This is a genomic window from Lysobacter niastensis (assembly GCF_015453285.1).
Taxonomy (GTDB): domain Bacteria; phylum Pseudomonadota; class Gammaproteobacteria; order Xanthomonadales; family Xanthomonadaceae; genus Lysobacter_J; species Lysobacter_J niastensis.
In genome coordinates, this window is sequence record NZ_JADLZT010000001.1 from 455,040 (window position 1) to 568,034 (window position 112,995).

A 112,995-nucleotide genomic window follows, 5' to 3' on the forward strand; every position below is an offset into this window, starting at 1 on the left:
CACAGGTCGTGCAGGCCGATGCCCTGGCGTGGCTCGCCGCGCCTCCTTCGCAGGCGTTCGACCTGGCGTTCCTCGATCCGCCTTTCACCGCGGGCCTGTGGAGCACCGCCCTGGAGCGACTGATGCCATGGATGTCGCCTGACGCCTGGTTGTACGTGGAGGCCCCGCACGAGGCCGGTCTGGAGCTGCCCGAGGGATGGGGCCTGCACAGAGAGGGCCGGACCCGGGATGTCCGGTTCGCCCTGTACCGGCGGCAACCGGCGCCCGCTGCTACACTTCCGGCCGACCCGGCAAGCGGCATGCCACAGCCTCAGACCATCGAATGACCTCGGCCCGAAACCGCATCGCCGTCTACCCCGGCACCTTCGATCCGATCACCAACGGCCACATCGACCTGGTTGATCGTGCCGCGCCCCTGTTCGAGCGCCTGATCATCGGCGTCGCCGAAAGCCCCGGCAAAAGTCCGGCGCTGCCGCTGGACCTGCGCGTCGACCTGGCTCGCAAGGCGGTGGCACACCATCCGCACGTGGAAGTGCGCGGCTTCGACTCGCTGCTGGCCCACTTCGTCGCCGATGTCGGCGCCGGCGTGCTGCTGCGCGGTCTGCGCGCGGTGTCGGACTTCGAGTACGAGTTCCAGCTGGCGAGCATGAATCGCCACCTGATTCCGAACGTCGAGACGCTCTTCCTCACGCCGGCCGAGCAGTACGGATTCATTTCCTCGTCTCTGGTGCGCGAGGTCGCGCGCCTGGGCGGCGACGTGTCCGGCTTCGTGCCGCCCGCGGTCGCTGCGGCCCTGCAGGCGCAGTGGAAGCGCGCCCATTCCTGACTCCCACCCATCACCACTCGAAACCAGGGGACTCCCTAGATGAAGAACGCAACCCGCCTGCTGCTGATCGCCTGCCTCTCGCTGCCGTTCCTTGCCGCGTGCAAGAAGGAAGAAGCGCAGCAGGCTGCCGCCGTCGAAGCGCCGCTGACCGCGCCGACCACCACTGACGAGAACGCCTGGAACGCGTACCTGACCGAAGTGGTCAAGCGCAACCTCGACGGCGTGACCAACACCTACGTCTACGTGCTGCCGGCGGAAGGTTCGCAGGACTTCCAGGGCTACTACGACCGTCAGCTCGAGAAGTCCCAGCTCGACATCCAGCGCGGCATCCTCGAAGGCAACCTGCTGGCATTCGGCTCGCCGACCTCGGCCAAGACCGCCGACCTGACCATCGCCGCGTTCTCGAAGGCCCAGCCGGGCTCGATGAAGGGCGTCAAGGTGCTGTTCATCGGTTCGGCCGCCGACAACGATCGCGTCAAGGCTGCCGTGACTCCGGCCGGCGTCGACTACAAGTTCGTCGAAGCCAAGTAACGATTCCGCGCGTGGCCGCATTGCGGCCACGCCTTTTGCGGAATCGTCATCCCGCGAAGGCGGGGATCCAGTGGCTTTGTCTCCTGCATCCGCGACGGGTTCGCAGTAAAGTCACTGGATTCCCGCCTTCACGGGAATGACCGGCAAAGCCAAGATGTCCCTCAAGATCAACGAGCTCTGCGTCAACTGCGACGTCTGTGAACCGGCTTGCCCGAACCAGGCGATCTCGCAGGGCGAGACTATTTATGTGATCGATCCGGCGCGCTGCACTGAATGCGTCGGCCACTTCGACGAGCCGCAGTGCGTCGTCGTCTGTCCGGTCGAATGCATCGATCCCGATCCGGACCATCCCGAATCCCACGAGCAGTTGCTGGCCAAGCTGGCCGGGCTGCAGAAGGAAACGACCTGATGCATCCAGTGTTGCGTGCGCTTTCAGCGAGTCTGCTTTCCGCCGGTTTGCTGTTCACCACGACACTGCCGCTTCAGGCCGCTCCCAGAAAGACCCAGACCTCCAGCACGGCTGCGCGCCCCCCGGGCACGGCGATCGCCAGCGCGCATATGCTGGCTACCGATGCGGGCATGGAGATGATCCGCGCCGGCGGCAACGCGTTCGATGCGGCGGTCGCCGTGTCGGCGATGCTGGCGGTGGTGGAGCCGATCAGTTCCGGCATCGGCGGCGGTGGATTCTTCCTGCTACACGACGGCAGGACCGGCAAGGATGTCTTCGTCGATGCGCGCGAAACCGCGCCGGCGTCGGCGACGCCGGCCGCCTTCCTCGACGAGAAGGGCGAGCTCAACCGCGACCGTGCCACCAACGGCCCGTGGTCGGCGGGTATCCCGGGCTTGCCGGCAGCGCTGGTGCACGTGTCCGGCAAGTACGGCAAGTTGCCGCTGAAGACCTCGCTGGCCCCGGCGATCCGCATCGCGCGCGAGGGCTTCGAGGTGTACCCGCGCCTGGAGCGCGGCTACGGAAGCCGGCGCGAGGTGATGGAGCGTTATCGCGGTACGCGGGAGGTGTTCCTCGCCGACGGTACGCCGCCCAAGGCGGGCGAGATCCTCAAGCAACCAGACCTGGCGCGCACGCTGGAACTGCTGGCGCAGAAAGGCTTCGATGGCTTCTACCGCGGCGAAGTGGCCGCCAGGTTGCTGGCCTCCGTGAAGGAGGAGGGCGGGCGGTGGCGTGCCGAGGAACTGTCCGGCTACCGCGTCAAGGAGCGTGAACCGCTGCACTTCAAGTACCGCGACTGGGATGTCACCACCGCGCCGCCGCCGTCGTCCGGTGGCGTGGCGATCGCCGAAATGCTGCAGATGCTCGCGGGCTGGGATCTCTCCAGGCTCGATGCCGCACAGCGCACCCATGTCGTGTCGGAAGCGATGCGCCGCGCGTTCCGCGACCGCACGATCTACCTGGGCGATCCCGACTTCGTGAAGATGCCCGTGGCGCGCCTGACCAGCGCCGATTACGCCGCTGGCCTGCGCGCGACGATCCATCCGTCGAAGGCCACGCCGAGCGACCTGCTGCCGGGCGAGCCCGCGCCGCTGGAAGACGACGAGACCACTCATTTCTCGATCATCGACGCCGAAGGCAACCGCGTCTCGACCACGCAGACAGTGAACCTGCTGTATGGCTCGGGCATGGTCGCGCCCGGTACCGGCGTGCTGCTCAACAACGAAATGGACGACTTCGCCCTGCGTCCCGGCACACCCAATGCGTTCGGCGTGATGGGCTTCGCCGCCAATGCTCCGGAACCCGGCAAGCGCATGCTTAGTTCGATGACGCCGAGCTTCATCGAGTCGAAGGACAAGCTCGCCGTGATCGGCGCGCCCGGCGGCAGCCGCATCATCACCGAGGTGCTGCTTGGCATCCTCGGCTACGACGCGGGGCTCAATGCGCAGCAGGTGGCGGCCTTGCCGCGCATCCATCACCAGTGGATGCCCGACGTGATCTCGGCGGAGAAGGGGGCGCTCGACGCCCAGACCGTCGCCGCGCTTGAAGCCATGGGCCACAAGGTCAATGCCGGCGAGAACCCGTGGGGCAACCTGCAGACCGTGTCCTGGGACAAGCGCGCCAATACGTTGGAAGGCGGTACCGACCCGCGCAACCCGGTCGGCAAGGCCGACGTGCTGGAAACTTCGCCCAGGCACTGAGCCGGGCGCAGCCGGTTAAGCGTCGGCGCGCTAAAATCGGCGCATCGCAAGCGAACCGGTGTGCACATGAAACTCTGGTCGGTATTGGGTAACAGCCAGAAACTCGACGGCGGCGCGATGTTCGGCAACGCGCCACGCGCGATGTGGGCCAAGTGGTCGCCTCCCGACGACCAGAACCGCATCGACCTGGCATGCCGCGCGCTGCTGGCCAGTCCCCTCCACGGCAAGACCGTGCTTTTCGAAGCCGGCATCGGCGCGTTCTTCGAGCCGAAGATGCGCGAACGTTATGGCGTGGTCGAGGATCGCCACGTGCTGGTCGAGTCTCTGGCCGCTGCGGGCTTCAAGCCGGAAGACATCGACGTGGTCGTGCTTTCCCATCTGCACTTCGACCATGCCGGCGGCCTGCTGGCGCCCTGGGCCGAAGGCGCACCGGCGCGCCTGCTGTTCCCGAACGCCACCTACCTGGTCGGCCGCGAGCACTACGAGCGTGCCCGTCATCCGCATCCTCGCGATCGCGCGAGTTTCATTCCGGAACTGGCGGACCTGCTGGAGTCGACCGGTCGCCTGGAACTGGTCGATGGCGAGCATTCGAAAACGCTCGGCGACAGCGTGCGCTTCCATTACAGCCACGGCCACACGCCGGGACTGATGCTGGCCGAGATCGTTGGTCCGGAAGTGGTCAACGGTCAGCCGCACGGCGGCGTGGTGTTCTGCGCCGACCTGATTCCCGGGCGCCCCTGGGTGCACGTGCCGATCACGATGGGCTACGACCGCAACGCCGAACTGCTGATCGACGAGAAGAAGGCGTTCCTCGCCGACAAGCTCGCCCGCAATGTCCATCTGTTCTTCACCCACGATCCGCAGTGCGCGCTGGCGCAGGTCGTGCAGGACGAGAAAGGCAAGTTTGGCACCACGCACGAGGTCGCCGAACTGCAGGCGAGGGCGCTGGCGGCATGATCCATCGCCGTGCCAGGACGGCGCTTGCATCGCTGCTGCTGGCACTGGCCATGCCGGTCATCGCCCAGCCTGCGTCGCAACCTGTACCGTCCGCGCCCGTCGAAGATCCGGTTCCCGGCGAGCTTCTGCGCGATCGCGACTTCGGCGTCGTCTCGCGTCAATTCGGTCTCGACCGCCAGGTCGAGATGTATCAGTGGCGGGCCGAGGGTGACGTGTATGCGCGCGTGTGGAACGCCGCGCCGATCGATTCCTCGGGTTTCGCGCCGGGGCACGAGAACCCGAAGCGGATTCCGCTCGAGAGCCGCCGTTGGTGGTCGGACTCGGCCACGCTCGATGGCCGGCCGCTGGATACGGCCGTGCTGCAGGCCCTGGGCGAATGGCAGGTGTTCCGTCCCGGTTTCTCGCGCCTGCCCGCCAACCTGGCGGCTTCGTTCCAACCCGAAGGCGATGGTCTGGGCAGCGCCGAGAATCCGCTCGACCCGCAGATCGGCGATCTGCGGGTGCGCTGGCGGGAGTTGCGGCTGCCGCCGCTGGCGGGGAGCGTGGAGTGGCGCGATGGCTCCTGGCGGCTCAGGCCCGATGCACTGCAGCCGCGTCGCAACGAGGTCGAGGATGCCGAACTGATGCCGGACGGCTCAGGGGCGTTGTCGCGCACCACCGTCTGGCTGGTGGCCGGCCTGATCGTGCTGGTCGTGGGCTTTGTGGTGCTGCGCCGTCGCCGCCGCGCGCGCGGCAACGGCTAGTCCGGATTTCGCCCGGGTCTCGCGGACAGGTGCCGCCAGGCTTCAGTCGTGCTTGGTGCCGAAAATCTTGTCGCCGGCATCGCCCAGGCCAGGAAGGATGTAACCGACGTCGTTGAGCCGCTCGTCGATTGCCGCGGTAAAAACCTCGACGTCCGGATGGCGCGATTCGAGCATCCGCAGACCTTCCGGCGCCGCGACCAGGAACAGGCCCTTGATGCGCTTGCAGCCGGCCGCCTTGAGCATGTCGACCGTGGCGACCAGCGTGCCGCCGGTGGCCAGCATCGGGTCGAGGATGATCGCGGTGCGCTCTTCCATGCGACCGGTGAGCTTCTCGTAATAGCCGACCGGCTGCAGCGTCTTCTCGTCGCGCTGCAGGCCCACCACGCCGACCTTGGCGGCCGGGATCAATTCCAGCACGCCCGGCAGCATGCCCAGGCCCGCGCGCAGGATCGGCACCAGCGTGACCTTGGCGCCCTTGATGCGACGCGTGGTGACCTGGCCGGCCCATCCTTCGATGACGACCTCTTCCGTCTCCAGGTCCGAGGTGGCCTCGTAGGTGAGCAGCGTCGCGACCTCGGATGCGAGTTCGCGGAATGCTTTCGTGCTGATGCCGGCAACGCGCATCAGGCCGAGCTTGTGCTGCACCAGCGGATGACGGACTTCGACGATTTTCATGGAGGCTCGGAAAGGTGGCGGGCGAGAAGGGACGCCCATTCCCGTTCGTTCGGAGCGTAGCGCAGCGAAGCATGCCCTGAGCCTGCCGAAGGGTCGAGGGATGAACGGGAGAGGGTCCAGTTCCGAACGCCGGGGCGAGCCGGGACCGGCCTTCGGTACGCTGACGTCGAAAGAAAAAAGCCGGGCTTCGAGCCCGGCTTTTTTCATCACGTCAGGCGGGTGAGCCTGCTCAGGCGGCCGCGGCCTGTTGCGCGCGCGGGCCTTCCTTCAGTGCACGGGCGACCATCGCCACCAAGAGGTCGATCTCCTCGCTGGTGATGGTGAAGGTCGGGGTGAACCGCAGCGAGTTGACGCCGCCGTGGATCACGCCGACGCCCTGCTCGCGCAGCCATTCCTCGGTGGATCCGGTGCCGTAGCACTTGAACTCCGGCGACAGCTCGCAGGAGAACAGCAGTCCGGTGCCCTGCACCTTGGTGATCAGGCCGCCGAGCTCGGCCTTGAGCTTCTCGAGCTTCTCCAATGCTTCCTTGCCGCGCGCACGGATGTTCTCGCGCACCGCCGGAGTGACCTGTTCCATCACTGCGCAGGCGACATCGAGCGCGCGCGGGTTGGTGGTCATCGTGTTGCCGTACAGGCCCTTCTTGTAGAGCTCGGTGGCGCGCTTGCCGACCGCCAGCACGGACAGCGGGTACTGGCCCGCGTTGAGCGCCTTGGAGTAGGTCTCCATGTCCGGCGGGTCGAGCTGCTCGAAACCGGGGTAATCGACGATCGACAGCACGCCGTGCGCGCGCAGGCCGGCCTGGATCGAATCGACCAGCAGCAGCGAACCGTGCGCGCGGGTCAGTTCGCGGGCGGCGGCATAAAACGCCGGCGGCACGCTGCGGCCCGGGTCGCCTTCGCCCATCACCGGCTCCAGGAACATCGCCTCGATGAACCAGCCGTTGGTGTCGGCGTCGGCGAAGACTTTCTTCAGAGCTTCGACGTCGTAGGGTTCGACGGTGATCATCGTGTCCTCGCCGCGGAAGCTGGCGAGGTACTGCATGTAGGTCTTGCGCGAGGAGTCCGAATACAGCGCCGGGCGCTCGGTGCGGCCGTGGAAGCTGCCCTTGACGACGACGCGCTTGATCGCGCGGCCTGCATGGCGGCCGCCGGCGTCGGTCATCAGCTTGGTGTTGACGTCGGCGATGCGCGCGGCCAGCGAGACCGACTCCGAACCGGAGTTCAGGCAGAGGAACTTCTCGTACGGGCAGCCGCCACGTCCGGCACCGATCGCGGCGCGGATCGCGCTATCGAAGCGCAACTGCGACAGCGACGGCGTCATGATGTTGGCCATCGCCTGCGGCTTGGCCATCGCGGCGAGCACTGCCTTGGGCGTGTGGCCGAAGCCGAGCATGCCGTAGCCACCGGAGTCGTGGAGCACGGCGCCCTTGAGGGTCACGATCCACGGGCCGCGTGCGACGAGGGCGACGTACGGATTGACCGCGTCGTCCGGATAGAAATTGACGTAGCCAGCCTGCACGGCCTGCATCTGCAGGTCCTCGTCGAGGTCCAGCAGATCGGCGAAGTCTTCCTTCACCCGGTCGTATTCCTGCCCGGCGGCCTCGATGGCCTCGATCAGGTCGGCGTGGCTGGCGGCGAAACGAGCGATCGTTGCGTCGTCCAGGCCCTGGGTACGACGGCGGCCCCCATGGGCGCGGAGAGGGGCGAGACGGTCGATGACGGCCATGGGGTTCTCCGGAGTGCTGTGAACGGTATTCCTTCTATTATTCAGATTAATTCGTCGATCGACAGTATGGATTTGTACGAAACATGGGATAATTTCATCGATTTGACGAACCTTGGCCAGCGAAATGAAGATCACCGACGCCGACCAGCAGCTGTTGTCCGTACTGCGCGAAAACGCGCGCGCCTCGACCGCCGAGATCGCGCGGCGGCTGAAGCTGTCGCGGACCACGGTTCACAGCCGGATCGAGCGCCTGGAGCGGGAAGGGGTGATCGATGGCTACACGATCCGCGTCCATGACGAGGCCGAGCGCGGACATATCCGTGCCCACATCATGATCACCGTGCTGCCCAAGCAGATGGCCTCGGTCTCGGCTGCGCTACACGCGATGCCGGAAGTGCGCACGCTGCATTCGGTGAGCGGTCCGTTCGACCTGGTCGCGCTGGGTGTGGTGCCGACGGTGGAGGCCATGGACGAGTTGACCGACCGGATCGGCGGAATCGACGGCGTCGAGCGGACGACCTCCGCGATCATCCTGTCGGCCAAGTTCGAGCGATAGCCAGGTCCCGGAAAGCGGCCCGAAGGCTTCATCGCGGCGGACCTCTTACAATGGCCGGTCCTGCCGCCCGCCCCACGTCCGGCCACGCCTTGAAGAAATCCGACTTCCATTACGACCTGCCGCCCGAGCTGATCGCCCAGGCGCCCTTGCCGGAGCGTTCGGCGAGCCGCCTGCTGGTGGTGCCGCCATCGCCCGCGAAGTTCGAGGACCGGGTGTTTCGCGACCTGCCGGGTCTGCTGGCCCCGGGCGACCTGCTGGTGTTCAACGACACGCGGGTGATCCCGGCGCGCCTGTACGGACAGAAGACCAGCGGCGGTCGCGTGGAGATACTGATCGAGCGATTGCTCGGCGGGCATGAGGTCCGCGCACAACTCGGCGTCAGCAAGTCGCCCAAGGCCGGCGCGCGCATCCTGCTCGATGCCGGCGGCGAGGCCGAGGTGCTGGGCCGCGAGGGCGAGTTCTACCGCCTGCGCTTCGACATCGGCGAATCGCTGGAGAAATGGCTACTCCACGCCGGACGCCTGCCGCTTCCGCCCTACATCCAGCGCGACGCCGGGCACGACGACGACACCCGCTACCAGACCGTGTTCGCCCGCGAAGTCGGCGCCGTGGCCGCCCCGACCGCCGGGCTGCATTTCGACGAAGTGCTGCTGGAGGCTCTGAAGGCGAGGGGCGTAAGTTTCGGCCACGTCACGTTGCATGTCGGCGCGGGTACGTTCCAGCCGGTGCGCGTCGACGAGTTGGACCAGCACGTGATGCACAGCGAGTGGCTCAACGTCGGCGCCGGCCTGATCGAACAGATCCGCCGCACGCGCGAGGCCGGTGGACGCGTCATCGCCGTGGGTACGACCGTCGTGCGCGCGCTGGAAAGCGCGATGCGCGAGGGAGAGCTGACGCCATACGCCGGCGAGACCCGGCTCTTCATCCTGCCGGGCTATCGGATCCGCTCGGTCGACGCCCTGATCACCAATTTCCATCTGCCCGAGAGCACCCTGTTAATGCTGGTGTCCGCCTTTACCGGCAAGTCGCGCGTGTTCGACGCCTACGCACACGCGATAGCCGAGCGCTACCGCTTCTTCTCGTACGGCGACGCGATGCTGCTGTACCCGCAGGCGGTGGAGGGCGGGGCATGAGCGCGCCTTCTTCCAGCCGCATGTCGTTCGAACTGCTGCGGACCGACGGCGCGGCGCGCCGCGGGCGCCTGACGTTCCCGCGCGGCACCGTCGAAACGCCGGCATTCATGCCGGTCGGCACCTACGGTTCGGTGAAGGGCGTGATGCCCGAGCAGGTTCGCGAACTGGGCGCCGAGATCATCCTCGGCAACACCTTCCACCTGTATCTACGCCCGGGACTGGATGTGATCGCCGACCACGGCGGCCTGCACGGCTTCGGCCGCTGGGACGGTCCGATCCTGACCGACTCGGGCGGCTTCCAGGTGTTCTCGCTGGCGCACAAGCGCAAGATCACCGAGCAGGGCGTGACCTTCGCCGCGCCTACCGACGGCAGCAAGGTGTTCCTCGGTCCCGAGGAGAGCATGCACATCCAGAAGGTGCTCGACTCGGACATCGTGATGATCTTTGACGAGTGCACGCCGTATCCGGCGACCGAGGAGGTCGCGCGCAAGTCGATGGAGCTGAGCCTGCGGTGGGCCGAGCGCAGCAAGCGCGCGCACGAAGGCAACGACGCGGCGCTGTTCGGCATCGTCCAGGGCGGCGTGCACGAGCCTTTGCGCACGCGTTCGGCGGAGGCGTTGAAGGGGATCGGTTTCGACGGGTACGCGATCGGCGGCCTGGCGGTCGGCGAGCCGGAGGCCGAGCGAAACCACATGCTCGAGCACACCTGCCCGCAATTGCCGGAGGACCGCCCGCGCTACCTGATGGGCGTGGGCCGGCCGGAAGACCTGGTCGAGGGCGTGGCCCGCGGCATCGACATGTTCGATTGCGTCATGCCTACCCGGAATGCCCGCAACGGTCACTACTTCACCTCGTTCGGCACGGTCCGCGTCCGCAACGCCAAATACGAGCGCGATACCCGGCCGATCGAGGAGGGCTGCGACTGCTACGCCTGCAGCCGCGGATTCAGCCGCAGCTACCTGCGCCACCTGGACCGTTGCGGCGAGATGCTCGCGCCGATGCTGGGCACCCTGCACAACCTGCGCTACTACCAGCGCCTGATGGCGCAGATGCGCGAGGCCATCGCCCAGGGAACCTTTGCGGCGTTCCGGGAGTCCTTCTACGCCATCCGCAACGGGGAAGGCTGATCCGGCCAGCCCCGGGAAACCCTGCCAGGCCGTGCAACGCCGGGGCCGTGGCATAATCCGACGCTATTTTTCGATTCAGGACATCCGTGATGAACCTGCTTGACCTCGTGATCTCCCCCGCCCATGCCCAGGCCGCCGGCCAGCCTGCCGGTGGCGGCATGATGACGCTGCTCTTCCCGATCCTGCTGATCGGCGTCATGTACTTCCTGATGATCCGCCCGCAGATGAAGCGCCAGAAGGAACACCGCGCCATGCTGGACAAGCTGGCCAAGGGCGACGAAGTGCTGACCAACGGCGGCATCGCCGGCACGGTCACCGACATCGGTGAGAACTTCATCACGGTCGAGATCGCCGACAGCGTGCGCATCCGCGTGCAGAAGGGCGCGATCGCCAACGTGCTGCCCAAGGGCACCTTGAAGTCGGCCTGAGCCGTCGCCAAGACCGTTTGATGCAACGGCGGCCGGATGGCCGCCGCAGGGGATGAGAGGCTTTTTTTGATGCTGACTTACGCGCGCTGGAAATACATCGTCATCCTGTTTGTGCTGGTGCTGAGCACGATTTACGCACTGCCCAACATCTTCCCGCAGGATCCGTCGGTGCAGGTCACCGCCAATCGTGGTGCCAGGATCGACGAGGCGCTGCGTGCGCGAGTCGCGGCCGATCTGACCAAGGCCGGCGTGACGCCGAAGGCGATCGAGCTGGACGACAAGAAGGGCAACCTGCTTGTCCGCCTCGGCAACCCTGACCAGCAGGTCAAGGCCGCCGACGCGCTGCGCGATCCGTTGGGCAACGACTACGTGGTCGCATTGAACCTCGCCTCGACGGTGCCGGACTGGCTGGAGAAGATCGGCGCCAAGCCGATGCTGCTCGGTCTGGACCTCCAGGGCGGCGTGCATTTCCTGATGCAGGTCGACCAGAAGGCCGCGCTCGACAAGCGGCTGGAAGCCACCGCCGAGGACGTCCGCGTGGTGCTGCGCGATGGTCACCAGCGCTACGAGTCGGTCGAACGCCGCGCCAACAACACGATCGTCGCGACGCTGGCCAGCCCCGCCGATGCCGAGCATGCGCGAGAGCTGATCGCCAAGAGCCAGGCCAACCTGCTGATGCAGGTGCAGGGCAACACCGTCTCGGCGCAGGTGACCGATGCCGAGCTGCAGCGCATGGCGGTCGAGGCGATCGAGCAGAACGTCGGCACGCTGCGTAACCGCATCAACGCGCTCGGCGTGGCCGAGCCGATCATCCAGCGCCAGGGCAGCGACCGCATCGTCGTGCAGCTGCCGGGCGTGCAGGACACCGCCCAGGCCAAGCGCATCCTCGGCGCCACCGCGACGCTGGAGTACCGCGGCGTGGTGGAGAACGTCAATGCCTACGATGCCGTCGCCACGGGCAACGTGCCGCCGGAAGGCCGCATCTATTACCGCAAGGAGCTCGGCCCCGACGGCAAGCCGATGCCGATCGTCCTCAACAAGCGCGTGATCGCGTCGGGCGACCAGCTCGTCGGCGCCACCTCGATGATGGATCAGCAGACCGGCACTCCGGCTGTGTCCGTGCGCCTGAACGGCGTCGGTGGCCAGCGCATGTTCGAGTACACCAGCGAGCACGTCGGCAAGCCGATGGCCGTGGTCTACATCGAGCGCGTGCCGGAAGTCCGCGTGGTCGACGGCAAGGAAGTGCGCACGACCAAGATCAACGAGGAAGTCATCTCGGTTGCCAACATCAACGGCGTGTTCGGCAAGGACTTCCAGACCACCGGCCTGGACAGCAGCAAGGAAGCGGCCGACTTGGCGCTGCTGCTTCGCTCGGGTTCGCTGGCGGCGCCGATGGACTTCATCGAGGAACGCATCGTCGGTCCGAGCCTGGGTCGCGAGAACGTCGAGCGCGGCCTGACCGCGGTGACGTACTCGTTCGCGTTCGCGCTGATCTTCTTCCTGTTCTACTACCGCATGTTCGGCGTCATCACCTGCCTGGCGCTGCTGCTGAACATGCTGATGCTGATCGCCGTGATGTCGCTGTTCAACGCCACGCTGACGCTGCCCGGCCTGGCCGGCATCGCGCTCACGGTGGGCATGTCGGTGGACGCCAACGTGCTGATCAACGAGCGCATACGCGAGGAGCTGAGGCTAGGGTTGCCACCGCAGACGGCGATCGCGGAAGGCTACGAGCGCGCCTCCGGCACCATCGCCGACGCGAACCTCACCGCGATCCTCGCCGGCGTCGCCCTGTTCGCCTTCGGTACCGGTCCGGTCAAGGGCTTCGCCGTGTCGATGCTGGTCGGCATCCTGACCTCGCTGTACACCGCGGTCGGCGTCTCCCGCGCCCTGGCCACGCTGTTCTATGGCGGCCGCCGCAAGCTGAAGTCCATCTGGATCTGACGGGAAGCCACGCATCATGAAACCGTTCAACGTCTTCCCCTACGACTCCAACATCAACTTCATCCGCCTGCGCTGGGTATCGCTGGGCATTGCCCTGGCGATCATGCTGGTCGCCATCGGCGCGATGGTGACCAAGGGCTTCAACTTCGCCCTGGACTTCACCGGCGGCACCGTCACCGAGCTGCGCTTCGAGCGTCCGGTGGACGTGGACGATGTCCGTGCGCGCCTGGACAAGGCGGGCTACGACAACGCCCAGGTCCAGACTTTCGGCTCGGGCAACGACCTGCTGATCCGCCTGCAGCCCAAGACGGGCGGTGCGGCGAACAACGGCAGCACGGGCGCAGACGTGCAGCGCGCGCTGGCGTTTGAAGGCAACGCGGGCAAGGTGCTGCGCAGCGAGTTCGTCGGTCCGCAGGTCGGCAAGGACCTGGCGATGAACGGCCTGTGGGCGCTGATCTTCGTGATCGTCGGCTTCCTGGCCTACATCTCGTTCCGCTTCGAGAAGAAGTTCGCCATCGCCGCGGTGCTGACCACGCTGCACGACGTCGTGGTGGTAACGGGCTGGTTCGCGTTGAGCGGGCACGAGTTCGACCTGACCGTGCTGGCCGGTGTGCTGTCGGTGATGGGTTACTCGATCAACGACACGATCGTGGTGTTCGACCGCGTCCGCGAGAACTTCCGCTCGATGCGCGCGTCGCCGGAGGAAATCCTCAACAAGTCGATCAACCAGACGCTGTCGCGTACGGTGATCACCTCGTTCGTGGCGTTCCTGACGGTGTTCGCCCTGTACCTGTACGGCGGCGGTTCGCTGCGCGGCATGGCCGAGTCGCAGATGATCGGCATCATCATCGGCACGCTGTCGTCGATCTTCGTGGCGTGCCCGCTGCTGACCATCGGCTTCCTGAAGGTCACCAAGCAGGACCTGATGCCAAAGGCCAAGGACGAAGCGGCGCTGGCGCGTCGTCCGTAAGCCGTCAGCTGCTCCATGCCCTGAAAGGCCGCGCATTGCGCGGCCTTTCTTTTGGGCTTCATGCGGCGGAAGGCGGCCTGGGTTCGGCAAAAGAAAAGCCGCGCATTTTCGCGCGGCTTCTTCAGTACCGATGGCGGGGAGCGATCAGTCGAACGCCGCCGCGTAGCCCGTGTTGACGATCTTCTGCTGCAGCACGTCGCAGATCTTCAGGTTGCCGGCGACCAGCTGGCGCGGCATGTGGCCACGCTGGTCCATCGGGCCGGTGGCGCGGCCGCGGAAATCGACCACCTTGCCGCCTGCCTCGCGGACCAGCAGCGCGCCGGCGGCGATGTCCCACGGCTTCACGCCGGCTTCGAAGTAGGCATCGGCGCGGCCGCAGGCGACATAGGCCAGGTCGAGCGCGGCCGAGCCGGTGCGGCGGATGTCCTCGGCGTCCAGCAACAGCGCGTCGACGCACTTCAGGTGGGCGCTGGTGCGCGAGCGCTCGCGCGGCGGGAAGCCGGTGATCAGCATCGCGCCGGCCAGGTCCTTGCGCTCGGCGATGCGGATCTTGCGGTCGTTGAGCATCGCGCCGCTGCCGCGGCTGGCGGTGAACAGCTCGTTGCGCAGGGGGTCGAAGATCACGCCGTGGGTCGGCTCGCCGTTCTCGACCAGGGCGATCGACACGCAGAAGTGCGGAATGCCGTGCAGGTAGTTGCTGGTGCCGTCGAGCGGATCGATGACCCAGGTGTAGCGATTGGTGCCGATCGGGCCGCTTTCCTCGCCGAGGATGGCGTAGTCGGGCGTGGAGCGGCGGAATTCCTTGATGATTTCCTTCTCGGCCAGGCCATCGACTTCGCTGGCGTAGTCCATCCGGTCCTTCTCGACCACGTTCAGTGCGTCGAGCTTGTTCATGTGCCTCAGCAACACGTTGCCGGCGGCGCGGGCGGCCTTGACCATGAGGGTGACGGCGGGTTTCTGCATGGCAAACGGCCTCGTGGGGGATGAGGTGGGGATGGACTGGCGGAGGTAAAGAGCGCGCCGGTTCGATGACCGGGGCGCGGAGTTTACCATTGCGGGACATGAGTACCGAATCCAATCCCCAAGTCCCGGCCGATCCGGCCGCCGCCGCCCGCCTGCGCATTGTCCTGGTCGGCACCCAGCACCCCGGCAACATCGGCTCGGCCGCCCGCGCGATGAAGACCATGGGCCTCACCCGGCTGGTGCTGGTGGCCCCCGAGAAAGCGCCCAATACCGAGTCCTATGCACTCGCCGCCGGCGCCGACGACGTGCTGGCCGCCGCCACGACCTGTGCCACGCTGGCTGAAGCCGTGGCCGACTGCCGGCTGGTACTGGGCTGCACGGCCCGCAGCCGCCGCATCGCACTGGAGGAGCTCGCGCCGCGCGACGCCGCCTCGCGTGCCGTCGCATCCGCCTCGGCGGCAGACGAAGTGGCGCTGGTGTTCGGACGTGAACGCACCGGCCTGGACAACGAGGAACTGCAGCTCTGCCACGCTGCCGTGCACATTCCTGCCAACCCCGACTACAGCTCGCTGAATCTGGCCGCGGCGGTGCAGGTCCTGAGCTACGAACTGCGTCTGGCTCTGCTGGCCCAGGCCCCCTCCCTGGCGCTGGAACCACGCGATCCACCGGCATCGCACGCGGAACTGGAGGGTTTCTTCGCGCAACTGGCCGAAACGCTGGATGCCATCGACTTCCACAAGGGGCGGGCGCCTGAATCGGCGTTGCGCAAGCTCCGCCGCCTGTTCCTGCGCGCCGACCTGGACGCCCGCGAGATCAGGATCCTTCGTGGCGTGCTGGCGGACGCACAGCGCATGGCGATGCTGGCGGGACAGTCTTCCCGGCGCTAGCCGACAGGCGGCCGGCCGGAGACGCGCATGCGCGAGCGGACGCTGTATCGGCCAACGTCCGTTTCGATTAGGCTGCTACCCGTCGTCACCCGACCCGGTCCTCTGCTTGATTGACAGCGCGCGCCGTACCGTCCTGCTGACCCTGTTTGTGCTGGCGGCCCTGCTGCCGGCATGGGTGTCGGCCCAGACGACGGCGACCTTGGGGTCGCACGCGGTGAGCGCCGCTCCCGACGATGGCGTACTCGTCATTGGCCGCATCAGCGACGATCCCAAGGCGCATTACGAGCAGCTCAAGCCGCTGCTCGACTACGTCGTGCCGCGCATGGCCGATGTCGGTATCCGCGAGGGCCGCATCCTGATGGCCAAGGACGTGCAGCAGATGGCGAGCTACCTGCGCCGCGGCCGCGTCGACTGGGTCACCGAAACCGCGGGCACCGCGATGCTGCTGCAGCAGCGCGCCCACGCCCAGCCGCTGCTGTTGACCGAGCGCGACGGCACCAGCCATTACCACAGCCTGTTCTTCGCCCGCCGCGACAGCGGCCTGCGTTCGCTGGACGACCTGCGCGGCCACAGCGTGGCGTTCCAGCGCTCCTCCTCGACCAGCGCCTATTTCGCGCCGGTGGCGGTGCTGCTCGGACGCGGTCTCCCACTCGAGATCCTGCTGTCGCCGACCGACCATATCGCGACGGGCGCCGTCGGCTACCTGTTCGCGCGTTCCGAGCTGAACATCTCGACCTGGGTGCACAAGCGTCTGGTCGATGTCGGCGTGATGAGCAACATCGACTGGAACAATCCGCAGCGCGTGCCGATGGCCTTCAGGCGCGACTTCGTTGTCATCGGCAAGACAGAGGACTACCCCCGTGCGGTCGAGGTCGTGCGCGAGGGCATGAACCCGCGCGTGCAGGCCCGGTTGCGTGAAGTGCTGGTCGACGCCGCCAACGATCCGGACGCAGGCGAAGCGCTGCTGCGTTTCTTCAAGACAACCCGGTTCCTCCCCATCGACCCGGCTTCGCAGCATGCGCTCGAGCGGATTTCCGCCGGCGTGGCGCGCGTCCGCGCGGAGGTGGAATGAAGGTGCGTTACGGTTTGCAGGCCAAGTTCCTGACATTGATGGGGTTGGCGCTGCTGGTGGTACTGGCGTTGATCGCGCTGCTTTGGAGCCGGCAGGAGCGCATGCAGCGCGAGGTCGAGTTCGTCAGCCGCGACGCCATGCAGAGCATGGCGGCCGAGACCCTTCGCCGCCGCGGCGAGGGCATGGTCGCGCAGTTGGCCGACTCGCTGGCCAATCCGCTCTATTACTTCGACCTGGACGCGATCGGCGTGCTGGGCCGTTCGGTGCTGCGCCAGCCGGGGACCCGTTACGTCATCGTCTATGACGGCGAGGGCGATGTCGTCCACGACGGCAGCGACGAGATCCCGAGCTACGGCAAGCGCATGGACGACCCGATGGCGTTCGAGGTGATCGCCGCGAAGAACACGCATGCGCAGTGGAGCGACGACGTCATGGACGTGTCCTCGCCGATCATGATCGGAAACGAGCGCATCGGCGGCGTCCGCGTCGGATTCGACCTGGACGCGGCGCGCACGGTCCAGGATGCCGCGGTGGCCAGTCTCCGGCATCGCCTCGAGGAACTCGGCGATCGCCACCTGGTCTGGGTGGGCGTGCTCGGCATCGGGTTGTTGGGGTTGGGCGCGGTGATGTTGTGGCTGCTGCAGCGGTTCCTGGTGAGGCCGATCAGTCAACTTGCCGATGCCGCGCGCCAGATCGAGGGCGGCCATTACGACACCGCGCTGCCGGTGGCGCGCAGCCAGGACGAGATCGGCGACCTGATCCACGCGTTCGGCCGCATGGGCCACAGTGTTGCCCGGCACGACCGCGACATCCGCCGCATGGCGTACACCGATGCGCTGACCGGCCTGGCCAACCGCCTCGCGTTCCGCGAGACGCTGGACGAACGCCTGCTGCAGTTGCGCGGCGCGGGCCGCCAGCTCGCGCTGCTGTTCGCCGACATCGACGATTTCAAGCGCGTCAACGACACGCTCGGTCACGATGCGGGCGACGAAGTGCTGCTGCACTTCTCCAACCGCATCCGCGACACCGTGCAGCGGATGGGCGGCGACGCCGCCGTGCTCGCGCGCTTCGGTGGCGACGAGTTCGTCATCCTCGTGCAGGCCGGCGTGGCGAACGACGGCGACGTGCGCGGCATCGCCACGAAGCTGGCGGAGACGATGGTGACCGAGCTCGGCCAGCCGATCCGCGTGCAGGATCGCCAGGTGTTCCTCGGTACGTCGATCGGCATCACGCTGTTCCCCGAAGATGCATCGGGCGCGACGGCGCTGATGAAGAACGGCGACATCGCGATGTACCAGGCCAAGGTTGCCGGCAAGAACTGCTACCGCTTCTACAGCCGCGCGATGGATCAGGCGGTCGAACGCCGCGTGCACCTGGAGCACGAACTGCGCGGTGCCTGGGATCGCGGCGAGTTGAGCCTGGTGTACCAGCCGGTCTATCGCCTGTCCGACGGCATGATGGTCGGCGCCGAGGCGCTGCTGCGCTGGCAGCATCCGCAGCAGGGACTGGTGGCGCCTTCGGTGTTCATCGACGTCGCCGAACAGAGCGGCCTGATCGAAACGCTGGGCCCGCAGGTGCTGCGCACCGCCTGCCGCGATGCGGTCGGCTGGCAGGGGGCGAGGGCATCGGGCGAACCGATGTTCGTGTCCGTGAATGTTTCGCCGCGGCAGTTGCGCACCGGCGATTTGCCCAAGGTCGTGTCCGAGAGCCTGGCCGATACCGGCCTGCCGGCGCGCCACCTGCACATCGAGCTGACCGAGACTGCGGTGATCGGCGACGAAGTCCATGCCAGTGCGCTGCTGTCGCAGTTGCGCACGGCCGGCGTGAAAGTATGGCTGGACGATTTCGGCACCGGTTTTTCCGGGCTGAGCCATCTGCGCCGCGTGCCGGTCGATGGCGTCAAGATCGACCGCAGCTTCATTGCTGACGTGCTCCGCGATCCAGACGACCTCGCGCTGACCACCGCCATCATCGCGATGGCGCACTCGCTCGGAATCACCGTGGTCGCCGAAGGCGTGGAACGCGAAGGCCAGTATTCGATCCTGCGCGAACGCGGCTGCGACCTTGCCCAGGGCTACTGGCTGGGCCACCCGGTGTCGAACGAAGAGTTCATGACGCTGCTGCACTGATGCGGGAGGGGCCTCGGCCCCGACGAGCGCGCGTGCGCCGGTCCTGTCATCGCGGCACAGGCGCCGGTCGTCAGTTCAACCGGTCCAGCAGTTGCGCCGCCGCCGTCGCGAGATTGCCCGAGAGGAGTCCCGCCAGCGTGACCGCCAGTCCGCCGGCCACCCAGGCGACGACCATCAGGTACCCGTCGCGTTCGAGCAGCGCCAGCGCGAACAGCAGCAGCAGGCCACCGAACACGTAGTTGGTGAACGGGATCGGCAGCGACAGCAGAAGTCCCAGCAGCATCAGCAGCAGGCCGGTGAACGAGCTGGCCGTGAAGTGATCGAGCAGCGTGGTCGCGCGTGGACGCACCACACGCTCCAGGCGTCTGAGCCAGGGAGACAGCCGCTCACGGAACCGGTTCAGCGCATGCCGGTGCGGGCCACGGCTGGCGATGAATCGCGGCAGCCACGGGCGATGCCGTCCGATCAGCAACTGCAGTCCGATCAGCATCACCAGCGGACCGCTGATCGCGCCGCCGACACCCGGAATCGGAATGAAGGCGGGCAGGGTGGCGACGAACAGCAGCATCCCGAAGGAGCGCTCGCCCAGCCCGCCGAACAGGTCGCCGAGCTGGAGGACTTCATCCGGATCGCCCACCGCAAAGGTGTCGAGCAGGGCGCGCGTGCCGGCTTCCGGTTGCGTCTCGTGATCAGCCCGATGCTTCATGTTCGTCCGTGTCGGGTTCAACGCGCTTGTTCAGCAGCAGCTTGTCGATGCGGGGGCCGTCGAGGTCGACCACCTCGATGCGCCATGTCCCCCAGTCGAAGAACTCGCCGACGTACGGGATGCGTCCGAAGTGGGCGATGACCATGCCGGCGGCTGTATGGAAGTCGTGCTGCTCCTCGTCGGGCAACGCGCCACCGCCGACGAGCTCGCGCAGGTCCTCGATCGGCAGTGCGCCATCGAGCAGGTAGGACCCGTCTGCACGTTCCACCACCGGGCCAGCGCTGTCCTCCTCCTCGGGCGACAGGTGCTTGCCGGCTTGACCCACGACGGTGTGGATGCGGCCCACGACGGCGTCCATCAGGTCGGCGATGGTGACGATGCCGCTGATCTCGCCGTACTCGTCGACCACCAGCGCCAGCGACTGCTGCTCCTCGCGGAAGATCTCCAGCAGCTTCATCGCGTGGGTCGACTCGGAGACGAACAACGGCTCGCGCAGCTCCTTGAAAAGATCAGGCGCCTTCTCGTCGAGCCGGTCGAGCAGTGACTTGACCTCCAGGATGCCGAGCACATCGCTGTCGTCGCCCCGGTAGACCGGGTAACGCGAGAACGGCGTCTCGCGCATGGCCGCGAGGTTCTCGGCGAAGTCGGCGGCGGCATCGAGCCAGGCGATGCGCATGCGGGGGGTCATCAGGCTTTCTGCGCTGCGGTCGCCCAGCCCGAGCACTCGGTTCATCATCTTGCGCTCGTCGGCATCAATGACTCCCTGCTCGTGGCTTTCGGTCACCAGGAGCCGGATTTCCTCTTCGCTGATGGCGCTGCGGGCGTCGTCCTTGATGCCGAGCACGCGCAGCACGGCGCGGTTGATCGCGCCGAGCGCGGCCACGATCGGACGGGCGGCGCGCGACAGCCAGTACAAGGGCAGTGCGACGGCGCTGGCGATGCGCTCGGCATTGGTCAGCGCCAGGCGCTTGGGAATGAGCTCGCCGAAGATCACCGAAGCAGCCGTGATCAGGCTGACCGCCGTGCCCAGGCCAATGGCGCGGGCGTACTGGGTCGCATCCGGCCACATGCCCTGCAGCCATCCGGCGATGACCAGACCGATGGATTCACCGCCGAACGTGCCGGTGAGGATGCCGATCGAGGTGATGCCCACCTGGACGGTCGACAGCAGGTTGTCGGGGTGCTCGGCCAGTTCGAGGGCGACGCGTGCGCCGCGGCTGGTCTCGGCCATCTGCTTCAGGCGCAGTTTGCGCGACGTCATCAGTGCCATCTCCGACAGGGCGAAGAAGGCGTTGAGGACGATCAGGGCGAGGACGATCAGCAGCTCCAGCATGGGGTCCGTTCCGGAGGGGCTGGGCGGCGGGAGGGGCGACGGTCAGTCGGGGGACACAGGGCAGGCGGCAGTCTTGGGTCGTCGTCCATCGGGTCGAAGTGCCAGAGGCTCTGGCTTGGAAAGTCCCGGCCATCTTAACAGGCCATCTCGAACCACCCCCGTGAAGGGTCCGTGGAGCCGGCGGACGCGCGGAAATGACGCCAAACCGTCATAATCGCGCCCGCTGACCCCACCGCGCGCCCCCTTTGGCGCACCACGAGGCACCTGACGCATGTTCTCCCTGCAAACGATTTTCGGCCAAGGCAACCAGTTCTACACGCTGCTGGAAGAGGCGGCCGTCGCCGCCCACGACAGCACCAAGGCCCTGCACACCATGCTGAAGGAAGCCGACCGGCAGCCGGCGTTGGACGCCTTCAAGCTCGCCCGTCAGCGCGAGCGCAGCGCCGCCGACAAGATCAGCCAGGAACTAGTGAACAGCTTCATCACCCCGATCGAGCGCGAGGACATCGAGGCGCTGGGGACGGCTCTGTACAAGATCCCGAAGCAGGTCGAGAAGTTCGCCGACCGCTACGCGCTCGCGATCCGCCACCTTGAAGGCATCGACTTCGCCCCGCGCGCGGCGATGCTCGAGCAGGCCGCCGCGGTGGTGGTGAAGATGGTCCACCAGGTGCGCGACATGAAGCTGGAGCCGATGAAGGCCCTGAACGACCAGCTGCGTTCGATCGAGAACGAAGCCGACCGCCTGATGCTCGAGCTGTACCGCGACATCTATTCCGGTCGCCTCGACAACCTGCAGATGTTCCTGCTCAAGGAGTTCTTCGAGATCCTCGAGAAGGCCATCGACCGCTGCCGCGAAGCGGGCACGGTCGCCTACGAAATCGTGCTGAAGAATTCCTAAGGGGCCGGGCCGATGTTGACCCTGGTCCTGGTCGTGGTACTCGCGGCGCTGATCTTCGAGTACATCAACGGCTTCCACGACACCGCCAACTCGATCGCGACCGTGGTCGCGACCAAGGTGCTGTCGCCGATGCAGGCGGTCATGCTGGCCGCGGCAACCAACCTGATCGGTGCGCTTTGGGGCACCGCCGTGGCCAAGACGATCGCTTCCGGCCTGCTCGATTCGGGCGTGGTTGAAGTGACGTCGCAACTGATCCTGTGCGCGCTCGGCGGCGGCATCGTCTGGAACCTGATCACGTGGGCGCTGGGCCTGCCGTCGTCTTCGTCACACGCGTTGATCGGCGGCCTGTGCGGCGCGGCGTTCGCCGCGGCGATGAACAATCCGCACGCGATCATCTGGTCTGAACCGGCCGATCCGTGGTTCAAGAGCGCAGGCCTGTTGTGGAAGGTCGTGGTGCCGATGGTGAGTTCGCCACTGCTCGGTTTCAGCGCCGGCTTCCTGGTGATGGGCATCCTGTTCGCGATCATCTCCGGCATGGCCTCCAGCGGCGGCCTGCTGGCGCGGCTGGCGCGCCCGCGATGGGTCAACGCCTTCTTCGGCAAGGCGCAGCTGGCCTCGGCGGCGTACATGGGCTTCGCGCACGGCTCGAATGACGCGCAGAAGACCATGGGCATCATCGCGCTGGCGCTGGTCAGCGCACAGGCCGCGGGCACGCTCGACAACCTGCCTTCGTGGCTGGCATTCCTGCATCCGTCACAGAACGCGATCGTCAACAAGGACATCGACACCTGGATCAAGCTCACCTGCGCCGTGGTGATGGCCGCCGGTACCGCCGCGGGCGGCTGGCGCATCATCAAGACGCTGGGCCACAAGCTGGTGAAGCTGCATCCCATCCACGGCTTCGCCGCGGAAGCCAGTGCGGCCACGGTGATCACGCTGGCATCGTCGCTCGGCATCCCGGTGTCGACCACGCACAACATCTCCGCCGCGATCATGGGCGTGGGCACGGCCAAGCGTTTCAACGCGATCAAATGGACGGTGGTTGAGCGCATGCTCTGGGCCTGGATCCTGACGATCCCGGCGGCAGGTGGCATCGCTTACCTGTTCTACAAGTTGCTGTCGGTCGCGGGCTGGGCCTGAGTCCGGCGCTTCGCGAGCAAACAAAAAAGGCCCGCGCGAGCGGGCCTTTTCATTTGCAGGAGTGGAACGCTCAGAACAGATCGCCGCCCGCCGAAAGCATGCGCTCCATGCGATCGCCGAGCCCGCCAATCTCCAGCACCAGGCGGTCGATCTCGGCGGCATCCAGGCCGTCATAGGGACGGTTCTCGCACAGTTGCAGGTGCGGAATGCCATCGAGGTCGCCGATGGCGAGGTAACCGACCCGGCTCTGCCAGTTGAAGATCAGCGCGCGCTTGGCGTCCAGGCCGGTGATCGGTGCGACGGCGGTGCTGACGCGCAGGTAGGGACGGCCGTCGTCGTCGTCGAGTTCGGACAGGAAGATCGCCTGGTGGCGCGTACCCTGTTCCAGGGACAGCTCGATGCAGAGCACATCCACATCATGCTCGGTCACGCGGAAATCGCTGGTCTTGATGTGGCGGCGGATCGAGTCGAAATTACGCACGGATGGCTCCTGCCGATGGTTGCCCCGGTATGCTACCGCGATGAGCAATCAAGATGCCGCGAGGAACGCGGAGCGCATCCTGGCCGCCATTCGCGCGATTCCGCGCGGCGAGGTCGCAGGTTACGGCGAGGTGGCCCGCCGCGCCGGACTGCCCGGGCGCGCGCGACTGGTGGCTCGCCTGCTCAGCGAGAATGGCGACCGCGACCTGCCCTGGCATCGCGTAATGCGGTCGGACGGGCGAATCGCCTTCCCGGAAGGGTCCAAGGGCTTTCGTGAACAGAGCCAGCGACTGCGCGCCGAAGGCGTGCACGTGGAGGCTGGGCGCGTGCGTGGCCTGCGAGCTGCGGCGACGCTGGACGAGCAGATGTGGGGCGAAGGCATGCATGCCGAAACCGCGGCTCCCCGCAAGGCGCGCAGGGCACCGGCGAAGGCACGCGTGAAGTAGGCCGGAACCTGACGTTCGCCGGCCGCCAGCGCGACCCCGACCGGTTACCATGCGCGCTCACCAGGAGCCGCAATGTTTTCCAACCTCCCCCCCGTCACCAAGGCGTTGCTGATCGCCAACGGCCTGGTCTTCCTGTTGCAGTGGGCGCTGGGCGATGCCGCCCTTGCCCAGTTCATGCTGTGGCCGCCCGGTGGCGGCGATCCGTACTCCTATACGTTCCTGCCGTGGCAGATCCTGACCTACGGCTTCATGCACGGCGGCATCGCGCATCTGCTGTTCAACATGCTGGCGCTGGCGATGTTCGGTGCGCCGCTGGAGCATGTGTGGGGGCAGCGCCGCTACCTGACCTATTACCTGGTGTGCGTCGCCGGTGCCGCCGCCTGCCAGCTCGCTGTGGGTTACTGGACGGTGTCGCAGGGTGGCGAGGCCTATCCGACGGTCGGCGCCTCCGGCGGCGTCTTCGGCCTGCTGCTGGCATACGGCATGCTGTTCCCCAACCAGCGCGTGATGCTGCTGATTCCGCCGATCCCGATGAAGGCGCGCACGCTGGTGATCGTCTACGGCGTCGTCGAACTGCTGATGGGCATCACCAACGTCATGCCGGGCGTCGCGCATTTCGCCCACCTGGGCGGCATGTTGTTCGGCTGGCTGCTGATCCGTTACTGGCGCGGGCAGCCGCCGTTCGGCAAGCGTCCGCCGCCGCGGCCGCGCATCGTGCGATGACCGGTGAAAGAAAACGGCGCGAGTCCCGCGCCGTTTTCTTTTTGTCACGTCATTGAATGCGAACTACGGGAACAGCTTGATTTGCCGGTCCGCCGCCGCCTGCATCGGTGAACCCGCCTTGCAGCCGAACGCCTCACCGAAGCCGGTCTGGCTCATCAACGGCGCGTTCGCGCGCCACTGGCCCGGGGCATGCACGTCGGTCGCGGCGCGTTCGCTGGCCGCGGCGGGACTGAGGTTCTCCGCCCACAGCGAAGCCCAGCCCTTGTAGAAGTCCTGCTGCGCGGTCTTGCTGGCCGAGGATTGCGCGTTGCGGTAGGCCGCCCAGGCGAGTTCGACGCCGGCCAGGTCCGCGATGGCGTCGTCGCGCACCTGTGTGCCGTTCACGCGCGTGCCGGACAGGCCGGTGTAGGCAAAACCGCCGTACTGCGCGGCGATGCGATTGCCGAATGCATCCCATGCGCTGGTTTCCGCCGGTGTCCACCAGTCGCGCAGTTCCTGCTTCGCGTCGACCAGTCGGCCGCGGTTGTCGAAGCCATGACTGAGTTCGTGCCCGACCAGCGCTCCGAACGCGCCGTACTGCGCCGCAATGTCCTTTCCGGTGTCGAGTACCGGCGGCTGCAGCATCGCGGCGGTGACGATCAGGCGGTTCTGCGCGATGTCGTAGGCGAGGGCCGGTTGCTGCGGCAGCACGTCCCAGCGACGGTCGGCGTTGCCGCGGCCAATGCGCTTCATCTCTTCGCGATGGCGCCAGGTCGAGGCGATCAGCATGTTGCTGCCGAAGCTGCCTCGTCCCATTGGTTGCACGGAGTAGTCGAGGTCGCGTTTGGGAGCGCCGATCTCGATGCCGAGCCTGTCGAGCTTGGCTTTCGCTTCGGTCTTCGCCGCAGCGCTGAAGCGGCTGTCGCGATCGATCGCGGCGCCGAGCGCAGCGCGTACCTGCGTCGCGATCTCCTCGGCGCGCGAACGCGTTGCCGCCGGCAGGTAGCGGTTGACGTACTCGCGTCCCAGCATCGGGCCGGCGGCGAGGTTGATCGCATCCAGCACCGCCTGTTGCCGCGACGGCGCCGGAAGGCCGGTCAGCACGCGGCCGCGGAAGTCGTACTCGGCATCGCGGAAAGGTTTTGCCAGGTATGGCGCCATCGCATCGCCGACACGCCAGCGCAGATAGGCCTTCCACTGGTCCGGCTTGAGGCTGCCGGCCAGGTTGTCGAGTTGCGCGAACAGCGCCGGATTGGCGATCGACACGCTGTCGTCCTTGACGCCCTGTACCTTCAGGAAGTCGCCCAGTTGCAGTCGCTTGTACTGTTTGGCGAGCTTGCTGGTTTCAACGGGGGCGAAGTTGTTGCGCGGGGTGCGCAGATCGATCAGGGGTCGCGAAGCCTGCGCGATCCGCGTTTCCAGGTCGACGACCAGACGCGCTTCGGCCGCCACCTTGTCGGGCGATGTGCCGGTCAGCGCGAGGATCTTCTCGACGTAGGTGGTGTACTGGCCCAGCAGTGCGCGAGTCTCGGCATCGCCGCGCGTGTAGTAGGCGGGGTCGGGCAGGCCGAGGCCGCCCTGGCTGAGGTAGCCAATGTGGCGGGTCAGGTCGCGCAGGTCGATGTCGGCGCCGAAGTTGAAGACGACCGGAATGCCGACCTGATGCAGCGCGGCGATCGAAGCCGGAATGTCCTTGGCGCTCTTGATCGCGTTGATGCGGCCCAGCAGCGGAGCGATCGGCTGGGCGCCGTCACGCTCGACGGCAGCTTCATCCAGACCGCTCGCCCAGAAGTCGCCGAGCAGCTTCTGCACTTCGCCTTGCGGCGCCGTCATCGCACCTTGCAGCAGTTCGATCTGCTGGGTTCGCGCGCGATCGTTCAGTTGACCCAACGCCGACACCGACGCTGCGCCGCCGGACGGCAGCGGATGCGCGCGCAGCCAATCGCTGTTGGCGTAGGCATAGAAGTCGCTGCAGGCATTGGCGGCTGCGGGCGCCTTTCCCTTGGCGGGCGCGCGCTTCTTGGCGGCGCCGGCATCGGGGGCGGTCAGGCCGGTAGCCAAGGCGAGGACGAGGGCGCAGGCAAACGGACGAGGAGTCATCGCGGGTCATCCATGCGGTCGTGACGGCCGAGTGTAGCAACGGCTTTTTGGAGGCCATGTGCACGCCAGGCGAAGGCGCATGCCGGCGTTCAGGAGCGGTCGCGCCAAAACAAAAGGCCCGGGATTCCCGGGCCTTTTGCTGCTGCTTAGGTGTGTAACGCGATTACCAGATGACGACCTGATTGTCGCCCTCGCGGACCATCGGCTGGCCCGGCTTGCACGAGAACGCTGCGGCGAAGGCCGGCAGGTTCGACGGCGCGCCGATCGCACGGAAGTTGGCCGGTGCGTGCTCGTCGGTGTTGACGCGCAGCTTCAGCTCGTCTTCCGTGAAGTTGCGGCGCCACACGGTGCCCCAGTTGAGGAAGAAGCGCTGGTCGCGGGTCAGGCCGTCGGTCTTCGGATCGTCCTTGCCTTCGGTCGCCTTCTTCATCGCGTCGTAGGCCGTGGCCAAGCCGCCCAGGTCGGCGATGTTCTCGCCGAGGGTCAGGTCACCCTTGACCTTCAGGCCAGGCGCGGCCTCGTACCCGTTGAACTGGGCGACGAGCTTGTCGGTGCGGCCGCTGAAGCCCTTGGCGTCCGCCGGCGTCCACCAGTTCTCGAAGTTGCCAGCCGGTCCGAAGCGGCTGCCCTGGTCGTCGTAGCCGTGCGTCATCTCGTGGCCGATCACCGCGCCGATGCCGCCGTAGTTGGTGGCGTCGTCGGCATTCGGGTCGAAGAACGGCGGCTGCAGGATGGCGGCCGGGAACACGATCTCGTTCTGCAGCGGGTTGTAGTAGGCGTTCACCATCTGCGGCGGCATGCCCCATTCGGTGCGGTCGACCGGCTTGCCGATCTTGCCCATCATCCACTTGTAGTTGAACTCGTTGGCGGCCAGCACGTTGCCGATGTAGCTGTCGCGGCCGGTGCTCAGGCCGTTCCACTCACGCCACTTGTCCGGGTAGCCGATCTTCGGGGTGAAGGCGGCCCACTTGTCCATCGCCTTCTTCTTGGTGTCGTCGCTCATCCAGGCGAGGTTCTGGATGCGGCCCTTCAGCGCCTCGGACAGGTTCTTCACCAGTTCCTGCATGCGCGCCTTCGATTCCGCCGGGAACGCGACCTTGACGTACATCTGGCCCAGCGCTTCGCCGGCCTGCTGCTCGATCGTCGACAGCACGCGCTTGCCGCGCTCCTTCAGCTCCTTCTGACCGCGCATGGTCTTGTTGTAGAAGTTGAAGTTCTCCTCGACGAACGCGTCGGAGAGATACGGCGAAGCCTGGTCGATGGTGTGGAAGCGCAGGTACGACTGCCACTGCGCTGCCGGCACTTCGTCGAGCATCGCGCTGACTTCCTTGAAGAAGCCCGGCATCGCCAGCGAGAACATCTGCGGCACGGCCACGCCCTGCGACTCGATGAACTTGGTCCACGGGAAGTTCGGCGTCAGCTTGTCGGCGTCGGCCGGGCTGACCGGGTTGTAGTACAGCGAGACGTCGCGCTGCAGCGTCACCTTGTCGGTCGAAGCCTTGGCCAGGCGGGTCTCGAACGCGATCACGTCCTTGGCCTGCTTGGCGGCGTCGGCGGCCGGAACGCCGCTCAGCTCCAGCACCTTGGCGACGTGCTGCTCGTAGGCGGCCAGCTTGTCCTTCTTGTCGGCGTCGAAGTAGTAGGGCTTGTCAGGCAGGCCCAGGCCGCCCTGCGAGGCGTAGGCGATGTTGTTCTTGGAATCCTTGAAGTCGGCTTCCGGGCTGAAGCCGAACAGCACGTTCTCGCCCTTGGCCGCGCTGGTGCGCAGGAAGTCGACGATCTTGTCCTTGCTGTCGAGCGTGGCGATCGTGTCGAGTTGCGGCTTCAGCGGCTCGATGCCCTGGGCGTTGATCTTGGCCTGGTCCATGCCGGTGGCCCAGAAGTCGCCGACGATCTTCTCGACGCCGGCGGCCTTGGTGTCGGCAGCGGCCTGCTCGGCGAGCTGGCGCTGCACGCCGATCGAACGCTCGTTGAGCATTTCGAAGGCGCCCCACGAGGTGCGGTCGCCCGGGATCGGGTTCGCCGCCAGCCACTTGCCGTTGACGTATCCGCCGAAGTCGGAGCACGCGTCCTTGGTGCTGTCGAGGTCGGCGACCGCGAAGCGGTTGACGCCCGGCAGCTTGCTTTCGTCGAGCTTGTAGGCGGCGGCTTCGGCCGGCTTGGCGGCATCGGCGGCCGGTGCGGCTTCTTCCTTCTTGGCGCACGCCGACAATGCGGCGGCGACGGCGACGGACAGCATCAGGACTTTGGGTTTGTTGAGGCTCACAAAGGGCTCCGGCCGGACTGGCGGTTGAGGTCTGGGACTGCTGCAGCCCCAGGGTCCGGGGCAACCGGCCGACATTAGCCGTGATCGGGCCCGAGGGCGGGTGTCGAAGGTCACGCTCCTGACCCGGCGGGGGGAGGGCACGCGAGCCTGCCACTCGCCGGCCCGCCCCGCTGGATCGGCGTGCTACGGTCGTCCGGTCACCCCGGACAAGGAGCGGCCATGCGTGTGTACTTCCATGGAGCGGCGGGCGAGGTCACCGGCTCGCTGCACGAGGTGGAGGCGGTAGGGCGCCGCCTGCTGCTGGACTGCGGCATGATCCAGGGCAGTCCCGAAGCCGAGCGGCGCAACCTCGAACCGTTCCCGTTCGATCCCGGCGCGCTCGACGCGCTGGTCATCAGCCACGCCCATATCGACCACATCGGGCGCGTGCCGCTGCTGGTCAAGCGAGGTTTCCGCGGACCGATCTATGCGCAGCAGGCCACGGCCGAGCTGATGCCGGTGATGCTGCTCGACGCGGCCTCCATTTCCGAGGGTGAGGCCGAGCGCGCCAACCGGCATCGCCGCGCCAACGAACCTGAAGTGCTGCCGCTGTACACGCGGGATGACGTGAACGAGGCGATGGCGCGGGTGCGGGCACTGCCGTACGACGCGCGCCACGAGATCCTGCCCGGCATCGAGATCAACTTTCGCGATGCCGGCCACATCCTCGGCTCGTCCAGCGTCGAGTTGTGGGCGCGCGACGATGCGGGCCGCAGCCGCAAGCTGGTGTTCTCAGGCGACATCGGGCCCAAGGGCACGCCGATCCTGCGCGATCCCGCCACCATTGATAGCGCGGATCTGGTGCTGATGGAGTCGACCTACGGCGATCGCCTGCATCGCGATCGCGCGGAGACCATTCGCGAACTCGGCGGCATCCTCGACGCGGCCTGGCGCGAAGGAGGCAACGTGCTCATTCCAGCGTTCGCGGTCGGGCGCAGCCAGGAACTGCTGTACTGGTTCGCAAGGCACTGGGACGAATGGGGACTGGCGCGCTGGCGCATCTTCCTCGACAGCCCGATGGCGGCGAAGGTCGTCGCCATCTACGACCGCCATGCCGATCTGTTCGACGAGGATGCGCGGCGCGTGTGGAAGGAGAAGCCGAATCCGTTCCGCCTGCCCAACCTGCACGTCACGGCAACCCGCGACGAGTCGATGGCGATCAACCGCATCGACAGCGGCGCGATAGTAATAGCCGGTTCCGGCATGGCCAATGCCGGCCGGATCCTCCATCACTTCCGCCATCGTCTCGATCGGCGCAATACGCACGTGGTGTTCGTCGGCTATCAGGCCGAGGGCACGCTCGGCCGGCGCCTGGTCGATGGTGCGAAATGGGTGCGCATCCACGGCCACGATGTGCGCGTCAATGCGCAGCGCCATACGGTCGGCGGCCTGTCGGCGCACGCCGACCAGCACGGACTGATCGACTGGTATGGCGCCATCCGCACCGACGGCGACGGACGCCATCCGCCGCTGGCGCTGGTGCATGGCGAGGACAAGGCGCGGGAAGCACTGGCGGGCGAGATCGGGGAGCGCTACGGCGTGACCGCGACGCTGGCCCGGCCTGACATGGCGCTGGAGGTCTGACACGGATGATGCGACAGGACTGCAAGCCCAGGGAGTAGCGCGCTAGGCGCGGCGCAGCGAGACCGTCTCCCACGCCGCCACTAACACCAGCACCATCGTCGTCGCCGCGCCCAGCGCGAGCGGCGCCAACGCGTGTGAGTATGCAAGCGGCGCCAGCGCCAGCAGCAGGACCAGTCCGAGCAGGTGCGACAGCGGCGGCGTGCGGCGATCGTTGCAGACCCACTTGAACAGTGCGTTGCCGGCGATGTAGAGCGCCGGGCCGCCAAGGATCGCGGCGATCGCAGCATTCTCGTTGGTGCCGAAATGTTCGGGATGCGCCAGCACCAGTTCATCGGCCACGGCGCTGACGATCACGCCGGCGATGATCAGCAGGTGCAGGTACGTGTAGGCCAGGCGTGCCTGCCTGCCGGGGTCGTCGGAATGAGCGATGCGATGGCTGGCGCGCTCGGCGCCGGTGTCGAAATAGATCCACCACATCGCCACGCTGCCGAGGAAGGCCACTACGAACGCGGTCATGGTCTGCATCGTCCAGGCCTGACCCGCGAACGCGCTGCCGGTGACCAGGATCGACTCGCCCAGCGCGATGATCACGAACAGTGCGCAGCGCTCGGCCAGGTGGTGGCCGTCGATGTCCCACTCGGTGGTTCTGGAGCGGCCCAACCCCGGCACCCAGAAGTACAGCGCCGGTCCGACGTATTCGATGGCCACTGCCGAGATCCAGCAGGCGACGCGTGCCGGCCCTTCGGCGAGACCGCCAAGCACCCACAACAGGCCCGATGCCGACATCCACAGCGCGATCCGGATGAAGTTGCGGTGGAGGATGTCGTGGTGATGGTGCGTCGCCCAGGCGACGAACAGGGTGCGGCCGACCTGCATCGCGGCGAACACCGCGCCAAACACGAGGCCGCGATCGCTGAACGCCTGCGGCAGGGACGAGGACAGCAGCAGTCCGCCCAGCATCAGCGCGAACAGCATCACCCGCACCGGTATTCGGTCTGGATCGAGCCAGTTGGTCACCCAGGAGGTGAAGATCCACAGCCACCACACGGCCAGGAACAGAAGCAGCGTCTGCAGTGCGCCTTCGAGGGAGAGGTGTTCGAGCAGCGTGTGCGACAGCTGGGTGACCGCGAACACGAACACGAGGTCGAAGAACAGCTCGACCATCGATACGCGGTTGCTGTCCTGGCGATCGCGTGGGCGGAGCAGGGGCGTGTTCATGGGCAGCTGGCGCCGTACGGTGGCTGAATGACGGGAGCGTCGCACACCCCCCCGGCGCCTGCGCAAGGCCCGTCGCAGCGGGGTTTGAGGGTTTCCAGGGCGTCGCATCGAGGCTGGCCGAGGTCGCCGGGGTGGCGGTGGTGGACACTTTCGCGTACAGTCCGCCCCGTTCAGCGCACGGCTGCCTCCCCGCAAGGGTACGTTTCCCAGGTATGCCCGCCGTGGTCCGCATCGCGGACCGTCCATACGGCTTTTATCCCGCACGTCTTTCGTAGCGCAGACACGGCCCGGAGTCTCCGGCAGCCGTCCAACACGATCACTCGCAGCGCGGTTCAAGGGAACGCTGGAGTCATCAACGCGACCATTCCGGTGCGTCCACGATCCGTGGGCGCCCGTCGTGTCGCGAGCCAAAGGAGTTTCCAGATGACGTTCGAATCCCTCGGGCTTTCGCCCGCGCTGCTGCGCGCGCTGACCGAACAGAACTACGCCACGCCGACGCCGATCCAGGCCGAAGCCATTCCGCTGGCGCTGGCCGGCCACGACCTGCTCGGCGGCGCCCAGACCGGTACCGGCAAGACCGCCGCGTTCGGCCTGCCGCTGCTCAACCGCCTGTCCAAGCAGACCGCCGCCAACGGCTTCCGCCGTCCGCGCGCGCTGATCCTGGTGCCGACGCGTGAGCTGGCGGTGCAGGTCACCGAGAGCCTGCGCGGCTACGGCAAGCACCTGCGCCTGAACATCAGCGCCATCTTCGGCGGCGCCGGCATGGGTCCGCAGGTGGAGATGTTCCGCCGCGGCGTCGACGTGCTGGTGGCCACGCCGGGCCGCCTGATCGACCACATGGAGCGCGGCACCGCCAAGCTCGACTCGATCGAGATTCTGGTGCTCGACGAAGCCGACCGCATGCTCGACATGGGCTTCCTGCCCGCGATGAAGCGCATCCTCGCCAAGCTGCCGCGCGATCGCCAGACGATGCTGTTCTCGGCGACGTTCGAATCCCAGCTCAAGCAGCTCGCCCTCGAGTTCATGCGCGAGCCGCGCCAGGTGCAGGTCGCCGCGCAGAACACGATCGCCGAGACCATCGTGCACCGCGCCCATCCGGTCGATGTCGCGCGCAAGCGCGACCTGCTGGTGGACATCATCAGCCGCCGCCACACCGATCGCGTGATCGTGTTCGGCCGCACCAAGCACGGCTGCAACCGCCTGGCCGAACAGCTGGAAGATTCCGGCCTGGCCGCGGTGGCGATCCACGGCAACAAGAGCCAGGCCCAGCGGCAGAAGGCGCTGCGCGACTTCAAGACCGGCAAGGCCCGCGTCCTGGTGGCCACCGACGTCGCCGCGCGCGGCCTGGACATCCCGGACCTGCCGCTGGTGATCAACTACGACCTGCCGATGGTCGCCGAGGACTACGTGCACCGTATCGGCCGTACCGGCCGCAACGGTGCCAGTGGCGAGGCGGTGTCGTTCGTCGCGCCGGAAGAGGGCGGTCTGCTGCGCCAGATCCAGCGCATGCTCAAGGCCGACGTCGAACTGGCGGTGGTGGAAGGCTTCGAGCCGAGCCGCCCGATCCAGCTCAACGCGCCGCTGCCCAAGCCGGGCGGCCGTCAGAACCAGGGCCCGCGCAAATCGCACCGCCCGCACGGCAAGCCGGCGCCGCGCCACGCGCACGCCCATGCTGGCCCGAAGCAGCATCGCAGCGGCGGGCACAGCGGCCGCGGCTCGCGCAGCGGCATCGGCGCCTGAGCGACCCGGCCCATCGAATAGCAGAAAGCCCCGGGAAACCGGGGCTTTTTGTTTGCGTGAAACGGAGTCGCACGACGACTCGGAAACCGCGGGCGCCCGGGGGGGCGGATCGGTTGCCCAGTCGCGCCGGCTGACGTGCATGACGGGGTGCTTGCGCGACAGAGTGTGACGGGAGTAGCTTTTCAGTGCGTCATAACCTTGGGGAAGGCTATGTACCTCAGCTTGCGTATCGTCCGCGGTTTCGTCGGTTTCATCGCAGTCTGGCAGATACTGAGTCTGCTTCCCGTCATCACCTGGATGGCCACTCCGGATGCCATCACCTCCAGCATGGTGCTGGTCGTGGCGGTCAAGGCGATCCTCCTGGTGGCGGCCGGCGCGGCCTATCTCTGGTTGCGAGACCTCATCAACAAACTCCACACCAGCAAGCCCGGCGCGAACCGGCCGCTGCTGCATTCGCAGTGGTCGCTGTAAGCGATTGAGTCCGGTGGCGGCGCGGGATGCGCCGCAGCCGGGTTGGTGTGGATTCCAGCAACCGGCCAACCGTCGGTGACGGGCGGCTTCACTGCTGTGGCGACGCGACGAAGTCCTCGAGATATTCGTCCGCAGCGTTGCTCACGATCGACAGGTGCCCTTCGTCCGGGAAGAAGCGGTAGCGGCTGAGCTTGATGTGCCGCGCGATGTATTCGCCCATGTCCGGCGGCACGTTGCGATCGTGCCCGCCCTGGTAGACATGCACCGGGATGCGGATATCGGCGAGTTCGAAGCCGCGTGGACGCGCGATCAGCGCGGCCTCCGACATCGCGCCGTCGATGCCTTGCCGATACGCCACCGACAGGCTTCTCGCGAACGTTTCAGCCTCCGCCACGTGCGTGCGCAGGAAGGCCTGGTCGGGCGCGGTCATCATCGAGGCCAGACGCTGAAGCGCCCGCATCGGATCGATGCCGAACATCTTCTGGTCCATGCGCAGCATCGGCGTCACCAGTCGCGGATGCAGCCGCGAAAGCCCGAACAGCACCTTCAACGCGGGATGCTGGCCGCGGCGGATCGCCGGTACGTCCATCGGCCCCATGCCGGCGACGAGCCCGACGTAATCGAGACGTTCGCCGATCTCATGCGCGCACGCCAATGCGTAGGCACCACCACAGGAGATCCCGAGCACGCCGAAGCGCAGCAGCGACAGGTGCGCGGCGAGTTGCTCCACGTCGCGAACCCACGACAGGATCGTGCGGTCGGGATCGGGTGTGGAACCCGCGAACCCCGGCCGGTCGGGTGCGATCAGGCGCACGCCTGCGCGCCGCGCGGCATCGCCGATCAGCGCGGCCTGCACATGGCAACCAGGGAAGCCGTGGAAGACCAGCAGCGGACGGCCTGCGTCGTCGCCGTAGCACTGCCACGTAAGCGTCCTGCCGTCGCGCAACTGGAGGGAAGGGGCCGGAGCGGATGATGCGGACAACATGGTGCGGATCTCTTGCGAAACAAACTGGCTAACAAAGCAGCCGGGATGATGCAGGCCATCCTGTCGCGACGACATCGAAATAATTAATTCAACGCCCGCCATCGAGCCCGACGTCGCCATGCTCCAGCGCAGGGTGGTGGCCCGCCATTCACGCGGCTTAAGATCGGCGGGCCAACCGGGGGAGGCCGTATGAACCATCGCAACATCTGGTGCGGGCTGCTGGCCTGCGCCGTGGTCATGGGACTGTGCGCGGAACACGCGCACGCGCAAGCACGCGAAGGCCGCAGTGCCGAGCGCGATCGCGCAACCGCTGCGCAGTTGACCTATGGGCTGCTCACGGACCGACGCTACGGCTATTACGCCAAACCCTTCGACGATGCCTTGTCGGAGCGGGTTTTTGACGCCTATGTGCGCGACCTGGATCCCCAGCACAGGTATTTCGCACAGGACGATCTGGCGTCGCTGGCGAAGTATGCGACGGCACTCGATGAGGCGGTCAAACGCGGCAAGCTGGACCCGGTGTACGAGATCGCGGATGTCCGCGACCGCGGCTTGAAAGCGCGCTGCAGTCAAGCCGGTGGTACCCAGCCCGATTGCCGGAAGCTGCCCGCCGACGTGCGAGACCGCGACGAGATACTCGCGATCTTCCTCAATGCCTTCGTCCGCACGATCGACGGCGATGCGCGCTACCTGAGCCCGTTCGCTGCGCCCGAAAGGACGGGCGATCCTGAGCCATTGACCGCGCCGACGACAGCGACTCGCTCAGTGCTGTCCCTGGGCAACAGGCGCGCGGGGGTAATCACCGTGGGAAGCTTCTACGGGTTGGGCAACGGCTCGGTGAGCCGCGACGTCGCGCGGCTTGCGGGCGAACTCAGGCAGGCGGGCGTGGACGGCGTGGTGCTGGACCTGCGTGGCAGTCCGGGTGGCGCGCTCAGGGAAGTGATCGATGTGGCGGGTCTGTTCCTGGGGCCCGTGCCGTTCGTGCAGATCCGCGAGACTGGTAATCGCGTCTCTACGGAGAAGGCAGCGAATGCGGCGGCGTGGACGGGCCCGCTGGTCGTGCTCGTTGACGGCAGGACCGCATCGGGCGCGGAGATGCTGGCGGCGGCCATCCAGGATCACGGCCGCGGGCTGGTTGTCGGCGAGACCACTTACGGTCGGGGTTCGATACAGAATCCGGTGGATCTCGATCGCGGGGATCCCAACTCGCGCGGAGCGCCTCGTTTCGGCCTGGTGAACCTCACGATCGCAGAGGCCTATCGCCTGGACGGTCGGCCGATCGGTGCGGGCGTGACGCCGGACGTGGTCCTGGCAACGGGGGCGCCAGCCCGGCACGGAGCGTCCGCACCAATCCCTCCTGCGCGTGGCTATCAGGCGCCGGTGCGAAGTGGGCCGGTCCCGACGCGTCAGCCCACGGATCCCGCGTCGGCGGATCCCGTGCTGGCGGAAGCGGCGGCAATCCTCGTGAAGGGAATGGCCTCGGTCGAATCCAGCGCAGGAAGCCCGTAGCCATCCCAGCGCGCTCAAGCCTCCGGCGGCTCCGAATCGAGCACCTGCACCGGTGCGCCTTCGGTGATCTCCGGCTGCAGCGGTGCGTCGGTGACCAGCATCACCACGCCTGGCGTCAACAGCGGCAGCACCGCCGCGACGAAATCGTGCGGGATCACCACGCGTTCGATCGTCTCCGGTCCGAGCAGCTTGCCCGCATCCTCGCCGCGGCCGGGGATACCGATCGCGCTCCAGTTCGGCATGCGCGTGCCGGGCAGCAGCGGATTGTCGCCGGGCAGGTAGCCGTCCTTGACGAGATAGGCGTGCGTGCCGAGCGGCTGCTGCGGATTGCGCACGACGATGCGCGAACGGCCGATCTCGATGCCATTCCTGTACACGATCACGCGCGAGTCGGAACCGCTGAGCAGGATGGACACCGGACCCTCGGTCGAGAGCTCCGGATGCCAGCGATACTTCTGCCCGTCCTCCAACCGCGGCACGGCCGAATCGCTGCCGGTGCGCGGGTCGATCGGGATCAATGCCATCGGGTGAACGGTGTCGACCGGCGATTTGCCTTCTTCCGACACCACCACGGTCATGCCCGTGGTCGAGGAGTCGAACAGCAATCGCGCGAACTCCGACGGCAGGTGCACGCAGCCGTGTGATTCCGGGTAGCCGGGCAGGCCGCCTGCGTGCAGCGCGACGCCGTCCCAGGTGAGCCGCTGCATGTACGGCATCGGTGCGCTGTTGTACTTGTTGGAGCGGTGATCCTTGTCTTTCTGCAGGATCGTGAACACGCCGGTGGGCGTCTCGTAACCGCGGCGGCCGGTGCTCACCGTGGTTACGCCGATGGGAATGCCGTTGCGATACACGTACGCGCGTTGTTCGGTGAGGCTGACCACGACCGCGATCGGTCCTGCCTTGTTGTCGCCACCCCAGATCCATTCGCCGGGCTTGAGTTGCGACGGCGCCGTGTCGGCCGCGCTCGATTGGCGCGCGCCCCAGCTGGGCACGGCCTGGGCCGAGGTGGCAAGCAGCGAAAGCGCTAGGGCGAAGGCGAGACGCGTCATCCGATGTCCTTCCGGGGGGCTGGCTCCAGCCTATCCGGAAGGTGGGCGCGCGTCAGCGGGATGGCGTGCGAGTTGCAGGCGCGCGGCAGGGCAATTGAGCAACGCCGATCGCGTCAGCCAGTCCTGGTCGGGGTAGTAGGAGAAGACGAACTGGCCGTCCTTCAGCAGGTCGATGATCGGTCGGGCCACGGCGCTGCGCACAGCCGGGCATCCCCAGCTGCGACCGAGGCGGCCCATTCGCCTGCCCTGCGCGGGATCGACGTACGGCGCGCCGTGCATGACGATCGCGCGCGCCATCGCGGCGTCGTTGACGCCGGGTTCCAGGCCCTGCATGCGCATCGAATAACCGTTGCGTCCGACGTAGGTGTCGCCGGTGACGAAGAGGCCCAGGCTGGACTGATGGCTGCCGTCGAGATTGGAGAAGCGCGTGGCGAGGTTGTCGCCCGAGCCCTGGCCGTGCGCGACCACTTCTTCATAGAGCAGCGTGCCGGCCTGCAGGTCGAACACCCACAGGCGTGGTAGCAGGGACGGGCGGCTGTAATCGATCACGGCAAGACGCCGCGCACCGGTGCCGACACCGCTGGCCTGGGCGCACTCCATCGCGGCCACGGCCAGGCCCAGCACCTTGGGGTCGGCACCGGGGGCCAGGTGCGACAGGAAGCGCGAATCCTCCAGCGCAGCCGGAGTCGAGGCGCTCGAAGGCGCGGGTGGCGTTGGCGATGGGGCGGCGGCGGGCGCGCGATCCTTGCGTGCACCGAAGCCTGGCACCGCCGGCAGCAGCAGGACGCTGGCCAGCAGCAGGTATCGGGGCTTGAACATCGGGAGTCAGGGCCTGATGGGCCGGAGGGTAGATCCCAATGTCGGCCCGCGCCGGCCCGATTTCAAGCACTTGTTTGACCTGGTTCAGGCGCCGGAAATGAAGAAGGCCGGCGAGGGCCGGCCTTCTTCGTGCTGTCCCGGGCGGATCAGCCCTTCTTCGCCGCGATCCAGCGGTCGATCTTGCCGCTGAGCACGTCCAGCGGCACCGCACCGTCCTTCAGCACTTCGGCGTGGAACTCGCGCACGTCGAACTTCGCTCCCAGTTCCTTCTCGGCCTTCGCGCGCAGTTCCTTGATCCGCAGCTCGCCGATCTTGTACGCCAGCGCCTGGCCCGGCCAGGCGATGTAGCGTTCCGCCTCGGCGGTGGACTGCGTCTCGCTCTCGGCCGAGTTGTCGCGCATGTACTGGATCACCTGCTCGCGCGTCCAGCCCTTGCTGTGCAGGCCGGTGTCGGTGACCAGGCGGATGGCGCGCCACAGCTCGTTCTGCAGGTAGCCGAAGTAGTTGTACGGATCGGTGTAGACGCCGAGCTCCTTGCCCAGCGACTCGGCGTACAGGCCCCAGCCTTCGGAGAACGCGCTCTCGCCGCCCCAGCGGCGGAACGAGGGCAGGTTCTTCAGCTCGATCTGCAGGGCGATCTGGAAGTGGTGGCCCGGGATCGCTTCATGCAGGTACAGGTCTTCCGCATCCCACGTCTTGCGCGTCGGCAGGTCGTAGGTGTTGACGTAGAAGATGCCCGGACGCGAACCGTCGTCGCTCGGCGGGTAGTACTGGCCACCGGCCGCCGACTTGGCGCGGAACGGCTCGACCGGACGGATCTCGAACGGCGCCTTCGGGATCAGCGAGAACTGCTCCGGGATCTTCTGGTTGATCTTCGCTTCGAGCGCGCGGTAGTCCTTCAGCAGCGCGTCCTCGCTCTTGAAGTTGAAGCGCGGGTCGTCCTGCATGAACTTGAAGAAGTCCTGCATCGAGCCCTTGAAGCCCACCTGCTCCATGACCTTCTTGATCTCGCCATGGATGCGCGCGACCTCGTCCAGGCCGATCTGGTGGATCTGCGCCGGCGTCAGGTCGGTGGTGGTGCTCTGCTTCGCGTTGAAGGCGTACCACGCGCCGCCGCCCGGCAGCTTGTCGAGGCCGACGCTGTCGCGGGTCTTGGGCAGGTATTCGTCGTTGATGAAGGCGCGCAGCTTCTTGTACGCCGGCATCAGCTGCTCGGCGATCAGCTTGCGGTAGGACTCGGTCAGGCGCTGCTTGTCGGCGTCGGAGAAGTCCTTCGGCATCTGCTGGATCGGGCCCCAGAACAGCGTGTCTTCGGGCTTGTCCTTGATCAGCGCATCGAGCTGCGGGATGACCTTCACCATCAGCGCGCGCGGCTGCACGACACCGGCGGCGACGCCGTCGCGCATGTTCGCCATGTCGGTGTCGAACAGCACCGGCAGGCGGCCGGCGCGCTTGAGCCAGTCGTCGTAATCCTTGACCGTCTTGAACGGCTGCGCGCCGCTACCCGAGCCGAACTGCACGGCGAGCGTGGCGACGCTGTTCATCTGGTTGATCGGCAGCTGCCAGGTCGGGAACTGGTAGGACTCCAGCGACTCCTTGGCGTCGGCGACGAAGATCTCGTAGCTCAGCAGGTCCTGGCCGTCCAGGCCGGTGGAGCCGACTGCTTCGACCTTCTTCAGCCAGTCGCTGGTGAACTGCTTGCTCTGCTCACGGTACTGGGCGGAGCCGAAGTCCGGCAGTTCGGCGTTGTAGCGCGGATCGCCCGTGAACGTCGCCATTACCGGGTTGAGCTTGAGGTTCTCTTCCCAGTAATCGGCGTACAGCTTGTTGAGCTGGTCGGCCTTGGCCTTGGCGTCGACCGTGGCGGCAGCCGATGCCGTCGTCGCGGCGGCGTCGGTCTTCGGACCGCGGTCGCACGCGGCGAGCGAGGCGGAAATGGCGAGGGCAAGCAGGATGGGGCGGAGCGTCACGTTGGTCTCCTGGCGGTCGGTCGGAAGGGCCGGTGTCCACCGGCCCGCAGCAGAGGGTATGGCAGCGCCGGTCAGCCGCGCTTGGCGGCGATCCAGCGGTCGATCTTGCCTTCCAGCACATCCAGCGGCACCGAGCCGTCCTTCAGCACTTCGGCGTGGAACTCGCGCACGTCGAACTTCGCTCCGAGCTCCTTCTCGGCCTTCGCGCGCAGTTCCTTGATCTTCAGTTCGCCGATCTTGTACGCCAGCGCCTGACCGGGGATGGCCATGTAGCGCTCGGCTTCGGCGGTCGACTGCGTCTCGCTTTCGGCGGAGTTGGCGAGCATGTAGGCGATCACCTGTTCGCGCGTCCAGCCCTTGCTGTGCAGGCCCGTGTCGACGACCAGGCGGATCGCGCGCCACAGCTCGTTCTGCAGGTAGCCGAAGTAGTTGTACGGATCGGTGTAGACGCCGAGCTCCTTGCCGAGCGATTCGGCGTACAGGCCCCAGCCTTCGCTGAAGGCGATCTCGCCGCCGAAGCGTCGGAACTTCGGCAGACCGGTCAGCTCCTGCTGCAGCGCCAGCTGGAAGTGATGGCCGGGGATGGCTTCATGCAGGTACAGGTCTTCCGCGTCCCACGTCTTGCGCGTCGGCAGGTCGTAGGTGTTGACGTAGAACACGCCCGGACGTGAGCCGTCCTCGCTCGGACGCATGTACGAACCGCCCGCCGCGGACTGCGCGCGGAAGGCTTCGACCGGGCGGATCTCGAACGGCGCCTTCGGCAACAGCGAGAACTGTTCCGGGATGCGCTGGTTGATCTTCGCTTCCAGGCCGCGGTAGTACGCCAGCAGCGCCGGCTCGTCCTTGAAGATGAAGCGCGGATCGTTCTGCATGAACTTGAAGAAGTCCTGCATCGAGCCCTTGAAGCCGACCTGCTTCATGACGCCTTCGATCTCGCCGTGGATGCGCGCGACCTCGTCCAGGCCGATCTGGTGGATCTGCTCCGGCGTCAGGTTGGTGGTGGTCGTGTTGCGGGCGTTGAACGCGTACCAGGCGGCGCCGTTGGGCAGCGCGCCCAGGCCGGAGGTGGTGCGCGCCTTGGCCATGTACTCGTCGGCGACGAAACCGCGCAAACGGCTATAGGCCGGCATCAGCTCGGTCTCGATCATCGCCTTGTATTCGGCCGTGAGGCGCTGCTTGTCGGCGTCGGTGAAATCCTTCGGGAAGTTCTTGACCGGGCCCCAGAACAGCGTGTCCTCGGCCTTGTCCTTGATCAGCGCGTCGAGCTGCGAGGTGACCTTGACCATCAGCGCTTTCGGCTGCACGACGCCGTTCTTGACGCCCTCGCGCGAGTTGGCGATCGCCTGATCGAAGATCGCCGGGATCTTCGCGGCGCGCTTGCGCCAGTTTTCATAGTCGGCGACGGTCTTGAACGGCTGCGCACCGGTGCCGGAGCCGAGCTGCACGGCAGTCGAGGCGAAGTTGTAGAACTGGTTGATCGGCTGCTGCCAGGTCGGGAACTGCAGGCTTTCGAGCGAGAGCTTCGCGTCACGCACGAAGATCTGGTAGCTCAGCAGGTCCTGGCCCGCCAGGCCGTCGGCACCGACGCCCTCGACGGTCTTCAGCCAGCGCTGGGTGAACGCGCGGTCCTGGTCGCGGTACTGCTTCGACAGGAAGTTCGGCAACTGGTCGTTGTAGCGGTTGTCGCCCTGGAACGTGGCCTGCAGCGGATTCAACTTCAGCTGCTCTTCCCAGTACTGCTCGTACAGGGCGTTGAGCCGCGCGGGCTTGGCCGCCTGCTGGCTGGCCTGCGGCGCATCGGCGGCGACGGCGGGAGCGGCCGCCGACGCGAACGTCAGGGCGATGGCGAGGGCAAGCGGGCGCAACGGCATGAGGATTCCCCTGGAATGCGAAAGGCCAAGCATGGCCGAGCCATTCCGGGGCGGCCCCGGCCGGAAGTCACGGAATGGGGCGTACGAAGCGTGACGGCGGTCAGGCCGCGGCTTCCTCGCGCAAGCGCCGTGCCCGTGTCTCGCCGAGGAAAGCGGTGATGCCGGCGCGGACCAGGTAGATCAGCGGGATCATCGCGATAGCGGCGAGCATCTTGTAGGCGTAGTTGACCGTGCTCACCGCCAGGAACAGCGAAGTCGGCCACTTCTGCGGGCCGAGCACGAAGGCGATGTACAGCACGACGAAGCTGTCGACAAGCTGCGACACCGCGGTCGAACCGGTGGCGCGCAGCCACACGTGTTTCTCGCCGGTGGCATTTCGGATGCGATGGAACACGGCCACGTCGATCAGCTGGCCGAGCATGAACGCCACCAGCGAGCCGGCGATCGTCCACATGCCCTGGCCGAACACCGCCGAGAACGCGGCCTGGTAGTCGGGCACGCCCTGCGGCTGCGCGGCCTTGACCCACCAGTCCGCCGGCGCCAGCGAGATCGCGGCGAAGGCGAACACGAAGCCGTAGACGATCAGGCCCGCGGCCAGCCACGAGATCATGCGCACGCCACGCCGGCCGAAGAACTCGTTGATGACGTCGGTCATCAGGAATACCACCGGCCACAACAGCGTGCCGGCGGTGAAGCTGAGCGAACCGCTCTGCCCGAACAGGTTCCACTGCAGCGGCGCCACGCCCAGCGTGTCCTCCAGCGCGAAGATCTTCACGCCGATGAACTCCGCGAGCACGGCGTTCACGCAGAAGAAGCCGCTCAGCACGATGAACAACCACATCGCCCGGTCGTCGAGCGTGCGCGTGGTGGACGCGATACGGAGTGAAGCGTTGTCGTTCACTGGATGTCGCTCCTTCACGATTCGATTTGTCGTCCCGTCCCTGGTGGTCCAGCAAGCGCCGGTGGCTTGCCATAGTCAGCCGCGCGCGGCATCGTCCGATCGGTGCGCAGTGTCAGTCGTGGGCGGGCGGCGAGAAGGGGATGGTGTCAGGCGCGACCGCGCCGCCGGAGATGATGAAGCTCCTAGGGGCGCCCTCTGGGTGGGGTGACAAGAGCGTTGGTATCACTGCGCCGTTCATCGGAAAAGCCTCAAAAATAGCTGCCAGCATCCTTGCAGGCGGTGAGATGGCGGTGTAGCGTCTTTGTGAACCTTGGGGAGTATCGTAGCCCTCGCATGGTTACACAAAGTAAGCCAAAGGGGATTGCCGCGAAGGCCAAACCTGGCCAGAGCAGCGTGCGGCTCGATCAAGAGACCGTGCGCAATCTGGCCGCCCCTGCTACGGGCAGCAAGGTGTACCTCGACGCCGAAATCCCCGGTTTCTGCTGCCAGGTGACTTACACCGGCACGAAAACCTTCCGCCTACGGTACCGCAAAGGCGGCAAGTGGTATTCGGTCAAGATCGACCGCTGGCGCGACGGAGCAGAAGGCAAGGCGCCAGGCAAGCGCGGCTCCACCGCGGCGCAGGCCCGGAAGCGCGCAGCCGAACTGCGCGCAGAGGTCGACCGCGGCCACAACCCGGCCCTCGAGGCGAGGCTGCGCGAGGCGGAACAGGTCAAGGCCGCCGCAGGCGCGACCAGCGTCGCGTCCGCTTACAGGCAATACCTGGCAGACGTCCGGTCCCGGCGAACCCCGATGAAGGAGTCCTCGATCGCAAAGGTGGAGGGCAGCTTTGAGAACCACATCCTTCCGCGGCTTGGCACGCGCTTCATGTCGAGCCTCGCGGCCGACGACATCCGCGGCTTTGTCAGGGACGTGGCCAAGCCCCGCAAGGCCAAGGGGCGCATCGAGGGCGGACCTCGCGCGGCGAACCTCGCCTTCGCCCACTTGCGCGCCTTCCTCTCTTGGGCGGTCAAGCGCGAGATCGTCGAGGACAACGCCTGTAAGCGAGTCGATCAGGTCGAGGTCCTCTCGCCAGAGGTGAAGCGGAAGCGATACCTCAGCCAGTCCGAGTGGCAGGCCGTTATGGCCGAGCTCGACGAATGGCCCTATCTGGCGACGCGGGGTTCCCGCTTCAGTGAAGCGAAGGCCTACCGGCTCGATAAGCCACAAGTCCGCCAACTGGTCAGCTGCGAGGCCCTGCGCATCTCCCTCCTCACCGGCGCCCGCAAGTCCGAAGTCCTGGCCATGCGGTGGAAGGATGTCGACCTGGACCGCGGCTGGTGGGTCAAGCCGGCGCACACGATGAAGAGCGGCCACGAGCACGAGATCGCCCTGCCGGATCTGGCCGTCGAGGCGCTGCGGCGGGTGAGGGCGGCTCACCGTGACGAGCTATGGGTGTTTCCTGGCAAGGAGCGGCTCGACAAGCTGGGGCAGGGCAAGCGGCTCAAAGCGACCGATGGCGACCGCATGCAAGACGTGCATGAGCTGTGGGGGCGTATTCGCGAAAAGCTGGGCATCCCCGATGTGCGGATCCACGACCTCCGCCACACCGCCGCGAGCGTGCTGATCAGTTCGGGCGCCAGCCTCTATGAGGTCGGCGACCAACTAGGGCACAGCCAGGCGCAGACGACTCAGCGCTACGCGCACTTGTTTGAGGAAGCCAAGCGCAAGACGGCAGGCCGAATGGATGCCTTTGCGGCTCGGGCCAAACCAAAACCCCATTCTGGCCGGGGGTGAGGCCAGAAAGTGGCCGACGGGGCGCGCGAACGCCCCGCCGACCTTCCACGACGATCTATGAAGGAGATCACCATGGAGACTTCCATTGTACGTGCCGGCTTAGAGCAGGCCTCTATCGGCGCCCTGCAGGACTTCATCGACGAACGATTAGCCAAAGCAGCAGCGATCGCGCAGCAGTGTTACGGAGAGGCCGGTGAGTCTTTCCGCAACATGCAACCCAGCGCCCAGGATGAATACCTGTGGGCACTTGCCGGCCTGTTGCATGAGGCAAGCGAGGCGCGGGGCGAGCAGGTGCGCAGGCGTGTCGCAGAACGCGAGACACGGCGCGCGATGGAGCGCCTTGGCCGAGTCGCCGAGCCCCTCCTTCTCGAAGGCGACGAAGCCGAGTTCATTCGCCTGATGCGGCAGCTTGCCCCTGATCGGCGAGAGGAAGTCATTGCCGAGATGAAGACGGCAGTCGCTGCCTGATTTGCGGAACGAATTGCGGAAGGGTCGAAATAACCGATTCCAGTCAAAGTCTTGGAAGAGTGAGCAACGGATTTTCCGTCCGTTGCTCACTCTGCCCCCGAGCAGATGCGCAACGGCCGCAATACTGTCAGCGACCCTGACGCGTTAGCGCTTAGGTGAGCGACAAGGAAACGCCTCTTTGAGTGAAGCCACAGCAACGTCCATTTCGTCCTCGTGGAGCCGCTCCGGATGCCTGTCAGCCCAAAGCACGTACACACGGATCAACTGTTCCGCGGTTGCCGCGGTGGGTACACAGACACCTGCCTGTGAATCAAGCATGTCTCGCAGCCCGTGCAGATACCCAGCGCACACCCCGCCACGAAACGTGAGTGGCGTACCGCGATCTACAGAATCGACAGCCTCCATACAGGAAGACCGCAATTCTCGGCCGTCCGCTCGAATCGATTCTTTAGCAGGCGCGATGGATGCCCACGCCAGTGCAATCAAGATCCATGACTTTCTCATATGCCCTCCCCGTCAATGGAGCGTACATCGCCTGGGCCAAAGATGGCTTTTCCCGCAGAAATCCTAAAGTTGGGGGCGTGATGGATTCGAACCATCGACCAGCGGATTAAAAGTCGGCTGCTCTACCGAGTCCTCTCCTGGGATTCAAACACGTTTGGTTCGACTCCTATTTCCGGCACCAAACCTCAAAGGCCCCCGCAAGCGGGCCTTTGCCTAGACTTGTGGGCGCAGCAGTGATCACCGGATGGGCTACTTGAGGAGTGCGATGGCCGCAATCAGGATCGCCGTCCAGACGATCCAGTTAAGTGATTTTCGCAGGCCGTCGAAGGCGCCCATCACTCGATTCTCAAGCGACGTGATCGCCTCCTGCGTAACGGGGCTTGCAGCGATCGAATACTCGTCGTCTGATTCGACATCGCCCTCGTCGCTAAGTGATCCGAAGGTAATGCTGAACTCAGCCACCTTGACCTCCGGCGTGTTCTCTACGTCCCAAATCTTTTCACTTCCACGGGGCGCAAATCCGTACTCGATGCCTTCGATTGCGAGCGTTATGCGACGGATTTTGTGGCCGCGTGTAATGGTGGTCGTGACTTCATCGTGTCGATCGCGAGGCAGGTACAGCCAAGCAGTGAAGCACTCGGCGCAGGCTGGGATGTCGTACTTTGCTTCTAGGGGCTCGTGATAGCTGGCGAAGCCCAAGCAGTCGTTCTCTTGGGCGATCGCTGCACGCGATTCGCCCTGGTGGATCACTATTTCCCAGGGGATTGATGAAAGGTCCCTGCCTTCAGGAGTCCGAACAATCTCGTGGAGCCCTCCAACCTTGTCCTCGATCTTGCCGTCAAGGCTGATTGTCTTTGATACGCCTCTACTGTCGCTGGATAGAGACATGGCGAAGCTTCCGGGGACTATAAAAATCATTGGTGTGATCGCCATCTCTAGCTCCACCGGACCACCTATCAGCCATCGTACCAGCGCCCTCGCGTAAGCCGGAAACTCCCGGCCCCTCAGTCCGTTACGGTGCGTCGGCCGGCGGACAGGGACGCACGACTACCCCAGGCCATTTAGAGCAGCTGATTAACAGTCAGGGAGCCCAAGAAGGTGACCACGCCTTGACGAGAAATCTAGTGCTCTAGGCGGCCGCAGCTCCGCAGGCCTTAGTGCAGCTGCGTTTCCGGACCGCCGCCACATCTCCCGCTGTCCAGTACGGCCGCTGTTTGTCCAAAACTCCCGTTCTGTTCATCCCGATCTGTCCCGCTCCCGTGTCCCGATCAAACCCTCGGGGCTTGACTTCACTTTTCGGCGTGCAACGATTTCCCACGATGGCGAGAGTTTCGCGCCATCCAGGACGGCGAAGTGTCGCGCGGGATGGGATGCCCGCTTTCTGCTCCATCGCCAGCGAGAAGACCAGTAACCGGTAAGCGAGACGCGAACACGTACAGGCCTGAGAGGCCGGCGCCAATTGGCAAGAGGCCAGGCGCGGGTGCATAGCGTGAACTCCGGGAAAGGCACCCGCCGAGCAAGCAGGCCGGGTCGGTCTTGAGCACGCATTGCTCGACATAACGCACTGCCCCGGCTATCGACGAACCAGACAACGAGCGCCTTGCGCTGCGTTGTGCCGCGCGCCGGGCGCAGACCTCACACCTATCGTGGAGTCCGCTCGTTATGGAGCACACCAAGCTTCCGGAGCTGGTCTATCGGATCGATGAAGCCGCCACGCGGCTCAAGATTGGCCGCTCAACGTTCTATCGCCTCGTTTCGCGCGGGGATATCTCACTGATCAAGATCGGCGGGGGCAGCTTCGTTTCCGAAACGGAGCTCCAACGCTTCATCGACAAACAGGAGAAGCAGGCAGTCCGTCAGGGCTCGCCTTTGAAAGCCCTCCTCAGGTCAGTCGAGGAGCAGCGGACATGAAGCGAGCGAAACAGCCAAAGCGCGTCGAGGCACCTGCTGTCGACTGGATTGACGGTCTCGACGATCGACTGCTCACAACGGACGCCGCGGCAAAGTTCCTCGGCTACCACGCAGCAACGCTGCGGAAACTCAGATGTTATGGCGATGCCGGCCCGCCCCACATCGTGCTCCCGAACAACTACTCAATCCGCTACCGCCTTGGCGATCTCAAGGCTTGGGCCGGCATCAGCAAGGGGCGTGCGGCATGAGCCTGCTGGACAGCCTGATCGAGTGCGGAGTCGAGTCCGAGGAAGCGAAGCGGATGCTCGCTCGCGTAGCTGACGGGGAGGATGGCGCCCTAGCGGAATTGTGCCGGGCGCTAACCCCAGTGCTGCACCGCGCGCTCCTGGCGCTGGCCCAAGAGGATCGCAGCCGATGAATCGCAGGAAGCTGAAGAAGAAGCGCGAGCAACGCCGCAAGCGCCAAGGCCGATCGATGGTGACCCGAAGTCCCGTCAGTAGCGCCGACTTTCTGCGGCACGCCCCAGGGCTGACCGTGATGTTCACGCTGGACCGAAACAGATGCATCGGCCCGCAAGCCGGGGTCTTCTACGACGGCAAGCCTCTGGCGCTGGTGCCTGTGGAGTCGCTGACGCGGATCGTCGACGCCTTCCCCGAGGCCGATACCGAGGAGCTGCTCAATGCCGTGGCCACCTTCCACGCCGAGCAGGCCGGCATCCGAGGGAATGCATGAGCGACGCCCACTACGCGGCAATCATCGAAGCAGTCGCCCGCGAGTTGTGCGGCGATCCGAATCCCAAGCTCTCTTCAGGTCGTGAGCTGCGTTACGGCAGCAACGGAAGCCTTTCCGTCGACCTGGACAAGGCCACTTGGTACGACCACGAGGCCGGGGAGGGCGGAGGCGTTCTCGCGTTGGTAATGCAGAGGACGGGGCGTAGCGATGCCAAGGCATGGCTGCGGGAGCACGGTTACGACGTTGGCAACGTACTGCCGGCCGAAGTTGCATACGACTACTTCGACGAGAGCGGCGAGCTGCTCTACCAGGTCGTGCGCAAGCCCGGCCACAAGTTCCTGCAGCGTCAACCGGAGGGCAGTGGCTGGGCGTGGAATCTCAAGGGCGTGACGCCGGTGCTCTACCGCCTGCCAGAGCTACTGGCGCGCCCGACTGACACGGTGTTCGTGGTCGAGGGCGAGAAGGACGCTGACAACTTGGCGGCGCTCGGGCTGCTGGCTACGACCAACTCGGGCGGCGCTGGAAAGTGGCGCGATGCCTACGCCGACGTGCTCACTGGGCGAGACGTCGTTGTACTGCCAGATAACGACGCCCCCGGCCGCGCACACGCGGAAGCGATCGTCGCATCGCTCGCCGGCAAGGCACGCGGCCGCGTCGTCGAACTTCCGGGGCTCCGATCCAAGGGCGACGTATCGGACTGGCTGGCCGCCGGCGGGACGCGCGAGGCACTGCTAGCCCTGTGCGCAGAGAGTGCAGTCACCGCGGCAGAGAATGCGCTTCGTTCGGTGCCACTGGACGACGTCATGTCTGCCGAGCCCGAGGCCCCGCAGTTCGTCATGGAGCCCGTCATGCCGAAACGCGTGGTCACGCTGTTCGGCGGCCACGGTGGTGCCGGTAAGTCCATGCTCGGGCTGACGTGGTGCGCGCACGTCGCGGCAGGCCGGCCATGGGGCGCCTTCGAGGTCACCCAGGCGCCGGTCGTCTACCTCAGCCTGGAAGATGAAGGGCGAGTGGTGCGCTATCGACTACGCCACATCATCGAGGCCTACAGCCTCCATTGGCCGACCGTCGCGTCCCATCTTCGGATCTTCGATGGTTCTGACGTCGAGGCGGCGTTGATGGTGGAAGTCAGCGACGGGGGTGTCTCCAGGCTCGCCGAAACGTCCGTCATGGGCGAGATTGAGCGGGCGGCCGCGGGCGCCGGCTTAGTCGTGCTCGATAACGCCAGCGACGCGTACGCCGGCAACGAGAACGCGCGGCTTCAGGTGCGCACGTTCATGCGGCGGCTCGCAAAGCTCGCTCGAGCCGGCAACGCGGCAGTCGTGCTTCTCGCGCACATCGACAAGAACGCCGCTAAGAACGGAGCCAAGGACAACAGTTACAGCGGCAGCACGGCTTGGCACAACAGCGCCCGGTCGCGTCTTGCGCTCGTCGAGGAGGACGGGCAACTGGAGCTTCGGCACGAGAAATCGAACTGGGGCGCCAAGGCTGAACCTTTGCGCCTGGCGCGGGGCGATCACGGCGTGATCGTGCCCATCGGCTCCTCAGAGGGTGATGCTTCGTTGGCGAAACTGGTGGCGCAGGCCGACCAGGACAATGTGCTCGGGCTGCTCGTGATCGCCATCGGCGCCGGTCAGGTTGTCACCACCGCGGAGAGTGGTCCATTAACCACTTGGCACGTCCTCTCCAAGCTCGCCGAGTTCCCTCCGGCGTATCAGGGCCGGTTGGGGCGGAGGAGGCTGGAGGCTGCGCTGGTTGCGCTGGAGCGCGCCGATCGCATTCGACGCAGGGCCTACACCAAGCCCAATCGCCACCAGGGCGAGTGTTGGGAACTGGCGCAAATCGACGCCCGGAGCGCCGCCTGATGTGCGTCGTATATATCCCCCATACCCCCTATGGCGCACTGGCGCACCTTGGGTGCGCGCCAGTAGCCCTGTCCGTGGACTGGCGCGCCACTGGCGCAGGACTGGCGCACTGGCGCAGAAGAGCCGCCCTGAAGGGCGACCCGGCAGTCCGTGTCGGTCAGGTCCATCATCGGGGCCACGCTCTCCGGTATTCGACCTGTGAATCGCCAAGGCGACTACTTGAACTCGTAGTTGACTGTGATGTCCTCGGGCCTCGCACCGATCTCCGCGGCTCGCTCGATGCGCTTGAGATGAGCGTGCCCCAGGAAGGCGGAAGCGATGTAGCCGTAGACCATCATCAAGAAGCTCACGAGGAATGGCCAACCAGTGATGTCGGCCTTGCGACTGATGGTGCCTGGCAGTTCCCCCGTCAACTCATACGCGGCATGGGACTTCTCCCCCGGGGTGCGCGCGATCTCGCTGACAAGAGCCTGAGCTACGTCATAGGCATCCTCGATGCCGTTGTAGTGGCCGATGAGGTAGGCAAGGCAAAACGTGCCAACGACGGCACAAAGGCCGGAAATAATCAGCCAGCCGTAGTGGTGTTTCACGAGTCGGCTAAACAACAAGCCTACGACGAGCGCCGCAAAAGCAACAACGAAAGTCTGCATGTCCATTTTGGTGTCCCCCTGTATCTCAACAGTTTAGCGGGACGCTCTCGCTCCATACGTCCAACGCCCTCGCGGACGTCAAACACCCGTTTGATTTTCAGGAATCGCCGAGATGCTACATCTCCGGCGGTGCGTAGCGTTGACTTCGGAAATGCAGGAATTACAAAGGTCAAATGATGATCAAGTCGATCAAAAACGAGTTTTGTCATCCACTTCGCAACGGTCGAATGACGCGGGCAGCCAACGTCCGCACCGAGGAGGTCGCCCATGGCTGATGCGCAACTCGTCCAGGCGCAGGAGCAGTACCTGCGCGACAAGGCCGCAAGCCCGACCGGATTCCTGCGTCATGTGCCGACCTTCCGAGACGGCTACGACATGGCCACGGGCAAGGTCTTCGAGACGCTGCTGAAGGCCGAGTTCGGGGAATGGGAGGACGCCAAGGGGCTGGAGGGTGACGACGACCTGACGGTTCTCAGGAGCCTGCACACCATGGCGCATGAGCGCTTTGGCGACATGGTGAACACCTTCAGCCAGGTCGCGGCCGACGACGACCCCAGCCTCAACGCAGACGGGCGCCTCAAGATCGCGGTCCGCATCATCGAGCCCAAACTCGCCAAACTGGCCGAGCTCGCCGAGCGGGAGTTCGCTCGGGTCGACGAAGCAATCAAGCACGACGAGGCCGAGATCGCCAAGGCAGTGCGGGTGGCGGATCCGATCGACATCGCGGTGCACAGCGACATCCGCGCGCATATCCGCAGCCTGAGCGGCAGCAAGGCGGCCATGGCGGCTCACATCGCCATCAACAGCGGCGACCTTCAGACCCTGCAGGCGATCGCCAGCGCGCCGGCATACATGACGGGCCTGGTCGTGGACGGTGAGCCGCACTCCGCCTACCTGGCCGTACAGCGAGCCCTGCAGGAGCGGATGGCACCCAACCACACGCGCCGGGTGGATGCGCTTCGCCTCGGCAAGGCCCGCGCCCTCCAGGCGTTGAGCGCGCTCGATCGCAAGGCGAACAAGTTCCTGGACTTCAAGCGCGCCCGCCAGCTGATCGAGCGCGAGGTGAAGCGAGGCGCGGCGACGTGAGCGCCGTTAAGGCGCTGCCGAAGTGATGCGCCACACTCCACCACGTCTTTAAGAGTCACAGTGCATGATGATCATTAACCCCTACGCATTCGCAACCGCAGTCCCCTACCTCGACCTACTCGCAACCACGCCCAGAGCCGCTCTGTCCCTGAGAAAGCTGATCAGCACCGCGACGACGGCGATCCGAGTCCGGCGCAGCAGCGACAACGCCGAGCAGGACATCGGGTTCAGCGGCAACGCGCTCGACACGGCAAGCCTTGCCAGCTTCGTCGGCTCCAACAGTGCATTCATCACCAAGTTCTACGACCAGACCGGAAACGGCGAGGACTTGGTGCAGGCGACCGGCAGCAAGCAGCCTCGGATCGTCAGCGCTGGTGTGTACGACGCTGAGGCCGTCTTTGATGGTGCGAGTGACGCGATGGCGATTGCCAGCCTCACGCTGGGCGCGGCCCAGGTCGGCGTATACATGAAGACGAGGCAGCAAGGTGCCGCGCCTGTCGAAATCATTGCCGAGCTGTCTGCCAACTACAACAGCAACGCGCAATCGTTCGTGCTGTACTCGGATAGTTCAAGCGGGGCTTCGGCGTTGTGGGCGGGCTCGCGCAACACGACCGCGGGTTCAGACTACCGATTGAGTGAGTTCCCTGCGATCGGCCTTCTGGGGGTGATGCGTCAGATCACCGTGCTGCTTGATCGAACGATCACTGGCAATGGCGAGATTGCTGCATGGCAGGGCGGCGTGTCCGCCGCGCCCACCGTTTGGGGCGCGCCAGCCGAACAGACGGGCACCTATTCGTCCTACGACCTGCACGTCGCATCCCGAGCAGGCTCAAGCCTATTCCGGGGAATGAGCCTGGAATCGCTGGTGGTCTACAACGCCGACACCGCGGCGATCCGCGCTGACATCGAGGCTGTGGTGGCGTGACTGAGCGAAGTCCCGCACAAACGAGCGTCCCCCTCCTAAGGGGAAGGTGAAACTGATGGCGCAGAAGTGCCGCACCTGCACCCACCCGCATCGCGAGCTGATTGAGCAGGCGCTGGCGAACACCCGCGCCCGCCGGAACGGTGGTGTGCAGGCCGTGTCCGACAAGTGGAGCATCCCGCGGAGCTCGTTGCAGCGGCACCTCACCAACTGCATGAGCCAGGACTTGGTCGCGCGCCTGCGCATGGGCATGCCCGACCCGATCGACATCTCGATCGAGGAGATCATTCGCCAGGAAGGTGAGGGGGCCATCATCGGCCTGCGCAAGCTCAAGGAGGAGCACCGCGCTGCGGCTGAGCGTTGGGAGCATATGGGCGAGTTCGAGCAGGCGCGCAAGGAGCGCATCGAGCTGCGCCGCGTGCACGAGGCATTGGCACAGTACGCCGGCATGATTCCGGGGCGGAAGCAGGTCACGAACAACAACCTCGTCCTGGGTGACGTGTCGACGCTCTTCGACACGATCGACGCAGTGCTGCGGCCGTTCCCTGAGGCTCGGCGGGCTGTCGCCCAAGCCTTGGCCATGCAGCAGCCGCGTCCCGCGCTGGAGCATGCGGCGTGAGCTGGGGAAACGAGAAGCTGCGCCGCGCCTTGGCATGGAAGCTGGATCCGGCGCAGATGATGCGCGATGCCGGCTTCGAGCCGGATCCGCACCAGATGGACCTGCTGACCTGCGATGAGCAGAACACCCTTGTGCTGTGGCCGCGGCAATCGGGCAAATCGCAGACCTGCGCCGTGTGCGTTCTCCACCAGGCCAGTTTCGATCCGGGCGACGTGATCATCCTCGCCGGCGAGAAGCAGAAGCAGGCTCAGGAGGTCTTCAACAAGGCCTTCGATCTGCATGCACAGCTCAGCGAGCTAGGCGAGTTGCCCAAGGTGGAGAAGTCCGGCGAAGAGCTCCGCTTCTCGAACGGCTCGCGCGTCCTTGCGTTGCCGTCGACGGTTGAGTCCATTCGCGGCTACGCCGCGAAGCTGGCCCTGGTCGACGAGGCGGCGTTCACCGAGGATGGCACGCTCGCCAAGATCTCGCCGATGCTGACGACCACGAATGGTCGGCTGATCTGCTCCAGCACACCCAACGGCGCGACCGGGTGGTTCCACGAAAGCTGGCACCACGGCGGCGAGGGCTGGCATCGCCTGACGGTCACGGTCGAACAACTGCTTGCCTACCCGAACGCACGTCTTACCGCGGCCGAGATCGAGCGGCAGCGCTTGATCCTCACCCCACTGCAGTTCCGCCAGGAGTTTGGCCTCGAATGGCTCGACGGCGATCTGCAGTTCTTCCCGACCGAGACGATCGAGTCGGCCCTGTGCGACGAAATCGTGCCGCTGTTCGAACGGCTGGCGGTGGCGGCGTGACTCGCCTACTCGAGAATGTTCAGCGTGCCGGTGTACGTCACGCCATCAATGCGCTGCAGCCACGCCTCGGCGGCAGCGAGCGCGTCGGCCCTTGTTTGAGTCTCTCGGTCTTGCGTGGTGGCCCAAACCGTCTCGTCAAAATCGGTCCCCGGTTTGGTGACGCGCAGACCTGGCTCATAGAACGAGGAGCCCGGGTAATTCGGCTCGGTAACGGCTTCCACAACAAATCCATCAATCTGGCGCATGGCGGTCTCCTCCTTTCGGCCTGCCGAGAGTTCTACACGTCTGGGCGGCAGCGTCAACGGACGAGGTGCTCGTGAGCCTGATCACCTTCGAGCGCGAGTTCTTCGCTGGAGTCGACGTCGGCCAGGTCAACGACTGGACGGCGGTGGCGGTTACCGAGGTTGTCAGGGCTGTGCCACGCACCGGCATCCACTTCGGTTTGTTGCCCCAAGCGACGGCGGAGGCAAAGGAAACGCCGCTCAGGCTCGACCTCTGTCATCTGGAGCGCATACCCCTGGGAACTCTCTACCCAGAGCAGGTGAACATCCTTCGCGACCTGTTGCGCCAGCCAATCCTGGGCGAGGTGCAGACGTACCTCGACATGACCGGTGTCGGTCGTCCGGTGCACCAGATGCTCAAGGCTGCGGGCATGCGAAGCCTGCACGGAATCAGCATTACGGGTGCGCAGGGCGAGGCGAAACGCCAGCCGTACGGCTGGAGTGTTGGCAAGGCCGAGCTCGTGAATCGTGTGCAGATCGAACTGCAGACCGGACGACTCCGACTCGGGCGACGCCTCCCAGATGTCGACAAGTTGGTGCGCGAACTCAAGGAGTTTCGCGCCAAGCCCACCGCAAACGGGCACATGACGTTCAACGCGCGAGAGGGTCAGCACGATGACCTGGTGCTCGCGCTCTCCTATGCGGTCTTCGGCGCTCTGCGCCCGCGACCCGTTCAATCCATCGAAGTGAGGTTTGCCTCGTGACCACCGATTACACCCACCCCCAGTACGACAAGTACAGCCCGCTATGGGCGAAGACCCGCGATGCGTGCGCTGGAGAGGATGCGGTCAAGGCGAAGGCTGAGGTCTACCTGCCGAACCCAGACGAGCTCTGCCAAGATCCAGTCGCCTCCGCGGCCCGTTACAGGGCGTACCTCAGGCGCGCGACCTACTACAACGCGACCGGGCGCACGCTGGCCGGCCTGCTCGGTGTCGCCTTCAGCAACCTTCCGCAGGTGAAAACGTCGAAGAAGGAACTCCTTCAGGACGCGGACGGCTCGGGCGTTGGCCTCGTGAATCAAGCCCAGGGCGTGCTGGCCGATGTCATGCAGACCGGTCGCGGCGGGCTTCTGGCCGACTACTCCGCGGTCGACGAGGTCACGCGAAAGCGAATCAAATCCGTCTGGGACCAGGAGCAGGCGGGTGTCCGCGCCATCGTGTGCTCCTATTCGGCGGAGAGCATCCTCACCTGGGAAACCCAAGGCAACGCACTAACCCGTGTCGTGCTGCTTGAGTCTTCGGCCGTATACGAAGGCGGCGAGGTTCGGTACATCCCGCAGTTGCGCGAGCTGTTGCTCGCCGAGAACGGCTACAACATCAAGGTATGGCAGAAGCACAGCGACAAAGGTCAATTCATCCTGAAGGACACCTTTGCGGTGGGCTTGAAGTTCATCCCCTTCGTATTCGTCGGCGCCATCAACAACGACGCGCATCCCGATCTGCCGCCGCTGCTCGACCTGGCGAACCTTAACCTCGCGCACTATCGCAATTCGGCCGACTTCGAGGAGAGCGTCTTCCTGCTGGGGCAGCCGCAGTTGGTGTTCACCGGCGCGACGCAGGAATGGAAGGAGCAGGCCGGAAGCATCGTCTTCGGCTCGCGCGCAGCAATGGTCGCGCCGCCGGATGGCGACGCCAAGCTGCTCCAGGTCGCGCCCAACACGCTCGCCCAGGAGGCGATGCGCGATAAGGAGGGCAAGATGCAGGCGCTCGGTGCGCGCCTCATGGCGCAGACCGAAGCGGTCAAGACCGCGACCCAGAGCGCGGCGGAGACCAAGGCGGCCTACAGCCAGCTGTCGCTGGCCTGCGACAACGTCAGCGCCGCATATACGCGCGTCCTGCGCTGGCTGGAGACTTGGGGGAGTGGTCGCACGTCGGGAGCCTTCTTCGCGATCGACACCCAGTTCAACGAACTGACCCTCGACGCCAACGCGATCCGCGAGACCGTAGCCGCCTGGCAAGCCGGCATCGTGCCGCAATCGGATGCGATCAGACTCCTGCAGAGGCTCAATGTGATAGACCAGGAAAAGACGGTCGAGCAGGTCCGGGACGAGATCGAAGGGCAGGGGCCTAGCCTCAACCTTGACGAGGCGGCCTGACGTGGCCGAGCTGCTGGACGAGAGCATCCGACTCCAGGTTCTTCTCGAAAGGGTCAAGGCCGGCGAGGACAAGTGGATCGACGCGTTCCTGCAGGACGAGGCCAAGATCCTGCGCCAGAAGCTCACGCGCGCCGACCTGAGCCCGGGGGAGCGCAAGCGTATCGAAGCCCTCATCGAGGAGGTGCGGGAGGCGCTGAGCGTGCTGCACGCGCGCCACGGAGAGGAATTCCTCGCCCGCTTGGATGAGTTGGGCGAGGTCGTCGCCGATACCGAGGCCAAGAGCCTCGCCGCGGCCCTGGACAATTTCGACACGGCCGTGCCAACAGCGCAGACCATCCGCGCGGCGGTCAACACGGCGCCGCTGAGCGTGCGCGGCGCGGGTGGCGGCATGCTGCTGGAGGCTTTCGTCGCCAAGTGGGGCGAGGCGAACGTCGAGCGCGTGGTCGGCACGATCCGCCGCGGCTACTTCGAGGGCCGTACGACGGACCAGGTAGTCCGCGACCTGATCGGCACAAAGGCGGCCAACTACACGGACGGCGAGCTGGCCGTTAGTCGGCGCCATGCACGTACGGTGGTGCATACGTCCGTACAACATCTCGCCACGGTGGCTCGCATGGAGACGTTCAAGGAGAACGAGGACCTGATCACAGGGTACCGGTGGGTATCCACGCTGGACTCCAAGACGAGCCAGATCTGCCAGGCGCTCGACGGTCGTGTGTTCAAGATCGGCGAGGGACCGATGCCACCTGCGCACCCGAATTGCCGGTCCACGATCGTTCCGGTTCTGAAGTCATGGCAAGAGCTCGGCATCGACCTTCCAGACCTGCCGATAGGCGAGCGCGCCAGCATGCACGGCCCTGTGCCGGCCAACCTGACCTACTTCGAATGGCTCAAGACCCAGCCGGCCAGCTTCGTCGACGAGGCCCTGGGCGAGACCCGCGCCGCGGTTTTCCTCAAGGGCGGCATCAGCGCGGACGAGTTCGCCAAGCTGCAGCTAGGGCGCAACTTCCAGCCGCTCACGATTGAGGAGATGCGGGAGAAGGCGCCGAAGGTGTTTGAGCGGGCAGGGGTGTAGTCGCTATGTTTACTCGCAAAGCGAGTGGACGGATCCCCGGTGAACAGCGACTACCTGATTTTCATAGATGAAAGCGGTGACCATGGCCTGGCATCAATCGATCGCCACTATCCGGTCTTTGTGCTTTGCTGCGTTCTGATCCGGAAGGACCACTACGTAAACCAGCTGGTTCCACGATTAACCAAGCTGAAGCTTGACGTCTGGGGGCATGCTGAAGTCGTCTTGCACGAGCACGACATCAGGAAGCCCAAGGGAGTCTATTCCATCCTCCAGATCGAGCACGTTCGGAATGCCTTCCACCAGCAGATCACAGAGATATTCGCCGAGTGCGAATACATGCTGATTTACAGCGTGATCAAGAAGGAAGAGTACGCGCGGCGATACGCCGCACCGGCAAGTCCCTATGACCTTTCGATGAGCTTTGTACTCGAGCGCGCGTTCCTCGAGCTGAATTCGAGAGGGCAGGGTGCCAGAAAGACCCATGTGGTCGTCGAGTGCCGGGGTAAGGTCGAAGACGCTCAGCTCGCGACTGCTTTCGAGCGAATCGTCAACGGCAACAATGCGTGTGGCCGCGCTCTACCATTCGACTTGGTCATGGTCCCGAAGGTGGCGAACTCCGCCGGGCTGCAGCTCGCAGATCTGGCCGCCCGCCCCATCGGGATTCGGACAATCCGACCTGAGCAGGCGAATAGGGCGTACGAGACGATTCGGACAAAGATCCGCCGCAATGCTCAGGACGAAGCGTTGGGTTGGGGGGTGAAGTTGTTCCCCTAGAAAAGCGAAGGGCCCCGTGAGGGGCCCAGCGCCGACCGGATATTTCCAGTCCGACTTGCAGATGATGCTCCGGGTATTTACGCCACCTGTCAACAGACCGGAGCGTAGTTCTGCGTAGCCGTTCAGGCGATGCCAAAGGGTTACTAACTGGGGAATCAGGCCCACTTTAGACTGCCAAAGAACGCCTGGGCTTTGGCTATTAAAACCCTTACTGCGACTGGCTCGGAGGGCTAAACGGAATGGTGTCAGGCGCGACCGCGCCGCCGGAGATGATGAAACTCATCGCCTGATCGACGGTCCAGTCGGTCGGGGTGATCTTCTCGACCGGCACGATCTCCAGGTAGCCGGAAGTCGGATTGGGCGTGGTCGGCACGTACACCGCGGCGAGTTCGCGCCCGGTGCCGTGTTCGCGGATCACGCGGGTAACAAAACCAATCGACTTCATTTCCTTGTGCGGGAAGTCCACCAGCACCACGCGCTGCGTGCCGTCCGGCTTGGTCTGCAGGATGTCCAGCAATTGCCGCGCGCTGCCGTAGATCGTGTTGGCCAGCGGGATGCGCTGGATCAACGACTCGAACCAGCGCAGCATGCGCTGGCCGATGACGCGACGCGCCATCACGCCCGACAGCAGGATCACCGCCAGCGTCGCCAGCAGGGCCAGTGCGTTCTGCACCCAGGGCTCGGTCAGCCAGGCCAGCGACAGGGGATTCAGGCGGGCAAGGTCCTGCAGGGCCGGGCCGATCAGCGGGCGGCTGATGTCCGACAGCAGGACGAAGACGAACTTGATGACGACCCAGGTCAGCCAGATCGGCAGCAGGGTCAACAAGCCGGTGAGAAACAGGCGTTGCAGGGTGGGTTTGCGCATGGGCGCCCATTGTAGGCGAGCAAGCGGCGCGCCACGCGTCCCGATCGGGCGGAACGGCCGGACTGGCTACAGTTCGCGCACCAGGCGGAAGCCGACGTCGTCGTAGCCTCGCGCCGAGGTCAGCGGGCGCTGCTGTTCCTGGCTGCGCCAGGACGAACCCACCGCCTGCCGCTGCTGGCAGTTGCGGCCGCAGTCGCGAAGCCACAGCGAGATGTCGCGGCCGCTGATCTCGGCCGCACCCTTTCGCGCCTCGTCCGCGCTGGGCAGCCGGTAGCGATGTCCGGTCTGCCGGCTGTACCAGTGCGCGTAAGCCTCGGCGTCCTCGAAGGACACGCACACCACGGGCTCGCCCGCGCCCTGTGTGAAGCCCGGCGCTTCCCAGTTCCTCGGCGACAGCAGGCGCAGTACCGAGGCGCGCTCGCGGCACAGCGAGGGATTGCGTCCGGTCGCGGCGGCGAAGCGCTGGTAGTCATTGCGCGTGACCGGCTTCTGGCTGATGGCGAACGCACCGCGCTCGCCCTCTCGCAATATCGCGCCCGCGGGATCGCCCGGAAGGACCTGTCCCTTGCGTGGAATGGCTTTCGCGCTGGCGGACATCTTCGCCACCGTGGGCGCCGGAATCTCGAAGTCGGGCGCCAGCGTGGCCACGCGTTGCGCGGCTTCGCGGTCATAGCGCTTCACCGCCTTGTCGAGCCGGGTCTGCAGTTCGGTCGTGGCGGTGCGGCGCAATGCCTTCTGCTCGGCACTGTTGGCATTGCCGGTCTGTTCGCCGAGCGCGGTTGCCGTGGCGAAGTAATCGCGCGCCTTGGCGTCGTTTCCATTGCGCAGGTTCCGCGCCAGTTCTTCTCCGAGCGCAGTGGTCAATTCGCCAATCACGCGGTGCACTTCAGGATTGGTGCTGTCGGCATGCCAGGCGGCGAGCGCGCTGGAATAGGCGTTGCCGTCGTCCGGCGAGGTGAGCTTGCGCTGGGCGATCTGGCGGCGTGTGTCGTCGAGCGCGCGCTGCAGCGGTGCTTCGGGCAGCGGCGCCATCATCGCGTCGGTCGGATCCGGCGTCACCACCGCGGCGGGTGTCGTCGCCGCACCGACGTGGAAGAAACCGTCTTCGCCGCCTCGAGTGAGCATCCACATCGTTCCGAGTCCGGCGGCGGCCAGCAGCACGAGGCTGGCCCACACCTTGGTCGGCGACTGCATCATCGTCCGGATACGCTCGATGAACGCATCGACACGCGGCCAGCCGCGGCGCTGCTCGATCGAGGCGATGGCTTCGCGCATCTGCGCGACGCTCTGGAAGCGGTTGAGCGGTCCCTTCGCCAGTGCGCGGTTCATGAAACGCTGCCAATGGCGCAGCGAAGCGGGCAGCTTCGGAATCGGGTCCTGCGCGTGCATCACCGCCATCGACAGCGCATCGGCGGCGCGATAGGGCAGATGGCCGGTGAGCATCTCCCATGCCAGCACGCCGAGGCTGTAGAGATCCGCACGGCCATCGACGTCTTCGCCACGCGCCTGTTCCGGCGCCATGTAGGCGGTGCTGCCGACGGCCAGGCCGGCTGCGGTGACGCGCGGCCCGAAGCCGCGGCGAAGGGCGATGCCGAAGTCGGCAAGCAGCGGCCTTCCGCTGTCGTCGAACAGTACGTTCTCTGCTTTGACATCGCGATGGATGACGCCGCAGCTGTGCGCATATTCGATGGCCGACAAAAGTGCGCGCAGGATGTCGATGACGCGGGCTTCGTCGGTCACGCCGTTCTTGACGAAGCTGCGCTGGCCGAGGTGGCCGCGCGCCAGGTATGGCATCGAGTAGTACGGCAGGCCGTCGCCGGTGCGCCCGACTTCGTAGATGTTGACGATGTGCGGGTGTTCAAGTCGCGCGATCGTGCGCGCTTCGTTCTCGAAGCGGCGCCGGCTCACTTCATCGGCCAACGCCTGCGGCTGCATCACCTTGATCGCGACTTCGCGCGACAGCGCGAGCTGTTGTCCCAGGTACACCGTCGACATGCCGCCGTGGTTTATCACGCGCAGCAGCCGGTAACCGGCGACCTCCGGCAAGGGTCCTGCTGCTTTGCTGTCGTTGTTCGATGCTGTGGTGGACATCGCCGCCCCCCGTCGCGACCCGCTAAGGATACGCCGTTGGTGTCAACGTCTCGACAACCGCTCGTCACGTTCCCGCGGTTTTTGCAGTGACGTGGCGCGTCACTTCTGGCTGCGTTTTGCGGGTTTCCGACGCACGTAGAGCTGTTTCCTCACTTTCGCCACCACATCGCCTTCACGGTCGATGATGTGGGTGTCGAACCAGTGAAGGACTTTCTCGCCATCGGCGGCATCGCTGCGCAGCTGCTCCAGCGTGGCTTCTTCGAGCTGGAATTGCGCGTGCACCGAACCGCGTCCGGGCTTCACGAACTCGATCGTGCCGGCCTTGTCCCAGACGTAGTAGTCGCGTCCCATCGCATTCATCGTCAGCAGCATCCAGAACGGATCCGTCATGGCGAACAGGCTGCCGCCGAAATGCGTGCCGACGTAGTTGCGGTTCCAGGGGCGCATGCGCAGTTCGACGCGCGCATGCCGGTAGTCGTCGGCGAGGTCGGTGACGTGGACGCCAGCAAAGAGGAACGGCGGCCACAGGTTCAGGCCACGGCGCAGGAGACTGGCTTTCATTCGCGGTGAATCGGCAGGCTGGGGGAGTGCCAGCTTGCCATACGCATGCGTACAGTAGAAGCGGGGCCTGAAAACCCCGGGTTTCGTCAGAACAGCAGCGAAGCCATTCGGCGCCGGTAGCGGCCCACCAGGTCCTCGTCCTCGACCACACGGAACGCGTCGATCAGGGCCTTGCGCGGCAGGCCGTCGGCGTAAGCCCGGTCGCGCCGGAGCATCTCCAGGAACTGCTCCAGGCCCGCTTCGGAATCGCCGGCCACCAGGCGCTGCACGCCCAGCAGGTGCCGCGCGCGCAGGTCGTCGGGATTGCCGGCGACCGCGGCTTCCAGCACCTCCACCGGTGGTGCGTCCTTCAGCTGCGCGGCAAAGCCAAGCCGCGCTCGTGCCTTCTGGGCGCGGTCATCGGTGGCGAGGTTGGCCGGGAGTGCATCGAGCAGGTGCTCGGCTTCCTGGGCGGCACCGGTGCGCAGCAGCGCCAGCGCAAGATCGAGCTTGAGTTCGTCCTGGTCCGGCTGGGCGGCGACCTCGCCACGCAGGCGGACCACCTCGGCATGCGGGTCGGCCGGTGCCGCCGACGCGACTTCCTCGGCCTCGGCGGGAGCCGCAGGTTCGATGCCATGGTGCTTGAGGAACTCGCGCAGCTGGCCCTCCGGCAGCGCGCCCGGGAATCCGTCGACCAGTTGCCCGCCCTTGACCAGGAATACCGTCGGGATCGAGCGCACCTGGAAGGCGCCTGCCAGCTGCTGCTCCTTATCGACGTCGACCTTGGCCAGCTCGAAGGCGCCGTGGTACTCGGCCGCGAGCTTTTCCAGGATCGGTCCGAGCGTCTTGCACGGGCCGCACCACTCCGCCCAGAAGTCGACCAGCACCGGCGTCTGCATGGACTTCTGCAGGACTTCGGTTTCGAAGTTGTCGGCGGTGGCGTCGAAGACGTGGGGCAGGGCGGTATCGGCAGTCATCGGCAAGAGCTCGTCGGACGTTTCGCTGGTAAGTGGGGGCGGGACCGCTGGCAGGCAAGGCGGGATGGTGGGTGTCGCGGGTTGCGCACGCTAGCATGTCGGGATGATCCGCCTGTCTCCACGCCTCGACATCAACCTCGGGCTGCTCGCCGCCGCGTGCAGCGTCCTTGCCGTGATCGGTTTCGGTGCCGCGCTCGACGGTTACTCGCATGTCCTCCATCCGTTGGCCTGGCTGGGTGCGCGTGGTGTTCCGGGGGCGCTGGCCTTCAACCTGCTGGCATTCGTGCTGCCCGGGGCCTTGGCGGTTGCCGTCGCGCTGCGCATGCGCACACGCATGCCGAAGGCGGCCGGATGGATGGGGGGCATCGGTTCGGCATTGCTGCTGCTGTCGGCACTGGCGTATACGGCGCAGGGATTGTTGCCGCTGGATCCGGCGGACCTCGATGGACCGGTCAGCCAATGGCACGCCACCTGCTGGACGCTGTGGTGGATCGCGTTCGTCCCCGGCATGGCGCTGCTGGCGTTCGGCCTGCGGCGCAGTGAAGGCTGGCGCAGGCTTGCCGGCCTGGCCGGGTTTGCAGCGATCGCTGGCCTTGCGTTGACGGTCGTGTCGGGCGTGCTGCTGACCGGGCCGGTCGCGCAGCGCCTGCTGCTCGCGCTGTGGTGGTGCGTAGTGATCGTGGCGTCGCGATCGCGCTGACCGCGACGCCACCCATCGAGGTCAGCCCTGGGGCTGGCGGTACATCACGCCGTCCTTCATCACGAAGTCGACTTTCAACACCGCACCGATGTCCTCGATCGGGTTGCCGGGGACTGCGACGATGTCGGCGCGCTTGCCGGCCTCGATCACGCCCTGGTCATCTACGCCAAGCACTTCGGCGGCGCGGATCGTGGCCGCCTGCAACGCCACCGCGGCGGGAATGCCAGCCTCGACCATGTAGACGAACTCGCGGGCGTTGTCGCCATGCGGGCCCACGCCCATGTCGGTGCCGAAGGCGATCTTCACGCCGTTCTTGTACGCGCGTGATGCGGTGTCCTGGATCAGCGCGCCGATGCGGGCGGCCTTGGGGCGCACAAGCTCCGGGAAATAGCCGTCGACCTTGGCCTTGTCGGCGACGAAGCGCCCGGCATAGACCGTCGGCACGTACCACGTGCCCTTCTGCTTCATCAGCGACATCGTTTCCGGACTCATGTAGGTGCCGTGCTCGATGCTGGTCACGCCGCCCTGCACCGCGCGCCGGATGCCTTCATCGCCATGCGCGTGCGCGGCGACGCGGTATCCGTAGTCCTTTGCGGTATCGACGATCGCCTTCACCTCGTCGACGGTGAACTGCGGCGCATCGCCGGACTTGGCGTACGACAGCACGCCACCGGTCGCGGTGATCTTGATGACGTCGCTGCCTTCCTTGTAGCGCTGGCGCACGGCCTGGCGCGCATCGTCGATGGAATTGATCACGCCCTCGGTGGGGCCGGGCGGGCCGATCAGGTGCGACAGCGCGTCGTTGTAGCCGTTCGTGGGATCGGCGTGGCCGCCGGTGGTCGCGATCGACTTGCCCGCGGCCCAGATGCGCGGACCGTCGACAAGTCCCTGGTTGATCGCGTCGCGAAGGTGCGGCGACACCTCGCCGCCAAGGTCGCGCACGCTGGTGAAGCCGGCGAGCAGCGTCTTCTTCGCATAGCCGACGGAGCGGAACGCGTAGTCGGTATCGTCGAGGCGGAAGCCTTCGGAATAGCTCTGCGGACTGGACTGGCTGCCCATGTGCACGTGCAGGTCCGTCCAGCCCGGCGTGCAGGTGTGGCCGGACAGGTCGACGCTCTGCGCATCGGCGACGCTGGCGCGGCCAGGCAGCACTTCGGCGACCTTGCCGTCGCGCACGACCACCGTGCGCGCATCGAGCAGCTTGCCGCTGCGGGCATCGAACAACTGGCCGCAATGCAACGCGCGAGCGGGTTCCGCGGCGTGTGCGGCCACGCTGGCCGTGATGGCGGCCAGCGCCAGTGCAAGTGGTTTCAACACGGATCATCTCCCCAGATGGTTGCTTCGATTGAACCACACCGCAGTGCGCGGCAATGGGCCGGCCGGCACGTCGAGCGTGGCGGGCGGGGCACAGGTCCGGAATACGGCAGCATCGGCAAAGCCGCTGCCTGGTTTGCCCTCAGGCCCCGGACTTCGCCCGCGAGGCTTCGATGATGCGGTCGCGTCCGGCGGCCTTGGCGCGGTACAGCGCGGCATCGGCGCGCTCGACCAGGACCACCGGCGAATCGCCGTCCTCGGGGAAGGTGGCGACGCCAAGCGACGCGGTGGTCGGTCCCAGCGTCTTGCGCATGTGCAGCACGGTGGTGGAGGCGATTGCCTGGCGGATCTCCTCGGCACGCTGCAGCGCGACTTCGCGGGTGGTTTCCGGAAGCACGATGGCGAACTCCTCGCCGCCGTAACGGCAGGCGATGTCCTCGTTGCGCGTCAGGCCCTGCAGCGTGTGACCGACCCGTGCGAGCAGGGCGTCGCCGGCGACATGGCCGTGCTGGTCGTTGAAGCGCTTGAAGTGGTCGACGTCGAGCATGATCACCGACAGCGGCAAACCGCGACGTTCGCAGCGCAGCAACTCCCGCTGCAGGTTTTCCTCCAGATAACGGCGGTTGAACAGGCCGGTCAGCGAGTCGCGCAACGACTGCACGCGCAGGGTTTCGCGCAGTTGCAGGTTCATCATCGCCAGGCTCAACTGTTCGGCGACGGCCTCCGCAATGGTCCCGCGCTCGCCGTCGCTGCCGCCATCGCCGCTGACGTGCAGCAGCCCCAGCGAGTTGCCCTGCGCGATCAGTGGCACGCATAGGGTCCATGCGCCTTCCGCGGACGTTGCGTTGCCATGGACGTGGGTGCAGCGCACCTGGCCGTGGCGGCCACCGGTGTGATGCGGCTGGCCGCGGCGCAGCGCCCAGCAGCGGTCGGGTTCGAGCATGTCGTCGCTGCGCAGCGGCGACTCGCCGAAGGTGGACATCGCCTCGGCCAGGTTCTGCGATGCGCGCAACACGTAGCAGCGGCCGCCGGTGCCCGGCAGCAGTTCGGTGACCACCTGCGCGGTGACGCGCATGGCCTCGTCGACGGTCTGGCAGCTCTGCAGCAGCCCGGCGTAGGCGCCAAGGATGCGGCGCTGTTCGGACAAGCGGTCGCGCTGCACCAGCGACTCCTCCAGCTCGCGCACCGCCTCCAGCGCGCCCCGTTCGAGCAGGCGGCTGCGACGGTTCTCGCGGATCAGGCTGGACAGCATGACCCCCAGCAGGAGCATCGGCAGGACGATGCCGATGACGATGGCGGCGACCACCATCCACGCCTGTCGCGTAGTCGCTGCGCTGCGGGCGGCGAGCAGTCCCTGTTCCTCGGCCAGGATGCTGTCGGTGATGTCGTTGATGAGCAGCATCTGCTCGAAGCCCTTGCCGGTGCGGCTCAGGGCCAGCGCCTGTCCGGTGCCCTGCGACTGCTGCACCTCGATCATGTCGGCGATGCCGCGCAGACGGCTGGTGACGGCGGCCTGCAGGGTCTGGGCGCGCAGGTGCTGCGTCGGACTGTCGGCGGTCAGCGCGATCAGTCGCGACGTGTGCAGCTGGATGACCGGCAGCATCGATTCGTACTCGTGCTGCATCTGCGGGCGGCCGCTCATGCGGAAGCCGCGCGCATTGGACTCGGCCGCGCGGATGGCCGAGCGGATCACTTCCGTCGAGTTCATGACCTGGAAGGAGTGCTTGACCAGGTCGGTGCTGTGGGTGAACACCCGGATGCTCCACAGCATGGCGCCGGCCACGCCGACCAGCAGCACCGCCGACAAGGCGATGGCAGCAAGGCGATATGGGCGCAGTCGGGACGAGGTGGGCATGGTCGTTCGGGTCGGAAGCTCGAATCGGAACCTTCGTGGACGCGTCCTTGCTTCAGCGGGCGGTGATGCGGATGGCCACTTCGCGTCCAAGCAGGCACGCGCCGATCACTTCCCAGTCCAGATGTCGTTTATCGGCAAACTCGAGAAAAGCTTTAAGTTCGTGATCCTCGTACCCGGGGTAGGCGAGCAGGTCGTCGAACACGATCACGCTTCCGGGCACCAGCCCCGCGTCGGCCGCCTGGAGCACGGTCCGGGTGGAGCTGTAGAGGTCGCAATCGACATGCAATAACCGTACCGGACCGGTTTCCCGGGCGAAGAAGCCGGGCAGGGTGTCTTCGAACCAGCCGGCATGCAGCTGGACGTTGCCGCCCGCCCAGGGCATCCGTCCGGCCGTGCTGTAGGCGCCGGCGCCTTCCTGGGCGCTCCAGGCCTCCGGCAGCCCCTGGAAGCTGTCGAAGCCGTGCACCGGCCCCGTCGTGGCGCGGGCAATCAGTCGCAACGAACGCCCGAAATACACGCCGCACTCCAGCGTGATGCCGTCGGCCGGGGCCAGGGCCAGGGCCCGTTCGAGCACGCGCGCCGGCAAACCGACATGCGCGTCGGGAGTCCGGCGCTGCGCCATGACCCAGCGCAGGCTGTCGGCGCGGGCCTGTTGGCGCGGGTCCGCGTCCTGCACCGGCTGCGGAGGGTGTCCGGACTCGATCGCGGCGATGGCCTGGTCGAACTCGGCGCACAGCGCCCGTTCTCGATGGGGGGCAAGCAGGGCGCGTGCCGCCTGAAGGTCTTCCGGTACCCGGTCGAGTGCGGCGTGGAGCGCCAGGTCCGGATCCCCGGCGTGCAACGCCAGGGCCTCGCCGAGGGCGGCGGACTCCAGGTCACGCTGCCCGGTCATGGAAGCGGCCCGGACCAGTGCGAGATGGGCCTCGGCGGATTGCCGCGCACGGTCGCGCGCCTGGATGAAATGCCCGATCGCGTCCTCGTAGTCGCCGCACATCCATTCGCCGCGGGCGAGCGCAAGCGCGGAATCGGCGCTGTCTTCGGCCGCATGGCGCGCCGCGAGGCCGGCCAGCCATTGCCGGCGGGCCTGGTCGAGTTGCTCGGCGGAACGGGTCAAATCGGCTCCGGGACGGATCGGAAAGGGCGCCAATGGTACCCGCGCGCGTGGCGGCTCATGGTGCGCTGCGGTAGGCTTCACAGTCTTTCCCCGACGTCTCCCCCGCCGCCGTGTCCAGCGAAGCCGCAACCGAAATCCGCCCCTTTGAACCGCAGGCGCTCGAGACCGCCGCCCAGCGCTACTGGGAGTCGACCCGCGCCTTCGAAGTGACGGAGGACCCCGGCAAGCCCAAGTACTACTGCCTGTCGATGCTGCCGTACCCGTCGGGTGCGCTGCACATGGGCCACGTGCGCAACTACACCATCGGCGACGTGATCAGCCGCTTCAAGCGCATGACCGGCTTCAACGTCCTGCAGCCGATGGGCTGGGACGCCTTCGGCCTGCCGGCCGAGAATGCCGCGATCAAGAACAAGACGGCGCCGGCGAAGTGGACCTACGCCAACATCGCGCACATGAAGGCGCAGTTGCAGCAGATGGGCTACGCGATCGACTGGTCGCGCGAGTTCGCCACCTGCACGCCGGACTACTACGTGCACGAGCAGCGCATGTTCGTGCGGCTGATGAAGCAGGGCATGGCCTACCGCAAGAACGCGGTGGTCAACTGGGATCCGGTCGACCAGACCGTGCTGGCCAACGAGCAGGTGATCGACGGCCGCGGCTGGCGCACCGGCGCGGTGGTGGAAAAGCGCGAGATCCCGCAATGGTTCCTCAAGATCACCGACTACGCGCAGGAACTGCTCGACGGCCTCGACACCCTCCCGGGCTGGCCGGACGCGGTCAAGACGATGCAGCGCAACTGGATCGGCCGCAGCGAAGGCCTGGAGATCCGTTTCGACGTCGTCGACGAGGACGGCCGCGCCATGCCGCCGCTGACCGTGTTCACGACGCGTCCTGACACGCTGATGGGCGCGACATTCGTGTCGATCGCTGCCGAGCATCCGCTGGCGGTGGCCGCCGCGGAGAAGGACGAGGACCTGGCCGCATTCCTGCAGGAGCTGAGGAAGGGCGGGGTCACCGAGGCCGAACTGGAGACGCAGGAAAAGCGCGGCATGGACACCGGCCTGCGCGCCGTGCATCCGATCACCGGCGAACAGGTGCCGGTGTACGTCGCCAACTTCGTGCTGATGAACTACGGCACCGGTGCGGTGATGGCCGTTCCCGGACACGACCAGCGCGACTGGGAGTTCGCCCAGCGCTACGCGCTGCCGATCAGGATGGTGATCGTGCCGCTCGAAGTGCGCGACGCGATCGCCGAGATCGGTCAGCACGTCGCCCGCCACGACGACCCGATGCGCAGTGCGCTGGGCGGCGCCGGCTCGGTCGACGTCTACGAAACCACGGCGGCCGTGCAGGTCGTGGAAGAGTTCCAGCGCCGCATCGCCGAGGAATCGGCGTACACCGAACGCGGCTGGCTGGTGAACTCGGGCGATTTCGATGGCATGGACTTCCAGCAGGCGCTCGATGCGCTGGCGAGCCGCTTCGAAGCCGAGAACCGTGGCCAGCGCCGCGTCAATTTCCGCCTGCGCGACTGGGGCGTCAGCCGCCAGCGCTACTGGGGCTGCCCGATCCCGGTGATCCTGTGCCCGTCGTGCGGCGACGTGCCGGTGCCGGAGGACCAGCTGCCGGTCGTGCTGCCGGAAGACGTGGCGTTCAGTGGCGTGACCTCGCCGATCAAGTCCGACCCGCAGTGGCGCAAGACCACCTGTCCGGATTGCGGCGGCGATGCCGAGCGCGAGACCGACACGTTCGACACCTTCATGGAGTCGAGCTGGTATTACGCGCGCTACACCTCACCCGGCGCTTCGCAGCAGGTCGACGAGCGCGCCAAGTACTGGACGCCAGTCGATCAGTACATCGGCGGCATCGAACACGCGATCCTGCACCTGCTGTATTTCCGCTTCTACCACAAGCTGATGCGCGACCAGGGCCTGGTCGCGTCCGACGAGCCGGCCACCAACCTGCTGACGCAGGGCATGGTGATCGCGGAAACCTTCTACCGCGACAATGACGACGGCTCGAAGGAATGGATCAACCCGGCCGACGTCGAGGTGAGCCGCGACGAGCGTGGCCGTATCACCGGCGCGACGCTGATCGCCGACGGCAAGCCCGTCGTGATCGGCGGCATCGAGAAGATGTCGAAGTCGAAGAACAACGGCGTGGATCCGCAGCTGATGGTCGGCAAGTACGGTGCCGACACCGTGCGCCTGTTCTCGATGTTCGCCGCGCCGCCGGAGCAGTCGCTGGAATGGCACGAGGCCGGCGTGGAAGGCATGGCGCGGTTCCTGCGCCGCTTTTGGCGCGAAGTCGTCACCCATGCGTCGCAGCCGGATCATCCCCGCGTCGATCCGCCGATGCTGGATGCCGGGCAGAAGACGCTGCGCCGCCAGCTGCACGAGACCATCCAGAAGGTCGGCGACGACTACGGCCGCCGCCACAGCTTCAACACCGCGATCGCCGCGCTGATGGAACTGCTCAATCATGTCGGCAAGTTCAACGACATGAGCGAGCAGGGCCGCGCGGTGCGACACGAAGCGCTGGAGGCGATGGTGCTGCTGCTCAACCCGGTCACGCCGCATGTCAGCCATGCGCTGTGGCAAGTGCTGGGCCACCCCGAGACGCTGCTCGAGGACGTGCCGTTCCCGCAGGCCGATCCGGGCGCGCTGGCACGCGATGCGGTGACGCTGGCGGTGCAGGTCAACGGCAAGCTGCGCGGCACGATCGACGTGCCGGTCAACATCGCCAAGGAGGAAGCCGAGAAGCTGGCCCTGGCGGAGCCGAACGTGGCCAAGTACCTGGAGGGCCTGACCGTGCGCAAGGTGATCGTGGTGCCGGGGAAGATCGTGAACATTGTCGCGGGCTAATCCGCCTGCGGCGGGTTAGCCCCCAAAGTTTGCGTGGGCAAACTTTGGGCCTCTAGCGCCACACCCCGGCCCTTCGCGCCGCTGGCGCGAACCGCCCCCTGACTCAGGGGGCTGGGCCAAGGCGCCTCATCGCGCGTCGATGAACGGCAATGACACCCGCGCTATTGATGGTCAAAGGCGCCTCGTCCAGACTGCACGCATGAGCCCCCGCCCGATGTTTCGACGCGCGATCCGCCAAGTCTTTCCCGTTGCCCTTGTCCTGGCCCTGTCGGCCTGCGGTTTCCACCTGCGCGAAGCGCTGGTGCTGCCCGAAGATCTCGGCGCGGTGAAGGTGGTGTCGGTGGACCGTTACAGTCCGCTGGCCGAATCGCTGTCGCAATCGCTGGTCCGCGCAGGTGTTCCGAAGGCCACTCCGGACATGCAGGACGTGACCGTGCTCGACCTGCTGGCCGAGCGCTGGGGCGACCGGCCGATCAGCCTCGACTCGCTGGGCCGTGCGCAGGAGTTCAGCCTGCGCTATGCGGTGACGTTCGAACTGCGCCGCGCCGATGGCAGTACACCGGTGCCGCGCCAGACCATCGAACTGGCCCGCGACTACATCTCCAATCCGGTCAATTCGACCGGTACCGAAGGCGAGCGTGAAGTCCTCCAGCGCGAACTGCGCCGCGAGATGGCGGCGTCGGTGTTGCGCCGCCTCGATGCCGTGGCGCGTGGCGGTGGCGTGATCGGTGCCGGACCGGGCAAGGTCCCGGTAGCGGAAGATGCCGCCAAGGCCGCGCTTGAGGCCGCCGATGCGATGGACGTGCCGCCTGCCGCGGAACCGCCGGCTCCGTCCCCGCCGCCGGTGACCGAGAAGAAGCCACGCTGATGGAGCTCAGGCCCGAACAGCTGGTCAGCCAGCTCGGCCTCGATCAGCCCGTACCGCCTCCGCTGCGCCCCGCGTACCTGATCGCGGGCCCGGAACCCCTGCGCGTGCTCGAAGCCGCCGATGCCGTGCGTGCCGCAGCGCGCCGTCACGGCATCGACGAGCGCGAAGTATTCGAAGCCGAAGGCAACCAGCGCGAGCCGGACTGGAACGCGCTGGAATCCAGTTTCCGCGCGCCCAGCCTGTTCTCGAGCCGGCGGCTCGTCGAGTTGCGCCTGCCCAGCGGCAAGCCGGGCAAGGAAGGCGCGGAGGTGATCTCCGGTTTCTGCGCCGATCCGCCGGCCGACGTCACGTTGCTGATCACCGCCGGCGAGTGGAGCAAGCAGCACGGCGGCAAGTGGAGCGAGGCCATCGCTCGCATCGGCTCGGTCGCGATTGCCTGGGCGATCAAGCCACACGAATTGCCGGAATGGATCGAGCGCCGCCTGCGGGCGCGCGGCCTGCGTGCCGATCGCGACGCGGTGCAAGGGCTGGCCGAACGCGTCGATGGCAACCTGCTGGCGGCGGCTCAGGAGATCGACAAGCTGGCGTTGCTGTCCGACGGCACGCCGCTCGATCGCGAACGCATGGAGACGCTGGTCGCCGATGCGGCGCGCTTCGACGTGTTCCGCGTGATCGATGCGACCTTGAACGGTCAGCCAGCGCAGGTCTCTCGCATGCTCGCCGGACTGCGCGCCGAAGGCGAGGCAGTGCCGGCGCTGCTCGGCATGGTGGTGATGGAACTGCAGCGCGGCGCAGCCCTGGCGCGCGTGGAGTCGCGGGGCGGCAATCTCGCCTCCGAGTTCAAGGCGCAGCGCATCTGGGACTCCAAGCAGCCCATGTACCGGCGTGCGCTGCAGCGGCATGACGTGCGGCGCTGGGAGGCATTCGTCGCCCAGGCGGGGCAGGTCGACCGCATCGCCAAGGGGCGCGTGCGCGTCGGCGAAGAGCCGACCGATGCCTGGATCGCGCTGGAACGCCTGCTGCTGGCCGTCGCCGAACCGCGTGCCGCCCGGCTCCTGGCCGGACCTGGTGCATGACGCTGCACGTCTACTACGGCGGCACCTTCGATCCGGTCCACAACGGCCACCTGGCCATCGCCGCGGCGGTTCGCGATGCGCTGCATGCGAAAGTCAGGCTGCTGCCTGCGGCCGATCCGCCGCACAAGGACGCCACCCATGCCGATGCCGACCAGCGCGCACGCATGCTGGACCTGGCGGTGGCGGGCGAGCACGGACTGGTGGTCGACCGTCGCGAGCTGCATCGCGAGGGACCGTCCTATACCGTCGACACCTTGCAGGCGCTGCGTGACGAGCTCGGCGCCGATACGCCGATCGTGTGGATGATCGGCAGCGACTCGCTCCTGCAACTGCATACCTGGAGCCGCTGGCGCGAGCTGTTCGCGCTGGCCCACGTGCTGGCAGTGGCGCGTCCCGGGTCGCATGCGGATGCGCAGTGGGTCCAGACGCATGCGCCGGACGTGCATGCGGAAATCGTGCCACGTTGGCGCGACGCGCAGGCGCTGTCCCCCTCACCCGCCGGTGGTTTCGCGCTGTTCGAGGACCTTCCCTTGCGGCCGGAGTCGTCCACGGAGCTGCGCCAGCGCATGGCCGCAGGCGAATCCTGGGATGAATGGGTGCCCGCCGCCGTTGCTGAATATGTACGCCGCCACGGCCTGTACGGCGTCCGGGCAGTTCGCCGCGCTTCGTTATAATCGTCACGACACCCCGATCGAATCCGAGAGTCCAGTCCCCTTGAGCAGCCAAGCCCACGTCATCAAGACCCGCCTGCCCAGTCCGCCGCCCGCCGTGGACGTCCTGCTGAAAACGGTGCATGCCGCGGTCGAAGAGCTCAAAGCCAAGGATGTCGTCGAGATCGATGTGCGTGGCAAGAGCAGCGTCACCGACTACATGGTGATCGCGTCGGGCACCTCGACCCGTCACGTCAAGTCGATCGCCGACGAAGTCGTCAAGTTCGCCAAGAACCTCGATGTCATGCCGCTTGGCGTGGAAGGCGAACGCGAGGCCGAATGGGTCCTCGTCGACCTGGGCGACGTCGTGGTCCACGTCATGCTGCCGCGCGTGCGCGAGTTCTATGCGCTGGAGCGTCTGTGGACGGTCGGCGACCAGCCGCCGCAGGAGATCGAGGAAGAGTACGAGGCCGACATTCGCGGCTTGCGTTGATCACGGCCGATCCATGATCGAATACAACGGCGCCCTCGGGCGCCGTTGTCGTTCGAGGACACTGCGGGCTTTACAGCGGACCGCGCTCCCAGGGGCCGGTGATCGCCACCGTGATGCCCGGGGTCTGGATGTTGGCGAACAGCGTGCGGCCGTCCGGACTCCAGCACGCGCCACAGAACTCGCTGTCGCGGTAGTCGCCTTCGGCGATGTCCTTGCCGGCACCCGCGATCTGCGTCGAGGTGAGTTCGACATTGTTCTTCACGAGATAGAACGGCTCGCCGCTCCGGGTCAGACCGACCAGGCGCGTGCCGGGGCCATACACATCGGGACTGCCTGATGGTGCCGCGTCCGGATCCTCGCACAGCACCACGCCGCCGCGCGGACTGACGGTGATGTTGTCGGGATTGTGTGCGGCGCTCTGGTCGCCGCTGACGAACAATGCGCGCAACCTCTGGCTGGTGAGATCCAGCACCCACACCGCTCCGTAACCGCGGCCACGGCGGCCACGCGAGTCGACACCCGTGCTGGTGTCGACGATGAACATCCTGCCGTCTGCATGAAAGATGCCTTCGCCACGGCTCATGCGCAGCGCGCCTTCGCTCCAACCCTGTGCGAACGTGCCGCTGAGCGTGTCGCCGGTGCTGATGTCAGGGAACCCGGCAGGCGCGACGATCGAATCCAGGTCCGGATCCGGGATGTCGATCCATTCCAGCGCGAACTCCTGGCCGATCTGCGCGACGGTGAGGTCGGCATTGGGATGCCCGTGCACGCGCGCCGCCTGCAGGCGTCCGCCGTTTTCCAGTGAGCCGTAGCGGCCTGCGCGATCGTTTGGAATGAAGCGGTACAGGCCCGACTTGTTGCGGCCGTCCTCGGTCAGGTAGAGGTAGCCGGTGCGCGGATCGATGGCGACCGCCTCGTGGCTGAAGCGGCCCAGCGCGGTCAGTGGCCGGCCGCTGGTGCGCTCCGCATCGGGATGCACTTCGAAAACATAGCCGTGCTTGCGGCCGGTACTGGACACGGCGTCGCTCTTGATCTCCTCGCAAGTGAGCCAGGTGCCCCACGGCGTGCGGCCGCCGGCGCAGTTGACTACCGTGCCACCGAGGCTGGCTTCCGCGGCGAGCCAGCGGCCGTCGCGGAAACGCAGTGTCGTGGTACCGCCTCCCGCGCGTAGTCCGTCGGTGCTGATCGCACCGCTGTCGTACATGCCCGGCGCACGGATCGGCGAGGCGCTTGCGCCGACCTCGTGGTTGCGGATCAGCACCAGCTCCGGGCCATGGCCGTGGCCGCGGCCGTTGCGGCCGACGCCCCATCCCGGGCCGCGTGATTGCATCACCGCCATGCCGTCGTGGCGCGGCGGCACCGGCTGGCCGTCGGCCATGCGGTCGCCGGTCCAGGCAAAGGAGCTGTAGCTGAAGCCCGGCGGCAACTGCAGCAGCGGCAAGCCGGTGGTCTGGTCGGCGACGGGAGCGAGCGCGCCGTAGCGGCTCGGGACCGGACCGGTCCATACGGTGCCGCCGGCAGCGGCCTGCGCCTGGCGCGAGCACAGCGCGCCTAGGCTGCCGATCGCGCCCATGGCCATCACGGCGGCGCCGCCCTTGAGGACCTGGCGGCGGGAAAGGTGGACTGCGGACATCTTCGACTCCTGCTTGGCGGGGGAATGGAGCACCGCGAAGCTAGGGGCGGCGGATAACCGTTGTATGACGTTGCGATTTCACTGCGCAGGACCGTGACGCAGGCCGTGAGTGGCGCGTGATGCGCTGGCAGGCACTACCATGCCGCGATGAAAGCCAAGTTGATCGCCGTGGGCGAGCGCGCGCCGCGTTGGGTGGCCGAGGGGTTCGCCGAATACCAGAAGCGCTTGTCGCATTGGCTGCCGCTGGATCTGGTGGAAGTCGAGCCGGGACTGCGCGGCAAGGGCCGCGATCCTGCACGGGCGATGCAGGACGAGGGCGCGCGCGTGCTGGCGGCGTTGCCGAAAGTGCCGCACGTCGTCGCGCTCGATGGGCGCGGCAGGACGTGGTCATCGGAGCAGCTCGCGCAACGGCTCGAGCACTGGCGCGGGCAGGGGCGCGATCTCGCCTTCCTGATCGGTGGTCCGGAAGGCCATGCGCCGGAAGTGCTGGCGCGCGCTGACGAAAGCTGGTCGCTGGGCCCGCTGACGCTGCCGCACATGCTGGTGCGGCTGGTGGCCGCCGAGCAGCTTTACCGTGCGGCTGCGCTGCTGGCGAATCATCCGTATCACCGGGCGTGATCAGGTTGCAGGCAAATCCACCTCACAGTTGAAGAGGCGGGCTCGCGATCCAGCTCATCAGCGTCGCGCGCTTGAGTTTCCCTTCTCCCGTATGCGGGAGAAGGTGCCCGGAGGGCGGATGAGGGTTCTTCCTGGCGTGGGGCCGCCTGGCGTTCTGCCCTCACCCCAACCCTCTCCCGCACGCGGGAGAGGGGGCAACTACCTCTGCAGCACGAAGTCGATCGGTACCCGCCCGATCGCCTGCACCGGCTGGCCGTAGCGTGTCGCGGCCTGGAAGGTCCAGCGCGTCAGCACCGTGCGGCGCGCGGCCTGGTCGAGCACGCGGTGTCCGCTGCTGCGAACGATCGTGACGTCGAGCGGTCGCCCGTCGGTGCCGACCACGATCTCCAGCACCACCGTGCCTGTGAGCCCATCGCGGATGGCCTGGGCAGGATAGGGTGGCGCAGGCGACACCAGCGCCTGCAGTTGTGCGGCCGTGGATGCCAGTCCATCGCTTGGCGGTTCCACGCGCGCGAGGCTGTCGTCGAAAGCATCGGCGACATCGGGCTGGAGCGGCGCAACCAGATCGTCCGGCTGCGCGGGTACAACGGCATCGGCGCGCACCGGTCGCACGGCTTCGGTCCGTTGCGACGGCGCCGGCGGCAGCGGACGAGGCTTGTCGTGGACGATCTCGACGGGCTTGGGCTCAACCTTCTTCGGCTCGATGAAGACCGCTTCCAACTCCGGCTCGTGCAGGATCTGCTGCATCGGCACGTTCAACGGCACCATCAGCGCCATCAGCAGCGCCGCATTGATGACGATGGCGCCGGCCTGGCCGACGATGCGCGGGAGATCGAGCGGCGACTCGGGGAAACGCAACGCGCCGGCCTGCGGGTGGGAAATCGCGAACGCCATGGGCCACCTCCGGGTTGGATGCAGCCGCGTGTCGGGCTGCAATCCTGCGAACGCGCGTGAAGTGGCGGCGGGGTTAAGCGAAAGCGGATCTGCGAAAAAAAAGAGGGCCCGCGATGCGAGCCCTCGTTCCACGGTATTCGCGGCGGCTTACTTGCCCAGTTCGAACATCACGTCGAGGTTGACCGACAGCGTGCTCTCGCCCGGCGAGATCGGCGTGGACTCGGCGCGGTCCATCTTCGCCATCGCCATCATCGGCATCGGCATCGGCGGCCGGAAACCGCTGCCTTCGCTGATGCTGACGATGCGGCGCACGCGCACGCCGAGCGTCTTGGCATACATCTCGGCGCGGGCCTGGGCCTTCGCGACCGCGGCGCGCCGCGCTTCGTCGTAGGCCTCGTCCTTCTTCTTGTCGTCGATGTCGAAGCTCGGGCCATTGATCTGGTTGGCGCCGACCGCGACCAGCGCGTCGAGGATCTTGCCCAGCTTGCCGATGTCGCGCACGGTGATGTTGACCGTGTTGCTGGCCTGGTAGCCGGTGATCGTCGGCGGCTGGTTCTCGCCGTACTTGTACTGGGGGCTGAGGTTGACGCCGCTGGTCTGGATGTCGCGCTCGGCAATGCCGGCGGCCCTGATCGCGGCCACGACCTTGTTCATCTGCTCGGCGTTGGCGCGCATCGCGGCATTGGCGTCGGCGGCCTGGGTGACCACGCCGGTGGACAGCGTGGCGATATCGGGCACGCGCTTGGCCTCAGCCTGGGCGGACACGTTGAGCAGGGTGCCGTCGGTCGGGATGAAGGCGGGCGCCGACTGGGCGGAGGCGGTCATGGCGGGCAGGGTCCCCAGGGTGATCGCGGCCGCGAGTGCCAGCGGGCGCAGGAAACGGAAAGCGTGGGTCGAGCGGGTCCGGCTCTGGTGCTGCATGTATAGCTCCATGGGTGGGGAGGGTCGTGTCGATCCGGTGAACGATTCGTGAGCCCGGTCGGGGTTATCGGAACGTCCGCCGGGCGGCGTCCAGTCAGCGCGGGTTATGCTTGCAATCAATGTTATATCTCGCCTCGCAATCGCCCCGTCGCCGCGAACTCCTGGCCCGCCTTGGCCTCGATTTCGGTGTGCTCGACCTTGACATTCCCGAGCACCGCCAGCCTGGCGAGCCGGCCGAAGAATACGTGCGCCGGGTGGCGCGCGAGAAGGCAGGAGCTGGCCTTTTGAAGGTCGTCGCAAATCCTTCGGCGGTGGTGCTGGGTGCCGACACCGAAGTCGTGCTCGACGACGAGGTCTTCGGCAAGCCGAAGGATGCGGCGGATGCGACGGCAATGCTGCGGAAGCTGGCCGGCCGCACGCATCTGGTCATCTCCGCGGTTTCGGCGGTGTCGGCCGCACGCGAAATGCAGGTGGTGTCGCTGTCGGAGGTGACCTTCACCCCGCTCGACGAGCCGCGGATCGCCGCCTACATCGCCAGCGGCGAGTGGCAGGGCAAGGCGGGCGCTTACGGCATCCAGGGCGCGGCGGAGATCTTCGTCGAACGCCTGTCCGGCAGTTTCTCCGGCGTGATGGGCCTGCCTTTGCATGAGACCTCGCAGGTACTGGCCGGATTCGGCTACGGGCCATTCCCGGTCGCGCGTGCGCCGCTGCACCAGGCCGGAGTGGCATCGTGACCGAGGAGATCCTGGTCAACGTCACGCCGCGCGAGACCCGCGTCGCCGTGGTCGAGAACGGCATGCTGCAGGAGCTGCACATCGAACGCGGCTGGCGCCGCGGCGTGGTGGGCAACATCTACAAGGGCAAGGTGCAGCGGGTGATGCCCGGCATGCAGGCCGCCTTCGTCGACATCGGCCTGGAGCGCGCCGCGTTCCTGCATGCCGCCGACATCGTCAAGCCCGCGCAGGTATCCGAGGGCGACGGCGACCAGGCACCACTCCCGCCGACGCCGACCCGCCCCATCGGCGAGTTGCTGCGCGAAGGCCAGGAAATCGTCGTGCAGGTGGTGAAGGACCCGATCGGCAGCAAGGGCGCGCGCCTGACCACGCAGCTGAGCATTCCCTCGCGTTACCTCGTACTGCTGCCACGCACCCGCGTGATCGGCGTGTCGGCACGCATCGAGGACGAGGCCGAGCGCGCACGCCTGAAGAACCACGTCAGCACGCTGGCGCCCGCCGGTGAGGCACACGGCTACATCGTGCGCACCAATGCCGAGGGCCAGCCCGAGGAAGCGCTGGCGGAGGACGTCGCCTACCTCAATCGCGCCTGGGCGCTGATCGCCGAGCGCTCGCAAAGTTCGCGCGTTGGCGCCCGCGTCTACGAAGACCTGAGCCTGCCGCTGCGTGCGGTGCGCGACCTGATGCGGCGCGACGTCGAGAAGGTGCGCGTCGATTCGCGCGAGACCTGCGACCGCCTGCGCGTGTTCGCCGCGCAGTACATGCCCGGCCTGGACGAGAAGATCGAGCACTACGCCGGCGCGCGGCCGATCTTCGACCTGTACGGCGTCGAGGACGAGATCCAGCGCGCGCTGGACAAGGAAGTGCCGCTGAAGTCGGGCGGCTACCTCGTCATCGACCAGACAGAGGCGATGACGACCATCGACGTCAACACCGGCTCGTTCCTGGGCCAGCGCAACCTCGAGGAAACGGTGTACCGCACCAACCTCGAGGCCGCGCAGTCGGTGGCGCGGCAGCTGCGCCTGCGCAACCTCGGCGGCATCATCATCATCGACTTCATCGACATGCTCGACCCGGAGCATCGTCGCCAGGTGCTGCGCCAGCTCGAGAAGTCGCTGGCGCGCGACCATGCCAAGACCACGGTGTACGAGTTCTCGCCTCTGGGCCTGGTGGAGATGACGCGCAAGCGCACCACCGAAAGCCTGGAGCGGCAGCTCAGCGAGCCCTGCCACGAATGCGGTGGCCGCGGCATGCTCAAGACACCGGAGACCGTGACCTACGAGATCTTCCGCGACATCGTCCGCCAGGTGCGCCAGTTCGACGCGCAGCGCCTGCTGGTGATCGCATCGCAGAAGGTCGTTGCGCGCATCACCGACGAGGAGTCAGCGGCGGTGGCCGAGTTGGAGGAATTCCTCGGCAAGTCGATCCGTTTCCAGGCGGACGACCAGTATGCGCAGGAGCAGTTCGATGTCGTTCTGCTTTGACATTGCCGTAGCGCTCCCTGCCTCCGCAAAGAACGTCGCAGCGGGAGTGGCCGGCTGATGCCCACGCCTTTGCGCCGCCGCATGCGCATTGCCCGCCGTGGCCTGGTCTACGGTGTGGCCGTCACACTGGTGCTGATCGCCGTCCTGTTGGGCGCGGCCAGCCAGGTGCTGCCGATGGCCGAGCGTCATCCGCAGCGCGTGGCGGCATGGTTGAGCGAGCGTGCGGGCCAGCCGGTGGCGTTCGATCGCGTCGACACCGAATGGACCCGCCGTGGTCCGTTGCTGCGCCTGGACAACCTGCGGATCGGTAAAGGTGCGCAGTCCTTCGTGATTGGCGACACCGAGATGCTGGTGTCGATCTACGCGGGTTTGCTGCCAGGACACCCGTTCTCCGAACTGCGCCTGCGCGGACTCGACCTGACGCTGCAGCGCGCCGATGACGGCCGCTGGCAGGTGCGCGGACTCCCGGGCCAGCAGCAGCCGGGCAGCGATCCGTTCGCGGCCCTGGAACGCCTGGGCGAACTGCAGGTCATCGGCGGCAAGCTGGCGGTGCACGCGCCTGCGCTGGGCATCGACGCCAAGGTCCCGAAGATCGACCTGCGCCTGCAGGTGCACGGCGCGCGCGTCCGCTGCGGCGTGCGTGTGTGGGCGCGAGCCGATGCCGCGCCGCTGGACGCCGCACTGGATTTCGACCGCAAGCTGGGCGACGGACGCGCGTATGCGGTGCTGGACCGCGCGGATCTGTCCGCGTGGTCGGCGCTGGCGCGCATGGCAGGGGTTACTGTCGAATCCGGGCGTGGACGTGCTGAGGCGTGGGTCGACCTGCGCGGGCATCGCGTTTCGCAGGTCACCAGCGTGGTCGCGCTCGATGGCGTGGGCCTGCGTGGCCGTGCCGATACCGCGGCGGCCTCGGGTTCGGCCGTGCCGCGCGCCGGCTTCGACCGCGTCGAAGGACGCACGCGCTGGAAACTGATCGATGGCGGCTGGCGCTTTGATGCGCCGAAGCTGCGCATCGGCAGCGGCGATCGGCTGCAGACGCTCGATGGCCTGATGATCGCCGGCGGCGAGCGCTATGCGCTGCTCGCCGACAGCATCGATGCCGGTCCGCTGTTCGCGGTCGCGGCGTTGAGCGACCGCATGCCGGAAGGCATGCGGCACTGGATCAGGACCACGCAGCCGCGCGCCTCGCTGCGCAACATCGAACTCGCGGGACGGCGTGGCGGTCTGATGCACGCCAAGGCCCGCATCGCCACGTTCGGATTCGCCGCGGTCGGCAACGCCCCCGGCCTGCAGGGGTTGGCCGGCGATGTCGAAGGCGATGCCGACGGCTTCACGTTGCGCTTCGATCCGTCCTCGGCGCTGGCATTCGACTGGCCGAGCGGCTTCGGCGTGGTGCACACCGTCCACCTGACCGGCATGGTCAGCGGCTGGCGCGAAGGCAATGGCTGGCGCATCGGCACGCCGGCGCTGCGCGTGAAGAGCGACACGTTCGGTGTAAACGCCCGTGGCGGTATGTGGTGGCAGGGCGACGGTACGCGGCCTTGGATCGACATCGCGACCGACATCGAGGAAACCGCGGTGCCGGTGGCCAAGGGATTCTGGATCCGCCACCTCATGCCGCCGACGGTCGTGAAGTGGCTGGACGAGGCGCTGCTGGCAGGTCGCGTGCAGAACGGCCGCGCGGTCGTCACCGGCGATCTCGACGAATGGCCTTTCACCGGGCACAACGGCCGCTTCGAAGCGAGTGCGCACCTGGCGGACATGTCGCTGAAGTTCCAGCCCGGCTGGCCGGCGGCGGATTCGGTCGAAGGCGACGTGCGCTTCATCGCCGACGGCTTCACCCTGACCGGCAAGGGCAAGCTGCTTGGCGTCGAACTGCAGCAGTTGCAGGCCGGCATCGACCACTACCACGACGGCGACCTGACCGTGAACGCGCGTGGCGGCGGCGATGCCGCGCAACTGCTCGCGCTGATGCGGCAGAGCCCGTTGCATGCCACCCACAAGGACACGATCGACAACCTGACCGCGCGCGGAGGCGCGAAGGTCGGCTTCGACCTCGACCTGCCGCTGCGCCACGGCGAACCGTTGAGCATCGGCGGCAACGTCGAACTCGTCGATGCGCGCCTGAGCGAGCGCCGCTGGAAGCTCGACTTCGACCGCGTCAACGGCAAGGCCGAGTATTCGCTGGGCGGGTTCCGTGCCGACGACCTGCGCGTGATCCACGAAGGCCGTCCCGGTGCGTTGTCGCTGCGCGCGGGCGATTTCACCCGCGACCGGAACCATGTGTTCGAAGCCGGCCTGGACGCCATGTTCGGCACCGACGCGCTGCTCGACCGCGCGCCGGAACTGGCCTGGCTGAAGCCGCACATGGAAGGACAGTCGCCGTGGACCATCGGCGTGCTGATTCCCAGGTCCGCGCCGGGCAAGGAAGCGAACGCGCTGTTGCAGTTGCGCTCCTCCCTCGTCGGCACCGAACTGACCTTGCCCGAACCGTTGCGCAAGCCTGCCGACGAGACGCTGGCCACCAGCGTCGAGACGCCCTTGCCGATGGGCAGCGGCGACATCCTGGTCAACCTGGGGCAGCGCATCGCGCTGCGCGCGCGCAGTGCGAACGGACAGACCGGCGTGCGCATCGCGCTCGGCAGCCAGCGCGTCGACGAAGCTCCGCCGGCGAACGGGCTGGTCGCGACCGGCCGCGCCGCCGCGCTCGATGCGATCGACTGGATCGCGCTGCTGCACGGAGGCGAAGGCGAGGGCTTGCCGCTGCAGCGCATCGATGTCGTCGCGCAGAAGCTCAACCTGCTCGGCGGCGCTTTCCCCGACACCCGCGTGATCGTGGTGCCTGCCGCGCGAGGTGCCACCGCGATCCAGACCGAAGGCGAATCGCTGGAAGGCGCGCTGCTGATACCGGCGGGCGAGGGCGCCACGATTGCCGGCCGTTTCGACCGTTTCCACTGGCGCGCGGCACCGGCCGTGGCGGGAGCTCCAGCGCCTGCCGCATCCGCGGTTCCGGTTGCGGGGCCGGCTGCGCCCGCGGGCGCGACCGCCGCGGCTGCCGATCCGATCAACCCCGCCAAGGTTCCGCCGCTGGCCATCGACTTCACCGACCTGCGCCTGGCCGATGCCAAGCTCGGGTCGGCACGCCTGCGCACCCGGCCGACGTCCAGCGGCCTGCACATCGACCAGCTCCAGACCCGCACCGACCAGCACCGCATCGACGTGGCCGGCGACTGGGCCGGGCGCGGCGGCGATGCGCGCACCCACCTCGACGTCCGCATCGGCAGCGACGACTTCGGTGCGCTGCTGGGTGGCTTCGGCATGGGCAGCCGCCTTGGCGGCGGCGAAGGCACGATGCATTTCGATGCCGGCTGGAGCGGCAGTCCGGCGGCGTTCGACCTGGCGACGCTGGAGGGCAGCCTCACTGCCGACATCCGCAACGGCCGCCTGCTGGAAGTGGAGCCCGGCGCTGGCCGCGTGCTCGGCCTGCTCAGCCTGGCCCAGCTGCCGCGGCGCCTGATGCTCGATTTCCGCGACTTCTTCTACAAGGGATTCGCCTTCAACCAGGCCGGCGGCCGCGTCGACTTCAGCGGCGGCTATGCACGCAGCGACAAGCTGACCATCGACGGCCCGGCGGCATCGATCGGCATCCGCGGTTCGGCCAACCTGCGTGCGCAGAGCTTCGACCAGACCATCGAGGTCAAGCCCAAGGCCGGCAACCTGCTCACCGTCGCCGGTGCCATCGCCGGTGGCCCGGTCGGCGCGGCGATCGGCGCGGCGGCGAATGCCGTGCTGCAGAAGCCGATCGGCGAGATGGCCTCGCGCACCTACCGGGTCACCGGGCCGTGGAAGGAGCCTAAAGTGGAGGTCGTCGGCAGCGAGCAGAGCCGCGCCTCGACGGTCCCCGCCAGCCCGCCGACCGATTGAGCCCGGCCACTACCGTGGCCGGCGTGGTTGAACCCGCCCGCGGCGCCCGCATCTTGATGGGATACCGTCGCCCGCGGCGCCCCGTTCATCGCCGCGCCGCCACCGGCGCTTCCGGCAGGGGCGCACTCCGCCGTTTGCGCCGTATAACCGCATTGCCTGCCGCCATTCACACGAGTTGAGCGACCCACGCCGATGAACCTCCCGATCCAGATCGCCGAAACCCGCCTGCTGCTGCCCGCCGGACTCGATGCCGGTGGCCTGGAGCGAACCTTCGGCACGCTGCTCGGACCCGGCATCGATTTCGGCGACCTGTATTTCCAGCATGCACGCCGCGAGAGCTGGACCGTGGAGGACGGCATCGTCAAGGACGGTGCGCACTCGATCGAACAGGGCGTGGGCGTGCGTGCGATCAGTGGCGAGAAGACCGGCTTCTCCTATTCCGACGAAATCAACGGCGAGGCCCTGCTGGCGGCGTCGAAGTCGGCGCGTGCCATTGCGCGCGACGGCGCGATGCAGGCCACTCGTTCGCTGGTGCGTGGCAACGGCCGCAGCCTGTATCCGGCCGAGGATCCGATCGACGGCTACGGCAATGAAGCCAAGGTCGAGACGCTGCGCCGCATCGATCGCATGCTGCGCGCCGCCGATCCGCGCGTGCAGCAGGTGATGGTGAGCCTGTCCGGTGGCGTGGACACCGTGCTGATCGCGCGCAGCGACGGCGTCATGGCCGCCGACGTGCGCCCGCTGGTGCGCCTGAACGTGCAGGTCATCGTCGAACAGAACGGACGCCGCGAGAGCGGGTACGCCGGCGGCGGCGGTCGCTACAGCTATGCCGAACTGCTCGACGGCGACAAGCCGGAGCGGCTCGCGCGCGAGGCGCTGCGACAGGCCCTGGTCAACCTCGACGCGATCGATGCGCCGGCCGGCGTGATGCCGGTGGTGCTCGGCAGCGGCTGGCCCGGCGTACTGCTGCACGAGGCGGTGGGCCACGGCCTGGAAGGCGATTTCAACCGCAAGGGCACGTCGACCTACGCCGGGCGCATGGGCCAGCGCGTGGCATCGCCCGGCGTGACCATCGTCGACGACGGCACGCTGCCGGGCCGTCGCGGTTCGCTCAATGTCGACGACGAAGGCACGCCGACGCACTGCACGACGCTGATCGAGGACGGCGTGCTGGTCGGCTACATGCAGGACACGCTCAACGCGCGCCTGATGGGAATGGCGCCGACCGGCAACGGCCGCCGCGAGTCGTTCGCGCACCTGCCAATGCCGCGCATGACCAACACCTACATGCTGGCGGGACCGCACGATCCGGAGGAGATGATCCGTTCGGTGAAGAAGGGCCTGTACGCGGTCAACTTCGGTGGCGGCCAGGTCGACATCACCAGCGGCAAGTACGTGTTCTCGGCGACCGAGGCCTACCTGATCGAAGACGGAAAGATCACCGCGCCGGTCAAGGGTGCGACGCTGATCGGCAACGGCCCGGAGACGATGCAGCGCGTAAAGATGATCGGCCATGACCTCGCCCTCGACGAAGGCGTGGGCGTGTGCGGCAAGGACGGGCAGAGCGTGCCGGTCGGTGTCGGCCAGCCGTCGCTGCTGATCGACCAGATCACCGTGGGTGGAACGCAGGCGTGAGGCCCGAAAGGCGCCTTTGCTCGACATCCCGGCGAACGCCGGGATCCATTTCGCCGTCGTTGTCGCCTGACGTTACGGTCAGGGGATGGATCCCAGCTGTCGCCGGGAAGGCGTATTCAAGTCTCGAAGCCGTCTTCGGCGTCGTCGCCGCCCGGTTCGTCGGCGTCAGCCACCGCGCCACCCAGCAGCAGATCGCGCAACGCCCGGTACAGCTCGCGGAACGAGCGCGGCGGCTTGTTGCGCTTGCGTTCCTCCAGCGTGTTGCGCACCAGTTGGCGCAGCTGCTGGCGGTCCGCAGTCGGATACTCGTCGAGCAGTTGCGCAAGCGCCGCGTCGCCGCCCTCGAGCAGCCGTTCGCGCCAGGCCTCGACGCGGTGCATCGCCGCGATCTCGCGCCGCGCCGCGTCGCCGCTCTCGTCGAGCGCGTCGCGGATCCTTTCCAGCACCTCGTCGTCCTCGCGGCGCATCTGCTTGGCCAGGAACGCCAGCTGGCGCTTGTGGGCGATGTTCGCGGTGATGCGCTTGCATTCGCGGATATGCGGCAGCAGCGACTCGGGCACCGGCAGCTTGGCGAGCTGGGCTTCGGTCAGCGACACCAGCTTCTCGCCCAGGGCCAGCACCTCCAGCGCCTCGCGCCGGTTCTGGCTGCGGCTGGGGCCCAAAAACTCGCCGGTATCTTCGTCTCTGCCACGCATCTTGCTGCTTCCGTTTCCGCGGGCCTGCGGCCCTGACCATTTACGTAACCGTTCCGCAGGCCAGGCCTGCGGGACGACAGGTACAAGGATAAGCCATTGAACGTGATCGCTCCCTCCAACCTTCCCCAATACGCGGCCTCCCTGGGCGACAGCCACGCCCGGCTGGAGTCGCTGGCCGAGCTGTCGCAGCAACTGCTGGAGCGCTGCCGTGAGCGCGGTGCGACCCAGGCCGAGGTCTCGTGCTCGGAAGAGTCCGGGCTCAACGTCAACGTGCGCATGGGCGAGGTCGAGACGGTCGAATCCACGCGCGACCGCGGCATCGCCGTGACGGTCTACTTCGGCAAGCGCAAGGGCAGCGCCAGCACCGCCGACCTGCGCGAGACCAGCCTTGACAGCACGGTCGAGCAGGCCTGCGCGATCGCGCGCCATACCGAGGACGATGCCGCGACGGGGCTCGCCGACCCTGAGCTGATGGCGCGCGACATGCGCGAGTTCGACTCCTGGCATCCGTGGGTGATCGACGCCGACCGCGCCATCGACCTGGCGCTCGCGTGCGAGCAGGCCGGCCGCGACTCCGATGCGCGCATCGAGAATTCCGACGGCGCCTCCGTGGGCACCGGCGAGAGCATCGGCATCTACGCCAATTCGCACGGCTTCGTCGGCCGCGAGCGCAGCACCCAGCACAGCCTCGGGTGCGCGTTGATCGCCGGACGCGGCGATGCGATGCAGCGCGACGGCTGGTACAGCATCGCGCTGTCGGCCGACGAACTGGAGTCGGCCGCTTCGATCGGACGCAAGGCCGCGCAACGCGCTGCTTCGCGCCTGGCGCCGAAGCAGATCGCCACCGGCGAGTATCCGGTGCTGTTCGCCAGTGAAATGGCGCGTTCGCTGGTGGGCCACCTGCTCAGTGCAGTGTCGGGCGGCGCGCTGTATCGCCGCGCCAGTTTCCTCGTCGACGCCGCCGGTACGAAACTCTTCCCGGAGTGGTTCGCCATCGACGAGCGGCCGTTCCTGCCGCGCGGCTTCCGCTCCAGTTCGTTCGACGCCGAAGGCGTGGCGACGCGCGAATCGCCGCTGGTGCAGGACGGCGTGCTGCAGCGCTACATCCTCAGCAGCTATTCGGCGCGCAAGCTGGGCCTGCAGACCACTGCGAACGCCGGCGGCGTGCACAACCTGCAGGTCGCGGCCAACGCCGGCGACTTCGAATCGATGCTGGGCGGCATGGGCCGTGGACTGCTCGTCACCGAACTGATGGGGCAGGGCGTCAACACCGTGACCGGCGACTATTCGCGCGGCGCGGCGGGGTTCTGGGTCGAGGACGGCAAGATCCAGTATCCGGTCGACGGCATCACCATCGCCGGCAACCTCAAGTCGATGTTCGCCGCGATCGAAGCGGTGGGCAGCGACGTCGACACGCGCTCGCACGTGCGCACGGGTTCGATCCTGGTCGGTCGAATGACGGTGGCGGGCGAGGTGTGAACCAATCCGCCCCTGCCTGCACGGGAGGGGCGCTCAATTCATGCGCTTGACCCCGCCCCCGTTGCGGCCGAGAGTGTTCGCATAACCTGACCAGGAGCAGTCGGCCATGAGCGAGATTCCTCCCATTCCCGGCAGTGGTGACACCGCCAGCGGCGTCCCGGCCGACCAGCGGCAGTGGGCGATGTTCGCGCACCTGTCGGCGGTCGCCGGCGCGATCCTCACCTCCGGCGTCGGCGGTTGGGGCACGTTCCTCGGCCCGCTGATCATCTGGCTGCTGAAGAAGGACACCATGCCCTTCGTCGACGACCAGGCCAAGGAAGCGCTGAACTTCAACATCACCGTCGCGATCGTGTTCTTCGCGCTCTGGGTGCTGGTGTTCATCACGCTCGGGATCGGTTTCCTGATCGCGATCCCCGCCTGGTGCGTCGTCGGCATCGCCTGGCTCGTGTTCGCGATCATCGCCGCGGTGAAGTCCAACGACGGCATCAGCTACCGCTATCCCTTCACGTTGCGGCTGGTGAAGTAACCCTCGCACATGCCGGGCGCGCATCGCGTCCGGCATGTGGCGGCAACGCGTCATGAGAGGCGCGTCATGCGCAGAGTCCTGCTGATCGGGCCCGGCGGCGCCGGCAAGTCGACGCTTGCCGCGACCATCGCGTCGCGGCTCGGGTTGCCACTGATCCACCTCGATGCCATGTACTGGAAGCCAGGCTGGCAGGAAACGCCCAAGGACGAATGGCGCGACAAGGTCGCTGCGCTCGTCGCGCAGGAGGCGTGGGTCATGGACGGCAACTTCGGCGGAACGCTCGACCTGCGGCTGGCCGCCTGCGATACCGTGCTCTTCCTCGACATGCCACCGCTGCTGTGCATGTGGCGTGTGCTGCGGCGGCGCTGGCGTTTCCATCGCGAGGTACGTCCGGACATGGCGGCCGGATGCATCGAACGGTTGGATGCGGATTTCCTGCTCTGGATCCTCGCTTACCGATGGCGCAGTGCGCCGCGCGTGCGGGCGAAGCTGGATGCCGAGGCCCGCGCCGGCAAGCAGGTATTCGTGCTCGATTCGCAGGCTGCGGTTGATCGCTTTCTCGATGCATTGCCCGAGCCGGGCGGATCGGTGAAGCAGAGTTTAGATCTGCGGCTACGCACGGGTCGCGGCTGAAGCCGCTCCCACACGGGGTTCAACGATCGCGCTCGATCGCCATCCGGCCCAGCGCGGCCAGCGCATCGGCGCGTTCGCCGAACGGGGCCAGTGCATCGAACATCGCCGCGCGAAGTTGCTCCAGCCGCGCGCGTGAAGCGTCCAGGCCGATCAGCGCGGGGAAGGTCGCCTTGTCCTGCGCCTGGTCCTTGCCGGCGGTCTTGCCTAGCGTGGCGCTGTCGCCTTCGATGTCGAGGATGTCATCGCGCACCTGGAACGCCAGGCCGAGCGCGTCGGCGTAACGGTCGAGGCGCTGCAGTTCCTCATCGGACGCGTTGCCGCACAACGCCCCCATCCGCACGGCCGCGCGGATCAGCGCGCCGGTTTTCAGGGCGTGCAGGCGTTCCAGGTCGCCCACCGACAGGCCGCGTCCATTGCCGGTGGCGGCCAGGTCCAGCGCCTGCCCGCCGCACATACCGGCGGCGCCGGAGGCGACGGCGAGCGTGCGCAACAGTTCGACGCGGATTCGATCGCTGACCGGCGTGGCCGCCAGCACCTCGAAGGCGAGCGATTGCAACGCGTCTCCGGCGAGGATCGCGGTCGCCTCGTCGAAGGCGATGTGCACGGTGGGCTGGCCGCGGCGCAGCGCATCGTCGTCCATTGCTGGCAGGTCGTCGTGCACCAGCGAGTAGGCGTGGATCAGTTCGACCGCCGTCGCCGGCGCATCAAGTGCGCTGGCTTCCACCCCAAACAGATGGCCCGCCGCATGCACCAGCAGCGGGCGCATGCGCTTGCCGCCGAGCAGCACGGCATGGCGCATGGCGGCATGCAGGCGCTGTGGCGGGGATTGCGGATCGGGCAGGGCTCGGGCCAGCGCGGCATCGGCGCGTTCGCGCCAGGCCGCGAGCATCGAACCGGCCGCAGCCGGATCAGACATCGCCGGCGTTCTGCGGCGGCAGCGCGGTAAAGGGCTCGGCGCTCGCCGGTTCCTGCGGGTCGCTGAGCAGGCGCACGCGCAGTTCGGCCTGTTCCAGCGCCGTCTGGCAGCGGCGGTAGAGGCCGACGCCGCGTTCGTAGGCGGCCAGCGATTCCTCCAGGCTCATCTCGCCGTGCTCCATCTTCTCGACGAGCTGTTCGAGCGCATCGAGGGAGCGCTCGAAATCGGCGACGGGAGAGGTTTCGGTGTCGGGCTTGCGTGGCATGCGCGAAGTTTGCGACCGCGCCGGGAGGCGGTCAATCGCCGGGTCTGCGATTGCCGGCCGTGGCCGTCCAATCCGAGCCGCAGCTTGGGGCTATTCCTCGAACCAGCGCAGCCATGCGCCGCTTTCGCGCAGCCACGCGTCGAACTCGGCGGAATAGGCCAGGTCCGCCGCCGCCAGCACGTGGTCGTCGGCATCGCAGAGCAGCGGCATGCGCTCGCGCACCCACGGTGGCACGCCGAGGTCCTGCAGCACGTGCTTGAGGGCATGCGAGTGGTCGCGGCCGGGCAGCGCGATGCGCTCGCCGCCACGACGGCCCCGCACGATCACGTCGATGCCGAAGCCCTCGACGCCTTCCAGCCGCAGCACACCGCCGAAGGGCAGCGCCAGCGGCGCGCGGCCGTTCCATGTGCATTGCCAGTCCTGCGGCAGCGGCGTACGCGCCGAACCCGCGTGCAACAGGTCGCGCCAGCTTCGCACGACCACGTCCTGCCAGCGGAACTCGGCTTCCGCGTCGGCGCGTGCGGCCAGCACTTCGCCTTCGATACGGACAATGCCGTGCGCCGGCAGCGGCGGCAGGCCGAGCTTCGAAGTCCAGGCCCGCAGCACGCGCGCACGCCGCATGGGCGGCAACGCCGCCAGCCGCGGACGCGACAGGCAGTGGGGATCGGTGGTGGCGACGGACGCGAGCGCGGCGAGGTCGGATTCGGCGAGCAGGTCGCCCGCGTCGGCACAACGCGAGGCCGACTGCGCCAATGCGGCATCGGCGTGAGGCCAACGTTCGCGCAGCACCGGCAGCACGCGCTGGCGCAGGAAGTTGCGGTCGTGGCGGACGTCGGTGTTGCTGGGGTCGTCGATCCAGCGCAGGCCGTGCTCTTCGGCATAGGCCGCTACGGCATCGCGGCCGTGGTCGAGCAGCGGCCGCCACAGCCGTCCCCGGCCGAACTCGCGCCAGCGCCGCATCGCGCCCAGACCTTCCGGACCCGATGCGCGGAGTGCGCGCAGCAGCAGGGTTTCGGCCTGGTCGTCGCGGTGATGGCCGAGCGCGAGCACTTCATCGGCAGCCAGCAGGTCCTCGAACGCGGCATGGCGTGCCGCGCGTGCGGCGGCTTCCAATCCCTCGCCTGCGGGGACGACCTGTACCTTCACCACCGTGAGCGGGACGTCCAGCGCCGTGCACACGGCGCGGCAATGTTCAGCCCAGGCGTCGGCGTGCGGATGCAGTCCGTGATGCACGTGCACCGCGCGCAGGTCCGGGGTGTGGCGCTGGGCCAGCAGGTGCAGCAGCACCGTCGAATCCATCCCACCGCTGAACCCGACGCACAACGGTGCGTCGGGCCGGTCGTGCAGGGCCCAGGTCAGTGCGCTGGCTTCGGCGGTAAGCATGCCCAGATGGTGCCACGGCAATGGAATGCAGCAACCCATGCATGGGGCTGCTCTGGCGTGACGGGCGCCGCACTATGAGCACATTCCCTGCGGAGTCCCTCGTCGTGTCCCGGCTTTTCGATCCCCTCGAGCAACGCTCGCTGACCCTGCGCAACCGCCTGGTCGTCTCGCCGATGTGCCAGTACTCGGCCGTCGACGGCGTACCGAATGACTGGCACCTGGTGCACCTGGGCAGCCGCGCGGTCGGCGGCGCCGCGGTGGTGCTGGCCGAAGCCAGTGCCGTATCCGCGCAGGGACGGATCTCGCCGGCCGACACCGGGTTGTGGAACGACCGCCAGGCCGAGGCGTGGTCGCGGATCACCCGTTTCATGTCCGCCCAGGGCGCGATTCCCGGCGTGCAGCTGGCCCACGCCGGCCGCAAGGCCAGCACGTCGCCGCCGTGGCTGGGCGGCGCGCCGGTGTCGATCGACGATGGCGGCTGGATTCCGTCCGCGCCGTCGGCGCTGGCCTTCGGCGAAGGCTCACCGGTGCCGCGTGCGCTCGACGAGATCGAGCTGAGCAACATCGTCGACGATTTCGCCTGCGCGGCGTGGCGTGCGTTGGCCGCGGGCTTTCGCGTGGTCGAGCTGCACGCGGCGCATGGCTACCTGCTGCACCAGTTCCTCTCGCCACTGTCGAACCGGCGCACCGATGCGTTCGGTGGCAGCTTCGAGAACCGCACGCGCCTGCTGATGATGGTCATCGATGCCGTGCGAAAGGTGTGGCCGGAGCGCTTGCCGCTGTGGCTGCGCATCTCCGCGACCGACTGGGTCGACGGCGGCTGGGACCTGGAGCAGAGCATCGAGCTGGCGAGCATGGTGGGCAGCCGCGGCGTCGACCTGATCGACGTGTCCAGCGGCGGCCTCGTGCCGGGTGCGAAGATTCCGGTGCAGCCGGGTTACCAGGTGCCGTTCTCCGCCAGCATCCGCCGCGAGGCCGGCATCGCCACCGGTGCGGTCGGGATGATCACGCAGCCGCACCATGCGCAGGCCGTGATCGAGCGTGGCGAAGCCGATGTGGTGCTGCTGGCGCGCGAACTGCTGCGTGATCCCTACTTCCCGCGCCGTGCGGCGCAGGAACTGGCGGGCGAGTTGCACGCGCCGGAGCAGTACCTGCGCGCGTGGTGACGCGCAGGATGCCCGCGGGCTCAGCCTTGACGGTTGTCGGGGTCGAGCCGGCGTGCGATCTCTTCGAGAGCTCGCGCGCTGCGTTCCTGCGCTTTGGCGATGCGAATTGCCAGGACGATCAGCAGGATGGGAACGGAGAGCATCAGCGCGAAGTAGCCGATGGTGGCGAACCAGTGACTCATGCCCGTTCCCCTGAAGCGAGTGTGTTGGATGCGGCTTATGCCGCCTCGTAGGCGCCGTAGCTGCGCAGGCGCTTGTAGCGGCGATCCAGCAGGTCCTCGACCGGCAACTGCTGCAGCGCGTCGAGTTCGTTGAGCAGCACTGCCTTGAGGCGCGTGCCCATCTGCTTGGGATTGCGGTGCGCACCGCCGATCGGCTCGCGCACGACCTTGTCGATCAGTCCCAGGTCGAGCAGGCGCTTGGCGGTGAGGCCGAGCTGTTCGGCGGCGTCCTTGGCCTTGTCCGCGGACTTCCACAGGATCGAGGCGCAGCCTTCCGGCGAGATCACCGAGTAGGTGCTGTATTCGAGCATCAGCGTGCGATCGCCGACGCCGATCGCCAGCGCGCCGCCCGAGCCGCCTTCGCCGATCACGGTGCAGATCACCGGGATCTTCAGCTCGCTCATCTCCAGCAGGTTGCGCGCGATGGCTTCCGACTGGCCGCGTTCCTCGGCGCCGACGCCGGGGTACGCGCCGGGCGTGTCGATGAAGGTCAGCAGCGGCAGCTTGAAGCGCTCGGCCAGCTTCATCAGGCGCAGCGCCTTGCGGTAGCCCTCCGGACGCGGCATGCCGAAGTTGCGCTTGATCTTGCTCTTGGTGTCGCGGCCCTTCTGGTGGCCGATGATGACGACGCTGCGGCCGTTGATGCGGCCCAGGCCGCCGACGATGGCGGCGTCGTCGGAGAACGCGCGGTCGCCGGCCAGCTCCTGGAACTCGTCGCAGAGGATGCGCACGTAGTCGAGGGTGTAGGGGCGGGCCGGATGACGGGCGAGCTGCGAGACCTGCCACGGTGTCAGGTCACGGAAGATCTGGGCGGTGCGGATGCGCAGCTTGTCCTGCAGGGCATGCACTTCGGCGTCCACATCCACGGCCGGCGCGTTGCTGGCGTGGCGCAGCTCCTGGATCTTGGCTTCCAGGTCGGCGATGGGCTGCTCGAAGTCGAGGTAGTTCGGGTTCATGCGTGGGCCAGTGGCCGGAAAGGGCACAGTCTAGCCGAGGCAGGGCGACCGTACCGAGACGTGTGGCGAAGGCCCGGCAATCGCCGGGGATCGCCGAGGATGCCGGGTCGTTCGGGCCGGTGACGCACTGAAAACGACTTCATCGCGCTCCAGGGCCGCGTCGGTGGTTGAATCCCCTGCGGGAACAGTCTGGACGGGGAGTTGGCATGGGATTGCGGGCATGGATCGTGGCGGGGGCGTTGCTGTGGGCCGGAGCGGCGCACGGGGCATGGACGCACGTCGGCGACGTCGACCGGACGGAGGCCCTGCCCGATGGCATCGAGGTGTCCGCAGGAGCGGCGAAGCTCCGCGTCACGGTGCAGGCCGACGGCGTGTTCCGGGTAAGGCTGGCACCCGATGGCCACTTCGTCGGCGATGCCTCCTGGGCGGTGGTGTCGGGCGCCGCTGCGCCAACGGTCCGGGTGAGCGACCGCCGCGATGCGATGACAGTCGATGCAGGCGACGTCGTTGCGACGGTGCGCAAGTCGCCGTTGCGGGTGGAGTTTGCCGACCGCGCCGGACGCGTCCTGCTGGCCGATGCCGCGGACATGCCGATGGCATGGTCGGATACGCCGCATGGTCGGCGGGTGCGCGGCTGGAAGGCAATGCCGGCCGGCGAGCACTACTACGGTCTGGGCGACAAGGCCGGTCCGCTCGACCGTCGCGGGCGCGCCTTCACGATGTGGAACACCGATGCCTACGCATGGCAGGGCCACACCGATCCCCTCTACAAGTCGATCCCGTTCTTCATCGGGCTGCGCGCAGGCGGCGCATACGGCGTGTTCTTCGACAACACGCATCGCAGCCGCTTCGATTTCGGACAGGAGTCGGAGGATGTTCTCTCGTTCGGTGCCGAAGGTGGAGAGCTCGACTACTACTTCATCGCCGGCCCGCAGCCCGCGCGTGTGATCGAACGCTACACCGCGCTGACCGGGCGTACGCCGCTGCCGCCGATGTGGGCCCTGGGCTTCCAGCAGTCGCGCTACACGTACACGCCGGAAGCGCGCGTGCGCGAGATTGCGGACACGCTGCGCAAGGAGCGCATCCCCACCGATGCGATCTACCTCGACATCGACTACCAGGACGGCTACGCGCCGTTCACCGTCGATCGCAAGGCGTTTCCCGACTTCGAACGGATGATCGCCGACCTGCGCGCGCAGGGACTGCGCACGGTGCTGATCACCGACCTGCACATCAAGAACGACCCTGGCAAGCCGTACGCGCCCTACGATTCAGGCCTGCGTGAGGATGTCTTCATCCACAACCCGGACGGCTCGCTGTACGTGGGCCCGGTTTGGCCGGGCGACAGCGTGTTCCCCGATTTCACGCTCGGTCGTGTGCGCGAGTGGTGGGGCGGTTTGTATCGCGATTTCGTTGCGATGGGCGCGGCCGGCTACTGGAACGACATGAACGAGCCGTCGGTATTCCGCGTTCCCGGCAACACGATGTCGCTGGATGCGGTGCACCGCATGGACGACGGCAGCACGCGCGACCACCGCGCCATCCACAACGTCTACGGCATGCTCAACGCACGCGCGACCTACGAGGGCCTGCTGAAGCTGCAGCCGGACCAGCGTCCGTTCGTGCTGACGCGTGCGGCCTATGCCGGCACGCAGCGCTATGCCGCGACCTGGACCGGCGACAACACCGCCAGCTGGCACCACCTCGCACAGAGCACGCCGAACCTGTTGAGCCTGGGTCTGTCGGGCTATGCGATGGCCGGCGACGACATCGGCGGCTTCATCGGCTCGCCGTCGGCCGACCTGCTGACGCGCTGGTACCAGCTGGGCGCGTTCAATCCGGTGTTCCGCAGCCACGCCGCGACCGACACGCGCGGCCACGAAGCGTGGGTCGATGGCGAAGCGCACACCACGTTGCGCCGCGCAGCGATCGAGCAGCGCTACCGGCTGATGCCGTACCTCTACACGCTCGCCGAGGAGAACGCGCGCACCGGCATGCCGTTGATGCGTCCGGTGTTCCTGCATTACCCGCAGGCCGAAGCGTTCTACGGCAACGACCGCGACTTCCTGTTCGGCTCCGACCTGTTCGTCGCGCCGGTTGCCGACGAACGGCTCGATGCGCATGCGGTCACGCTGCCGCCGGGTACGTGGTACGCGTTTGCCACTTCGCAACAGCACGTTGCGGGCAAGACGCCCATGAAGATCGACCCGCGCCCGACCGCCGTGCCGGTATACGCGCGCGCCGGTGCCATCGTGCCGATGCAGCCGCTGGTGCAGCACACCGGCGAGACGCCCGAGGGGCCGCTGCAACTGCAGGTATACCTGCCCGCGCAGGGCGCCGGCGATTGCCGCGGCGCGTTGTACCAGGACGACGGCGTCACCATGGCTTATCGCGACGGCGCATCGTTGCGCGTGGCGTATTCGTGCGAGGTGTCGAAGCGAAATGTCAGCCTCGTCTCGCATGTCGAGTACGACGCGTACACGCCGTGGTGGAAGGATGCGGAGCTGACGCTGTTCGGTGTGGGCACCAGGCCTGCTTCGATACGCGTGGACGGGAAGCCGCTGTCAGGCTGGCGGCATGACGCAGTGGCCAAGACGCTCACGCTAACGGTTCGCGATGCACGGCGCGACTGGCGGGTGGACGTGTTGCGGTGAAGTTCGACGTGATTCCTCCGTCCGCGTCCCGTCCACCCTTCGACTCCGCTTCGCTACGCTCAGGGCGAGCGGTGATTGGATTCGTTGCGGATTCCGAGCAACGGCTATGCCATGGGTGCCGACTCGATATAACGGCAAGCCAATCCCGTTCGTTCTGAGCGTAGGCCGCAGGCGGAGTCGAAGGATGGACGGGTGACGATGCCGGGGCCGTAGCCCGCAACGCGATCTCAGCGACGGCGGGGAATCAGTTGCCCCAGGGCCTTCCCAGCGTCAGCTTCACCGCGCGCACGCCAGGCACCGCGCGCAGCGTACCGGGGAGATCCGCATCGACGCGGATCGAGCTGGTGCCGTTGAGGTCCAGCATGCCGGCCGCACCGTGCCGCAGCAGGTCCAGGCGCAGCGGCGTGGTGCCGGGGCGCTTCTGCGCGAGCAGGTTGTCGACGCGCTGCCACACGCCCGGCACGCGCAGATCCAGCCGCATCGACAGGCGCTGCGCATGCTTGGCGCAGATCTGTTCGTAGTCCCAGCAGCGGGCGGCGCGCAGGGCAAAGCCGCCGCTGAAACTGTCCTCGCGCAGGCCGCCCTGAATCACCAGCAGGCGGTCGCGCACCAGCATCGCGGCGAACTCGGTGTAGGCCTCGGCGAAGAAGGCGCATTCCAGGCGGCCGCGGCCGTCCTCGATCTGCACGAACATCTGGCTGTCGCCCTTCTTGCGCAGGCCGACGACCTGTCCGGCGATCACGGTCTCCACTTCCTGTCGCCAGCTGCCGCGGCTCGGCTCCGGACGCGTCTCCCAGATCCTGTCGAGATCGCCGAGGTCGTGGCCGGTGAGCGTGCGCAGCTCGTCGCGGTACGGATCGAACGGATGACCGCTGAGGTAGTGCCCCAGCGTCTCGCGCTCGCCGTTGAGGATCTGCGTGAGCGGCCACTCGTCGGTTTCCGGCAGGTCCAGGTGCAGCGCCGGCGCGGCGGTTTCGGCGCCGCCGAACAAGGACACCTGTCCGGCCGCCTGTTCCTTCGCGAGCTGGTCGGTGGCCTTGAGCACTTCCGGCAGCTGCAGCATCAGGCTCGCGCGGTTCTTGCCGAGCTTGTCGAGCGCGCCGGCCTGGGTCAGCGCTTCCAGAGCGCGGCGGTTGAGCTTGCTGCTTTCGACGCGCTTGCAGAAGTCGAGCAGGTTGGCGAACGGACTGGCCCGGCGCGCCTCGACGATGGCCTCGCAGGCGCCGCGGCCGACGCCCTTCACCGCACCGATGCCGTAACGGATCGTCGTGCTGTCCTTGGCCTCGAACATGTACGCGGATTCGTCCACGTCCGGCGGGAGCACGGTCAGGCCCATCACGCGGCACTCGTCGAGGAAGCCGGTGACCTTGTCGGTGTTGTCCATGTCCGAGGACAGCACCGCGGCCATGAACTCGGCCGGGTAGTGCACCTTCAGCCACGCGGTCTGGTAGGCGACCAGCGCGTAGGCGGCCGAGTGCGACTTGTTGAAGCCGTACTCGGCGAACTTCTCCATCAGGTCGAAGATCGGGCTCGCCTGGTTCGCCTTGATGCCGCGCTCGGCGCAGCCGCTCTCGAACTTGGCGCGCTCCTTCGCCATCTCCTCGGGCTTCTTCTTGCCCATCGCGCGGCGCAGCATGTCGGCGCCACCGAGCGTATAGCCCGCCAGCACCTGCGCGATCTGCATCACCTGTTCCTGGTACACGATGACGCCGTAGGTCGGCGACAGCACCGGTTCCAGCGATTCGTGCGGGTAGGTGACCTCGGTGTTGCCGTGCTTGCGGTCGACCCATTCGCGATCCATTCCCGAGCCCAGCGGGCCCGGGCGGAACAGCGCCGCCAGCGCGATGATGTCTTCGAACGTGTCGGGCTTCGCGCGCTTGAGCAGCTCGCGCATGCCGCGCGATTCGAACTGGAACACCGCGACCGTGTCGCCGCGCGCGAACAGCTCATAGCTGGGCTTGTCGTCCAGCTCCAGCGCGGCGATGTCGAGCGGTTCCTGGCCTTCGGCCTGGCGCCGCTTGTTGATGGCCTTGACCGCCCAATCGATGATCGTGAGCGTGCGCAGGCCGAGGAAGTCGAACTTGACCAGGCCGACCGCTTCGACGTCGTCCTTGTCGAACTGCGTGACCGGGTTCTTGCCACGGCCTTCGCCGTCGTGTTCGGCGAACAGCGGGCAGAAGTCGCTGAGCGGGCTCGGTGCGATCACCACGCCGCCGGCGTGCTTGCCGGCGTTGCGGGTCAGGTCCTCGAGGCTGCGCGCCAGGTCGAGCAGGTCGCGGACATCGTCCTCGGCGTTGTAGCGCGCGATCAGGTCGGGCGAGGCGAGGGCGTTGTCCTTGCGTGCGGCTTCCGATTCGCCGAGCGCGTCGTCGAGGCAGATGCCCAGCGTGTTCGGGATCAGCTTGGCGATGCCGTCGACGAAGCCGTACGGGTGGCCGAGCACGCGGCCGGAGTCGCGCACCACGGCCTTCGCCGCCATGGTGCCGTAGGTGATGATCTGGCTGACGCGGTCGCGGCCGTACTTGCGCGCGACGTAGTCGATGACCTCGTCGCGGCGGTCCATGCAGAAGTCGATGTCGAAGTCGGGCATCGACACGCGTTCCGGATTGAGGAAGCGCTCGAACAGCAGGTCGTACGGCAGCGGGTCCAGGTCGGTGATGCCGATCGCCCACGCGACCAGCGAGCCGGCGCCCGAACCACGGCCCGGGCCCACCGGGATGTCCTGGTCCTTGGCCCAGTTGATGAAGTCCGCGACGATCAGGAAGTAGCCCGGGAACCCCATCTTGATGATGACGTCGAGCTCAACTTCCAGGCGCGCGTCGTAGTCCTCGCGCGTCTTGCCCGGCGCCAGCGGATTCTTTGCCAAGCGCTTGTCGAGGCCTTCGCGCGCGGTGTTGCGCAGCCAGCTCTCGATCGTGTGCTCGCTCGGCACCGGGAACGCCGGCAGCGCGTACTCGCCGAGTTTCATCTCGACGTTGCAGCGCGTCGCGAGCGCCATCGCGTTGTCGATGGCGTCGGGGACGTCGGCGAACAGCTTCGCCATTTCCTGCGAAGACTTCAGGTACTGCTCGGCGCTGTAATCCTTTGGACGCTTCGGGTCGTCGAGCACGCGGCCGGACGCGATGCACACGCGCGCCTCGTGCGCCTCGAAGCCCTCGCCGTCGATGAAGCGCACGTCGTTGCTGGCCACCACGGGCAGGCCGCGCGCCGTGGCGGCGTGCAAGGCGAACGTGTTGAAAGCTTCCTCGCCGTCGCGGCCGGTCCGGGTCAGTTCCAGGTGCAGGCGGTCGCCGAACGTGCCGCGCCAGTCGGCGAGCCAGGCCTCGGCCAGTTCATGGCGGCTGCTGGCCGCCAGGCGTCCGGCCAGGCTCTGGCGGCCGGCGAGGGCGAACAGGCCGGCGTTGTCCTCGCGCAGCCAGTCGGGACGGATCGCCACGCCATCGAGGCGATGGCCTTCCATCCAGGCGCGGGACAGCAGGCGGGACAGCGTCAGGTAGCCGGTGCGGTCGCGGCACAGCAGCGTCATCCGCGAGGGCGTCTCGTTGCCGTCGGCCAGGCCGATGTCGGCGCCGATGATCGGCTTCAGACCGGCGCCCTCGGCGGCCTTGTAGAACTTGACCGCGGCGAAAAGGTTGTCGAGATCGGTCAGCGCCACGGCCGGCTGGCCGAGCGCGACGCAGCGCTTCACCAGCTCGCCGATGCGGATCGTCGAGTCGGCGAGCGAGTATTCGCTGTGAAGGTGGAGATGAACGAAGGGTGCGGACATGCGGCGACCGGCGTGCCAGCAGGCAGGTTAACAGTCCGGCCGCAGCGTACAAGCCTTGACAGCACGACGACGGGCGACGCACCTGCGAATCCCCTTGCCGCGCCCCGAGGCGATGATCCCCAGGCCCCGGGGCTGGCGGGCCTCAACCGACCCGGAACAACGACGACGTTTGCCCATGCGGCGCATAGTGCTGCTCGCGCACCGCGTGGTGGTGCTGCATCAATGCCAGTTCATGCAGCCGGTCGCGTACCCATTGCTCGCGCTGTTCGGATGCGCCACCGGAGGGATGCGCCATCTGGCGGTACGAGCAGAAGTCGCGGAAGTCGTCCACCTCGTCGGCGAAGGCCGGCCATGCCAGTTCGATCAGAAGCACGTCGTCGAGCCGGCCCAGCAGCGGCACGCGGTCCGCGATCAGATCGTCGTCGCGATCGATGTAATCCAGCAGCTTGGCCACGCGCTTGCGCATGGCGTAGTCGCTGTCCCAGGCCGGATCCTCGACCATCGCGCGCAACTCCTGCACGCGGCCCATGCGCGAATCGATGACTCCATGGGCGCGATCGGCATCCAGGTGCAGCAGCCAGGCCATCAGCTGCTGTACGCGGTCTCCGTCGACTCGCGGCGCATCGGCGTTGATCTCATGAAGCAGCGTGTCGAACCGGGCGACAGCAGGCGGTGGCAGCGGCACCGCATCGGAACGGGGCGTGTCGCCATTTCCGCTGTAGAAGTGGTCGAACGGTAACGGGTCGGGCGTGGGAGTGGGGTGTGGCAAACGCATCGCGCACCTCGCTTCCGGCCGGTGGTCGGAGCCCGCGCCGCGGCCGGCATCGTGCGCGAGCCGTTCCGTCATCCCTCTGCCGGGGGATGCGATTGCATGATGCGCCGACGCGTCCGCGATGTCTCCCGTCATGAGTCGCCATGACCGATGGGGCTTCCGCGAACGAAACACGAACACAATCAACGAATCGCGAGCAATCGAGCGAAGCACCAATACTGAAGAGGCCACCCGTCGGGTGGCCTCTTCTTTGCACTTGATCAGGTCCCTTGAGGACCACAGGTAGAACGATGGTGCGATTCAGTGGACGTAGAACAGCGGAGCGGTTGCGGGCAGGTAACTGCTGTCGCGAACCTTGCGCTGGTGTTCGGTCAGCACGGCCTCCTCGTAGCGGGCCTGTTCCCAGTCGTCTCGCGTGAAGGCGAAACCATTGACGGCGCATCCGCGCTGCCTGGCTTCCAGCGCACGCAGGCGGCAGAAGTCGAGGTAGTCGTCGACCTCGGCAGCGAGCTGCGGCCATGCGGCGTCGACGACGATGGCATCGTCCAGGCGTCCGACCTTGGGCAGCCAGTCGGGAATCAGGTCGTCATGGCCGCGGGCGTATTCGACAATCGTTCTGGCGGTATTGACAGTATCGTTGGCGGGTGCCCAGGATCGGTCGGCGACCATCTGTGCGACCGTTGCGATCCGGCCGAGCCGTTCGCGGATGCAGGCCGGTGCTGATTCAAGGATGCTGCGGTCGCACAACTCGCGGGCGGCTGAGACCAGCTGATCGCGGTTGTAGGCGTCCTGCCTGCCCAGCCGGGCAAGCAACTGGTTGAAGCGTTCGACGCTTTCCATGGTCAGGTCGAAACCATTGATGCGGTGCCGGCGGCCCATGCCAATGAACGGGCGGTCGAGGATCGCGGGAAGCGGGTTCGGGATGGCGATGATGGCGTTCATGGCGTACTCCGTGGGGGTTGGGACACCGTCCTTGCGGCGCAGGGACAGCGTCCTCCAGGGCCACGGACCAGTCATGAGGAGCGGATGCGCGTTCGCGCATCCTCTGAGCAGGTTGATGAGGTTCCGATGAGGTTTTGCCGATGGAGCCGATCGGGATGCCAGGCCAGGGAGGGCCGACCAGCGAGATCTACCGTTTCGACGACATCGTCGTCGACACCGCTGCGCATACCGTTCTGCGAGCGGGACAACCGCAGACCATAGAGCCCAAGGCCTTCGCGGTGTTGCTGGTGCTGCTGAGACGGCACGGTGAGCTGGTCCCGCGCGACGAACTGCTGGATGCGGTATGGGGACATCGCCACGTCACCCCGGGCGTCCTCACCCGGGTGATCGCGCAACTGCGGCACGTGCTCGGCGACGATTCGCAGCATCCCCGATACATCCAGACCCAGCATGCGCTCGGCTACCGCTTCATCGGCCTGCCGCGCCGCGACTCCGACTACCCCAATTCATCCGAAGCATCCGCGACATCCGTGAATGCGGACGACGAAGCCGTCGGCGAAACCGTGGTGGCGGTGAGGCAATCGGTTCCGGCGTCGCTGAAGCTGGCGGCCAACGAGCCCGTTCCCCCGGATGGGGGACGCGAGGCCGTGGAGGACGGCGCACGCCAGTTGCGGTCGCGCGCCTCGGCATGGGGACTGGTGGTCGCGCTGGGGCTGCTCGTGGCGCTGGGCGCATGGTGGTACACGCACCAGCGCCCGGAGCGTCCGGCCGAGGCCTCGATCGCGGTGCTGCCATTCAACAGCCTCAGCGACAACAAGGGCGACGGCTATTTCGCCGACGGCCTGGCGGTGGAAATGCACGATGCGCTGGCCGGCGTGCCGGGACTGAAGGTGATCGCCGCGCCCACCGCGGGTGGCGGCCTCAAGGCGAAGGACGCCAAGGCGCTCGGTGCGGAGCTGGGCGTGGCGACGCTGCTCGACGCCAGCGTCCGTCGTGAAGGCGCGCGGGTCCGCATCAACGCGCGCCTGACCGACACGAACACCGGCTACACGCTGTGGACGCACAGCTACGACCGCGAGACCTCCGACGTATTCGCGATGCAGAGCGAGATCGCCAACGAGGTCGTGCAGGCGCTGCTGGGCGTGCTGCCCACCGGGGAAGGCAAGGACCTGGCGCGACGGCTGGCGCCGACGACCAGCGTTGCCGCCTACGACGCCTACCTGAAAGGCCGGCAGGAACTGCAGGAGCGCGGCGACAAGGCCGATGCCGACAGCGCCATCAATTACTTCCGCGGCGCATTGGCGATCGATCCGGGCTTCGCCCGCGCGCAGGCCGGCATCTGCCGCGCCGAGATCACGCGCTTCGAGGGCGTGCGCGATGTCGCCGCGTTCGATCGCGCACAGGCGGCCTGCAAGCGCGCCGAGGCGATGGACCCGAGCCTGCGCGAGACCAGCCTGGCGCTGGGCGAGCTGCACCGCATCCGTGGCGAGGCCAGTCAGGCGATAGAACACTACACGCGGGCGCTGGAGGATCCGGCCCTGCGCGCCGACGCGTACATCGGCCTCGCGCAGTTGTCGAGCGCACAGGGCCGCAACGTGCTCGCACTCGACTACTTCGAACGGGCCCGCAAGCTGCGCCCGCGCGACGCGCTGATCTATCGCGAGCGCGGCTACCACTACTACACCAGCGGCGACGTTCCGGCGGCGATCGAGTCGTACAAGGTCGCGACCTCGCTGCAGCCGGACGATTACCGGCTGTGGAGTGGCCTCGGCGGGTTGTACCTGGCCAACGGCGACAGCGCACAGGCCAGTGCGGCGTTCGAGCGGTCGCTGCAGATCCGGCCGAACTACTCCGCGCTCAGCAACCTGGGCACGGTGAAATACGACAGCGGCGCGTATGCGGAGGCAGCCGATCTCTACCGGCATGCGGTCGAGCTCGATCCCAGCGATTTCCGCCTGTGGGGCAACATCGGCGACGCGCTCGCCGCGTCGTCGGTCGACAAGGAAGAGGCCCGCGAGTACTACCGGCGTGCGGCGCAGCTGGCGGAACGCTACGTGCAGATACGCCCTGACGACGCGCAGGGTTTCGCCCAGCTCGGCTGGTACCGCGCGAACCTCGACGAGAAGGACAAGGCGCTGGCGATGCAGGGCAAGGCCGAAGCGCTGGCGACCGAGCGTGGCGAGGTGGCGTTCTGGGGCGCACAGACCATGGCGGTGCTCGGCGATGAGGCATCCGCTCGCGAATACCTCGAGAAGGCTTTCGCCGAAGGCATTCCCACCAAGCGCGTCGGCAACACGCCGGTGCTAAGGCGTCTGGAAGGAGAGGTCGCGGCCGTGTCCGGGCCAGCGCCAGCGAGCAAGCAGTGAATCAAGCCATCAAGGACAGGGGTCCAAAGCGCGAGGTCGCACCATGCCTAGCATCATCATCAAGAGCGGCAACCCTCCCACGGCAACGCCCGACGAGCTCGAGGTAGAACCCGGAGACGATATCGAGTTCACGGGAGACGTCGCCTTCACGATCGAGTTCACCAACGACTCGCCCGACAAGGGGGACCCCGCCAAGAAGCGGCATTCGGACAAGAAGAAGATCAAGATGAAGGCGAAGGACAACAAGACCGGCGGGAAGATGAAGTTCCCTTACACGATCAGGATCGGGGATGCGGCGGCCGATCCGGCCATCATCATCAAGTCGTCGGCTTCCTGAGCGCACAGTCCTGCGGCGGCGCGCACCGGCGCGAAACTGCGCCGGTGCTGCTCGCATGGGCCATGCGCGGTGAGCGCGGCCAGGTGCGCCGGCGTCGAATAACCCTTGTGCTCGTCGAAGCCGTACTGCGGCCAGCGTGCGTGCAGGGCGAGCATGTGCCGGTCTCGGGCCACCTTGGCGAGGATCGAGGCGGCCATGATCGTGCGGTCGCGTGCATCTCCGCCGATCCACGCCTCAGCCGGGCAGGGGAGGCGCCGCGGAAGGCTGTTGCCGTCGATGCGCGCGATGTCGGCGCAGTGCGCGACGCCCGCGATGGCGCGCGCCATGCCGGCCATCGTCGCCTGGAAGATGTTGATGCGGTCGATCTCTTCGACCTCCACGAACTCGATGTGCCAGGCCAGCGCGCGCTCGACGATGCGATCGTAGAGCTGCTCGCGACGCGCGGCGTTGAGCTGCTTGGAGTCGTCCAGTCCGTTCACCGGCGTGCGCCCCGGCGCGAACACGACCGCTGCGACCACGACCGGGCCCGCCAGCGGACCGCGGCCGGCTTCGTCCACGCCGGCGATGCGCAACGTGCGCGGATCGCGCGTGGCATCGATGCCGAGTTCGAGCTGGCCGCCATTCTCAGCCACGCGGCGTCTCCAGCAGTTCGGCCACGGCTTCGGCGGCGCGCGCGGACGCATCGCGGCGCAGCTGCAGGTGCAGTTCGCGGTAGCGTGGCAGCAGTGCCTGCACCGCGCCCGGATCGCGCAGCCAGTGCAGCACGGCGCCGGACAACTTGCTTGGTTCGCAGTCGCCCTGCATCAGTTCGGGGACCAGCCGTTCGCCGGCCAGCACGTTGGGCAACGAATAGCTGTCGACCTTGAGCAGACCCAGGCCCTTCACCAGCGCATAGGTCGTCGGCGACACACGATAGGCGACCACCATCGGGCGCTTGGCCAGCATCGCCTCCAGCGTGGCCGTGCCGGATGCGAGCAGGATCACGTCGCTCGCGGTCATCAGCATCCGTGCGCGCCCGACGAGTTCGCGCACTGCAGGCGCCAATGCTTCGCGATCGGGATGCGCGTTGAACACGCGCTTGAACGCGGCATGCGCGTGCATGTTCGCCATCGGCACGACGATCTGAAGCTGCGGCACCTGCGTCAGCGTGCGCGCGGCGGCGGCGAGGAATGTGGGCCCGAGCCGTTCGATCTCGCCGACCCGCGAGCCCGGGAGCAGCGCCAGCACCGGGCGCGATGAATCCAGGCCGAGTGTTTTGCGCGCGCCGATGACGTCGGGTTCGAGCGGCATCTCGTCGGCCAGTGGGTGTCCGACGAAGCGCGCGTCGATGCCGTGACGCGCATAGATGGCGGGCTCCATCGGAAACAGGCACAGCACGCGATCGGCGCTGCGGCCGATCTTGCGGGCGCGGCCTTCGCGCCAGGCCCACACCGACGGACTGACGTAGTGGACGGTGCGGATGCCGCGCCGCTTCAACCACTTCTCCACGCCGAGGTTGAAGTCGGGCGCGTCGATGCCGATGAAGACGTCCGGCTTCCATGCCAGCAGGCGGTTGCGCAGTTCGCGCCGCAGCTTGAGCAGCCGGGGCAGGTGGCTCAGCACTTCCGACAGGCCCATCACGGCCAGCTCGGAGGCATCGAACCAGCTGTCGAAGCCGGCGGCGCGCATTGCATCGCCGCCGATGCCGGCGAACTCGGCGTCCGGATAGCGCTCGCGCAGGGCCCCGACCAGACCGGCCCCGAGCAGGTCGCCGGAAGCTTCGCCAGCGACCAGCGCGATGCGCATGGGGCGAGTCCGGGGTGGCGTCGGTGGGGCGGGACTCGTCAAGGGAGGCTCAGCGTGGCGGGGGCGTGGCTATTCTGCCCTCGCCGGACGGGGCGCGATAGGACGCGTCCCGCTCACGCCATCGCGGGTCAGCGCAGCAGCGGACGGTCGCCGGCGTCGATGAACTCGAGCACCGCTCGCACGTCCTCGCTGCCGCCGGCCAGTTCCACGAGCCTGGTGCGGGCCTCGTCGAGCGTGCCGCCGGACATGTACAGGGCGCGGTAGGCGCGCTTGATGGCGCTGATGCGATCGCTGTCGAAGCCGCGGCGCTTGAGGCCTTCGCTGTTGATGCCGCGCGGGCGGCCATAGCCTTCCTGCGCGACCATCACGAACGGCGGCACGTCGCCGTTGACGAACGCGCCCATGCCCACGAACGCGTGCGCGCCGATGCGGCAGAACTGGTGGACGCCGGCGAACCCGGACAGGATCACGTGGTCGCCGACGCTGACGTGGCCGGCGAGGGTCGCGTTGTTGGAGAACACGCAGTGGCTGCCGACGATGCAGTCGTGCGCGACGTGCGTGTAGGCAAGGAACCAGTTGTCGTTGCCGATGCGGGTGATGCCGCCGCCGCTGCCGGTGCCGCGGTTGATCGTGCAGAACTCGCGGAACAGGTTGCGGTCGCCGATCACCAGTTCGACGCGCTCGCCCTCGTACTTCTTGTCCTGCGGCTCGCCGCCGATCGCGCAATGGCCGATGAAACGGTTGTCGCGGCCGATGCGGGTCGGGCCATGGACACTGCAATGCGGGCCGAAATGGGTGTTGTCGCCGACTTCGACTTCGCTGCCGATGTAGCAGAACGCGCCCACGTGCACGCCGGCGCCGAGCTTGGCGCCCGCTTCGACCACTGCGCTGGGATGGATGAACGCGCCCGCCATGGTCAGGACTTGACCTCTGCGCAGAGGATTTCGGCGCACGCGGCCTGCTCGCCATTGACGCGGGCGACGCCGGTGTACATCGCCATGTTGCGGATCACGCGCTTGAGCGTAACCTCGAGGTCGAGGCGATCGCCCGGGACGACCATGCGCGAGAACTTGGCGCCGTCGATCTTGACCAGGTAGAAGAGCTTGCCGTTGAGCCCGGACTCGTTGGACAGCTGGGTCAGGATGCCGCCGGCCTGTGCCAGCGCTTCGATCACCAGCACGCCCGGCATGACCGGGTGACCCGGGAAGTGGCCGTTGAAGAACGGCTCGTTGATCGTGACGTTCTTGTAGGCGAGCACGCGCTTGTGCGCCTCGAACTCGACCACGCGATCGACGAGCAGGAACGGGTAACGATGCGGCAGCAGCGACTGGATCGCGGTGACGTCGAGCGGGAGTTGCGGGGTATTGCTCATTATTGATCCTTGTCTGCAGCGTTGATGCGCCTGGCCAGCGCATCGAGCTGCTTGAAACGGGCGGCGTTCTTGCGCCAGCTGCGATTGTCCATCAACGGCGTGCCCGAGGAGTACTCACCGGGTTCGCGGATCGAACTGGTGACCAGGCTCATGGCGGTAACCACGACCTTGTCGCAGATCTCGAGGTGGCCGAGCACGCCGGCCGCACCGCCTATGAGGCAGTAACGACCGATGCGCGCGCTACCGGCCGCTGCCGAGCAACCCGCCATCGCCGTATGCGCGCCGATGTGGACGTTGTGGCCGATCTGGATCTGGTTGTCGAGGCGGACATCTTCCTCGAGCACGGTGTCGTCGATCGCGCCGCGATCGATCGTGGTGTTGGCACCGATCTCGCAGTCGTCGCCGACCACCACGCCGCCGAGTTGCGGGACGTTGAGCCAATGGCCGGCTTCCATCGCCAGACCGAAGCCGGCGGCGCCGAGCACGGCGCCCGGATGCACGACCACGCGCTGGCCCAGGCGCACGCGTGCGACCAGGGTGACGCGGGCGATCAGCTCACTACCCGCGCCGACGACGCAATCCTCGCCGATAACGCAGCCGGGACCGACGATGGCGCCGGCTTCGACGCGGCTGCGCGCGCCGATGCTGACGTGGGGCCCGACGTGGGCGGACGGATCGACGTGAGTAGCGGCATCGACGACGGCCGACGGATGGATGCCCGCTTCGCGAAGCGGCCGCGGTTCGAACAACGCCGCCATCTTGGCGAAGGCGACGTAAGGATCGCGGGCGATCAGCGCGGTGCCGGCGTAGCCTTCGGCATCGTCGGTGCGCATGACGACGACGCCGGCCTGGCTGGCGGCCAGCTGATTGCGGTACTTCGGATTGGCCAGGAACGCCAGCTGTCCGGCGTCTGCACGCGCCAGCGTGCCGACGCCATGCACCCGCGCCGCGCCGTCGCCGCGGACTTCGAGCGCGAAACGCTCGGCGAGTTCTACGGCGGCGAACGAAACCTGTGACACGGGATGCCTGTGCGTTGCCGGACTTAGAACGATCCGCCGAAGGTGAACTGCAGGCGTTCGATCTCGTCGCCGTCTTCCTTGCGCAGCGGGAAGGCGTAGCTGATCGAGATCGGGCCCATCGGCGAGCGCCACATCAGTGCCAGGCCGGTTGAGGTCCGCAGTTCGCTGGCTTCCCAGTTGTCGATGCCGTCGTACACGTTACCGATGTCGAAGAACGTCGAGATACGTGCTGCCGGCGTGTCGAGCAGGGTGGGGAAATACATCTCAAGCGAGCCGACCGTCTTCAGCGAGCCGCCGATCGGCTGCGTGAAGGTGCTGGTTGGGGTCGCTACGTCGCGCGGACCCAGCGTGTTGTCGGTGAAGCCGCGGACCGAGCGCACGCCACCGGCGTAGAAGTTCTCGTAGAACGGCAGGCCGTCGGCGGTCACCACTCGGGTGGTGCCGTCCGGGTTGGTCAGCACGCGCGAGACCGGATCGTCGTAGTTGTCGCCGTAGCCGAGCTCGGTGCGGGTGTTGAGCACCAGGTGGCGGTTCAGCGGCCAGAAGCGCGAGTAGTTGTAGTTGAGCTTGTAGTACTCGACCGTCGAGCCGGGCAGGGTGATTTCCGCCGAGACGCGCTGGATGCTGCCGCGCGTCGGCGTCAGGAAGTTGTCCACCGCCTGGCGCGCCCAGCCCAGTTCCAGGCGCCAGGCATGGAACGTGCGCTGGCCGAGCGCGTCGATGTAGTCGACGATGCTCTGCGGCGTCGAGCCGCGGAAGGCCAGGATCTCGTTGCTGTCGATGCCGAGCATGGCCGACACGGAGTCGGTCTCGGTGATCGGCAGGCCCAGGATCATCTGCCCCGCGCCGCTGGTGCTGGTGTACTGCGCGGTGTTGTAGTCGGAGTTGTCGAACTCGCGCCACCACAGGTTGTAACCCAGCGATACACCGTTGTCGGTGAAGTACGGGTTCATGTACGAGAAGTCGTAGCGCTGCAGGTAATCGCTGCGCTGCGCCTGCACCGAGATGCGGTTGCCGGTGCCGAGGAAGTTGCTCTGCGACAGCTGGATCTGCGCGGTCAGGCCCGACAGCTGCGAGAAGCCGAGGCCGAACACGAAGCTGCCCGAGGTGGTTTCCTTGACGTTGTAGACCACGTCGACTTCGTCGGCGCTGCCGGAGACGGGCTGCGTCTCGACGTCGACGGTCTCGAAGTAGCCCAGGCCCTGCAGGCGGATCTTGGAACGGTCGATGGCCGCCTGCGAGTACCAGGAACCTTCGAACTGGCGCAGCTCGCGGCGCAGGACTTCGTCGCTGGTGCGGTTGTTGCCCTTCAGGACGATGCGGCGCACGTTGACTCGCGGGCCGGGTACCACCTGCATGTTGATGCCGACAGTCTTGCTGGCCTTGTCGACGTCCGGGATCGGGTTCACCTGCGCGAACGCGTAGCCGATGTTGGCCAGGCGCGCGGTGATTGCCTCGGAGCTGATCTCCAGCAGGCGGCGCGAGAAGATCTGGTCGGGCTTGACCAGCACCAGCTTCTCGATCTGTTCCTTCGGCAGGATCGTGTCGCCGGTGACCTGCACCGTCGACACCTTGTACTGGTCGCCTTCGCTGATGCCGGCGGTGATGAACATGTCCTGGCGGTCAGGGCTCATCGCGACCTGGGTCGAGTCGATGCTGAAATCGACGTAGCCGCGGTCGAGGTACCAGGAGTTGAGCTTTTCGAGGTCGCCGGAGAGCTTCTCGCGCGAGTACTGGTCGTCGCGGCGGTACCAGCTCAGCCAGTTGTGTTCGGCCGACTCCCACGAGTCCAGGATCGGCTCCTGCTCGAACTTCTCGTTGCCGATCAGGTTGATGTGGCGGATCTTGGCCGCCTTGCCTTCCTTGATGGCGATGGTGACGTCGACGCGGTTGCGGTCCAGGCGCGACACCGAAGGCGTCAGCTCGACGTTGTACTTGCCGCGGTTCTGGTACTGGCGGGTCAGTTCCTGGGTAACGCGGTCAAGGCTCAGGCGGTCGAAGGTCTCGCCCTCGGCCAGTCCGATGTCCTTCAGGCCCTTCATCAGGTCCTCGGTCTTGAGGTCCTTGTTGCCGGTGATGGTGAGCTTGTTGATCGCCGGACGCTCGGTCAGCGTGACGATCAGGATGCCGCCCTGGCGATCGATCTGGACGTCTTCGAAGAAGCCGGTCTTGTACAGCGAGCGGATGGCTTCGCCAGTGCGCGCCTGGTCGACGGTGTCGCCGCGCTCGATCGGCAGGTAGGTGAAGACCGTACCGGCGGAAATGCGCTGCAGGCCGTCGACACGGATGTCGGTGACGGTGAAAGGCTCGATCGCCCCCTGAGTGACCGCCGACTGGGCCCAGACGGGAAGCGCCGGGGCCGAGACAAGGGCCGAGGCGAGGGCAAGGGCGAGCAGGCGGCGAGAAGGGTGTCGCGTCATCATCACGTCCGGTTGGGATTCTTTTTTGCCTGGCGCGGGTCGGGCCAGCGCGGGGCTTGTGTTCGAGACGTCCTGTCTCCGTGGCAAGGCCGGCATCAGCGCACCAGGTTGTTCACGATGTCGTTGTAAAACGCCAGGCCCATCAACCCCGCGATCAGCGCCAGCCCGACGTATTGCCCGGCGGCCATGACGCGTTCGCTGACCGGGCTGCCTTTTGCCAGCTCGATAAGGTAATACAGCAGGTGACCGCCGTCCAAGATCGGGATCGGAAGCAGGTTCAGGATGCCCAGGCTCAGCGACAGCAGGGCCAGCATCGACAGGTACCAGGCGACGCCGTGCTGGGCATAGGCATTGGCGGCACGAGCAATCGTGATAGGCCCGGCGACGGTGTTCTGGACCGAGACGCGACCGCTGAAAGCCCGGCCGATCATCGCGAACAGCTCGCTGGTCTGATGCACGGTTTCGCGGAAAGCCGCCGGGATGGCATCGAGCGGGCCGTAGCGCAGCACCGCATCCTTGGGCGGCTCGGCCGGCGCGGCCGGCTCCATGCCCAACACCCAGGCGTATGAGCCGTTAGGGGCGCGGGCCCACACGGGAGCGATCTCCAGGGCGAGGCGGTCGCCCTTTCGCTCAACTTCGACCATGGCGGTGCCGCCACGCTTGCCGAGCTTCTGCACCGCGGTCGGGATTGCGTCCCATGAGGCAATGGGATCGCCGTCGATGGCGGTGATGCGGTCGCCTTCGGCCAGCACGCCCCAGGCAGGCTTGCCGGGAAGCACGCGCCCCACCACGGTCGGCATCAGCGCGTGGCGCGGCGTGAGTCCGATGAACTCCACGGCGCGGCGTTCGTCAAAATGTTCCGGCAGCTTCGACAGTCGCAGCGTGCGAACGACTTCCCCGGTGCGGCCCTGCGGGCGCACTTTCACTTCGACATCGCGGTGGTCGAGCGCCGCCGGAATCAGCGCGAGCTGCGCTTCGCTCCACGTCGGAGTCTCGCGGTCGCCGACCGCCAGCATTGTGTCGCCGCGCTGCAACCCGGCGGAGGCGGCAACGCCGGAGGTCTCGCCGACGACCGGCGCATAGTCGGGCCGGCCGATGACGAACATCGCCCAGAACAGCGCGACGCAGAGCAGCAGGTTGGCGAAGGGACCGGCGATCACGATCGCGATGCGCTTCCACACCGTCTGTCGATTGAAGGCCCGAGGGGCGTCGGCCGGGGCCACGTCGCCTTCGCGCTCGTCCAGCATCTTGACGTAGCCGCCGAGCGGAATCGCGGCAATCACATATTCCACGCCGTCGCGGCCGCGGCGCGACCACAGCGCCTTGCCGAAACCCACCGAGAAGCGCAGCACCTTGACGCCGCAGCGGCGTGCAACCCAGTAGTGCCCGAACTCGTGGAAGGTCACGAGCACGCCGAGACTGACGATCAGCCACCAGACCGAGCCGATGAATTCGCTCATGCGTATGCCCTGCGAACG

Annotated in this window: 103 protein-coding genes (2 of these 103 running past the window's edge); 57 read left to right on the forward strand and 46 right to left on the reverse strand. The window is 67.0% G+C overall.

Annotated elements, in window-relative coordinates; genetic code table 11:
- The 7 genes from rsmD to IU514_RS02145 all read left to right on the forward strand — a co-directional run.
- Positions 1–326, forward strand: the end of a protein-coding gene (gene rsmD / locus IU514_RS02115) for a 16S rRNA (guanine(966)-N(2))-methyltransferase RsmD (protein ID WP_194929400.1). The gene continues 328 nt to the left of window position 1, outside the view; the window shows 326 of its 654 coding nt (coding positions 329–654); the start codon falls outside the window, past its left edge; it ends in the stop codon at positions 324–326.
- Positions 323–826: a pantetheine-phosphate adenylyltransferase gene (gene coaD / locus IU514_RS02120; RefSeq protein WP_194929401.1), complete on the forward strand. Its 504-nt coding sequence runs from the start codon at positions 323–325 to the stop codon at positions 824–826. Before rsmD ends, coaD begins: the two co-directional genes overlap by 4 nt.
- 39 nt (positions 827–865) lie before the next feature.
- Positions 866–1,357 carry a hypothetical protein gene (locus tag IU514_RS02125; protein WP_194929402.1) on the forward strand — a complete coding sequence of 164 codons (492 nt, stop codon included), beginning with the start codon at positions 866–868 and terminating at the stop codon, positions 1,355–1,357.
- A 154-nt stretch (positions 1,358–1,511) separates the two neighbouring features.
- Positions 1,512–1,766: a YfhL family 4Fe-4S dicluster ferredoxin gene (locus IU514_RS02130; RefSeq protein ID WP_194929403.1), complete on the forward strand. Its 255-nt coding sequence runs from the start codon at positions 1,512–1,514 to the stop codon at positions 1,764–1,766.
- The gene (ggt, locus tag IU514_RS02135; protein WP_194929404.1) at positions 1,766–3,505 is read left to right on the forward strand and encodes a gamma-glutamyltransferase; all 1,740 of its coding nucleotides are present in this window, start codon (positions 1,766–1,768) and stop codon (positions 3,503–3,505) included. Before IU514_RS02130 ends, ggt begins: the two co-directional genes overlap by 1 nt.
- A gap of 66 nt (positions 3,506–3,571) precedes the next feature.
- Positions 3,572–4,462, forward strand: coding sequence for an MBL fold metallo-hydrolase (locus IU514_RS02140; protein WP_194929405.1), 891 nt, complete (start codon positions 3,572–3,574; stop codon positions 4,460–4,462).
- On the forward strand, positions 4,459–5,205 hold the full coding sequence (locus tag IU514_RS02145; protein ID WP_194929406.1) for a TMEM43 family protein: 747 nt from the start codon (positions 4,459–4,461) through the stop codon (positions 5,203–5,205). The genes IU514_RS02140 and IU514_RS02145 overlap by 4 nt, the downstream gene beginning before the upstream one ends.
- A gap of 42 nt (positions 5,206–5,247) precedes the next feature.
- Here IU514_RS02145 and upp read toward each other — a convergent pair whose 3' ends face one another.
- Both upp and IU514_RS02155 read right to left on the reverse strand, forming a co-directional pair.
- Positions 5,248–5,880: a uracil phosphoribosyltransferase gene (upp, locus tag IU514_RS02150; RefSeq protein ID WP_194929407.1), complete on the reverse strand. Its 633-nt coding sequence runs from the start codon at positions 5,878–5,880 to the stop codon at positions 5,248–5,250.
- 229 nt (positions 5,881–6,109) lie between these two features.
- A complete protein-coding gene (locus IU514_RS02155; protein WP_194929408.1) occupies positions 6,110–7,606 on the reverse strand; it encodes an aminotransferase class III-fold pyridoxal phosphate-dependent enzyme in 1,497 nt (498 codons plus the stop codon).
- 124 nt (positions 7,607–7,730) lie between these two features.
- Here IU514_RS02155 and IU514_RS02160 point away from each other — a divergent pair, with 124 nt between their 5' ends.
- From IU514_RS02160 to secF, 6 genes are all read left to right on the forward strand, one after another.
- Positions 7,731–8,162: an Lrp/AsnC family transcriptional regulator gene (locus IU514_RS02160; protein WP_194929409.1), complete on the forward strand. Its 432-nt coding sequence runs from the start codon at positions 7,731–7,733 to the stop codon at positions 8,160–8,162.
- A gap of 89 nt (positions 8,163–8,251) precedes the next feature.
- Complete coding sequence (gene queA, locus IU514_RS02165) at positions 8,252–9,295, forward strand: tRNA preQ1(34) S-adenosylmethionine ribosyltransferase-isomerase QueA (RefSeq protein WP_194929544.1); 1,044 nt, start codon at positions 8,252–8,254, stop codon at positions 9,293–9,295.
- Positions 9,292–10,422 carry a tRNA guanosine(34) transglycosylase Tgt gene (gene tgt / locus IU514_RS02170; RefSeq protein WP_228760406.1) on the forward strand — a complete coding sequence of 377 codons (1,131 nt, stop codon included), beginning with the start codon at positions 9,292–9,294 and terminating at the stop codon, positions 10,420–10,422. Before queA ends, tgt begins: the two co-directional genes overlap by 4 nt.
- 89 nt (positions 10,423–10,511) lie before the next feature.
- Entirely contained in the window at positions 10,512–10,850 is a 339-nt protein-coding gene (gene yajC / locus IU514_RS02175; RefSeq protein ID WP_194929410.1) for a preprotein translocase subunit YajC, read from the forward strand.
- 69 nt (positions 10,851–10,919) lie between these two features.
- Positions 10,920–12,794 carry a protein translocase subunit SecD gene (gene secD, locus IU514_RS02180; protein WP_194929411.1) on the forward strand — a complete coding sequence of 625 codons (1,875 nt, stop codon included), beginning with the start codon at positions 10,920–10,922 and terminating at the stop codon, positions 12,792–12,794.
- 16 nt (positions 12,795–12,810) lie between these two features.
- Positions 12,811–13,764 (forward strand): protein translocase subunit SecF, encoded by a 954-nt coding sequence (gene secF, locus IU514_RS02185; RefSeq protein ID WP_194929412.1) that lies wholly within the window; start codon positions 12,811–12,813, stop codon positions 13,762–13,764.
- 144 nt (positions 13,765–13,908) lie between these two features.
- On the opposite strand, the gene IU514_RS02190 is transcribed toward secF, so the two are convergent.
- Entirely contained in the window at positions 13,909–14,727 is an 819-nt protein-coding gene (locus tag IU514_RS02190; RefSeq protein WP_194929413.1) for an inositol monophosphatase family protein, read from the reverse strand.
- Between the two features lie 98 nt (positions 14,728–14,825).
- Between IU514_RS02190 and IU514_RS02195 the strand changes: the two genes are divergently transcribed.
- The 3 genes from IU514_RS02195 to IU514_RS02205 all read left to right on the forward strand — a co-directional run bounded on the left by IU514_RS02195 (position 14,826) and on the right by IU514_RS02205 (position 18,815).
- Positions 14,826–15,614 carry an RNA methyltransferase gene (locus IU514_RS02195; RefSeq protein WP_194929414.1) on the forward strand — a complete coding sequence of 263 codons (789 nt, stop codon included), beginning with the start codon at positions 14,826–14,828 and terminating at the stop codon, positions 15,612–15,614.
- Between the two features lie 142 nt (positions 15,615–15,756).
- Positions 15,757–16,686 (forward strand): phosphate/phosphite/phosphonate ABC transporter substrate-binding protein, encoded by a 930-nt coding sequence (locus IU514_RS02200; protein ID WP_386760581.1) that lies wholly within the window; start codon positions 15,757–15,759, stop codon positions 16,684–16,686.
- Positions 16,683–18,815, forward strand: coding sequence for a putative bifunctional diguanylate cyclase/phosphodiesterase (locus IU514_RS02205; RefSeq protein ID WP_194929415.1), 2,133 nt, complete (start codon positions 16,683–16,685; stop codon positions 18,813–18,815). Before IU514_RS02200 ends, IU514_RS02205 begins: the two co-directional genes overlap by 4 nt.
- A 70-nt stretch (positions 18,816–18,885) precedes the next feature.
- Here IU514_RS02205 and IU514_RS02210 read toward each other — a convergent pair whose 3' ends face one another.
- Together IU514_RS02210 and IU514_RS02215 are read right to left on the reverse strand one after the other, a co-directional pair.
- Positions 18,886–19,521: an exopolysaccharide biosynthesis protein gene (locus IU514_RS02210; RefSeq protein ID WP_194929416.1), complete on the reverse strand. Its 636-nt coding sequence runs from the start codon at positions 19,519–19,521 to the stop codon at positions 18,886–18,888.
- Complete coding sequence (locus tag IU514_RS02215; protein ID WP_194929417.1) at positions 19,505–20,854, reverse strand: hemolysin family protein; 1,350 nt, start codon at positions 20,852–20,854, stop codon at positions 19,505–19,507. Before IU514_RS02215 ends, IU514_RS02210 begins: the two co-directional genes overlap by 17 nt.
- Positions 20,855–21,125: 271 nt before the next feature.
- Here IU514_RS02215 and IU514_RS02220 point away from each other — a divergent pair, with 271 nt between their 5' ends.
- Positions 21,126–21,752, forward strand: a complete 627-nt coding sequence (locus tag IU514_RS02220; protein ID WP_194929418.1) for a DUF47 domain-containing protein — start codon at positions 21,126–21,128, stop codon at positions 21,750–21,752.
- Between the two features lie 12 nt (positions 21,753–21,764).
- A complete protein-coding gene (locus tag IU514_RS02225) occupies positions 21,765–22,892 on the forward strand; it encodes an inorganic phosphate transporter (RefSeq protein ID WP_194929419.1) in 1,128 nt (375 codons plus the stop codon).
- Positions 22,893–22,962: 70 nt separating this feature from the next.
- On the opposite strand, the gene IU514_RS02230 is transcribed toward IU514_RS02225, so the two are convergent.
- On the reverse strand, positions 22,963–23,373 hold the full coding sequence (locus tag IU514_RS02230) for a hypothetical protein (protein WP_194929420.1): 411 nt from the start codon (positions 23,371–23,373) through the stop codon (positions 22,963–22,965).
- A gap of 40 nt (positions 23,374–23,413) precedes the next feature.
- Between IU514_RS02230 and IU514_RS02235 the strand changes: the two genes are divergently transcribed.
- Positions 23,414–23,818, forward strand: coding sequence for an MGMT family protein (locus IU514_RS02235; protein WP_194929421.1), 405 nt, complete (start codon positions 23,414–23,416; stop codon positions 23,816–23,818).
- A 72-nt stretch (positions 23,819–23,890) separates the two neighbouring features.
- Positions 23,891–24,541 carry a rhomboid family intramembrane serine protease gene (locus tag IU514_RS02240; RefSeq protein ID WP_194929422.1) on the forward strand — a complete coding sequence of 217 codons (651 nt, stop codon included), beginning with the start codon at positions 23,891–23,893 and terminating at the stop codon, positions 24,539–24,541.
- Positions 24,542–24,604: 63 nt separating this feature from the next.
- On the opposite strand, the gene IU514_RS02245 is transcribed toward IU514_RS02240, so the two are convergent.
- Together IU514_RS02245 and IU514_RS02250 are read right to left on the reverse strand one after the other, a co-directional pair.
- A complete protein-coding gene (locus IU514_RS02245) occupies positions 24,605–26,620 on the reverse strand; it encodes a M13 family metallopeptidase (RefSeq protein ID WP_194929423.1) in 2,016 nt (671 codons plus the stop codon).
- 163 nt (positions 26,621–26,783) lie between these two features.
- Complete coding sequence (locus IU514_RS02250; RefSeq protein ID WP_194929547.1) at positions 26,784–28,862, reverse strand: M13 family metallopeptidase; 2,079 nt, start codon at positions 28,860–28,862, stop codon at positions 26,784–26,786.
- Between the two features lie 243 nt (positions 28,863–29,105).
- Between IU514_RS02250 and IU514_RS02255 the strand changes: the two genes are divergently transcribed.
- Positions 29,106–30,509, forward strand: coding sequence for an MBL fold metallo-hydrolase RNA specificity domain-containing protein (locus IU514_RS02255; RefSeq protein WP_194929424.1), 1,404 nt, complete (start codon positions 29,106–29,108; stop codon positions 30,507–30,509).
- A gap of 42 nt (positions 30,510–30,551) precedes the next feature.
- On the opposite strand, the gene IU514_RS02260 is transcribed toward IU514_RS02255, so the two are convergent.
- Positions 30,552–31,727, reverse strand: coding sequence for a low temperature requirement protein A (locus IU514_RS02260; RefSeq protein ID WP_194929425.1), 1,176 nt, complete (start codon positions 31,725–31,727; stop codon positions 30,552–30,554).
- A gap of 423 nt (positions 31,728–32,150) precedes the next feature.
- On the opposite strand from IU514_RS02260, the gene IU514_RS02265 reads away from it, so the two are divergent.
- Together IU514_RS02265 and IU514_RS02270 are read left to right on the forward strand one after the other, a co-directional pair.
- Entirely contained in the window at positions 32,151–33,467 is a 1,317-nt protein-coding gene (locus tag IU514_RS02265) for a DEAD/DEAH box helicase (RefSeq protein ID WP_194929426.1), read from the forward strand.
- A gap of 210 nt (positions 33,468–33,677) precedes the next feature.
- The gene (locus IU514_RS02270) at positions 33,678–33,938 is read left to right on the forward strand and encodes a hypothetical protein (protein ID WP_194929427.1); all 261 of its coding nucleotides are present in this window, start codon (positions 33,678–33,680) and stop codon (positions 33,936–33,938) included.
- 88 nt (positions 33,939–34,026) lie between these two features.
- Here IU514_RS02270 and IU514_RS02275 read toward each other — a convergent pair whose 3' ends face one another.
- Positions 34,027–35,181, reverse strand: a complete 1,155-nt coding sequence (locus tag IU514_RS02275) for an alpha/beta fold hydrolase (protein ID WP_324187762.1) — start codon at positions 35,179–35,181, stop codon at positions 34,027–34,029.
- Between IU514_RS02275 and IU514_RS02280 the strand changes: the two genes are divergently transcribed.
- On the forward strand, positions 35,113–36,432 hold the full coding sequence (locus tag IU514_RS02280) for a S41 family peptidase (RefSeq protein WP_194929428.1): 1,320 nt from the start codon (positions 35,113–35,115) through the stop codon (positions 36,430–36,432). The genes IU514_RS02275 and IU514_RS02280 overlap by 69 nt on opposite strands.
- A 14-nt stretch (positions 36,433–36,446) precedes the next feature.
- On the opposite strand, the gene IU514_RS02285 is transcribed toward IU514_RS02280, so the two are convergent.
- The 5 genes from IU514_RS02285 to IU514_RS02305 form a co-directional block, all read right to left on the reverse strand.
- Positions 36,447–37,481 (reverse strand): L,D-transpeptidase, encoded by a 1,035-nt coding sequence (locus IU514_RS02285; protein WP_194929429.1) that lies wholly within the window; start codon positions 37,479–37,481, stop codon positions 36,447–36,449.
- Positions 37,482–37,511: 30 nt separating this feature from the next.
- A complete protein-coding gene (locus IU514_RS02290; protein WP_194929430.1) occupies positions 37,512–38,300 on the reverse strand; it encodes a murein L,D-transpeptidase catalytic domain family protein in 789 nt (262 codons plus the stop codon).
- A gap of 146 nt (positions 38,301–38,446) precedes the next feature.
- Positions 38,447–40,270, reverse strand: a complete 1,824-nt coding sequence (locus IU514_RS02295) for a DUF885 domain-containing protein (RefSeq protein WP_324187763.1) — start codon at positions 40,268–40,270, stop codon at positions 38,447–38,449.
- Between the two features lie 71 nt (positions 40,271–40,341).
- Positions 40,342–42,141, reverse strand: a complete 1,800-nt coding sequence (locus IU514_RS02300; protein WP_194929431.1) for a DUF885 domain-containing protein — start codon at positions 42,139–42,141, stop codon at positions 40,342–40,344.
- A gap of 100 nt (positions 42,142–42,241) precedes the next feature.
- Complete coding sequence (locus tag IU514_RS02305) at positions 42,242–42,982, reverse strand: queuosine precursor transporter (protein ID WP_194929550.1); 741 nt, start codon at positions 42,980–42,982, stop codon at positions 42,242–42,244.
- 393 nt (positions 42,983–43,375) lie between these two features.
- Here IU514_RS02305 and IU514_RS02310 point away from each other — a divergent pair, with 393 nt between their 5' ends.
- Positions 43,376–44,818: a tyrosine-type recombinase/integrase gene (locus tag IU514_RS02310; protein ID WP_194929432.1), complete on the forward strand. Its 1,443-nt coding sequence runs from the start codon at positions 43,376–43,378 to the stop codon at positions 44,816–44,818.
- 72 nt (positions 44,819–44,890) lie between these two features.
- Positions 44,891–45,286: a hypothetical protein gene (locus tag IU514_RS02315; protein WP_194929433.1), complete on the forward strand. Its 396-nt coding sequence runs from the start codon at positions 44,891–44,893 to the stop codon at positions 45,284–45,286.
- A 144-nt stretch (positions 45,287–45,430) separates the two neighbouring features.
- Here the strand turns inward: IU514_RS02315 and IU514_RS19185 are convergent, their stop codons facing one another.
- Positions 45,431–45,790 carry a Rap1a/Tai family immunity protein gene (locus tag IU514_RS19185; RefSeq protein ID WP_386760491.1) on the reverse strand — a complete coding sequence of 120 codons (360 nt, stop codon included), beginning with the start codon at positions 45,788–45,790 and terminating at the stop codon, positions 45,431–45,433.
- Between the two features lie 249 nt (positions 45,791–46,039).
- On the reverse strand, positions 46,040–46,723 hold the full coding sequence (locus IU514_RS02320) for a hypothetical protein (protein WP_194929434.1): 684 nt from the start codon (positions 46,721–46,723) through the stop codon (positions 46,040–46,042).
- 729 nt (positions 46,724–47,452) lie between these two features.
- Between IU514_RS02320 and IU514_RS02325 the strand changes: the two genes are divergently transcribed.
- Genes IU514_RS02325 through IU514_RS02345 form a run of 5 tightly spaced genes read left to right on the forward strand, consistent with a single transcriptional unit; the run spans position 47,453 to position 50,298 of the window.
- Entirely contained in the window at positions 47,453–47,701 is a 249-nt protein-coding gene (locus IU514_RS02325; protein ID WP_194929435.1) for a helix-turn-helix transcriptional regulator, read from the forward strand.
- Entirely contained in the window at positions 47,698–47,949 is a 252-nt protein-coding gene (locus IU514_RS02330; protein ID WP_194929436.1) for a helix-turn-helix transcriptional regulator, read from the forward strand. Before IU514_RS02325 ends, IU514_RS02330 begins: the two co-directional genes overlap by 4 nt.
- A complete protein-coding gene (locus IU514_RS02335) occupies positions 47,946–48,119 on the forward strand; it encodes a hypothetical protein (protein ID WP_194929437.1) in 174 nt (57 codons plus the stop codon). The genes IU514_RS02330 and IU514_RS02335 overlap by 4 nt, the downstream gene beginning before the upstream one ends.
- Complete coding sequence (locus IU514_RS02340; RefSeq protein WP_194929438.1) at positions 48,116–48,433, forward strand: hypothetical protein; 318 nt, start codon at positions 48,116–48,118, stop codon at positions 48,431–48,433. Before IU514_RS02335 ends, IU514_RS02340 begins: the two co-directional genes overlap by 4 nt.
- Positions 48,430–50,298 (forward strand): AAA family ATPase, encoded by a 1,869-nt coding sequence (locus IU514_RS02345; protein ID WP_194929439.1) that lies wholly within the window; start codon positions 48,430–48,432, stop codon positions 50,296–50,298. The genes IU514_RS02340 and IU514_RS02345 overlap by 4 nt, the downstream gene beginning before the upstream one ends.
- A 215-nt stretch (positions 50,299–50,513) precedes the next feature.
- Here IU514_RS02345 and IU514_RS02350 read toward each other — a convergent pair whose 3' ends face one another.
- Entirely contained in the window at positions 50,514–50,954 is a 441-nt protein-coding gene (locus tag IU514_RS02350; protein WP_194929440.1) for a hypothetical protein, read from the reverse strand.
- Between the two features lie 261 nt (positions 50,955–51,215).
- Between IU514_RS02350 and IU514_RS02355 the strand changes: the two genes are divergently transcribed.
- The 4 genes from IU514_RS02355 (at position 51,216) to IU514_RS02370 (ending at position 54,372) form a co-directional block, all read left to right on the forward strand.
- A complete protein-coding gene (locus tag IU514_RS02355) occupies positions 51,216–52,034 on the forward strand; it encodes a hypothetical protein (protein WP_194929441.1) in 819 nt (272 codons plus the stop codon).
- A 64-nt stretch (positions 52,035–52,098) separates the two neighbouring features.
- Complete coding sequence (locus IU514_RS02360; RefSeq protein ID WP_194929442.1) at positions 52,099–52,959, forward strand: arabinofuranosidase catalytic domain-containing protein; 861 nt, start codon at positions 52,099–52,101, stop codon at positions 52,957–52,959.
- Between the two features lie 55 nt (positions 52,960–53,014).
- Positions 53,015–53,575: a hypothetical protein gene (locus IU514_RS02365; protein WP_194929443.1), complete on the forward strand. Its 561-nt coding sequence runs from the start codon at positions 53,015–53,017 to the stop codon at positions 53,573–53,575.
- Positions 53,572–54,372, forward strand: coding sequence for a terminase large subunit domain-containing protein (locus IU514_RS02370; protein ID WP_194929444.1), 801 nt, complete (start codon positions 53,572–53,574; stop codon positions 54,370–54,372). Before IU514_RS02365 ends, IU514_RS02370 begins: the two co-directional genes overlap by 4 nt.
- Before the next feature lie 5 nt (positions 54,373–54,377).
- Here IU514_RS02370 and IU514_RS02375 read toward each other — a convergent pair whose 3' ends face one another.
- On the reverse strand, positions 54,378–54,617 hold the full coding sequence (locus IU514_RS02375; protein ID WP_194929445.1) for a hypothetical protein: 240 nt from the start codon (positions 54,615–54,617) through the stop codon (positions 54,378–54,380).
- Positions 54,618–54,688: 71 nt separating this feature from the next.
- Here IU514_RS02375 and IU514_RS02380 point away from each other — a divergent pair, with 71 nt between their 5' ends.
- The 4 genes from IU514_RS02380 to IU514_RS02395 are packed head-to-tail and all read left to right on the forward strand — an operon-like array spanning position 54,689 to position 58,597.
- Positions 54,689–55,357: a phage terminase large subunit family protein gene (locus IU514_RS02380; protein ID WP_194929446.1), complete on the forward strand. Its 669-nt coding sequence runs from the start codon at positions 54,689–54,691 to the stop codon at positions 55,355–55,357.
- Entirely contained in the window at positions 55,354–56,748 is a 1,395-nt protein-coding gene (locus tag IU514_RS02385; RefSeq protein ID WP_194929447.1) for a DUF4055 domain-containing protein, read from the forward strand. Before IU514_RS02380 ends, IU514_RS02385 begins: the two co-directional genes overlap by 4 nt.
- Position 56,749: 1 nt before the next feature.
- Positions 56,750–57,823 (forward strand): phage head morphogenesis protein, encoded by a 1,074-nt coding sequence (locus tag IU514_RS02390; protein WP_194929448.1) that lies wholly within the window; start codon positions 56,750–56,752, stop codon positions 57,821–57,823.
- A gap of 39 nt (positions 57,824–57,862) precedes the next feature.
- Positions 57,863–58,597, forward strand: a complete 735-nt coding sequence (locus IU514_RS02395; protein WP_194929449.1) for a DUF3800 domain-containing protein — start codon at positions 57,863–57,865, stop codon at positions 58,595–58,597.
- A gap of 208 nt (positions 58,598–58,805) precedes the next feature.
- Here the strand turns inward: IU514_RS02395 and IU514_RS02400 are convergent, their stop codons facing one another.
- The 4 genes from IU514_RS02400 to trxA all read right to left on the reverse strand — a co-directional run bounded on the left by IU514_RS02400 (position 58,806) and on the right by trxA (position 63,070).
- On the reverse strand, positions 58,806–59,462 hold the full coding sequence (locus IU514_RS02400) for a DUF502 domain-containing protein (RefSeq protein WP_194929450.1): 657 nt from the start codon (positions 59,460–59,462) through the stop codon (positions 58,806–58,808).
- Positions 59,463–59,528: 66 nt separating this feature from the next.
- Positions 59,529–61,553: a bifunctional serine/threonine-protein kinase/formylglycine-generating enzyme family protein gene (locus IU514_RS02405; protein WP_194929451.1), complete on the reverse strand. Its 2,025-nt coding sequence runs from the start codon at positions 61,551–61,553 to the stop codon at positions 59,529–59,531.
- 99 nt (positions 61,554–61,652) lie between these two features.
- Positions 61,653–62,114 carry a DUF4442 domain-containing protein gene (locus IU514_RS02410; RefSeq protein WP_194929452.1) on the reverse strand — a complete coding sequence of 154 codons (462 nt, stop codon included), beginning with the start codon at positions 62,112–62,114 and terminating at the stop codon, positions 61,653–61,655.
- Positions 62,115–62,200: 86 nt separating this feature from the next.
- Entirely contained in the window at positions 62,201–63,070 is an 870-nt protein-coding gene (trxA, locus tag IU514_RS02415) for a thioredoxin (RefSeq protein ID WP_194929453.1), read from the reverse strand.
- Positions 63,071–63,173: 103 nt separating this feature from the next.
- Between trxA and IU514_RS02420 the strand changes: the two genes are divergently transcribed.
- A complete protein-coding gene (locus IU514_RS02420; protein WP_194929454.1) occupies positions 63,174–63,770 on the forward strand; it encodes a DUF998 domain-containing protein in 597 nt (198 codons plus the stop codon).
- Positions 63,771–63,791: 21 nt separating this feature from the next.
- Here the strand turns inward: IU514_RS02420 and IU514_RS02425 are convergent, their stop codons facing one another.
- The 3 genes from IU514_RS02425 to IU514_RS02435 form a co-directional block, all read right to left on the reverse strand.
- Positions 63,792–65,087: a metal-dependent hydrolase family protein gene (locus IU514_RS02425; protein ID WP_194929455.1), complete on the reverse strand. Its 1,296-nt coding sequence runs from the start codon at positions 65,085–65,087 to the stop codon at positions 63,792–63,794.
- 139 nt (positions 65,088–65,226) lie between these two features.
- Positions 65,227–66,939 (reverse strand): sensor domain-containing diguanylate cyclase, encoded by a 1,713-nt coding sequence (locus IU514_RS02430; protein WP_194929456.1) that lies wholly within the window; start codon positions 66,937–66,939, stop codon positions 65,227–65,229.
- A 52-nt stretch (positions 66,940–66,991) separates the two neighbouring features.
- On the reverse strand, positions 66,992–68,053 hold the full coding sequence (locus IU514_RS02435) for a class I SAM-dependent methyltransferase (protein WP_194929457.1): 1,062 nt from the start codon (positions 68,051–68,053) through the stop codon (positions 66,992–66,994).
- A gap of 134 nt (positions 68,054–68,187) precedes the next feature.
- On the opposite strand from IU514_RS02435, the gene leuS reads away from it, so the two are divergent.
- The 5 genes from leuS (at position 68,188) to rsfS (ending at position 74,001) form a co-directional block, all read left to right on the forward strand.
- Positions 68,188–70,914 carry a leucine--tRNA ligase gene (leuS, locus tag IU514_RS02440; RefSeq protein ID WP_194929551.1) on the forward strand — a complete coding sequence of 909 codons (2,727 nt, stop codon included), beginning with the start codon at positions 68,188–68,190 and terminating at the stop codon, positions 70,912–70,914.
- A gap of 214 nt (positions 70,915–71,128) precedes the next feature.
- Entirely contained in the window at positions 71,129–71,782 is a 654-nt protein-coding gene (locus IU514_RS02445; RefSeq protein ID WP_194929458.1) for an LPS-assembly lipoprotein LptE, read from the forward strand.
- A complete protein-coding gene (gene holA / locus IU514_RS02450; RefSeq protein WP_194929459.1) occupies positions 71,782–72,858 on the forward strand; it encodes a DNA polymerase III subunit delta in 1,077 nt (358 codons plus the stop codon). The genes IU514_RS02445 and holA overlap by 1 nt, the downstream gene beginning before the upstream one ends.
- Entirely contained in the window at positions 72,855–73,532 is a 678-nt protein-coding gene (gene nadD, locus IU514_RS02455) for a nicotinate-nucleotide adenylyltransferase (RefSeq protein WP_194929460.1), read from the forward strand. The genes holA and nadD overlap by 4 nt, the downstream gene beginning before the upstream one ends.
- Positions 73,533–73,572: 40 nt before the next feature.
- Complete coding sequence (rsfS, locus tag IU514_RS02460; RefSeq protein ID WP_194929461.1) at positions 73,573–74,001, forward strand: ribosome silencing factor; 429 nt, start codon at positions 73,573–73,575, stop codon at positions 73,999–74,001.
- A 70-nt stretch (positions 74,002–74,071) separates the two neighbouring features.
- Here rsfS and IU514_RS02465 read toward each other — a convergent pair whose 3' ends face one another.
- Positions 74,072–75,634 carry an alkaline phosphatase PhoX gene (locus IU514_RS02465; RefSeq protein ID WP_194929462.1) on the reverse strand — a complete coding sequence of 521 codons (1,563 nt, stop codon included), beginning with the start codon at positions 75,632–75,634 and terminating at the stop codon, positions 74,072–74,074.
- Positions 75,635–75,781: 147 nt separating this feature from the next.
- On the opposite strand from IU514_RS02465, the gene rlmH reads away from it, so the two are divergent.
- A complete protein-coding gene (rlmH, locus tag IU514_RS02470) occupies positions 75,782–76,252 on the forward strand; it encodes a 23S rRNA (pseudouridine(1915)-N(3))-methyltransferase RlmH (RefSeq protein ID WP_194929463.1) in 471 nt (156 codons plus the stop codon).
- A gap of 198 nt (positions 76,253–76,450) precedes the next feature.
- Here the strand turns inward: rlmH and IU514_RS02475 are convergent, their stop codons facing one another.
- Positions 76,451–77,146, reverse strand: a complete 696-nt coding sequence (locus IU514_RS02475; protein WP_228760407.1) for an energy transducer TonB — start codon at positions 77,144–77,146, stop codon at positions 76,451–76,453.
- Between the two features lie 147 nt (positions 77,147–77,293).
- Complete coding sequence (locus IU514_RS02480; protein ID WP_194929464.1) at positions 77,294–78,067, reverse strand: SIMPL domain-containing protein; 774 nt, start codon at positions 78,065–78,067, stop codon at positions 77,294–77,296.
- Positions 78,068–78,186: 119 nt separating this feature from the next.
- Here IU514_RS02480 and IU514_RS02485 point away from each other — a divergent pair, with 119 nt between their 5' ends.
- From IU514_RS02485 to tldD, 4 genes are all read left to right on the forward strand, one after another.
- Positions 78,187–78,801, forward strand: coding sequence for a Maf family protein (locus IU514_RS02485; protein WP_194929553.1), 615 nt, complete (start codon positions 78,187–78,189; stop codon positions 78,799–78,801).
- Complete coding sequence (gene rng / locus IU514_RS02490) at positions 78,798–80,285, forward strand: ribonuclease G (protein WP_194929465.1); 1,488 nt, start codon at positions 78,798–78,800, stop codon at positions 80,283–80,285. The genes IU514_RS02485 and rng overlap by 4 nt, the downstream gene beginning before the upstream one ends.
- A gap of 57 nt (positions 80,286–80,342) precedes the next feature.
- Positions 80,343–84,209 carry a YhdP family protein gene (locus tag IU514_RS02495; protein ID WP_194929466.1) on the forward strand — a complete coding sequence of 1,289 codons (3,867 nt, stop codon included), beginning with the start codon at positions 80,343–80,345 and terminating at the stop codon, positions 84,207–84,209.
- A gap of 192 nt (positions 84,210–84,401) precedes the next feature.
- Positions 84,402–85,844 carry a metalloprotease TldD gene (gene tldD, locus IU514_RS02500; protein WP_194929467.1) on the forward strand — a complete coding sequence of 481 codons (1,443 nt, stop codon included), beginning with the start codon at positions 84,402–84,404 and terminating at the stop codon, positions 85,842–85,844.
- A 116-nt stretch (positions 85,845–85,960) separates the two neighbouring features.
- On the opposite strand, the gene yjgA is transcribed toward tldD, so the two are convergent.
- On the reverse strand, positions 85,961–86,539 hold the full coding sequence (gene yjgA, locus IU514_RS02505; RefSeq protein ID WP_194929468.1) for a ribosome biogenesis factor YjgA: 579 nt from the start codon (positions 86,537–86,539) through the stop codon (positions 85,961–85,963).
- 96 nt (positions 86,540–86,635) lie between these two features.
- Between yjgA and pmbA the strand changes: the two genes are divergently transcribed.
- The 3 genes from pmbA to IU514_RS02520 all read left to right on the forward strand — a co-directional run bounded on the left by pmbA (position 86,636) and on the right by IU514_RS02520 (position 89,177).
- The gene (pmbA, locus tag IU514_RS02510; protein ID WP_386760505.1) at positions 86,636–88,018 is read left to right on the forward strand and encodes a metalloprotease PmbA; all 1,383 of its coding nucleotides are present in this window, start codon (positions 86,636–86,638) and stop codon (positions 88,016–88,018) included.
- Between the two features lie 106 nt (positions 88,019–88,124).
- Positions 88,125–88,544 (forward strand): DUF4870 domain-containing protein, encoded by a 420-nt coding sequence (locus tag IU514_RS02515; protein WP_267464027.1) that lies wholly within the window; start codon positions 88,125–88,127, stop codon positions 88,542–88,544.
- Positions 88,545–88,610: 66 nt separating this feature from the next.
- A complete protein-coding gene (locus IU514_RS02520) occupies positions 88,611–89,177 on the forward strand; it encodes an AAA family ATPase (protein WP_194929469.1) in 567 nt (188 codons plus the stop codon).
- A 19-nt stretch (positions 89,178–89,196) separates the two neighbouring features.
- Here IU514_RS02520 and ispA read toward each other — a convergent pair whose 3' ends face one another.
- From ispA to tilS, 3 genes are all read right to left on the reverse strand, one after another.
- Entirely contained in the window at positions 89,197–90,093 is an 897-nt protein-coding gene (ispA, locus tag IU514_RS02525) for a (2E,6E)-farnesyl diphosphate synthase (RefSeq protein WP_228760408.1), read from the reverse strand.
- Positions 90,086–90,358 carry an exodeoxyribonuclease VII small subunit gene (locus tag IU514_RS02530; RefSeq protein WP_194929470.1) on the reverse strand — a complete coding sequence of 91 codons (273 nt, stop codon included), beginning with the start codon at positions 90,356–90,358 and terminating at the stop codon, positions 90,086–90,088. Before IU514_RS02530 ends, ispA begins: the two co-directional genes overlap by 8 nt.
- A 90-nt stretch (positions 90,359–90,448) precedes the next feature.
- Positions 90,449–91,741 carry a tRNA lysidine(34) synthetase TilS gene (gene tilS, locus IU514_RS02535; RefSeq protein WP_194929471.1) on the reverse strand — a complete coding sequence of 431 codons (1,293 nt, stop codon included), beginning with the start codon at positions 91,739–91,741 and terminating at the stop codon, positions 90,449–90,451.
- A 74-nt stretch (positions 91,742–91,815) separates the two neighbouring features.
- Between tilS and IU514_RS02540 the strand changes: the two genes are divergently transcribed.
- Positions 91,816–92,907 carry an NADH:flavin oxidoreductase/NADH oxidase gene (locus IU514_RS02540; protein WP_194929472.1) on the forward strand — a complete coding sequence of 364 codons (1,092 nt, stop codon included), beginning with the start codon at positions 91,816–91,818 and terminating at the stop codon, positions 92,905–92,907.
- A gap of 20 nt (positions 92,908–92,927) precedes the next feature.
- Here the strand turns inward: IU514_RS02540 and IU514_RS02545 are convergent, their stop codons facing one another.
- Both IU514_RS02545 and IU514_RS02550 read right to left on the reverse strand, forming a co-directional pair.
- Positions 92,928–93,089: a DUF8066 domain-containing protein gene (locus IU514_RS02545; RefSeq protein WP_194929473.1), complete on the reverse strand. Its 162-nt coding sequence runs from the start codon at positions 93,087–93,089 to the stop codon at positions 92,928–92,930.
- A gap of 35 nt (positions 93,090–93,124) precedes the next feature.
- Positions 93,125–94,084 carry an acetyl-CoA carboxylase carboxyltransferase subunit alpha gene (locus IU514_RS02550; RefSeq protein WP_194929474.1) on the reverse strand — a complete coding sequence of 320 codons (960 nt, stop codon included), beginning with the start codon at positions 94,082–94,084 and terminating at the stop codon, positions 93,125–93,127.
- Between the two features lie 206 nt (positions 94,085–94,290).
- On the opposite strand from IU514_RS02550, the gene IU514_RS02555 reads away from it, so the two are divergent.
- Positions 94,291–96,738: a glycoside hydrolase family 31 protein gene (locus IU514_RS02555; RefSeq protein ID WP_194929475.1), complete on the forward strand. Its 2,448-nt coding sequence runs from the start codon at positions 94,291–94,293 to the stop codon at positions 96,736–96,738.
- Positions 96,739–96,982: 244 nt separating this feature from the next.
- Here the strand turns inward: IU514_RS02555 and dnaE are convergent, their stop codons facing one another.
- The 3 genes from dnaE to IU514_RS02570 form a co-directional block, all read right to left on the reverse strand.
- A complete protein-coding gene (gene dnaE, locus IU514_RS02560) occupies positions 96,983–100,504 on the reverse strand; it encodes a DNA polymerase III subunit alpha (RefSeq protein ID WP_194929476.1) in 3,522 nt (1,173 codons plus the stop codon).
- Positions 100,505–100,646: 142 nt separating this feature from the next.
- Entirely contained in the window at positions 100,647–101,279 is a 633-nt protein-coding gene (locus tag IU514_RS02565) for a hypothetical protein (RefSeq protein WP_194929477.1), read from the reverse strand.
- Positions 101,280–101,576: 297 nt separating this feature from the next.
- Positions 101,577–102,218, reverse strand: coding sequence for a YkvA family protein (locus IU514_RS02570; RefSeq protein ID WP_194929478.1), 642 nt, complete (start codon positions 102,216–102,218; stop codon positions 101,577–101,579).
- Positions 102,219–102,358: 140 nt separating this feature from the next.
- Between IU514_RS02570 and IU514_RS02575 the strand changes: the two genes are divergently transcribed.
- Entirely contained in the window at positions 102,359–104,584 is a 2,226-nt protein-coding gene (locus IU514_RS02575) for a tetratricopeptide repeat protein (protein WP_194929479.1), read from the forward strand.
- A gap of 43 nt (positions 104,585–104,627) precedes the next feature.
- Positions 104,628–104,921 carry a hypothetical protein gene (locus tag IU514_RS02580; protein ID WP_194929480.1) on the forward strand — a complete coding sequence of 98 codons (294 nt, stop codon included), beginning with the start codon at positions 104,628–104,630 and terminating at the stop codon, positions 104,919–104,921.
- Here the strand turns inward: IU514_RS02580 and IU514_RS02585 are convergent.
- The 8 genes from IU514_RS02585 to IU514_RS02620 all read right to left on the reverse strand — a co-directional run.
- Positions 104,855–105,520, reverse strand: a complete 666-nt coding sequence (locus IU514_RS02585) for a ribonuclease HII (RefSeq protein ID WP_324187769.1) — start codon at positions 105,518–105,520, stop codon at positions 104,855–104,857. The genes IU514_RS02580 and IU514_RS02585 overlap by 67 nt on opposite strands.
- Before the next feature lie 25 nt (positions 105,521–105,545).
- Entirely contained in the window at positions 105,546–106,706 is a 1,161-nt protein-coding gene (gene lpxB / locus IU514_RS02590; protein ID WP_194929482.1) for a lipid-A-disaccharide synthase, read from the reverse strand.
- Positions 106,707–106,834: 128 nt separating this feature from the next.
- Positions 106,835–107,620 carry an acyl-ACP--UDP-N-acetylglucosamine O-acyltransferase gene (lpxA, locus tag IU514_RS02595; protein WP_194929483.1) on the reverse strand — a complete coding sequence of 262 codons (786 nt, stop codon included), beginning with the start codon at positions 107,618–107,620 and terminating at the stop codon, positions 106,835–106,837.
- A gap of 2 nt (positions 107,621–107,622) precedes the next feature.
- Entirely contained in the window at positions 107,623–108,078 is a 456-nt protein-coding gene (gene fabZ / locus IU514_RS02600; protein ID WP_194929484.1) for a 3-hydroxyacyl-ACP dehydratase FabZ, read from the reverse strand.
- On the reverse strand, positions 108,078–109,097 hold the full coding sequence (lpxD, locus tag IU514_RS02605) for a UDP-3-O-(3-hydroxymyristoyl)glucosamine N-acyltransferase (protein WP_194929485.1): 1,020 nt from the start codon (positions 109,095–109,097) through the stop codon (positions 108,078–108,080). The genes fabZ and lpxD overlap by 1 nt, the downstream gene beginning before the upstream one ends.
- Before the next feature lie 23 nt (positions 109,098–109,120).
- Positions 109,121–111,517, reverse strand: coding sequence for an outer membrane protein assembly factor BamA (gene bamA / locus IU514_RS02610; RefSeq protein WP_194929486.1), 2,397 nt, complete (start codon positions 111,515–111,517; stop codon positions 109,121–109,123).
- Between the two features lie 95 nt (positions 111,518–111,612).
- Positions 111,613–112,977 (reverse strand): RIP metalloprotease RseP, encoded by a 1,365-nt coding sequence (gene rseP, locus IU514_RS02615; RefSeq protein WP_194929487.1) that lies wholly within the window; start codon positions 112,975–112,977, stop codon positions 111,613–111,615.
- Positions 112,974–112,995 carry the final stretch of a 1-deoxy-D-xylulose-5-phosphate reductoisomerase gene (locus tag IU514_RS02620; RefSeq protein ID WP_194929488.1) on the reverse strand. 1,148 nt of this gene lie beyond the right edge of the window, so 22 of the gene's 1,170 nt are visible here — the last part of the coding sequence; its start codon lies beyond the right edge, outside the window — the gene reads right to left on this strand; the stop codon is at positions 112,974–112,976. The genes rseP and IU514_RS02620 overlap by 4 nt, the downstream gene beginning before the upstream one ends.

What these genes read in the sequence shown, in the direction of transcription:
- IU514_RS02465 (WP_194929462.1), bottom strand. Translation starts at nt 75,634, where the DNA reads ATGTCCGCAGTCCACCTTTCCCGCCGCCAGGTCCTCAAGGGCGGCGCC.
- IU514_RS02160 (WP_194929409.1), top strand. Translation starts at nt 7,731, where the DNA reads ATGAAGATCACCGACGCCGACCAGCAGCTGTTGTCCGTACTGCGCGAA.
- IU514_RS02300 (WP_194929431.1), bottom strand. Translation starts at nt 42,141, where the DNA reads ATGCCGTTGCGCCCGCTTGCCCTCGCCATCGCCCTGACGTTCGCGTCG.
- IU514_RS02400 (WP_194929450.1), bottom strand. Translation starts at nt 59,462, where the DNA reads ATGCGCAAACCCACCCTGCAACGCCTGTTTCTCACCGGCTTGTTGACC.
- upp (WP_194929407.1), bottom strand. Translation starts at nt 5,880, where the DNA reads ATGAAAATCGTCGAAGTCCGTCATCCGCTGGTGCAGCACAAGCTCGGC.
- IU514_RS02355 (WP_194929441.1), top strand. Translation starts at nt 51,216, where the DNA reads ATGGCTGATGCGCAACTCGTCCAGGCGCAGGAGCAGTACCTGCGCGAC.
- IU514_RS02480 (WP_194929464.1), bottom strand. Translation starts at nt 78,067, where the DNA reads ATGCAGCACCAGAGCCGGACCCGCTCGACCCACGCTTTCCGTTTCCTG.
- IU514_RS02240 (WP_194929422.1), top strand. Translation starts at nt 23,891, where the DNA reads ATGTTTTCCAACCTCCCCCCCGTCACCAAGGCGTTGCTGATCGCCAAC.
- IU514_RS02570 (WP_194929478.1), bottom strand. Translation starts at nt 102,218, where the DNA reads ATGAACGCCATCATCGCCATCCCGAACCCGCTTCCCGCGATCCTCGAC.
- IU514_RS02320 (WP_194929434.1), bottom strand. Translation starts at nt 46,723, where the DNA reads ATGGCGATCACACCAATGATTTTTATAGTCCCCGGAAGCTTCGCCATG.
- fabZ (WP_194929484.1), bottom strand. Translation starts at nt 108,078, where the DNA reads ATGAGCAATACCCCGCAACTCCCGCTCGACGTCACCGCGATCCAGTCG.
- IU514_RS02260 (WP_194929425.1), bottom strand. Translation starts at nt 31,727, where the DNA reads ATGAACACGCCCCTGCTCCGCCCACGCGATCGCCAGGACAGCAACCGC.
- lpxA (WP_194929483.1), bottom strand. Translation starts at nt 107,620, where the DNA reads ATGGCGGGCGCGTTCATCCATCCCAGCGCAGTGGTCGAAGCGGGCGCC.
- IU514_RS02130 (WP_194929403.1), top strand. Translation starts at nt 1,512, where the DNA reads ATGTCCCTCAAGATCAACGAGCTCTGCGTCAACTGCGACGTCTGTGAA.
- IU514_RS02545 (WP_194929473.1), bottom strand. Translation starts at nt 93,089, where the DNA reads ATGAGTCACTGGTTCGCCACCATCGGCTACTTCGCGCTGATGCTCTCC.
- IU514_RS19185 (WP_386760491.1), bottom strand. Translation starts at nt 45,790, where the DNA reads ATGAGAAAGTCATGGATCTTGATTGCACTGGCGTGGGCATCCATCGCG.
- IU514_RS02195 (WP_194929414.1), top strand. Translation starts at nt 14,826, where the DNA reads ATGAGTACCGAATCCAATCCCCAAGTCCCGGCCGATCCGGCCGCCGCC.
- IU514_RS02235 (WP_194929421.1), top strand. Translation starts at nt 23,414, where the DNA reads ATGAGCAATCAAGATGCCGCGAGGAACGCGGAGCGCATCCTGGCCGCC.
- tgt (WP_228760406.1), top strand. Translation starts at nt 9,292, where the DNA reads ATGAGCGCGCCTTCTTCCAGCCGCATGTCGTTCGAACTGCTGCGGACC.
- holA (WP_194929459.1), top strand. Translation starts at nt 71,782, where the DNA reads ATGGAGCTCAGGCCCGAACAGCTGGTCAGCCAGCTCGGCCTCGATCAG.
- IU514_RS02325 (WP_194929435.1), top strand. Translation starts at nt 47,453, where the DNA reads ATGGAGCACACCAAGCTTCCGGAGCTGGTCTATCGGATCGATGAAGCC.
- trxA (WP_194929453.1), bottom strand. Translation starts at nt 63,070, where the DNA reads ATGACTGCCGATACCGCCCTGCCCCACGTCTTCGACGCCACCGCCGAC.
- IU514_RS02345 (WP_194929439.1), top strand. Translation starts at nt 48,430, where the DNA reads ATGAGCGACGCCCACTACGCGGCAATCATCGAAGCAGTCGCCCGCGAG.
- IU514_RS02220 (WP_194929418.1), top strand. Translation starts at nt 21,126, where the DNA reads ATGTTCTCCCTGCAAACGATTTTCGGCCAAGGCAACCAGTTCTACACG.
- IU514_RS02365 (WP_194929443.1), top strand. Translation starts at nt 53,015, where the DNA reads ATGGCGCAGAAGTGCCGCACCTGCACCCACCCGCATCGCGAGCTGATT.
- IU514_RS02580 (WP_194929480.1), top strand. Translation starts at nt 104,628, where the DNA reads ATGCCTAGCATCATCATCAAGAGCGGCAACCCTCCCACGGCAACGCCC.
- IU514_RS02190 (WP_194929413.1), bottom strand. Translation starts at nt 14,727, where the DNA reads ATGCAGAAACCCGCCGTCACCCTCATGGTCAAGGCCGCCCGCGCCGCC.
- IU514_RS02315 (WP_194929433.1), top strand. Translation starts at nt 44,891, where the DNA reads ATGGAGACTTCCATTGTACGTGCCGGCTTAGAGCAGGCCTCTATCGGC.
- bamA (WP_194929486.1), bottom strand. Translation starts at nt 111,517, where the DNA reads ATGACGCGACACCCTTCTCGCCGCCTGCTCGCCCTTGCCCTCGCCTCG.
- IU514_RS02540 (WP_194929472.1), top strand. Translation starts at nt 91,816, where the DNA reads ATGAGCACATTCCCTGCGGAGTCCCTCGTCGTGTCCCGGCTTTTCGAT.
- IU514_RS02360 (WP_194929442.1), top strand. Translation starts at nt 52,099, where the DNA reads ATGATGATCATTAACCCCTACGCATTCGCAACCGCAGTCCCCTACCTC.
- nadD (WP_194929460.1), top strand. Translation starts at nt 72,855, where the DNA reads ATGACGCTGCACGTCTACTACGGCGGCACCTTCGATCCGGTCCACAAC.
- ggt (WP_194929404.1), top strand. Translation starts at nt 1,766, where the DNA reads ATGCATCCAGTGTTGCGTGCGCTTTCAGCGAGTCTGCTTTCCGCCGGT.
- IU514_RS02485 (WP_194929553.1), top strand. Translation starts at nt 78,187, where the DNA reads ATGTTATATCTCGCCTCGCAATCGCCCCGTCGCCGCGAACTCCTGGCC.
- IU514_RS02530 (WP_194929470.1), bottom strand. Translation starts at nt 90,358, where the DNA reads ATGCCACGCAAGCCCGACACCGAAACCTCTCCCGTCGCCGATTTCGAG.
- IU514_RS02520 (WP_194929469.1), top strand. Translation starts at nt 88,611, where the DNA reads ATGCGCAGAGTCCTGCTGATCGGGCCCGGCGGCGCCGGCAAGTCGACG.
- IU514_RS02405 (WP_194929451.1), bottom strand. Translation starts at nt 61,553, where the DNA reads ATGTCCACCACAGCATCGAACAACGACAGCAAAGCAGCAGGACCCTTG.
- lpxB (WP_194929482.1), bottom strand. Translation starts at nt 106,706, where the DNA reads ATGCGCATCGCGCTGGTCGCTGGCGAAGCTTCCGGCGACCTGCTCGGG.
- IU514_RS02265 (WP_194929426.1), top strand. Translation starts at nt 32,151, where the DNA reads ATGACGTTCGAATCCCTCGGGCTTTCGCCCGCGCTGCTGCGCGCGCTG.
- IU514_RS02430 (WP_194929456.1), bottom strand. Translation starts at nt 66,939, where the DNA reads ATGCCCACCTCGTCCCGACTGCGCCCATATCGCCTTGCTGCCATCGCC.
- IU514_RS02305 (WP_194929550.1), bottom strand. Translation starts at nt 42,982, where the DNA reads ATGTGGTTGTTCATCGTGCTGAGCGGCTTCTTCTGCGTGAACGCCGTG.
- IU514_RS02205 (WP_194929415.1), top strand. Translation starts at nt 16,683, where the DNA reads ATGAAGGTGCGTTACGGTTTGCAGGCCAAGTTCCTGACATTGATGGGG.
- secF (WP_194929412.1), top strand. Translation starts at nt 12,811, where the DNA reads ATGAAACCGTTCAACGTCTTCCCCTACGACTCCAACATCAACTTCATC.
- IU514_RS02290 (WP_194929430.1), bottom strand. Translation starts at nt 38,300, where the DNA reads ATGTTCAAGCCCCGATACCTGCTGCTGGCCAGCGTCCTGCTGCTGCCG.
- IU514_RS02215 (WP_194929417.1), bottom strand. Translation starts at nt 20,854, where the DNA reads ATGCTGGAGCTGCTGATCGTCCTCGCCCTGATCGTCCTCAACGCCTTC.
- IU514_RS02475 (WP_228760407.1), bottom strand. Translation starts at nt 77,146, where the DNA reads ATGGCGTTCGCGATTTCCCACCCGCAGGCCGGCGCGTTGCGTTTCCCC.
- IU514_RS02420 (WP_194929454.1), top strand. Translation starts at nt 63,174, where the DNA reads ATGATCCGCCTGTCTCCACGCCTCGACATCAACCTCGGGCTGCTCGCC.
- IU514_RS02310 (WP_194929432.1), top strand. Translation starts at nt 43,376, where the DNA reads ATGGTTACACAAAGTAAGCCAAAGGGGATTGCCGCGAAGGCCAAACCT.
- IU514_RS02155 (WP_194929408.1), bottom strand. Translation starts at nt 7,606, where the DNA reads ATGGCCGTCATCGACCGTCTCGCCCCTCTCCGCGCCCATGGGGGCCGC.
- IU514_RS02340 (WP_194929438.1), top strand. Translation starts at nt 48,116, where the DNA reads ATGAATCGCAGGAAGCTGAAGAAGAAGCGCGAGCAACGCCGCAAGCGC.
- IU514_RS02245 (WP_194929423.1), bottom strand. Translation starts at nt 26,620, where the DNA reads ATGACTCCTCGTCCGTTTGCCTGCGCCCTCGTCCTCGCCTTGGCTACC.
- IU514_RS02350 (WP_194929440.1), bottom strand. Translation starts at nt 50,954, where the DNA reads ATGGACATGCAGACTTTCGTTGTTGCTTTTGCGGCGCTCGTCGTAGGC.
- tilS (WP_194929471.1), bottom strand. Translation starts at nt 91,741, where the DNA reads ATGCTTACCGCCGAAGCCAGCGCACTGACCTGGGCCCTGCACGACCGG.
- IU514_RS02445 (WP_194929458.1), top strand. Translation starts at nt 71,129, where the DNA reads ATGTTTCGACGCGCGATCCGCCAAGTCTTTCCCGTTGCCCTTGTCCTG.
- IU514_RS02145 (WP_194929406.1), top strand. Translation starts at nt 4,459, where the DNA reads ATGATCCATCGCCGTGCCAGGACGGCGCTTGCATCGCTGCTGCTGGCA.
- yjgA (WP_194929468.1), bottom strand. Translation starts at nt 86,539, where the DNA reads ATGCGTGGCAGAGACGAAGATACCGGCGAGTTTTTGGGCCCCAGCCGC.
- tldD (WP_194929467.1), top strand. Translation starts at nt 84,402, where the DNA reads ATGAACCTCCCGATCCAGATCGCCGAAACCCGCCTGCTGCTGCCCGCC.
- IU514_RS02515 (WP_267464027.1), top strand. Translation starts at nt 88,125, where the DNA reads ATGAGCGAGATTCCTCCCATTCCCGGCAGTGGTGACACCGCCAGCGGC.
- IU514_RS02565 (WP_194929477.1), bottom strand. Translation starts at nt 101,279, where the DNA reads ATGCGTTTGCCACACCCCACTCCCACGCCCGACCCGTTACCGTTCGAC.
- secD (WP_194929411.1), top strand. Translation starts at nt 10,920, where the DNA reads ATGCTGACTTACGCGCGCTGGAAATACATCGTCATCCTGTTTGTGCTG.
- IU514_RS02280 (WP_194929428.1), top strand. Translation starts at nt 35,113, where the DNA reads ATGAACCATCGCAACATCTGGTGCGGGCTGCTGGCCTGCGCCGTGGTC.
- IU514_RS02550 (WP_194929474.1), bottom strand. Translation starts at nt 94,084, where the DNA reads ATGAACCCGAACTACCTCGACTTCGAGCAGCCCATCGCCGACCTGGAA.
- IU514_RS02125 (WP_194929402.1), top strand. Translation starts at nt 866, where the DNA reads ATGAAGAACGCAACCCGCCTGCTGCTGATCGCCTGCCTCTCGCTGCCG.
- IU514_RS02270 (WP_194929427.1), top strand. Translation starts at nt 33,678, where the DNA reads ATGTACCTCAGCTTGCGTATCGTCCGCGGTTTCGTCGGTTTCATCGCA.
- IU514_RS02375 (WP_194929445.1), bottom strand. Translation starts at nt 54,617, where the DNA reads ATGCGCCAGATTGATGGATTTGTTGTGGAAGCCGTTACCGAGCCGAAT.
- IU514_RS02330 (WP_194929436.1), top strand. Translation starts at nt 47,698, where the DNA reads ATGAAGCGAGCGAAACAGCCAAAGCGCGTCGAGGCACCTGCTGTCGAC.
- IU514_RS02575 (WP_194929479.1), top strand. Translation starts at nt 102,359, where the DNA reads ATGGAGCCGATCGGGATGCCAGGCCAGGGAGGGCCGACCAGCGAGATC.
- dnaE (WP_194929476.1), bottom strand. Translation starts at nt 100,504, where the DNA reads ATGTCCGCACCCTTCGTTCATCTCCACCTTCACAGCGAATACTCGCTC.
- coaD (WP_194929401.1), top strand. Translation starts at nt 323, where the DNA reads ATGACCTCGGCCCGAAACCGCATCGCCGTCTACCCCGGCACCTTCGAT.
- IU514_RS02225 (WP_194929419.1), top strand. Translation starts at nt 21,765, where the DNA reads ATGTTGACCCTGGTCCTGGTCGTGGTACTCGCGGCGCTGATCTTCGAG.
- IU514_RS02335 (WP_194929437.1), top strand. Translation starts at nt 47,946, where the DNA reads ATGAGCCTGCTGGACAGCCTGATCGAGTGCGGAGTCGAGTCCGAGGAA.
- ispA (WP_228760408.1), bottom strand. Translation starts at nt 90,093, where the DNA reads ATGTCTGATCCGGCTGCGGCCGGTTCGATGCTCGCGGCCTGGCGCGAA.
- IU514_RS02495 (WP_194929466.1), top strand. Translation starts at nt 80,343, where the DNA reads ATGCCCACGCCTTTGCGCCGCCGCATGCGCATTGCCCGCCGTGGCCTG.
- IU514_RS02210 (WP_194929416.1), bottom strand. Translation starts at nt 19,521, where the DNA reads ATGAAGCATCGGGCTGATCACGAGACGCAACCGGAAGCCGGCACGCGC.
- IU514_RS02555 (WP_194929475.1), top strand. Translation starts at nt 94,291, where the DNA reads ATGGGATTGCGGGCATGGATCGTGGCGGGGGCGTTGCTGTGGGCCGGA.
- yajC (WP_194929410.1), top strand. Translation starts at nt 10,512, where the DNA reads ATGAACCTGCTTGACCTCGTGATCTCCCCCGCCCATGCCCAGGCCGCC.
- rlmH (WP_194929463.1), top strand. Translation starts at nt 75,782, where the DNA reads ATGAAAGCCAAGTTGATCGCCGTGGGCGAGCGCGCGCCGCGTTGGGTG.
- IU514_RS02140 (WP_194929405.1), top strand. Translation starts at nt 3,572, where the DNA reads ATGAAACTCTGGTCGGTATTGGGTAACAGCCAGAAACTCGACGGCGGC.
- IU514_RS02410 (WP_194929452.1), bottom strand. Translation starts at nt 62,114, where the DNA reads ATGAAAGCCAGTCTCCTGCGCCGTGGCCTGAACCTGTGGCCGCCGTTC.
- IU514_RS02255 (WP_194929424.1), top strand. Translation starts at nt 29,106, where the DNA reads ATGCGTGTGTACTTCCATGGAGCGGCGGGCGAGGTCACCGGCTCGCTG.
- IU514_RS02285 (WP_194929429.1), bottom strand. Translation starts at nt 37,481, where the DNA reads ATGACGCGTCTCGCCTTCGCCCTAGCGCTTTCGCTGCTTGCCACCTCG.
- rseP (WP_194929487.1), bottom strand. Translation starts at nt 112,977, where the DNA reads ATGAGCGAATTCATCGGCTCGGTCTGGTGGCTGATCGTCAGTCTCGGC.